A 113804-nucleotide genomic window follows, 5' to 3' on the forward strand; every position below is an offset into this window, starting at 1 on the left:
GGGCCACTGCTGAGCAGTGGCCCCGGCCTTCGTGCTGCCCTCACAGCCGCCCGCCCCGGGCGGGCGGCTGCTCAAGAGCCCGCCCAGCCGCTCAGCCGCTCAGCGCGGCGGGAGCTGCGGGTCGTCCGGGTGCGGGTAGCGGTCCTACCGTTCGTCGTCCCTGATGACCTCGCCCTGGACGACCTTGCCGTCCGGGCGGTGCATGCGGGCCTGCTGGAACGCGTCGCCGAGACCGCCCTGTGCGGCCTCACGGACCTTGCGCTCGAAAGTCTTCTCCGCCGTACGGCTGACGGCCTTCTGGACGGGAGGGACGAGCAGGAGCAGTCCCAGGGCGTCGGAGATCAGTCCCGGCAGGATGATCAGCAGGCCGCCGAGCATCGTCAAGGCGTTGCCGCCGCCCCGCTCGGAGGGGTTGGGCGCCAGACCGCCCTGCTGCTGTTGCACGGCCTCGCTCAGCTCGCGGAAGGCCCTGCGGCCCGCGTGCTTGATCACCATGCCGCCGAGCACGACACCGGCCACGAGCAGCAGGAAGACCGTGAGCCCGCCCGCCGCGCCCGCCACCACGGTGAGCAGCCAGATCTCAAGGACCAGCCAGGCGGCGATGCCGAGCGGCAGGAACCTCAGGACGCGGGAGCGCCGGGGCCGGGCGGGTCTGGTGGGCGATGCGCCAGTCGTCATGGTTCCAGTGTGCCTGGACCCGGCTCAGACCGGCGTAAGGAAATGATCAACAAGCGACCGCCGGAGCGATGGTCAGGAGGCCTTGGGATCCCTCGGAGGCTCCTCCGCCCCCACGGTCTCCTTGCGGCCCAGCGGCTCGGCGTCCTTGCGGCCCAGCGGTTCGGCGGCCTTCCCGCCAAGCGGCTCGGCGGCCTTCCCGCCAAGCGGCTCGGCGGCCTTGCGGCCGAGGGCGTCGGTGTCCTTGCGGCCGAGGGCCCGGCCCACGCGGCCCACCCTCTCCCCCACACCCCACGCCGTGACGCGCCACAGTGCCTCGGCGACGATGTCCTGGCTCATCTTGCTGTCGCCGAGCTCCCGCTCGACGAAGGTGATCGGCACCTCGACGACGTGATAGCCCGACTTGATCGCCCGGCGGGCCAGGTCGACCTGGAAGCAGTAGCCCTGCGAGGCGACCTCGTCGAGGCCGATGCCTTCGAGGGTCTCGCGGCGGAAGGCGCGGTAGCCGCCCGTGACGTCGCGGATCGGCACGTCGAGCATCACCCGGGAGTACGTACTGCCGCCGCGCGAGATGAGCTGGCGGTACTTGGGCCAGTTCACGATCCGGCCGCCCGGCACCCAGCGCGAGCCGAGGACCAGGTCGGCGCCCTTGAGCGCGGTGAGCAGCCGGGGCAGTTCCTCGGGCTGGTGGGAGCCGTCGGCGTCCATCTCCACGACCACGCCGTAGTCGTGGTCAAGGCCCCACTGGAAGCCCGCGAGGTAGGCCGCGCCGAGACCTTCCTTGCCCTTGCGGTGCAGTACGTGGACCTGGTCGTCCTGGACCGCGAGCTCATCGGCGATCTTGCCGGTGCCGTCGGGGCTGTTGTCGTCGGCGACGAGGATGTGCGCCTCGGGCACGGAGACCCGGACACGGCCGACGATGGACTGGATGTTCTCCGCCTCGTTGTAGGTCGGAATGATCACCAAGGCCATGCCGAGCGGGCCGAACTGCCTCCCCTGGTCACCGGTTTCGGAGACCCCACCGCCGTCGTTCACTACTGCCCCTTCGTTCGTACGCAGAGGACCACCATAGTGGCCGCTTCCCGCACGGCCACGACGGCACGGGCGGTTGAGGGAAGGGGAGTACTACGGGTCGGGGCCCGGCGCCCTTCGGGCCGACCTGGGGCCCGCTGGCTGCGGGTCGACCGAGAGCCGTTGTCTACTGAGCGTCCGGGCCCGACCCGGGTCACACCTGCCGACCCGGTGGAACGTTCCCTCGCATCCGCGGCGCGGGCGCTGGACCTGGCTCCCAGTGGCGGTGCGCCGGTGCGGCACACCACCCATGGCCCAGCGGCGTTCGACGTTTGCGTGGAGATTCTCCGGTCGGACGTCCTTTGGTGGACCCGGCCGAACCTACCGGCCTACGGCGGCGTTCTGTCAATAGCCGTTTGACCTGCGGCGATTCCAAAAACAGCCAGGTCAGTGCCGAGGATACCCAGGTCGCGCGACGCGACAACCGGCCGCGATCGGCGGTACGCACCGCCGGGACATCACTCGTCCGGCCCTACGAAGACCGGTTTTCCGAAGACGACCGTGCGCAGGCAGACGGGAAGTGCGACGCCGGGGGTCAGGTCGGGCAGACCGGGGGTTCCGGAGCGCGGGTCGGTCGACCAGCGCGCGACACGGTCGTCCGGCGCCTGGACCACTAGTTCCGGCGTACGCCAGACGGCGTAGTCGGCGGGAGCCCCCGGCACCAGGACGCCCGCGTCGTCCCGGCCGACGGCCCGCCAGCCGCCCCGGGTGTGGGCGGTGAACGCGGCCCGCACCGAAACACGGTGTTCGAGGGTCTGATGGAACGCGGCGGCGCGCACGGTGCCCCAGGGGTCGAGCGGCGTGACCGGGCTGTCGGATCCGAAGGCGAGCGGGACGCCGGTGCGCAGGAGGGCCGCGTACGGGTTGAGGGTGCGGGCCCGCTCCGCGCCGAGGCGTTGGACGTACATGCCGTCCTCGCCGCCCCACAGGGCGTCGAAGGCGGGCTGCACGGAGGCGGTGAGACCCAGCTCGGCGAAAGCGGCGATCGTCTCCGGGGTGAGCATCTCGGCGTGCTCCACGCGGTGCCTGGCGGCCCGGACGCGGGCCAGGCCGACCTTCTCTGCGGCCGCGCGGACGCCCTCGACGACCGAGGTCACCGCGGCGTCACCGATGGCGTGGAAGCCCGCCTGGACGCCCGCCCCGGTGCAGGCGACGACGTGCGCGGCGACGGCGGCGGCGTCCAGGTAGGCGGTGCCGGTGTGGCCGGAGTCGGTGTACGGCTCGTGCAGACAGGCGGTGTGCGAGCCGAGGGCGCCGTCGACGAAGAGGTCACCCGCCGCTCCGACGGCCCCCAGTTCCTTTGCACGGGCGACGCCTTCCGCACCCTGCTGCGCCCAGTAGCCGACGACGCGAGGACCGGCCTCGTCGGCGGCGAGGCGAAGCAGACCCGTCAGGTCGTCCTCGCTGGAGATCTCAGGGCCCGCGCACTCGTGCACGGAGCCGATACCGAGGGACGCGGCGTGCTTCAGCGCCGCGCGCTGGGCCTCGGTGCGCTGCCGCGGGGTGACGGCGCCGAGGGCGGTGGCGCGCACGGCGTGGTGGGCGTCGGCGGTCAGCGGCGCGTCCGCGTGGAAGCCGGTGCGCCCGGTGACGCCGGGGACGAGGTCGAGAAGGGCCGTGGTGACGACGGCCGAGTGGACGTCGATGCGGGAGAGGTAGAGGGGACGGCCGCCGGTCGCCTCGTCCAGCTCCGCGCGCGTGGGCGGACGGCCGTCGGTCCAGCGTGCGGCGTCCCAGCCGTGGCCAAGGAGCACGCGGTCGTGCGGCCGGTCGGCGGTGTGTCCGCGTACGAGAGCGAGCGCGTCGTCGAGGGAGCGGGCACCCGTCAGGTCCAGTCCCGTCAGGGCGAGTCCGGTCGCCGTGGTGTGCACGTGCGCATCGGTGAACGCCGGGGTGACGAGTGCCCCTTCGAGATCGACGACCTCGTCCACGCCGTCGGCGAACGCGTCGGCCGCGCCCTCGGAACCCACCCAGGCGACGTGCCCGCGTTCGACGACCATGGCCGTGGCGAACGGATCGGCGGGGCTGTGGACGTCTCCGCCGCGCAGCAGCACGGTGCGGTGGCCCTCAGGGCCGTTCTGGGGGGTGGTGCTCAGGCTCATGGGACCAGTTTGGCCCCTCCTTGCGCGGGCCCCGCGCAGGGGTCGCCCACGGGCGGCTCAGACCTGCGGGGGCCTGGCCTCGTACGGAGTGGAGAGCACGACCGTCGTCCGCGTGGAGACGCCGGCGAGTGCGCGCAGGCGGCTCAGCAGGTGTTCGAGGTCCAGGGGGGTCGCGACGCGCACCTTGAGGATGTAGTTCTCTTCGCCCGCCACGCTGTGGCACGCCTCGATCTCCGGGACGCCCGCGAGGCGTTCGGCGATGTCGTCGGGCGCGCTGGGGTCGAACGGCTTCACCGAGATGAACGCCGTGAGCGGCAGGCCGACGGCCTCCGGGTCCACGACCGCGGCATAGCCGCGCACGACACCGCGCTGCTCCAGGCGGCGCACACGCTGGTGCACGGCCGATGTGGACAGGCCTGTGGCCTTGCCCAGGTCGGTATAGCTCATCCGCCCGTCCTTGACGAGCAGCTGCACGATCTGTCGGTCCAGCTCCTCCATGCGCTGAACCTACAGGGCTCTTGATCCCTCCGGGTACCTGTCGGCGCGACGGCGGCACCTTCTCCGGGCATGTGACGAACGCCACATGCGTGTGACCGTGTCCAAAGGGATGCCACGATTACCTCTACGACGGGACGGGAAGTGCTTGCTGTGGCCGAGGCCGCAGCGCCTTCTCGGCCCACCCAAGGGGGAGAATCCCATGCAGAACTTGAAGCGCCCCGGTCGCTCTGCCCGCAGTAAGCAGCAGCGCTCCGATGAATCCATGTCGGCACTCGTATCGGAGGGCGTCGAACCGGTTGAATCCGAGTTCGACGCGTACGACACCTTCGAGATGTACCGGGTGACGTGCCCGGACTGCGCGCAGCCGATCGCGCTCCTCGCCGACGAGGACGTCCTGCCCGAGCACGCGCTGTGCGCCACCCGGTGGAATCCGTTCGGCCTCACGGTGTGTGCGGGCACGGGCCGCGCCGCGGCCGACGCGGAGCCCGCGGACGAGTCGATGGAGGTTCAGGAGCAGGACATGGCGCTGCTGTTGACGCTCCCTCAGGGACTCGACTGGCGCACCCAGCCCTTCTCGCACGTCGGCGGCCAGGCCTCGCGCCCGCGTCGCGTGCCCGAGCAGGACCGGCGCTCCGCGGCCTGACACCTACCAGTAGCTGCCCTGCACCATGGCCGCCAGGCTGGCGTGGTGCAGGATCAGCGTGTCCGGATGCTCGGGGATCGCGGCCTCGCCGAAGTGCACCTGCCGGTAGGCGACGCGCAGCATGACGACGGCGTGCCGCAGCGCCGCGTACAGCGTGTGGAAGTCCATGGACCGCGGTGTGTGGCCCGTGAGCCGTGCGTAGCGCTCCTCGATGAGGTCGCGGCGCAGGAAGCCGGGCAGGCCCTCCTGCCCGAAGCCCACCGTCAGGTCCTGGAAGAAGCGGTGCAGGTAGACCATCCAGCCGAGGTCGACCTCGCGGGGTGCGAGCGCCGCCATCTCCCAGTCCAGTACGGCCGCGGGGTCGAAGCCGTCGTAGATGACGTTCCCGATGCGTGCGTCGCCCCAGTTGAGCACGGTCTCGCCCTCGTCGTCCGGCCACCACTCCTCAAGGCGCTCGAAGGCGCTCTCGATGAGGGGTGAGCGGGGCAGCCCTTCGACCACCCAGTCGTAGTAGGCGCGTTGGGCGGCGACGTGGCGGCGCAGCGGGCTGCCTTCACCGGGCAGGGCGAGGAACTCGGCTTCCGCTACGGGCGCTTGGTCGTGGAGGCATGCGATCAGGCGGATCGACGCCTCTTCCAGGTGAGCGCGTTCGGCGTCGCTCGCCGCGTGGAGCCAATTCCCCTCGTACGTATAGGGCATCACGTCCGGCGGCACGCGCCCCTCGACCCGCTCCATGACGAAGAAGGGCGCGCCGAGCGGCCCCGGATCCTCCTCCAGCCACAGCACGCGCGGCACGGGCAGGTCGGTGTGCTCGGCGACGAGCCGCATCGTGCGGTGCTGGCGCGGCAGGTCGTAGACCGGGAAGATCGTGTACGCGGCCGGGTCGGCGGAGACGCGCAACGCGCAGGCTCTCAGGGGCGGTTCTGGGTGTTCGATGTCGAACAGGAGGGTCTCGCTCGACATGCCGTTGGACTCGGGAACCCGTACGCCGGTGGCCTTGGCGCCGGGCAGCCGCGCGCCGAGCCAGGCCGTGAGTCTGCGGGCGAGCTCCTCCGGGTCGCGGGTGCTGATGCGGGGGCGGGGCTGACGGGGTGCTGTCGGCATCGCGGGACTCCTCTCAGGGCGCGACCGATTCGAAGCCGGTGAAGCCGCTCGGGTCGTGGCGGCCGAAGCTTCCGTGCTCGAAAATGCCGTACCCCGTACGCCCGTTGAGCGTGAAGCGGGCGGCATGGTCGATGACCCCGTACGCGGCTCTCGGGTGCGCCGCGGGGTCGGACAGGTCGTAGGCGCGGCGGTCGGTCCAGCCACGCCCCTGCCAGGTGCCGTGCTGCCAGTCGTCGGCCGGCGGATAGCCCGCGCCCACGGCGAGCGGCAGGGAGGCGAGCACCTCGACACCGAGCTCCATGGGCTTACGGCCGTCGGGGTCGGTGAGGTGGATGACGGCGTGCTCGGGGTGGCGGGTGCCGGAGCGGTAGGTGATGTCGGCCTGGGGCCAGCCGAGTTGGCGGTCACGCACGCCGTGCCGGACGAGTGTCGCCTCGTTGAGGGAACGGTAGCCGTCCGCGTCCTCCTGGGCGATGACCATCAGGAAGCGGTCGTCGAAGCGCACCGGGCTCCAGATCCAGTGGAAGCCCTCGGTACCGAACTCCTCCTCCAGCCGCCCGCGTTCCTCCCCGGGTATCGGCCGCACACCCCAACTGCGATCGCGGGTCGCGGTCCACTGACCCGCCGTCACCGGTATGTCCTCGCCGCCGACCCGGATCACACCGGAGCAGCCGCCCGCCTGGACGAAGCGACGCCCTTCGAGGGAGAGCCGGTCACCGCGCCGCTGAATGTGGTGCGGCTCCCAGAGGGCAGGGAAGTCCGCGGCCCACGTGATGTCGTACGAGAGCGACGCGGGGTCGTCGGGATCGGCGGCGCACCTCAGGCGCAACCGCCGCAGTGGCTCCTCGACGGTGATGGTCAGCGGGCCCACCGAGAGGTTCATCCGGTCGTCGCCGAGCGCGTCCGACGCGCGCACGGCATGGAGCGTGTCTCCCCTGCGCAGAGTGGCGTACGCGTCGATCACACCCACGTTCGGGTAGACGCCGAGCCCGAGGATGAGGAGGGAGCGCCCCTCGTGGTCGAAGAGGTGGAAGATGCAGCGGTCGTAGGCGTTGCGGTCGCCCGTCGCGACCTGCTTCATGGACAGCGGCACCTGATGGATCGGGTACTCGTCGAGCGGGACGGGACGGTCGTCTGCCACGGTCAGCCTCCCTGGGCACACGGCAGTTCGCGGAGGCGCGGCGAATTCCGCTGCGCCGACAAGGCGTTGACGGTACGTCAGACCGCTTGACGGAGCCAGAGACGTGTCGGTCCGCGTTCACCGGACCGTGGGCGCGCGCGGCTCACGTGCACGCGGGGGCGCACGCATCATGCGGATGCCGGGCGACGCGGGGCGCCCCGGGCACGCCGCGAACTGACGCTCGAATCCGACGGGCGGTGACCTGTCCCCCGCGGGGCGCGTTGGCCGCGTATGACCACACCCACGCCGATGCCCATGGCGCACCCGCCGACCGGCCGACGCAGGCGCACCCTTCTGACGGTTCCCCCGGCCGCCGCAGAATCGGTTCCCCAGAATCCTCAGCCCCCGCAGCATCCCCATCCACCGCAGCACCATCAACCGCATCAACCGCATCAACCGCCCCAGCAACACCATCAGTCACCCCAGCAGTACCCGCAGCCCCAGCCGCCGCACCCCCAGGACCCGCCGATCTACCGCGCCCTCATCCGCAGCTGGGCCGAGCGCGGCAAGACCCTGCCGGGCCGCCACGACCCGGAGTGGGCGCGGCTCACGGCACCCCCGGTCAGGCTCGGTCAGTTCAACGCGTTTCGGGACCCGCGAGGTGACGGGCGATGACCATCCGCTGGATCTGATTGGTGCCCTCGACGATCTGCAGCACCTTGGCCTCGCGCATCAAGCGCTCCACGGGGAAGTCCGCGGTGTAGCCATAGCCGCCGAGCACCTGCACGGCGTCCGTCGTGACCTTCATCGCGGCGTCCGTGCACAGCAGTTTCGCCATGGCCGCCTGCTTGGAGAACGGCCTGCCCGCGTCGCGCAACCGCGCCGCGGAGAGATAGAGCGCCCGCCCCGCCTCGATCTGCGTCGCCATGTCCGCGAGCATGAACCGAAGGCCCTGGAAGTCCGCGATCGGCCGCCCGAACTGCCGCCGCTCGGTGGCGTATCGAAGCGCCTCGTCGAGCGCCGCCTGGGCCACTCCGACGGCACAGGCCGCGATGCCGAGCCGCCCCGAGTCGAGCGCGGAGAGCGCGATCGCGAAGCCCTGCCCCTCCTCGCCGATGCGGCGGGCGTCGGACACCCGCACCCCGTCGAAGTGGATCTGGGCGGTGGGTGAGCCCTTCATGCCCATCTTCTTCTCCGGCTGCGCCGCGCTCAGGCCCTCGGCGTCGCCCGGCACGAGGAACGCGGAGATGCCGCGGGCGCCTTCGCCGCCGGTGCGGGCAAGGACGGTGCAGAAGTCGGCCACCCCGCCGTGCGTGATCCAGGCCTTGGTCCCGGTGATCACCCAGTCTCCCCCGCTCCCGGCTCCGCTCGAACGGGAGGCACCCCCCTCCTCGCGCACGGCCTTCGTCCGCAGGGACGCGGCGTCCGAGCCGGACGCGGGCTCGGAGAGGCAGTACGCCCCGAGCAGTCCGCCGCCGAGCATCGCGGGCAGGTGCTCGGCCTGCTGCTCCTTGGTGCCGTACCCCGCGAGCGCGTGGCAGGACAGGGAGTGGACGCTGACGCCGAGGCCGACGGTGAGCCGGGCGGCGGCGAGCTCTTCAAGGACCTGGAGATAGACCTCGTACGGCTGGTCGCCGCCGCCGAACTCACTCGCGTACGGAAGTCCGAGCAGTCCGGAATCGGAGAGGAGGGTGAAGACCTCGCGCGGGAAGTGCCCGGCGTCCTCCTCCTCGGCCGCGCGGGGAGCTATCTCCCGCTGGACGAGGTCACGGACGAGCGAGAACAGATCCCGCGCCTCGTCCGTGGGCGGCTGACGGTCCACCGGTTGCTGCAAGGTTCGCTCAGGCATGGCGATCGCATCCTCCCTCTCGGCACTGCGGCGGACCCGCGGGGTAGTACGGGCGCCACCGTGTCTCACGGCCCGGCCAGTGGTGCCCTTCCGGGTCGCGGAAGGCGCTGTGACCAGCGGCTCTGGCGCGTTGAGTATGCCCGATCGGGGGCTGCCAGTCACTAGTTAACGACCGCTTACTCAAAAGATAGCCGACGCCCGCAAGGGGAGGGCGCGGAATTGGTCCGAACCATTGACCCCACTGGTCTAGTCCTCCTAGAGTCCAGTCGAGCGCTTTACCGCGTTCATGCCAATTCAACGTTCACCGACGTCAGCTGGCACCCGCAGGTCAACAGCACCATGTCCCCCCATGCGCCTCTCTCCCCCCACGAGGAGAAACGATGCTCAGACCGCACCTTCCCCGCGCCCCCTTCCGGGCGCTCATCGCCACCGCGTGTTGTGCCGTGCTCGGCGGAGGTCTGCTCGCCGGAGCGGGCACCGCCACCGCGGGACCCGACAACGGGTCCGTCAAGGCCGCGAGCTCGCAGGCCGCTGCCGGGACCGAGGCCACAGCCGGTTCCAAGACCGCTGCCGGTTCCAAGACCTCTGTCGGCTCCAACGCCGCTGCCGGTTCCAAGGTCGTCGGGTACTTCACCGAATGGGGTGTCTACGACCGGAATTACCACGTCAAGAACATCGAGACCTCCGGCTCGGCCGACAAGCTCACACACATCAACTACGCCTTCGGCAACGTCCAGGGCGGCAAGTGCACGACGGGCGACGCCTACGCGGCGACCGACAAGGCGTACACCGCCGACCAGTCCGTGGACGGCGTCGCCGACACCTGGGACCAGGACCTGCGCGGCAACTTCAACCAGCTCCGCAAGCTCAAGAAGCTCCACCCCGACCTCAAGGTCCTGTGGTCCTTCGGCGGCTGGACCTGGTCCGGCGGCTTCACCGAGGCCGCCAAGAACCCGGCCGCGTTCGCCCAGTCCTGCTACGACCTGGTCGAGAACTCCAAGTGGGCCGATGTCTTCGACGGCATCGACATCGACTGGGAGTACCCGAACGCCTGCGGCCTGACCTGTGACACCAGCGGGCGCGCGGCGTACAAGGACGTGATGTCCGCGGTGCGTTCGAAGTTCGGCGGCGACAACCTCGTCACCGCGGCCATCCCGGCCGACGCCGAGGAGGGCGGCAAGATCGACGCCGCCGACTACGCGGGCGCCGCCCAGTACGTCGACTGGTACAACCCGATGACGTACGACTACTTCGGCGCCTGGGACGCGAAGGGCCCGACCGCCCCGCACTCGCCGCTGAAGGCGTACGAAGGCGCGCCCAAGGCGACCTGGAACACGGACTCCACGATCAAGAAGCTCCAGGGTCTCGGCGTCCCGTCCGACAAGCTCCTGCTCGGCATCGGTTTCTACGGCCGCGGCTGGACCGGCGTCACGCAGAAGGAGCCCGGCGGCACCGCGACCGGCGCCGCCGCGGGCAAGTACGAGGCGGGCATCGACGACTACAAGGAACTCAAAGCCAAGTGCCCGGCCAACGGCACGGTCGGCGGGACCGCGTACGCGCACTGCGGGAACGACTGGTGGAGCTATGACACCCCGGCGACCATCGCGGGGAAGATGGACTACAAGAACCAGGCGGGCCTGGGCGGCACCTTCTTCTGGGAGCTCAGCGGCGACACGGCGAACGGCGAGCTGATCAAGGCCATCAACTGATCTGCCGCGCGGGGTGATCGGGGCGGGAGCCGGCCGGCTCCCGCCCCTTCCTCATGGCCGTGGCGGGGCGGGGAACGACGGCTCGAACTCCTCGATGACGCGCAGGGTGTCGCCCAGGGTCCGCACGAGCAGGTCGCAGACCGTCTCACGCGCGAGGCCCCGCACGCCGATCCAGTCGAGCGTGACGCCCTCGACGCTGCACAGCCAGCCGAGCAGTGCCGTGCGTGCGAGATCCGGGATGTCGCGGCGGCCGTACGCGCCGTCGGCGATCGCCCCGATCAGGGCCGCGCGCACACCGTCGCGAATGGCCTGCACCTCGGCGTCGAAGCCGACACCGCCGCTAATGATGGTGCGGTACGCCGCCTGATGGTGTTCGGCGTAGCGCAGATAGCCGTCGATGGTGCTGTGCACCCGCTCCACGGGCGGCAGGTCGTCGTGGCGTCCGGCGCGCGCGACCAGTTCCGCGACCGAGTCCTCGACGATCGCGAGGTAGTAGCCGCGCTTGGACTTGAAGTAGTAGTAGATCAGCCCCTTGGCGACGCACGCCTGTTTGGCGATGTCGTCCATCGAGAGTGCGTCGTAGGACGTGTCGGCGAACAACTTCCGCCCGATGGTGATGAGTTCGGCGCGGCGCGCCACGGAGCGGTCGGTGCCGCGCGCCTGCGGGCGGGCGTCCACGGGACGGTCGGCGCCGCGCTGTTGACTATTATTCAATTTCGGCCCTAGTCTCCAACTGCCTCGGGTATCCGCAGTATGGCAGAAGCACGCCACCTGCCGGTTCTGCGTCCTTGGGCGCTCTCTCACGCACTCCCCCTACGCACCTGGACCGACGTACGGGAGGAAGATTCATGAGCGCAGCGCGCACCCCTTCGCGCGAAGGCAGAACCTCCTGGAAGAAGACGGCCGTCGTGGCCCTGCCGGCCGTTCTGGCCGTCGGCGCGATGGCCTCCGTGATGGCCGAGGGGGCGCTCGCCGCCTCCTTCGCCGTCTCCGGCACCAGCTTCCAGGTGTCATCCGGCAAGCTCACAAGCCAGGGCCTGTCCTCCTACGTACAGACCGACCGGGACATCGACGGCAAGGGGCACCCGGTGGCGCTCCTCGGAATCGGTGACGCGACCCTGTCCGACATCTGCCAGGCGGCCGAGGTGAAGACCCCCGTGGGCACCGTGGTGTTCAAGCTGACCGCGGGCGGCCCGGCGGGCGAGGTCACCGCGAGCAACCTCATCATCGACGGCGAGGACCTCCAGGGCGACGCCCGCTTCGGCACCGCCGAGATCGGCCGGGACGCCTCGACCCTCGACGAGGTGTCCGGAGTCAGGGGCGAGAAGGGGAAGTTCGGGCTCCAGGCCGGGGACATCACCGTCTCCGGGGTGAAGTCCCACGCCTGGTCGGCGACCGGCGGGAACTTCCGGCTCAAGGGCATGAAGCTCGACGTCAGCCTCGGCGGCAAAAAATGCTTCTGACCGGCGGCCGGAGAGCCGCAACCGGAGGCAGAGGCGGCATCGGCGCGTGGCGCAGAGACGGCGGCGGCTGGCTCGACGAGCGCCTGCCGCTGCCAAAAGCACGCCGGGTGCTGCGCACGTGGCGGCGCACCCGGCCGTTCTGGGGCGGTCTCCTGCTCGTCCTGGGCGGCGCCGAGCTGCTCCTCGTGCCGCTGTCGCCGCTGACGGTCCTGGTCAGCCTGGGGCTCGGCGGACTCGCGGCGATCGGCATCGGGCTCGCCCTGATCGCCGCCGGGATCTTCCTGTGGCTCCTGCCGCACGCCCATCACTATGTGAGCGTCAACGCCCTGATCCTGTCGGTGCTCTCGTTCGCGGCCACGAACCTGGGCGGGTTCCTGGTGGGCATGGTGCTCGGCATCGTGGGCAGCGCGATGGGCTTCGGCTGGACGCCGACGGCCCAGGACACGGGCGAGGACACGGACGAGGACCCCGAGCGGCCCAAGGTGCGGGACGGGCAGGGCGTACGCACGCTCGGTGTGCTGCTTCCGGTGGTCATCATCGGGGCGACGCTGTGGGGCGGTACTCCGGCGCGGGCCGAGCCCGGCGACGCGATCGCGGCGGCGCGGACGCCGCCGACGGTCACCACCACGCTCTTCTCGCCGCAGGGTTTCCTGCTGGCAGGCGTACGCGAGATCCCCACGGCCGACGGGCCGTTGAAGGTCATGGTGCTGCGGATGAAGGCCGCGTCGCTCACCGACTACCGGCTCACGACACGCGACGGGAGCGAGGAACTCGCCCTGGGCGCCGACACCTTGGACCTGAGTGGCTCCGTCACGCTCTACCTGACGAAGTTCAAGGGCTGCCTGGAAGGCCTGCTCTGCCTGACCTTCACCCCCGACAGACTGCCGGTGCCGCCCGTCGTGCCGCCGTTCGTCTTCATGACCGACGTCCAGGCCGAACAGGCCCTGGTGACATCGGACTCGATCGTGGCGGGCGGACTCACCCTGAAGGCATCGGCATGATCCAGATCCAGGCCGCCCTCTTCTGGGCGTACGCGATCGGCGCGACGTTCGCACTCTCGGCGGGCCGGCAGCTGCAGGTGTGGGAGCGGATCAACGCGGGCGAGGGGCCGCGCACGCGCAGCCGCGCGGCCAATCCCTATCTGGCGCTCACCACGCTGTTCGCGGCGGTCCTGATGGTGCCGACGGGGCTCTTCCTGTTCTGGCAGAACCCCGCGTGGGCGACGATGCACGTCGCGGACGGGCACGACGGGGTGTGGGCGGGGTTCGTGCTCTTCTACGCGGGCGGCATCCCCGTGGCCGCGATCCTAGGGTTCCTGGTGGCGCAGGGGCTCGTCCTGGTCGGGGCGGGCTACTGGGCGTATCTCCAGTGCGTGGGCGGGTACTTCCTGCTCTTCGGGACCCTGATCCACGGCTGGGACGGCAGGGGGTACGAGCGGTTCCTCTCCCCATCGGCACGGGACTTCGCCGGCTGGCGGCAGGACAGCGTGGTCAACCACGTACTGGACTTCCTGACGTCAGGGACGTTCCTCGCCCTGCTCCTCTTCGGCGCGGCCGTGATCGGCACGATGCTGTTCACGGAGATCGGCTGGCTGATGGAGGGCTGGTCGCTGCCCGGTGCGGACGAGGACCGCGAGGTGCACCGGTTCCTGGCGATCGCCATCGCGGCGGCCGGGGTATACGGCCTGCCGTTCGTCGGGGCACTGATCGCCAGCGTCCTCGTGCGGCTCCTGGGCGGGTGGATCGGCCTGCCGCTGTTCGCGGTCCTCGCGGGGCTCGCGCTGCTGTCGCGGCGCTCGCCCGTGCGATGGCTCTACGGCCTGGTGGGGGTGCCGCACCGGCACTGGCGGGCGGACCTCGATCCGACCCCGGACCGCGACACCCGAGAAGATCCTGAGACCTGGGTCACAACAGACCGGTCTGCGTGACGAGCATGGCGAGGACGACGACGAGCGTCCAGCCGAGGACGTGCTCAAGGACCTTCGGGCCGTCTTCCTCGGGGCCGCCGGTGCGCGTGGTCGCGCGGGTCTGTGCGGTGGCAGTGGCTGTGGCTGTGGCTGTGGCAGCGGTCATGGCATCACTCGATACGTATGCGTCACGCCTCTCGACGCGACGTCCGGCGGTGGACTCCCCCCACTGACCCATCCACCTTGCCATCGGATTCCGCGGTCGCGGGAGAGAGCTTGGTCACTTACCCGCCGGATCCCGTGCAACTCGGGCCCCGGGTCGTGCGTCTCACTACCTGCGGCGGGGCACACCCCCAGGCGCATCCCCGCCGACTCGTTCGCGCGACCTTCTGACCGAAAGGTTCCCGATGAGCAGCACGTACCGGACGCACCGCCGCAGAGCACGGATCGCCCTCGCGGCCGCCGTCACCGTGACCGCGGCCCTCACCGGCACGGTGTCGCAGGCCGCTCCGTCCGCGTCCTCGGCACCCGCTGGATCCGGGGCACCCGCGCCCGGCGCACCCGGCCTGGGCGACCCGATGTTCCCGCTGGACGGGAACGGCGGGTACCGCGTCGACCACTACACCCTGGACTTCGACTGGCAGGCCCCGAAGACGCCGTTCGAGGCGACGGCGACGATCAAGGCCACCGCCACGCAGTCGCTCTCCCGCTTCAACCTGGACTTCGGGGGCAACACCCTGCACGGCGTGAAGATCGACGGCACGACCGCGCGCACGTCCCGCGCCGGGGACGAGCTGACGGTCACGCCCAAGTCCCCCATCACCAAGGGCCGTACGTTCACGGCCAAGGTCACGTACACCGCCGACCCGACACAGACGCGGCACCGCGACGACGCCATCGAGGACTACGGCTGGATACCCACGGCCGACGGCACGGTGGTCTATCCCCAGCCAAACGGAGCGCGGCTGATCTTCCCGGCGAACGACCATCCCAGCCAGCGGGCGCCGATCACCTTCCGCATCACCACGCCGAAGGACCGGACGGCGGTCGCCAACGGCAAGCTGGTCGACCGTTCGGAACGCCCCGGTGACCGGGTGCGCTGGACGTACGACTCCGAACAGCCCCTTTCCACGCAACTGGTGCAGATGGCGGTCGGCAAGTTCAAGCTGGTCGACGGCAAGGGCCCGGGTGGTCTGCCGCTGCGGGACGTCGTCCCCGACGCGCTGGTCGAGCCGACGGCCGAGTACCGCAAGCTGACCCCGGACCATCTCGCCTGGCTCCAGGAGAAGCTCGGCCCCTACCCCTTCAGCCGCTACGGCCTCCTGGTCGGCGACACGGATCTGGGTGTCGCCCTGGAGACCCAGACGCTCTCGCTCATCCCGAAGGCCGACCTGCTGGGCACGAAGGTCGACGCCGAGCGGAACATGGTGCACGAGCTGACCCACCAGTGGTTCGGCGACAGCGTCGCCCTGAAGAGCTGGTCCGATCTCTGGGTGAGCGAAGGTCACGCCCGCTTCTACGAGCGGATGTACTCGCAGGAACACGGCGGCGACAGCTTCGAGGCCGCCATGAAGACCGCCTACGCGGCCCACGACCAGTGGCGCCACGACTACGGCGCCCCCGCCGAGCCGACCGAGCCGAACCTCTTCAAGCGCATGCGCTACGACGGCTCGGCCCTGGTCCTGTACGCCCTGCGGGAGCGGGTCGGCGACGCGACGTTCCAGAAGATCGAGCGGGCATGGGTGACCGACTTCCGCGGGAGGACCGCGAGCACCCAGCAGTACATGGCCCTGGCGTCAAAGGTCTCCGGCCAGGACCTGGACGGCTTCCTGCGACCCTGGCTGTACGGCTCGAAGACACCGCCCATGCCGGGTCACCCGGACTGGGTGGTGGACCCGGTCCAGGGCTGAGGCCGGCTGCCCGCCATCCGGCGGCGGCGTTCGTGTGAAGTACGCGCTCGGACGCTTGTGCGGCCCAATCCGCGGCTGCTCCACGGGTACGGTGGTGCCTCGTCGAGCTGGGAGGTCTTATGACGGACGACGAGCAGGAGCGCAAACGCCCCGAGTTGCTGGGTACGGAGATGCGCGAGGCGACGCTGCCCGACGGCTCTCAGGCGGTGATCGTCGTGAAGGCGGGCACGCCCCAGAACGAGGTGGACGAGAAGGCGGCCCGACTCCGGCGGGGCACGCCAGAGGGCAAGTAGCCCCGCCGACCACTCGATGGCCCCTTCCCGCACGGGAAGGGGCCATCGGCGTTCCCGTCAGTGAATCCCCACGTCGGCCAGCGCCGCCTTCTGCTTGGCGGTGAGCTTCACCGGGAAGTACAGGTAGCAGACGCCGCCCGTCCCGGAGACGACCTTGCCCGCGGCGTTCTTGCGCTTGGTCCTGAGCCAGATGTTCTCCCACTCGCGCCGCTTGTAGACCCGGCGCACCGCCGTGTTGCTGGGCGACGCCGGATCGTTGGCGATCACGTCTCCCTTCGACGTGAACCCGATCACCGTCATCAGGTGGCCCGCCGTGCCGTAACCCGCGCCCGTCAGCTCCTCCTTGAGGAACGACTGGGACGTTATGGCCGGGATGCCCGCGGCGATCAGTGACTCCAGTTCGGTGAGTGAGGTGAGGCGGGTGACGACGCCCTGGAGGTCCTTGTACGTCGACGCGTAGGCCGCGTTGAAGGGCCAGTTGCCGCAGCCCTCGTACTGGTAGTCGAAGGTGTAGCGGGCCGCGTGGCACACCTGGGGGTCGGCGTAGGACGGGTCGACCCAGGCGAGGTCGGCGGGGGTCGGTTTGCGGCCCCAGGACTCGATGATCATCTGCGACGAGGTGGGACTGCACCAAGCCTCGCCGCCGTTGTCGTACTCCGGATACTGCCCGGCGTGGGTCTCCTGGGAGTAGCGCGGGACCTTCAGCTCCTTCGTGAGCTTCGGCTTGGACGCCGGGACGGTGAAGCGGTCGGGGACGGCGGACGCCATCGCGCCGAGCCGCCACACGGTGGGGGTCGCCGTGGCGTCCGGCTTGCGGTACAGGGTCAGGCGCAGGCGGTACGAGGCCAGGCGCAGACCCGTCGTCGTGTCGTCGATGGAGAAGGTGTCCGTCCAGATGCTCGACTTGTTGTCGCTCTGGCCGTCGACCGACGTGCGGCGGATGTCCTTCTCCTTGTCGTCGCCCGAGGTCCAGCGGCCGAGGACGTACCAGGGAGTCTTCGCCTTGTCGGAGTACGTTCCCTGGAGCTCCACCTGGAGCCACGTCCCGGTGGGTGTGCGGGCGTTCCAGGAGGCGACGACCTCCGTGGCGGGGACGTCCGGACGGTGCACGGGCGAGGTCCACTGGGCGTACTCCCAGGTGGCGGTCTTGCCGGTGTGCGGATCGGCGTAGTCGGTGCGGCCAGCCGCCTCGGCGATCTCCACGCCGGGGCGGGCGCCGGACACGGCGCGGGTGCCGTTCGCGGTACCCGCGCTCCAGTCGGCGTGCGAGACCCAGAAACGGTTGCTCACCGGCCGCTTCGCACGCGCGGCGCCTTGGAGACCGCCCGCCGCGAGGGCGGGGCTCACCGTGGCGGCTACCGCGGCCACGGCGGCGGCGACGGAGAGGACGGTTCTGCGGGACATGTCATCAGCTCGGTCCATGGCGGGACCCCCAGTCGACGTGGGTTCCGGACGGATCCGGAAGGGGCAGGTCAGATGCACGGCGGTAGGCCAACTATGGCTGCTCCACGCCGACTTCTGCCAGCGCTATGACCACCACCGCGTCCGCCAATATTGGCCTCGACCACTGACGTGAGCAGGGATGGCGCGCGGAATGGACAATTCCGCACCCGTACGCTGGATGCGCCGCGCCCGTACGCTGGACGCGATGACCGCACACGCCACTCCCCTGCCCCGTGTCGCCGAGGATCTGCTGCGCCTGCCGCCCTCCTGCGGCCCCGTCCGCCTCGTCGCCGTGGACGGGCACGCGGGCTCCGGCAAATCGACCTTCGCCGACCGCCTCGCCGAGGCCCTGGGCGGCGCCCCCGTCCTGCGGCTCGACGACATCGCGAGCCACGACGAGCTGTTCGGCTGGACGGACCGCATGAGACAGCAGGTCATCCTGCCGCTCTCGCGCGGCGAAACGGCGCGCTATGAGACGTACGACTGGCACGCTCGCCGCTTCGGACCCACGACCCGCGCCCTGCCGCCCGCGCCCGTGGTCCTCGTCGAGGGCGTCGGCGCGGGCCGCCGCGCGTTGCGCCCGTTCCTCGCGAGGCTGCTGTGGATGGAGTTGCCCCGCGAAGAGGCCTGGGGACGGGGGCGCCATCGGGACGGGGCGGTCCAGAGCGACTTCTGGGATGGATGGGAACCCGCGGAGCGCCGGCACTTCGCGGAAGACCCTTCACGACCTTTTGCTCAGTCTTTGGTGCGACAGTGGCGCAAGGGATATGAGGTGCTGCAGGGCCCGAATGGGACGGATACGCAGCGCCAGTCCGTCACACAGAGTGATGGACCAGAGGCAGTGTGCTGAACCCGCGGAAAACGGCTTCCGGAAGTTCTGACGAGTTTCCAAGAGTGCCTCAACTCGGCTTGACCGAGGGCCCTTACAGGACTTACGTTCTGAATGTGCGGCCTTTCGAGGCCGCCCGCAGACTCGAAGCCCCCGGTTGTTCCCCCGTGATCGGGGGCTTCGTTCTGCCCCAGGCCCCGCATTCCGGACGCCGCGAGCCGTCTTTCGCTCACCCTCGGTGACGACGAGGTCCCCCCTCGCCTGCCCGATCCCGCAGTGCGGCACCCTACGGCCGAGCACTCCCTCGCAGGTACGATGCCTTTCGGTGCGACTTACGGACGGCTGCTCTGCGCACCGGTTCAACGTCCGTCCGCAGCACGGCGGTTCAGCGAAGTTGCCGACGGACACCGGTCCGGCGGTACACAAACGGGGGCACGGTTTGTGGGGGACGTGATGGACTTCGACGCGGTGGGCTCACCCGCCCCGGCCGACCTCGCCTGGCTGAGGGGCGTCGACGCCTACACGATGGGCGCCTATCCACAGGCGGAGGAGGAGTTCCGGGCGGCGGTGCGGATGGATCCGGGCATGGCCGACGGCTGGCTCGGACTGCACGCGCTGCGCGTCGACACGACGACGGCACTGCTCCGGATGTTCCAGCACCGGGACAGGTTCGGGGAACAGCGCACCCGGCACGGGCGCACGCTCAACTCCTGGTACTGGCTCGGCTGGTGGGTCCAGCCCGTCCTGGAGAGCACGCGCGATCTGCTGCTCGCGCACGCCTCGCACTGGCTGGACGGACGCCACGTCCCTGAGCTCGACCGGGCGTTGGCCGGTCTGCCGCCGGTCGACGCGGATCCGCAGGTGCGGTTCCTGCACGCCTGCCGCTCCTACCTGGTCAAGGACTGGGAGCAGTTGGTCCGGCACACGGACTCGCTGATCGACGACGCGATGCTGGGCATCGAGGCCGGCCTCTTCGGCGGCATGGCCCGCGTACGCCTGGAGATGTACGGCCAGGCCGAGCCGCTCCTGTCCGCCGCGCTGATGCGCTGCCGCAGCGAGCAGCCGCAGCGCAAGGAACTGCGCTACTGGCTCGCCCGCGCGCACGAGGGCACGGGCCGCTCGGCTGCGGCCCTGCCGCTCTACCGCGCGGTGCATCGCGTCGATCCCTCCTTCATGGACACCTCCGCGCGGCTCGCCGCGATCTCGGAGGGCGACGGGTACGACGAGGTCACCGACCTGGCGGCGATCGCCCTGACCGGCTTCGGGCAGGACGCGATGGAGGGACCCGACGGGATCGATCCGCTCTTCGGTACCGAAGGCCGTGATCTGAAGGTCACCGAGGCCGACCTGCCCACGGGAGGCGGTCCCTCCGAGTCCGACTCCGTGCGCGAGAAGGCCGTGATCCCCGTCCAGCCGGGACCGCAGCTGCCGCCGGGCCCCACCGATCCCGCGCTCCTGGAGGCCGCACTGGCCGAACTGGAGGGGATGGTCGGCCTCGAACCGGTGAAGCGCCAGGTCAAGGCGCTCTCCGCGCAGCTGAACATGGCTCGCCTGCGGGCCGCCCAGGGGTTGCCCGTACAACCGCCGAAACGACACTTCGTTTTCTCCGGCCCCTCTGGCACCGGCAAGACCACGGTGGCCCGCATCCTGGGAAGGGCGTTCTACGCTCTGGGCCTGCTCGGCGGCGACCATCTGGTGGAGGCGCAGCGCGCGGACCTGGTCGGCGAGTACCTGGGCCAGACCGCCGTGAAGGCCAATGAGCTGATCGACTCGGCGATCGGCGGCGTCCTCTTCGTGGACGAGGCGTACTCCCTGTCCAACTCGGGTTACGGGAAGGGCGACGCGTACGGCGACGAGGCCCTCCAGGTCCTGCTCAAGCGCGCCGAGGACAACCGCGACCACCTGGTGGTGATCCTCGCGGGCTACCCCGAGGGCATGGACCGTCTCCTTGCCGCCAACCCCGGACTGTCGTCACGCTTCACGACCCGCGTGGACTTCCCCTCGTACCGCCCCCTGGAACTCACCTCCATCGGCGAGGTCCTGGCCGACGAGAACGGCGACGTGTGGGACGAGGAGGCCCTTGACGAGCTGCGCTCCATCAGTGGGCACGTCGTCGACCAGGCGTGGATCGACGAGCTCGGCAACGGCCGCTTCCTGCGCACGCTCTACGAGAAGAGCTGCGCCTACCGCGACCTGCGGCTCACCGGCTATCCCGGCGATCCGAGCCGTGACGACTTGTCGACACTGCGGCTCCCGGACCTGATGCAGGCGTACGGCGAGGTGCTGTCGGGGCGGGGGCCGCAGGACCCGCCGAGGATCTGAAGGCTCCCCGCCCCGGCCGGTCACACCAGGGCGCCGTCCCTGGTGTGACCGGCGGCCTGCTCGGCCTTCCGGGGCGCCGAGATCCGGTGCGCCGGGTCGCGGACCTCGCCGACCAGGAGCTCAAGTACGTCCTCCAGGGCGACAAGGCCGAGCACCTTGCCCGACGCGTCGGCGACCTGAGCCAGATGCGTCGCGGCGCGGCGCATCACCGTCAGGGCGTCGTCCAGGGGGAGTTCGGCGCGCAGCGTCGTCATCGCGCGCCAGACCTGCTGCGGCACCGCGCGGTCCGTCTCTTCGAGGTCCAGTACGTCCTTCACGTGCAGGTAGCCCATGAAGGCGCCGTTCTCCGCGCGGACCGGGAAACGGGAGTAGCCGGTGCGCCCGGTGAGCTCGATGACCTGCTCGGGAGTGACCGAGGCACCCACCGTGACCAGGGACGCCCGGTCGAGCAGGACGTCCGTCACCGGGCGCGAGCCCAGCTCCAGGGCGTCCTCAAGGCGCTCCTGCTCCTCGGGTTCGAGAAGTCCCGCCTGGCCCGAGTCACCGACGAGCCGGTTGAGCTGCTCGCTGGTGAAGACGGCCTCGACCTCGTCCTTGGGCTCGACTCCGAAGAGCTTCAGGACGAGCCGTGCGCACGCCCCGAGCGCCACCGTGACCGGACGGCAGAGGCGGGCGAAGGCGACGAGGCCGGGGCTGAACCAGAGCGCGGTCTTCTCCGGGGCGGCCATCGCGAGGTTCTTGGGGACCATCTCGCCGACGACGAGGTGGAGGAAGACCACCACGGCGAGCGCGATGGCGTACCCGAGCGGGTGGATCGCCCCCTCGGGGATGTGCGCCGCCTCGAAGACGGGCTCCAGGAGATGCGCGACGGTGGGCTCGGCGACCGCGCCGAGCGTCAACGAGCACATGGTGATGCCGAACTGGGCCGCCGCCATCATCTGCGGCAGGTGTTCGAGGCCGTAGAGGACCTGGCGGGCCCGCTTGGTGCCCAGCGGCTCGATCTGGCTGCGGCGCACGGAGACGAGCGCGAACTCGGCACCCACGAAGAAGCCGTTGGCGAGGACGAGGAGGAGGGCGAACAGGAGTTGGAGCAGACTCATCGGGCGGCCTCCGCCACGCTCATGGCCTCTGTGGCCTCTGTGGCCTCTGTGGCTTGTGGGTCATCCGTGGCTTGCGATGCCCGTACGAGCCGTACCCGCCCGGCGCGGTAGTGGTCCACCTGGCGCACCGCGAGCCGCCAGCCCGGGAGTTCGGCCCGGTCGCCGGGGACGGGGATGCGGCCGAGCAGATCGGCGACGAGTCCGGCCACGGTCTCGTACGGCCCCTCGGGGACGTCGAGTCCTATCCGCTGGAGTGTGTCGACGCGGCAGCTGCCGTCGGCGTCCCAGGCGGGTCGGCCGTCCTCGGCCGGCGCCACGGCGAGTTCGGGCAGGTCGAGGAGGTCGTGCTCGTCACGGACCTCGCCGACGAGCTCCTCGACGATGTCCTCCAGGGTGACCACGCCCGCGGTGCCGCCGTACTCGTCGACGACGACGGCTATCGGCTGCTGGCTGCGCAGCCGCTCCAGGAGCTGCCGCACGGGCAGTGTCTCGGGGACCAGGAGCGGCGTCTGCGCGATGCGGCCCACGGGCGCTCTCAGGCGCTCGTGGGCGGGGACCGCGAGGGCGTCCTTGAGGTGCACCATGCCGACGATCTCGTCGATGCGCTCGCGATAGACGGGGAAACGCGAGAGCCCGGTGGCGCGGGTCAGGTTCACCACGTCCTCGGCGGTCGCCGATGTCTGCAGCGCGCTGACCTTCACCCGCGGGGTCATGACGTGCTGCGCGGTCAGCTCGCCGAGGGAGAGCGTGCGCACGAACAGCTCCGCGGTGTCCTGTTCGAGCGTGCCCGCCTGCGCCGAGTGCCGGGCGAGCGAGACCAGTTCGCCGGGTGTGCGGGCCGAGGCCAGCTCCTCGGCGGGCTCGACGCCGAACAGCCGGACGAGCCGGTTGGCCGTGGTGTTCAGGAGGGAGATCACGGGCCTGAAGAGGCGCGAGAACACATGCTGCGGGCCCGCGACGAACCGCGCGACCTGGAGCGGCTTGGAGACCGCCCAGTTCTTCGGGACCAGCTCGCCGATCACCATCTGCACGGCGGACGCGAGGAGCATGCCGACGACTACGGAGACGCCCGGTACGGCGCCTTCCGGAAGGCCGGTCGCCGTGAAGGGGCCCGCGAGCAGATGCGCGAGCGCCGGTTCGGCGAGCATGCCGACCACCAGTGAGGTGATGGTGATGCCGAGCTGGGTGCCGGAGAGCTGGAAGGACAGCTCCTTGAGGGCGCCGACGACCGTACGGGCCCGTCGGTCGCCGTCGGCGGCGGCCTTCTCGGCGTCCGGGCGCTCGACGGTGACAAGCCCGAACTCGGCGGCCACGAAGAAGCCGTTGGCGAGAATCAGCAGGAATGCCGCCCCGAGAAGCAGCAGGGAGGTGGTCATACCGCCGCCTCCCTGGTCTGACCTGTCCCGGTGTGTCGGGAGGGGGCGGCGCATGTACTACAGGACGAACCGTCCATCGCCGGAGGGAGTCACTCCTCGGGTAGCAGGAGCCCCTGTGGACCGGGCGGGCCCGACAGAGGCGGGGCGGCACACCATGCGTGCCCCGCCACCAGATTAATCAAGACCCGGCCATAAACGTCAGCCCTGCGGGGCGCGGGCCTCGGCGAGGGCACGCAGGGCACGGGCGTCGCTGATGGCCCGCTGCTTGGCGATGCCCGGCTGGATGCCCATGACGGGGAGGCTGGTGCCGTCACTGAGGTTGAGGAAGACCCACGGGTCACCCGGGCGCAGGTTGACCTGGACGATCTCGGCCCAGTCGAGGCGCCTGCTGGTCGCGATGTTGACGACCGTCACGCCGGATTCCTCGGCGACGACCTTGGGCCTGCTCAGGAGCGCAAGGACACCGAAGAGCAGTGCCCCGGTGAAGATGAAGCTGATCCGCTCCCCCGTGCTGAGGCCCGGGATGAGCAGGGAGATCACCGTGAGGACCACGAGGATCGCGGCGCCCGCGGTGAGCAGCACGGCCCTGGTCCGGCCTGGCCGGAAGGTGACGGGCAGGGCGGGGGTGTCGGTCTGGTCTGTCTGGTCTGTCATCGCCGGGGTCTCCTGCCGGGTCATCAGAGGCGGCAGGCGTGGATGGCCGTGGTCAGGATGGCCCGCGCCCCGATGGCGTACAGGTCGTCCATGATCCGCTGGGCCTCCTTGGCCGGGACCATGGAGCGGACCGCGACCCAGCCCTCGTTGTGCAGGGGCGAGATCGTCGGCGACTCGAGGCCCGGGGTGAGGGCGACGGCCTGCTCCAGGTGCTCGGCACGGCAGTCGTAGTCCATCATCACGTACGCCCGGGCGACCAGGACGCCCTGCAGGCGGCGCAGGAACTGCCGCACCTTCGGGTCGTCGGTGTCCGCGCCGGTGCGCCGGATGACGACCGCCTCGGACTTCATGATCGGCTCGCCGAAGACTTCGAGGCCCGCGTTGCGCAGCGAGGTGCCGGTCTCCACGACGTCCGCGATGACCTGGGCGACGCCCAGCTCGATGGCGGTCTCGACGGCACCGTCCAGGTGGACCACGGAGGCGTCGACGCCGCTGTCCGCGAGGTGCTTGGCGACGATGCCCTCGTACGAGGTGGCGACGGTCTTGCCCGCGAGGTCCGCGATGGTGCTCGCGGTGCCCGGCTTCCCGGCGAAGCGGAAGGTGGAGCGTGCGAAGCCGAGCGGCAGGATCGTCTCGGCGTTCGCGCCGGAGTCGATCAGGAGGTCCTGGCCGGTGATGCCGATGTCGAGCTTGCCGGCCGAGACATAGATCGCGATGTCCTTGGGCCGGAGGTAGAAGAACTCGACTTCGTTGTCCGGGTCGACGAGGACGAGCTCCTTGGACTCCTTGCGCTGCTGGTATCCGGCCTCATGGAGCATCGCCGACGCAGGTCCGGACAGTGAACCCTTGTTGGGGACGGCGATGCGCAGCATGAGGACGGATTCCTTCGCGTTGAGGGGAGTTGGGGTACGGCGGGCGTACGGCTACGGCTCAGAGGTGGGCGTACACGTCGTCGAGGGAGATGCCGCGGGCGACCATCATCACCTGCACGTGGTAGAGGAGCTGGGAGATCTCCTCGGCGGCGGCTTCCTTGCCCTCGTGCTCGGCGGCCATCCAGACTTCGGCGGCCTCCTCGACGACCTTCTTGCCGATGGCGTGGACGCCCTTCTCGACGAGCTCGGCGGTGCGCGACGTGGCGGGGTCGCCGTTGGCGGCCTTGTGTTGGAGCTCGGTGAAGAGCTCCTCGAAAGTCTTCTTGGACATGATGGCGCCTACTTTACGCGGCTTCCCCGCCCCGCTCACCGCCAGGGTTCGGAGATCGTACGCAGCGTGGTCGCGGTGGCGACGGCCGCGGTGACCGCCTCGTGCCCCTTGTCCTCGTGCGAGCCCTCGATGCCCGCCCTGTCCAGGGCCTGCTCCTCGGTGTCGGTGGTGAGGACGCCGAAGCCGATGGGCACCCCGGTGTCCACCGTGACCTGGGTCAGGCCCTGGGTGACGCCCTGGCACACGTACTCGAAATGCGGGGTGCCGCCGCGGATGACGACGCCGAGCGCGACGATCGCGTCGTAGCCGCGTCCCGCGAGGACCTTGGCGACGACCGGCAGCTCGAAGCTGCCGGGCACGCGCAGGACGGTCGGCTCGTCGATGCCGAGCTCGTGCAGGGCGCGCAGGGCGCCGTCGACGAGGCCGTCCATGACCTTCTCGTGCCACTGGGCGGCGATCACCGCGACCCGCAGGTCTCCGCAGTTCTTCACGCTCAGTTCGGGTGCACCTTTGCCGCTCACGCGCTTCTCCTGGTTCTCGTGTGCCGGTACTTACTGGTTGCCGCAGGCGGACACCTCAGGGGTGTCGAGCCAGGGCAGGTCGTGCCCCATCCGGTCCCGCTTGGTGCGCAGGTAGCGGAGGTTGTGCTCGCCCGCCTGGACCGGCATCGGCTCGCGTCCGGTGACCTTCAGGCCGTGGCGGATCACCGCGTCGGTCTTGTCGGGGTTGTTCGTCATCAGGCGCACGCCGCGGACGCCGAGGTCGTCCAGGATCCGCGCGCCCGCTCCGTAGTCCCGGGCGTCGGCGGGCAGGCCGAGTTCCAGGTTGGCGTCCAGGGTGTCGCTGCCGCGCTCCTGAAGCTCGTAGGCGCGCAGCTTGGAAAGCAGTCCGATGCCGCGCCCCTCGTGGCCGCGGAGGTACACCACGATGCCGCGTCCCTCGTCGGTGATGCGCCGCATCGACGCTTCGAGCTGCGGGCCGCAGTCGCAGCGAAGGGAGTGGAAGACGTCGCCGGTCAGGCACTCGGAGTGGATGCGGACCAGGACGTCGTCGCCCTCGCCGATCTCGCCGTGGACGAGGGCGACGTGCTCGACGCCGTCGACGGTGGAGCGGTAGCCGTACGCCGTGAACTCGCCGAAGGCGGTGGGCAGGCGGACCTCGGCCTCGCGGCGGACCGTCGGCTCGGAGCCGCTGCGGTAGGCGATCAGGTCCTCGATGGAAATGATCGTCAGGCCGTGCTTGCGGGCGAACGGGATCAGCTCCGGCAGACGGAGCATCGTGCCGTCCTCGCCCGCGATCTCGACGATGGCCCCCGCGGGACGCAGACCGGCGAGCCTGGCCAGGTCGACCGCGGCCTCGGTGTGGCCGTTGCGCACCAGGACGCCGCCCGCCTTGGCGCGCAGCGGGAAGATGTGGCCGGGGCGCACGAAGTCGGTGGGCTGATACGTGCCCGCCGCGAGCATCTGGAGCGTCGTGGCGCGGTCCGCGGCCGAGATGCCGGTGGTGACGCCGTGCGCGCCGCTCGCGTCGACGGAGACCGTGAAGGCGGTCCGCATCGACTCGGTGTTGTTCTCGACCATCTGCGGGAGCTGGAGGCGGTCGAGCTCGTCGCCCTCCATGGGGGCGCAGATCAGGCCGCGGCACTCGCTCATCATGAAGGCGATGATCTCGGGCGTCGCCTTCTCGGCCGCGATGACGAGGTCGCCCTCGTTCTCGCGGTCCTCGTCGTCGACGACCACGACGGGCCGTCCGGCGGCGATGTCGCGGATGGCCGCCTCGACGGGGTCGAGGGCGAGATCCGAGGCGTCCTCTTCGTGACCCGTGCTGTACCAAACAGGTGCCGCAGTCATGCCGGGGCTCCTTCCATGACGGGCTGCGAGGACGCGGTGCGCGACCGCAGCCACCAGTCGCGCATGCCCCACAGGACGAGCGCGAGGTAGATGACGTACACGAGGCCGGAGAAGGCCAGACCACTACTGAACGCGAGCGGGACGCCGACCACGTCGACGAGGAGCCAGGCGAACCAGAACTCGACGAGACCCCGGGCCTGGGCGACCATCGCGGCGAGCGTGCCGACGAAGATGTACGCGTCGGGCCAGGGGTTCCAGGACAGGTCGGGTACGGCGGCGAACAGGGCGCCGACCGCGAGCGTGCCGACGGCCGTGCCGCCGAGCAGCACCCCGCGCTCCTTCCAGGTCGCGAACCGCACGGCGATGGAGCCGTCCTGCGCCTGCTGCTTGCCGTTGGTCCACAGGCGCCAGCCCCACAGGGCCACGCCGATGACGAGCAACTGCTTGCCGACACCGCCGGAGAGGTGGGCGGACGCGTAGGCGCCGACGAGGATGACGCCGGAGAGGAACTGGGCGGGCCAGGTCCATATGGAGCGCCGCCAGCCGAGCGCGAGGGCGATCAGGCCGACGGTGTTGCCCACCATGTCGGACCAGATCACGTGCTGCCCGAAGGCCGTGAAGGCTTCGGAGTTGAGCCAGTTCACTTCGTGGCCTCCTGAGCGGGAGCGGCAGCCGGAGCAGCGGCGGTGACGCGGTCGCCGAGCATCCGCTCGACGTACTTCGCGATGATGTCCACCTCGAGGTTGACCGGGTCGCCCGGCTGCTTGATGCCGAGTGTGGTCAGGGCGAGGGTGGTGGGGATGAGGCTGATGGTGAAGTAGTCGTCTCCGGCGTCGACGACCGTGAGGCTGACGCCGTCAACGGTGATGGAGCCCTTCTCCACCACGTAGCGGGAGAGGTCCGCGGGGAGCGAGATCTTGACGATCTCCCAGTTCTCGGAGGGCTCACGGTCGACGACGGTGCCGACCGAGTCGACGTGTCCCTGCACGATGTGTCCGCCCAGGCGGTCGCCCACGGCGGTGGGCCGCTCCAGGTTGACCCGCGATCCTGCCGCGAGCGCGCCGAGGCTGGAGCGGTTCAGGGTCTCGGCCATCACATCGGCGGTGAACTCCGCGCCCTCGTGCTCCACGACCGTCAGACAGACGCCGTTGACCGCGATGGAGTCGCCGTGCTTCGCGCCGTCGGTGACGACGGGGCCACGGACGCGGAAGCGGGATGCGTCGTCCAGGTTCTCGACGGCGGTGATCTCGCCCAGCTCTTCGACGATTCCGGTGAACACTTCAGTGCTCCTTCGCTACGAGGGTCGCGGTGACGCGCAGATCGGGGCCGATGCGGACGGTCTCGCTCACGTCGAGCCGCAACGCTTCGGTGATGGTCTTGATTCCGCCACCGGTGAGGGCCGCGGGGCCCGCGCCGAGCAGGACGGGGGCGAGATAGGCGACGACGCGGTCGACGGCGCCCGCGGCGACGAAGGCTCCGGCGAGCGTCGGTCCGCCTTCGAGGAGGACGGAGCGCACCCCGCGCGCGTGGAGCTCGTCGAGGAGGGCCGGGATGTCCAACCCGCCGTCCACGCGCGGGAGTCGCACCGTTTCGGCGTCGCCCTCAGGGGTGACGTTCTCGCCTTCAGGGGTGACGTTCTCGGCTTCCGGGGTGACGTTCTCGGCGACGGCGATGAGCGTGGGCGCCGCGCCGTCCAGGACGCGGGCACCGGGCTCCACCGCGGTGCCGTTCGTGTCGACGACGACCCGCAGCGGCTGTACGGCGCCTTCGACGCCCCGCACGGCGAGGTGCGGGTCGTCGGCGCGCTGGGTGCCGGACCCGACCACGACCGCGTCGCACTCGGCGCGCAGCCGGTGGACGTCGGCGCGGGCCTCGGAGGAGGTGATCCAGCGGCTGCTGCCGTCGGCCGCGGCGATACGGCCGTCGAGCGACGCGGCGTACTTCCAGGTGACGTGCGGGCGGCCGAGCCGCTGGGACGTCAGCCAGGCGGCGTTGCCCGCCGCGGCCTCGTCCTCGAGGAGGCCCGATCGCACGTCGACTCCGGCGGTACGCAGTCGCTGCGCTCCCCCGGTGGCGGCGGGGTTCGGGTCGCCGACCGCGTAGACGACGCGGGCGATACCGGCGTCGATGAGCGCCTGGGCGCAGGGGCCGGTGCGTCCGGTGTGGTTACACGGTTCGAGGGTGACCAGGGCGGTGGCTCCGCGGGCCTGTTCGCCGGCCGCGCGCAGGGCGTGGACCTCGGCGTGCGGGCCGCCCGCGCGCTGGTGGTAGCCCTCGCCGACGGTCTCTCCGGAGGCGTTGATGATCACGCATCCGACGACCGGGTTGGGGCTCGTGGCGCCGAGACCGAGCGCTGCGAGCGCGACGGCGCGACGCATGGCCGCGCGCTCGGGCTCGTTCGCTGCTACTGCGGCTGCGGTGGCCACCGGGTCCTCCTGCCTCAAGGGGCACGGACTCCGGGGCCTGTCGATGACGACAGAATGTACGGACTGCGACACCGGGAGCGACGCCGGGAACGAGACCTGTCCCTGGAAACCCGGAAACCCGGGTATCCCAAAAACAAGTCACTCGGCGACGAACACGAATGCCCGCCCGCCGCGCACTGCCTCCCATCCGGACTTTCACCGTCGGTCCAGGAATTTCACCTGGTCAACCGGCCGCTGGAAGCGGTCGGGTCGCGGACTATAACCGCCGGTTCGGAATTACACCGACCCCGGAGTGCGCTGCTTTTGGTACAGAGCCAGTCTGCCACGCCTGATCGAGGCCCATGCGGGCACACCCCTGTGGCCTGGCTCACAGCGACTGGGGGGCGGCCCGGTCAGTGGCGTGGCCCGAAAAGCTCGTCCTGCGCCGCGTCCCGTGCGGCGAGCAGCGCGCCCCGCAGCACGGCGGCGCCACCGAGGGGGCTCGCCCTGATCTCCGTGTACAGCGGCGACATCGCGGTGACGCGCTTCATCACACGGGCGGCGAGCACGTCGCCGCCCGCACGGCCCACCTCGCCGCCCAGGACCACGCAGCCGGGGTCGAGGATCGCGGCCATGGCGGCGGCACCTACGGCGATCCGGTCGGCAGCCGCGTCGAGGAAGGCCTCATGTCCGTCCTCGACGGCGTGGCGGACCATGTCGGCGGCGCTCGCGCCCGGCTCCAGGATCCCGTGCGCGGCGCCGAGCTCACCCAGCGCGGCGGCGCCGACCAGGGAGTGGAGGCCGCCCTCGCACGCGGTGGCGGACGGCAGCATGTCCGTGCCGGGCACCGGCAGGAAGCCGATCTCTCCCGCGCCGCCCGACGCCCCGCGGCGCAGTCTCCCGTCGAGTACGACGGCGGCGCCGACGCCCTCGCCGAGCCAGAGGAGCACGAAGGTGTCGCGGTCGTGGGCGGCGCCGTCGCGCTGTTCGGCGCGGGCGGCGAGGTTGGTCTCGTTCTCCACGAGTACACGCGCCGGGAGCCGCTCCTGGAGGGCGCCCGCGAGGCCGCGGTGCCAGGCGGGCAGCGAGGTGGTGTCGCGCAGTTCCCCGGTGGCGGGGTCGATGAGGCCGGGTGCGCCGATCCCGATGGTGTGCAGCCGCCGGACGCCGCCGTCCCGTGCGGTGCGCTCGACGAGGGCGACGGCCCGCTCGACGGCGGGCCCCGTGCCGGTGTCGCCGCCGATGGGCGCGGAGGCCTCGGCGAGCACCGCGCCGAGCAGGTCGGTGACGACCACGGAGACGCCTTCGGTGCGCACGTCGAGCGCGGCGAGGTGAGCCCGGTCGGCGACGATCCCGTAAAGCCGGGCGTTGGGCCCCCTGCGCCGGGCACCCGCCTCCCCCACGACCGCGATCAGGCCGGAGCCCTGGAGGCGCTCGACCAGGTCGGCGACCGAGGGCCTCGACAGGCCGGTCAGCTGCTTCAACTGGTTGGCCGTCAGCGGTCCTTCGCGCTGCAGAAGCCCCAGGGCGAGCCGGTCGTTGATGGCCCGGGCGGTGCTCGGTGATGCGGGCATGCCGGGATCCTTCCATAAACCTGCTAACTATCAGGCAGGGTTCCTGATAGTTTACGTCGCCGTAGCGGGACGGTACCTCGGGAGGGGCGGAGCATCGATGAGTGAAGTGGTCCTTGACGCAAGGCAGTTGAAGCGGGCGCGGTACGCCGTGGCCGCCGTTTTCTGTGTGCACGGCGCCGTCACCGGCTCCTTCGCGACACGCGTGCCCTGGATCCAGGAGCACGCAGGGCTCAGCGCGGGGCTCCTCGGCCTCGCCCTCGCCTTCCCCGCGATCGGCGCCTCCCTCGCGATGCCGCTCGCGGGCTGGGTCAGCCACCGCTTCGGCGCCCGGACGGCGCTGCGCGGCCTTCTCGCCCTGTGGACGATGGCCCTGATCCTGCCCTCGCTGGCGCCGAATCTGCTGACCCTCTGCCTCGCCCTGGCCGTGTACGGCGCGACGGCGGGCATGTCGGATGTGGCGATGAACGCCCTCGGTGTCGAGGTCGAGACCCGCATGAAGAGGTCGATCATGTCGGGCCTGCACGGCATGTGGAGCGTCGGCGCCCTGATCGGCTCCGCGGCCGGCACGGTCGCCGCCCACCTGGGCGCGGACGCCCGCCTGCACCACGCGCTCGCCGCCGTGGCGCTCACCGCGATCGGCCTCGTCGCCTGCCAGGGCGTGCTCGATCTGCAGGCGGCGCCCGAGGAAGTGGCGCCGCCACGGTTCTCGCTGCCGCCCAAGTCGGCGCTCCTGATCGGTGCGGTCGGCTTCTGCGCGGTCTTCGCCGAGGGCGCCAGCCTCGACTGGTCGGCGGTCTATCTGCGGGACGTCCTTGACACGTCGGCCGGTGTCGCCGCCGCGTCCACCACCGGCTTCACGCTCACCATGGCGATCGCGCGGCTCGCGGGCGACGCGGTGGTCAACCGCTTCGGCTCGGTCCGCACCGTGCGCGTGGGCGGCGTGGTCGCGGCGCTCGGCGGCCTTCTCGTGGTGGTGGCGCCGCATCCGGCGATCGCCATGTGCGGGTTCGCGATGCTCGGGCTCGGCATCGCGGTCGTGGTGCCCCTCGCGTTCGCGGCGGCCGGGCGCAGCGGCCCCAATCCGAGCCAGGCCATCGCGGGCGTCGCCACCATCACGTACACATCGGGCCTGATCGCTCCGTCCGCGATCGGCACGCTCGCCGACGCGACGAGCCTGGTGGTCTCCTTCGGCCTGGTGACGGTGCTCGCCTGCGGGCTCGCGGTGTTCGCGGGGGTCCTGCGTACGGAGGGCGGCAAGGCCACGGCGGTCGAGCCCGCGGATGCGGCGGCGCCCGGCCCGCGCCCCTGAGCCCGCCGCCGCGTCCGCCCCGGCGGGTGGCCGAACTTACGCGGCACTAACATTGCGCTGATCTTTCAGGTCATTCTCACGGGTCATTCCCAGACACGGGTCATTCCCAGACACGGGCCGGTCCCAGACACGGTCGGTCCCGGTCACGGGTCATACCCACAGCTCGGCGCATAGAAGGCGGAACAGAACCATGGATCTCGGCGTGCGCTGGAGACTGCACGGCGACGGGCGCACCCCCGCGCCCGGAGCCGTCGTCCGTCCCGACGAGCGGCTCTCGTGGCCGCGGACCATCGGGCTCGGCGCCCAGCACGTCGTCGCCATGTTCGGCGCTTCGTTCGTGGCCCCCGTCCTGATGGGCCTCGACCCGAACCTCGCGATCATGATGTCGGGCGTCGCGACCGTCATCTTCCTGCTCGCCACGCGCGGTCGGGTGCCCAGCTATCTGGGCTGTTCGCTCTCCTTCGTGGGCGTGGCCGCCGTCATCCGCGCGCAGGGCGGCTCCTCCGCGACGGTGACGGGCGCGGTCCTCGTGGTCGGCGCGGCGCTGTTCCTGGTGGGCCTCGCCGTCCAGAAGTTCGGGGCGCGGATCATCCATGCCGCGATGCCGCCGATCGTCACCGGCGCCGTCGTCATGCTGATCGGCTTCAATCTGGCGCCGGTCACCGCTTCCACGTACTGGCCGCAGGACCAGTGGACGGCGCTCCTGGTGATGCTGTTCACCGGTTTGGCCGTGGTGTGCCTGCGCGGATTCTGGTCGCGGGTCGCGATCTTCCTGGGGCTGATCTTCGGGTACGCCCTGTCCTGGGTCCTCGACCTGACCTTCGGCAAGATCAACTCGGCGGACGGCTCGGGCAAGGTCGTCGACCACTGGCGCCTCGACCTCTCCGCCGTCGGCAACGCCGACTGGATCGGCCTGCCGTCCTTCCACGCGCCGAGCTTCGAGTGGTCGGCGATCCTCGTCGCGCTGCCCGTCGTCATCGCGCTGGTCGCGGAGAACGCCGGGCACGTCAAGGCGGTCGGCGAGATGACCGGCGACAACCTGGACGGCAAGCTCGGCACGGCGATCTCCGCCGACGGCGCCGCGTCCATGCTCTCCACGGCGGTCGGCGGCCCGCCCAACACCACGTACTCCGAGAACATCGGCGTGATGGCGGCGACCCGCGTCTACTCCACGGCCGCGTACTGGGCCGCCGCGGGCTTCGCCCTCCTCTTCGGCCTCTGCCCCAAGTTCGGCGCGGTCGTGGCGGCCATTCCGGGCGGCGTGCTCGGCGGCATCACCGTCATCCTCTACGGCATGATCGGCCTGCTCGGCGCCCAGATCTGGATCAGCGCCGGGGTGGACCTGCGCAATCCGCTGAACCTGGTGCCTGCCGCGGCGGGCATCATCATCGGCGTCGGCGGTGTCTCGCTGAAGATCACGGACAACTTCGAGCTGAGCGGCATCGCGCTCGGCACGATCGTCGTGATCACGGGCTACCACGTCCTTCGCGCCTTCGCCCCGCCGCACCTCAAGTCGCAGGAACCGCTCCTCGATTCGGGCACGTCCTCGTACGACGACGCCGACGAGGTCCCGGAAGCGGGCGCCGACGGCGCTCAGCCGCGCGCCAAGCAGTAGGCCCTCCCCCAAAGGCATACACGGTCGCCGTTCGCTCGTTCTGGGGAAGCGGGCGGTGCGGCGGCACTCCGGCCGGCCAACTGCTGGGAACCTGCCACCATGGCGCAGTTGGAGCGGTTCGCGGACACAGGCCCGGCACACGGGGTCGACGGCGTGGTGACGCGGATGCGCGCGCTGGGCGCCGGATTCCCCTCGGGCGACGGGGTCGGGGTCTTCAACCGGGTCTATCTCTCGGTCACCGAGGAGGTCGCCCGGCAGGTCGAGAGCGGCCGTTTCCCGGACGCCGGAGCCGCGATCACCCTGGACGTCCTGTTCGCCGAGCGCTATCTGACGGCGGTCGACACGGTGGCCGCGGACCGTCGGCCGCCCGCCTGCTGGCGGCCGCTGTTCGAGTTCCGGCGCCATCCCGGCGTACGTCCGCTGCAGTTCGCGCTCGCGGGCATCAACGCGCACATCGGGCACGACCTCGCGCTGGCCGTCGTGGAGACCTGTCGTGCGCTCGGCTGCGAACCGGCCGATCTGGAGGACGAGTTCGACCGCGTGGGCGACATCCTCGTCTCACTGGAGGAGCGCATCCGCGAAGACCTCATGCCGGGCCCCGACCTCTTCCAGGTCGCCGACCCGCTCACCCATCTGCTCGGCTCCTGGAGTCTGGAGCGGGCCAGGGACAGCGCCTGGGCCACGGCGCTCGCGATGCGTGCCCTGCACGACCTGCCCTCCGTCGCGGAGACGTTCCGCGACCGCCTGGACGGGGCGGTCGGCCTCGTCGGCCGGATGCTCCTCACGCCCCTACCGGACCGATCCGGCCGCTTCGCGAGGGTCGCCGGGTAACTCCCGTCCTGTCGCTGTACGTTGAAGGCAGCGACCCCGGATGTGAAGGAGCACCAGCATGCCCACACGACTCGGACTCAGCCTCCCGCAGGGCCGGCAGTACAGCATCGGACGTGATGTCCCGGCGGTGGCCCGCGCGGCCGAGGAGATCGGGTACGAGAGCCTGTGGGTCTATGAGCGCGTCCTGTTCCCCGAGCCCGCGACGCAGGGCCTGTACGGCATCGAGGGCCTGCCCTGGCCGGACACGTACCGCTCGGTGCCCGACCCGCTGATCACACTGACGCTGGCAGCGGCGGCCACGGAGCGGGCGCGCCTGGGCACCAGCGTCCTGGTCGCCCCGCTGCACGTGCCCTTCCAACTGGCGCGCTCGCTGGCCACGTTGGACGCGGCCAGCGGCGGCCGCGTCGTAGCGGGCCTCGGCACGGGCTGGTCGCACGACGAGTACGCGGCAGCGGCAGTGGCCCCCTTCAACAAGCGCGGCAAGGTCCTGGACGAGCTGATCGACGTCTGCCACGCGGTCTGGGGCCCGGACCCGGTGTCGTACGAAGGGGAGCTGACCACGATCGCGCCCTCCGTGGTCGGCCCGAAGCCCGCCCGCCCCATCCCGATCCTGCTGCCCGCCAACAGCCCCCGCGCCCAGCGCAGGCTCGTGGACCGCGCCGACGGCTGGATGCCCGTCGGCATGGGCGCCAAGGCGCTGGCCGAGCAGGCTCAGGCGCTGAAGGACCTGGCCGTCGAGCGAGGGCGCACGGAACCGGTCCAGAGCGTCCTGCGGGTCAACGCGCGGTACACGGCGAAGGCGCACGCGGGCGACAAGCGCTCCCCCTTCCAGGGCAACGTCGCGCAGATCGTGGAGGACCTGGAGGCACACGCCTCGGTGGGCGCGGTGGAGGAGATCCTCATCGAGCTCCAGGGCAGCACGCGGGACGCGCAGGAGCTGAAGGATCTGGCGGCGCAGGTGTACGAGGCGGCGCGGGCGGCCGGGGTATAGAGCGCCCCGAAGGGGCGCGGGGAACCGCGCGACCAGCCACCACGGCGGCCCGGCGGATTCCCACGCGCCCCGAGGTGGGACGGCCCTGTCTGTCAGTCCTCCGGCAGCTCGACGGGAGCGATCTCGTCGTACACATCGCCGGGCCCGGGGTTGGTCGCGTCGGTCGCACCGCCGAAGTGGTGCATCACGCCCCACACCGCGTTCAGCGCCGTCTGCACAGCGCCCTCGGCCCAGCCCGCCGTCCAGGAGATGTCGTCACCGGCGAGGAAGATGCCCCGCTTGTCCTCGGGCAAGGAGCCCTGCATGAAGTGCGTGAACAGGCGCCGCTGGTAGCGGTAGTGGCCGGGCAGGTTCGCCTTGAAGGCGCCCATGAAGTAGGGCTCGTTCTCCCATGAGACGGTCACCGGGTTGCCGATGATGTGCCCCCGGATGTCGACCTTCGGGTAGATCTCGCCGAGCGACTTGAGCATGACCTCCATGCGCTCGTTCGCCGACAGCGGCAGCCACTTGAGGCTGTCGTCGCACCAGGTGTAGGAGAGGCAGATGACGGCGGGCTTGTCCGGCCCGTCGTCGAGCAGGTAGGTACCGCGCGTCATCCGGTCGGTGAGCGTCATCGACATGACGTCACGCCCGGTCGGGTTCCCCCTGTCGTCGACGGCCTTGTCCAGCCAGAACGGACGGTCCACCGGCACGAAGAGCTTGGAGGACTCCATGTAGTGGGTCCGCTCCATCGCCGTCCAGTGGTCGATGGGGAAGAGCGTGTCGTCGCACGCGATCTTGGAGAGCAGCATCCAGGACTGCGCGGTGAAGATCGCCGCCTGGTAGGTGCGGATGTCGCCCGAGGAGTCGGTGACGGTGACGCGGTTGCCCGCGGTGCGGTCGAGACGGGTCACGGCGGGCTTCGGCACACCGCCCTCGTGCAGCGAGCTCAGGGAGGTGCCGAGCCCCCAGTGCACGATCTTCCGCGGCTCGCGGTCCCACATCCGCAGCGGCAGTTGCTGGCTGCCGCCGACGATGCCGCGGTGGTGGTCGTCGGCCTCGGTGTAGACGACGCGCAGGATCTCCAGGATGGAGTTCGGGAAGTCGGTGTCCCAGCCGCCCGTGCCGAATCCGACCTGGCCGAAGATCTCGCGGTGCCGGAAGGACTTGAAGGCCTCGGACTCGCAGAGGAAGCCGTAGAAGGTCTGGTTGTCGAGCTTCTCGACGAGCTTCGACCAGATCTCACGGATCTTCGGTACGTCGCGCTCGCGCAGGGCGCGGTTCATGTCGGAGAAGTCGGCGCCCTCCTCCAGGCAGGAGTTCCAGGCGTTCATCACGTCGCGGTAGACCTGGGGGAGGTCGTCGACGGACGTCGCGTAGTGGGACTCGCCCTTGAGGTCGACGACCGTCGAGGGGGTCGACTCGGCGAGGGGGTTGGGGAACGGCCGGGTCTTGAGGCCCACCAGGTCGATGTAGTGCTGCAGCGCCGTCGAGGACGGCGGGAAGCGCATGGCGCCCATCTCGGCGGTGAGGGCTCCCTCTTCGCCGTTGGTGGAGCAGCCCTCGAAGCCGACCGTGCGGAGTCGACCGCCGATCTGGTCGGCCTCGTAGACGACGGGCTTGAGGCCCATCTTCATCAGTTCGTACGCCGCCACGATGCCGGAAAGGCCACCGCCGATGACCGCGACCTCCGTGCCGTGCTCGGTCGCTGGTATCTGGCCGAGTCCCGCGGGGTGCGCGAGGAAATCGTCGTACGCGTACGGGAAGTCCGGACCGAACATGGTGATCGGCGGCTGCGCGTCGGTGTGCTGGACGGCGGTGGGCACCGTGGACGTCATGGGGTACGGACTCCTTGCGGGAACGGCAGAACAGAAGAAGGGGGCGGCTCAGGGCTCGCGGGGGGAGGTCAGATCAGGGACGCGTACAGCCCCGGGCGGCGATCGTCCAGATAGGGGTTGGCCGCACGCGACGCGGCGAGGAAGACCGGGTCCGCGTCGGCGAACACCAGCTGCTCTTCCCGACCGGCACGAGTGCGCGCGATTCCGTCTGGTCCCGCGAGCGTGGAGAGCCCGACGAACTCGAACTCCCCCTCCTTGCCGACCCGGTTGACGTAGGCGACGTACATCTGGTTCTCGAAGGCCCGCACCGGAACGACGGACTCGGCGACGAACTGGAAGGGGTGCATCTGGGCCGTGGGCACGAGCAGCAGGTCGGTGCCCGCGAGGGCGTGCGCGCGGACGTTCTCCGGGAACTCCACGTCGTAGCAGATCATCAGGCCGATCCGCAGACCGCCCAACTCGGCCTGGACGACGGCCTGTTCACCAGGGGTGAAGGAGTCGCGCTCGAAGCAGCCGAAGAGGTGGGTCTTGCGGTAATTGGCCAGGCGCACGCCGTCGGGGCCGATCAGCTGGACGGAGTTGAATACCTGCTCGCCGTCCCGCTCCGGGTAGCCGTAGGCGATCGCGACGCCGTGGCGTACGGCACTCTCGGCGATCGCGGCGGCCGATGCCCCGTCGGCGGCCTCGGCAAGGCGCGGCACGTCGTCGCCGATGGCGTACCCGGTGAGGTACAGCTCGGGCGCCACCAGGAGGCCCGCGCCGCCCTCGGCGGCACGGGCGGCCGACTCGTCGAGCGCCTTCAGATTGGCGGCGACGGAGCCGGGGCGGCCCGAGCTCTGGAGCAGGGCTGTGCGCAGCGGCGGCATGGCGGACCTCGGGGCGTACGAAGGGGCTGGTGGGGATCGTTTAGACAGTACGGTCGGCGGCCCTGGCCCGACAAGGTGCGAGCGTTGTGAGCCGCCGCTCGATCTGTTGCGCGAGTCGGACCCTCAGTGGCGATTCGTTGCGTGGCGGCATGCGACCGGGGTCGTAGCGCTGTCCACCGCCCGGCGCAGGGTGCGCGGGGCCCGTCCCCGCCGCACGGGGGAGGCGGATTGCCGTCCGTGGCCGGACGTGCCGGGACCCCCTGTCGCGAGAGCGTGATCTCGCCCGGAAGGACCGGGTGAACGGCCCGCATCAGGAGGCCACCAGTGAGCCGCGACGCAAGCATCGCCAGCCACACCCCTGCCCGCTCCACCAGCACCCGCAGCCGCAGCCGTGTGATCGCCATCGGAACCGCCCTGCTGATCTGCGCCACAGCCGCTGGAGCGGCCGTCGCCGCGGACGACGACGGGCATGGCGACGGCGGGCACGGCGACAGCGGAGCGCGTCAAGCCGCCGAGAGCCGCCCGCACCCACACAAGCGCGAGGCCGCCGCGCTCACCGGCACCGCGAAGCTGTACCGCGGGACCACCGAGGACGTGACGTTCACCTTCGACGCCCACCTCGCGCAGCGCCACAACATGCGCCCGGACAAGGCGACCGGCACCTTCCGCTTCGTCCACCTCGACAAGCCGGGGGGCAAGGGCGGCTGGGCCGAGGGACGTATCGACTGCCTGATGACGGGCGGCAAGGTCGCCACGGCCACCGGGATCATCACCGGCACCAACCTGAAGGACATCAAGGGCGGCCGGGTCGGCTTCAGCGTCCACGACCAGGGCGAGCACGACCGCGTGGGCTACAGCTGGGCCGCGGTGGGCAGCCCCGACGGGACCAAGAAGCTGACCAAGTGCACGAGCTCGGCGCCCTTCGAGAAGGTCAAGAAGGGCACGGGCGACTTTCACGTGCGGCCCTGGCACCCGACCTACCCGACCAACTGACCGACGCCGGGCCCACCCGTACGGGGGTCGGGCGGGTCCGGCGTCTCCACCTCACGAACCAGCCGTTCCCCGCCACGCGGCGGAGGCGGACACCCCCTCGCGCACGATGCACCGGGCGCCGGTCCACGGGAGTGTGGATCACGCCCGGAAGGACCGGGCGGACCAACAGCCAGACGGGGGCCACCCATGCACCGCCGCTCCACCCTCATCCAGGTCGTCGCCGTGGGCGCCACGCTCCTCGCGCTCGCCGGAGCCGCGGGCTCCGCCACCGCGTCGGACGCCCCGCACCCCGGGCGCGAGGCCGCCGCCCTGACCGGAACCGCCAAGCTGGACCGGCCTCCCGGCGACAACGCCACCATCACGTTCGACGCCCATCTGGACGCGGCGGACAAGAACGACCCGGGCAAGGCGCACGGCACCGTCAAGTTGAGCCATTACATCGAGAACGCAGAGAACCCCAAGTTCGGCGGCTCCGCCGAGGCCCGCGTGGACTGCCTGCTGACCGGCGGAAAGGTCGCCACGGTGTCGGCGGTCATCACGAAGGCGGACGGCGGCCTCAAAGGAGCGGTCGGCAAGCGTGTCGGCATGACGGTCCACGACCGGGGCGAGCAGGACCGCTTCGGCTACAGCTGGGCGATGGTCGGCATCCCGAACGACCTGCCGGACGACATGCCCAAGTGCGTGAGCGCGGCCCCGTTCGAAAGGACGAAGCCGGGCAGCGGCGACCTTCACGTACGCCCGATGGATCCGCGCCCGTAAGGGCCGCGGGGAGCTGAGCGACGAGCCGGAGCGGACCCGCGGCCAGGGCGCTACGCGGGCGCCCCGGAAGAGAATCGCCGCATCAAGGGCGAGAGCACGAGCACGGACTTCGTCCGCTCCACGAAGTGCTCGCCGGCGATCCGCTCAAGTACGCGCTCGAAATGCCGCATGTCAGCGGCGAAAACCTGGACGACCGCGTCCGCGTCACCGGTGACGGTGGACGCGGACGCGATCTCCGGATACCGCTCAAGACCCCGCCGAATCGCCTCGGGCGAGGTATTGCGACGGCAGTAGATCTCGATGAACCCCTCGGTCTCCCAGCCGAGCGCGGCCGGGTCGACCCGCACGGTGAATCCCGTGATGGCGCCCGTCTCCCGGAGCCGGTCCACGCGCCGCTTGACGGCGGGCGCGGAGAGCCCGACCAGCTGGCCGATGTCGGCGTAGGAACGGCGGGCGTCCTCGGCGAGGGCGTGCACGATGCGTTCGTCGAGATCGTTCAGTCGCACTGGGGGTGGATCACTTTTCTGCGGAGGCCAATCGGGAGCGGCTCATGCCGTAAAAGAAGTAGAACACGAGGCCGACGGCCATCCAGACACCGAAGACGATCCAGGTGATGGAGTCGAGGCTGAACATGTTGTAGGCGCAGAATCCGAAGCCGAGCACAGGGAAGAGCCAGCCGAGCGGCACCCGGAAGGTGCGCGGCATGTCCGGGCGCGTCCGGCGCAGCACGACGACCGCGATGTTGACCAGACCGAAGGCGAAGAGCGTACCGATGCTGGTGGCGTCGACGAGCTTGCCGAGCGGGATGACGGAGGCGAGCGCGGCGCAGAACAGCGACACGATGACCGTGTTCACGCGGGGCGTGCCCGTCTTCCTGCTGACCTTGCCGAAGACCTTGGGGACCAGGCCGTCACGGGACATGGCGAACAGGACGCGGGTCTGGCCGTAGAGGACGGTCAGGACGACGGAGGCGATGGAGATGACCGCGCCCGCGGCGAGCAGCGTGCCCCAGAAGCTCTGGCCGCTGACGTCGTTCATGATCGCGGCGAGCGTGGCCTCCGAGCCCTCGAAGTCCTTCCAGTTCCAGGCGCCGACGGCGACGGCCGCGACCAGGACGTAGAGCGCCGTGACGATGATCAGCGACAGCATGATCGCCCGGGGCAGGTCGCGCTGCGGGTTCTTCGCTTCCTCACCGGCGGTGGAGGCGGCGTCGAAGCCGATGTACGAGAAGAAGAGGCTCGCGGCGGCGGCGCTGACGCCGGCCGTGCCGAGCGGCATGAAGTCGGAGTAGTTGCCGGACTTGAAACCCATGAAACCGATGGTGCAGAAGAGCGCGAGCGCGGCGATCTTCACGATGACCATGATCGTGTTGGCCCGCGCCGACTCCTTGGCGCCGCCGAGCAGGAACACCATGGCGAGCAGGACGACGATCAGGCCGGGCAGGTTGATGAAGCCGCCCTCGCCGGGTGCCGAGGAGAGCACGTCCGGGATGGTGACGCCGATGGTGCCGTCGAGCAGTTCGTTGAGGTATTCGCCCCAGCCGACGGCGACGGCGGCGACCGAGACGCCGTACTCCAGGACCAGACACCAGCCGCAGACCCAGGCGACGAGTTCACCCATCGTTGCGTACGCGTACGAGTACGAGGACCCCGCGACCGGGATGGAGCCCGCCAGTTCGGCGTAGGAGAGCGCGGAGAAGAGGGCGGTGAGGCCCGCGAGCACGAAGGACAGGGTCACGGCGGGCCCGGCCTTGGGGACGCTCTCGCCGAGGACGACGAAGATGCCGGTGCCGAGCGTGGCGCCGATGCTGATCATGGTCAGCTGCCACATGCCGAGGGAGCGCCGCAGCGAGCCGCCTTCGCCCTGGCCGCCCTCCGCGACCAGGAGTTCCACCGGCTTGCGCCGCATCAAGCGGCCGCCGAACCCCCTGGCCCCCGAGGGGTTCTGGCGGTCCTGCGGGGGTGCGCCTTGGTCGAGCACGCGTGGCTCCTTCATCGCTGCCGGTCAGGGCGGCGGGACCCGCGGCAGCTCCCACGCATGGTCGGGGACCGCCGAGCAGGCGGGCCCCGCCACACCACGTACAGCGGATGACTCTATGAGGCGAGCTTCACATACGTAATGGAGCAACCTTGCGCGGCCCCGCACGATCGTTGCGTACTTCCCCTCCCCGCGGGCCTTCGTTGCGCGGTCCGATTCGTCCGTTGCGTGCCGAGGCGCCCGGCAAGAGGTTGGCATCTCGTCGGATCCGCCTCATCGTGCGCCCCGGTCGGGCCGATCGCGCACCGGAGAACGGTCGAGAGGGAGGCGGCAGGCCATGGACCGCGATGCGCTGTACGAGACCGACGTACCGAAGCCCTGGAACGGACCCATCCGCACGGTGCGGGCCGTGGAGCACCACTTCCGCGAGGGGCGCGCACTGCCCCGCGCCCGGGGTCCTGCTCGGGGAGCTACGGACCGCTGACCGCTGTGGAGCGGGCGGCACGAGGCACGGGGGCGGACCTGCTGCCGGGCGCCGGGCCGCTGCGCGCCGGGCACTTGGTGGACGGGGTCCATCCGGGCGACGCGGGCCACGAACCGCTGGCGAAGGCCGAGGTATCAGGCCCCGCAGGGACGCGGGGAACTGCGCGACCAGTCGCGGCGAACCCGCGGACGAATGGCGCAGCTCCCCGCGAAGCGGCTAGCTCCAGCTGGCGTGCAGAGGCTTGCCCTCCGCGTAGCCCGCGGCGCTCTGCACACCCACGGTCGCCCGCTCGGCGAACTCCGCGAGCGAACCGGCACCGGCATACGTGCAGGAGGAACGGACACCGGCGATGATCGAGTCGATCAGGTCCTCGACGCCGGGCCGCTCCGGGTCGAGGAACATCCGGGAGGTCGAGATGCCCTCCTCGAAGAGCGCCTTGCGGGCACGGTCGTAAGCCGACTCCTCGCTGGTGCGGTTCTTCACCGCACGCGCCGACGCCATGCCGAACGACTCCTTGTAGAGGCGGCCGTTGGCGTCCTGCTGCAGGTCGCCCGGGGACTCGTACGTCCCGGCGAACCACGAACCGATCATGACGTTCGACGCACCGGCGGCCAGCGCCATGGCGACGTCACGGGGGTGCCGGACACCGCCGTCGGCCCACACGTGCTTGCCGAACTTGGCGGCTTCGGCGGCGCATTCGAGCACCGCAGAGAACTGCGGGCGGCCGACGCCGGTCATCATGCGCGTGGTGCACATGGCACCGGGGCCCACGCCGACCTTGATGATGTCGGCACCGGCCTCGATCAGGTCACGTACCCCCTCGGCGGCGACGATGTTGCCCGCGACGATCGGCACCTGCGGGTCGAGCGCGCGCACGGCCTTCACCGCGGCGATCATCGACTCCTGGTGGCCGTGCGCGGTGTCCACGACGAGTGTGTCGGCGCCCGCGTCGAGGAGTTGCTTGGCCTTGGTCGCGACGTCGCCGTTGATGCCGACGGCGGCGGCGATGCGCAGCTTGCCGTTGGCGTCGAGGGCGGGCGAGTAGAGGGTCGCGCGCAGGGCGCCCGTACGGGTCAGGATGCCGGCGAGGCGGCCGTCCTTGCCCACGGCGGGGGCGTAGCGGCGGTTGGCGGCGTCCAGCTTGTTGAATGCGTCGCGCGGGTCGATGTCCGCGTCGAGCAGCACGAGGTCCTTCGACATGACCTCGGAGATCTGGGTGAAGCGGTCGACGCCGTTCAGGTCCGTGTCGGTGACGACGCCGAGCGGCTTCTGGTCGGCGTCCACGACCACGGCCGCGTTGTGCGCACGCTTGGAGAGCAGGGCGAGCGCGTCGGCGACGGTCTGCGTGGGGGCCAGCACGATGGGGGTGTCCAGGACGTGGTGGCGCGTCTTGACCCAGGAGATGACCTCGGTGACGACCTCGATCGGAATGTCCTGCGGGATCACGACGAGACCGCCGCGGCGGGCGACCGTCTCGGCCATCCGGCGCCCGGCGATCGCTGTCATGTTCGCGACGACCAGCGGGATCGTGGTGCCGGTGCCGTCCGGGGCGGAGAGGTCCACACCCTGACGCGATCCGACGGCGGAGCGCCTCGGCACCATGAAGACGTCGTCGTACGTCAGGTCGTACGCAGGCTGGATGTCATTGAGGAAACGCACGTGCTGCTCATCCCAGTCGATCAGAGGTGGCCCCCGGACAGTTAGGCCGAGGGAAAAGCACGTACTTCAGTGTCCCATGTCCGGGGCGATGTGCCGCCTGGGATGATCACCCAGGCAGGGCGCAGGAGCCCTGGTCGGATCCTCCAAGAACCGGCCACGACGGTCACCGTCCGCTCAGGCGCGCGTGCCGAGCGCGAGGACGACCTCCAGTCCCGTCCCGTGTTCTCGCGCGTACGCCACCGCGTCGGTGAACACCTCCTGGGCGACGATCCACTCCTGGGGGGCCGCTTCGGCGTACTCCTGCCAGCCGGTGACGACGAGCAGGCGGCCGGGGGCGGCGGGCGCCCATCCCAGGTCGGTGAGGCAGTCGGCGAGCGCGTCCCAGTTGCGCCCGAACCAGTCGGGCAGTTCCAGCGCGCGGGCGCAGCGGTCCATGAAGGCCGCCTTGTCGCTCACCCCGCTCAGGTCGAGCGAGACGGTGCTCAGGCCGGCGGCGCGTACGGCCGCAAGGACCGGCGCCAGCGGTTCGGACGTCATCTCAGTACCGCCTTGAAGGACGCGTAGTGGTCGTCGGTGTAGTAGGTCTCGCCGCCGCTCCCGGTGACGATCCGCCGTGCGCCCCGGTTGCGTTCGCCGGGGGTGCGCACGGTGTACTCGCGGTAGTGGCCGCGCCGCTGCCTGGGCAGCTCTCCCTCGAAGTTGCCGAAGACGGAACCGTCCTTGGCGTACGGGAAGGGCCCGCCGTCATCGATGAGCCGCAACGTTTCCCGAGCCTCGGCGGGCAGCCGGTCGACGGGGACGGTGGCAAGGCCATGGGCCCAGGCGGGCGCGGAACCCCGCGCCTCCCCGCCACCGTCGGAGGAACACCCCGTGACGAGGACCGCTAGGCAGACGAGCAGCGCGGCCAGAACGCGCGGGACCAACCGGGTCAGCATGCGCCCGATGCTGCCACGAGGCCCCGCCAGGGGCGCGGGGAACCGCGCGACCGGCCACAGCGCACCCGCGGATGCTCAGCTGCCGTCCGGGTCTTCCCGATCCAGCGCGGGATGCGGAGTGGCCCCCCTGACCAGCAGCTGATCGGCGGCGGCGGTGTCAGTGACCAAGCTGGTGACAAGCCCGGAACGCAGCACCGCGTCGATCGCCGCCGCCTTCCGCTGCCCACCGGCAATGGCGACCACCTCAGGAATCCGCCGAAGCCGATCCGCCTCGACGGTGATGCACCGCTCCCCCAGATCACGCCCGACCCGGCGCCCCTCGGCGTCGAAGAGATGCGCGGACATCTCCGCGGCCACGCCGAGCGAGGCGTAGTGCGCGCGCTCCTCGTCGCTGAGCATGTCGTGGACGGTGGAGATGCCGGGCTCCCAGGAGCCGATCGAGACGGCGGCGACGGTGACCTTGTCGAAGTACTCAAACGCCCGCGCGATCCCGGTCTGGTTCCGCAGCGCGGCGGCCGTGGCCGGGTCGGGAAGCAGCATCGGCGCGTAGATGGGGTGGGCCTCGCCGCCGGATACCTGCGCGGCACGCCGTACGGCCTCGACCGAACCGCGTTCGGCGGTCCCGGCGTCGTACACGCCCGTCAGCTGCACCACGGTGCACGGCGGCAGCTGGTCGAGGGCAGCCGCCATGTGGATGGTCGAGCGCCCCCACGCGAGACCGAGGACATCGCCTTCGTTGACCAGCTCGCCGAGCAGATCGGCCGCGACCTCGCCGAGGTTCTCGGGATCGGGCGACTCCTCGACCTCGTCGACCGCGGTGGGCGACTCGACGACGACCGCGTGCCGCAGGCCGTAGCGGGCGCGCAGCGCGTCCGAGCGCTCCGCGTCCAGCTCGGCGGGCACACGGATCTCGATCCGTACGAGATCACGCTCAAGGGCCGTCTCCAGGACCCGGGCCACCTTGAAGCGGCTCACGCCGAACTCCTCGGCGATCTGGATCTTGGACTTGCCCTCGAGATAGAAGCGGCGGGCCATGGCCGCCGCCTGCACCAGCTCCGCGGGTCCCATCCGCATGGCTGACCGGCCGCCCGTCGACACGACGATCTCCTCACTGTCATTTCAAGACTGTCAATTCAAGCAACTGCCGTTCACACATTCACACGCATACGCATTCACACCCGTTGGTGCGGCTTCGCGCGCATTGCCGCAGCACAACGGGGTTCGCCGTTCATCCTTGCAGATCCGACGTACTTGATCAGCCCCGGAGGACTGCGTTCATGTTCTTGTGGCTCAGTGGCCGCACGCCCACGCCGCCCCGGCCGTCGCCCCCGCCGCCTGGGTGCGCAGTGCACGTACCGCCGCCGCCGGGTCGTCCGCCCCGTACACGGCGGAGCCCGCCACGAAGACGTCGGCGCCGGCCTCGGCGCAGCGCTCGATGGTCGCCGCCGAGACCCCGCCGTCGACCTGGAGCCAGAGTTCGAGGCCGTGCTTGCTGATCAGCTCACGGGTGCGGCGAATCTTCGGCAGCATGATGTCGAGGAACGCCTGCCCTCCGAAGCCCGGCTCGACCGTCATGATCAGCAGCATGTCGAGCTCGGGGAGAAGATCCTCGTACGGCTCGATGGGCGTCGCGGGCTTCAGCGCCATGGAGGCGCGGGCGCCCTGGGCGCGGATCTCACGGGCCAGACGGACCGGTGCGGCGGCGGCCTCCGCGTGGAAGGTGACCGATCCGGCGCCCGCTTCGACGTACTGCGGAGCCCAGCGATCGACGTCCTCGATCATCAGATGGCAGTCCAGCGGCGTGTCCGTCGCCCGTGCCAGCGACTCTACGACCGGTACCCCCAGGGTGAGGTTCGGGACGAAGTGGTTGTCCATGACGTCGACATGAAGCCAGTCGGCGCCTTCGACCGCCGTTGCCTCCTCGGCGAGACGGGCGAAATCCGCGGACAGGATGCTGGGGTTGATCTGCACGGCCATGCCCCAAGACTGCCATGCCCGGCGCCGGTTGCCCGCCGCGGTCCGAAGCATGAGCCAACGGACTCCTCTGACCATGGACCGCATGCCATGCTGGGCGGTCCACCGGCACCACGTGGGGCAGCGGGGGTAGCCATGCCAGACGAACGGTCGGACGGACGGCGCCAGGCGGGACGGGGGGTGGCCCGGCTGGTGTGCGGGCGGCGCACCAAGTGGCTCGTGGTGCTCTTCTGGCTGGTGGTGATCGCCGCCGCCGCACCGCTCGCCCAGAAGCTCACGGACGCCCAGGACAACCAGGCGTCGTCCTGGCTGCCCGGTTCCGCGGAATCCACGCAAGTCCTCAAGACCTCCGACGAATTCCGGCCCGAACAGATCCCCGCGATCGTCGTGTACGCCCGCGAGAGCGGCCTCACGGCCAAGGACCGGCTGCAGATCGCCAAGGACGTCCGCCAGCTCGGGCAGCTGCGCGCGCACGGCATCCGCGGCGCCCAGACGCGCGGCCCCCTCTTCGACACGAAGAAGATCGCGGGCGCCGACGCCGCCAGGGCGGCGCAGGTCTTCGTGCCCATCACCATGGGCACGCAGGGCTGGGAGCGGATCGCGCCCGCCGTCGACTCGATCCGTGAGCGGGTGGGCGGAACCGGCGAGAGCGCCGACGGCCTCGATGTGCATGTCACCGGGCCCGGCGGCACGTCCGCGGACTTGTCCGAGGCGTTCGACGGCCTCGACTCGACGCTGCTCCTCGCGGCGGGCGGCGTCGTCGTCGTGATCCTCCTGATCACCTACCGCAGTCCGGTGCTCCTGCTCGTCCCGCTGGTCTCGGTGATCGTCTCTCTCTTCACCGCGCAGGCGCTGGTCTACCTGCTCGCGGAGCACGCGGGCCTGACGGTCAACGGCCAGAGCGCGGGCATCCTGACGGTCCTCGTCTTCGGGGCGGGGACGGACTATGCCCTGCTCCTGGTCGCCCGCTACCGCGAAGAGCTGCGCCGCCACGACGACCGGCACGAAGCGATGCAGCTGGCCCTGCACCGGGCGGGCCCCGCGGTGATCGCGTCGGGCGCCACGGTCGTCGTCAGCATGCTGATGCTGCTCGCCGCCGACATGAACTCGACGCGAGGCCTGGGCCCCGTCGCCGCCATCGGAGTCGCGGTCGCCCTGATCGCGATGCTGTCGCTGTTCCCCGCGCTCCTGGTGGTCTGCGGCCGGTGGCTGTTCTGGCCGGTGATCCCGCACAACGGCTCGGCCGAGCCCACCGAGCGCGGTGTGTGGGCCCGCACGGGCAACCGCATCGCCCGCCGCCCACGCCTGACCTGGACCATCACGGCCGTGGCGCTGGCCGGCCTGGCGCTCGGCCTGACGCAGCTGCGCGCCGAAGGGGTCAGCAACGCGGACTCGTTCACGGACAAGCCGGACTCGATCGTGGGCCAGGAGGTGCAGGCCGAGTACTTCGACGCGGGCAGCGGTGACCCGCTGGTGATCGTGGCCGACGCGGACCGGGGCGACGAGGTCCGCGCCGTGATCGCCCGGACCAGTGGGGTGGTCCCGTCGAGCGTCGTCGTACCGCCGGGGACGAAAGCGGAGTACGAGGGCAAGGTCCTGTTCGAGGCGACGACGACCGACGCCACCGACAGCGGGGCGGCCAAGCGGACCGTGGAGCGGGTGCGGGACAGGGTGCACGCGGTGCCCGGCGCGGACGCGCGGGTGGGCGGCAACACGGCGGCCATCCTCGACATGGACCGCGCCACCACCCACGACAACAAGCTGGTGATCCCGCTCGTCCTCGCGGTCGTCCTGCTGATCCTCACCCTGCTGCTGCGCACCCTGGTCGCGCCGCTGCTCCTGATCTCGACGGTCGTTCTCTCCTTCGCCGCCGCGCTCGGGATCAGTGCGCTCGCCTTCCGCCACGTCTTCGACTACGCGGGCGAGTCCACGGACTTCCCGCTCTTCGTCTTCGTGTTCCTGGTGGCGCTCGGCATCGACTACAACATCTTCCTGTCGACCCGCATCCGTGAGGAGGCGGGCCGGCAGGGCACCCGTGCGGGCGTCCTGACCGGCCTGGCCGCGACCGGCGCGGTCATCACGTCGGCGGGCCTGGTCCTGGCGGGCACGTTCGCCGCGCTCGGCACGCTCCCGATGGTGGGATTCGCCGAGATCGGCTTCGCGGTCGCGATCGGCGTCCTGCTCGACACCTTCGTCGTACGGTCCGTCCTGGTCACGGCGTTGTTCCTGGACGTGGGGCCGAAGGTGTGGTGGCCGCACGCCCTGAGCAAGGACTCGGCGGTCCGTACTCCGGCGGCGCCCCCGGGCGGTCCGAACCCGGGCAGTCCGAACTCGGGCGGTCCGCACTCAGGCGGTGCCGCGAACTCAGGCGGTGCGCCGGATCAGCGCTAGGTACATCGCGTCCGTGCCGTGCAGATGCGGCCACAGCTGGAGGTCGGGGCCATCACCCAGGGCCGGGACGCCGGGCAGCAGCGGGCGCGCGTCGATCAGTTCGGCGGCGCCCTCGTGCTGCTTGAGCACGTCGTCGACGACGGCGCGCGTCTCCGCCAGATGCGGTGAACAGGTGGCGTAACCGACTACGCCCCCGACGCGCACGGACTCCAACGCGGTACGCAGCAGACCCCGTTGGAGCGGCGCGAAGCCCTCCAGGTCCTCCGGACGGCGCCGCCAGCGGGCCTCGGGGCGGCGGCGCAGGGCACCGAGCCCCGTGCAGGGCACGTCCATCAGGACACGGTCGAAGGTGCCTGGCTGCCAGGGCGGCCGGGTGCCGTCGGCGGCGATGACCTCGTACGGGCCGGGGTTGCCGCGCAGGGCCTGCGCGACGAGGCGGGCCCGGTGCGGCTGCTTCTCGGCGGCGAGCAGGGCCGCGCCGCGCTGGGCGGCCAGACCGGCGAGCATGGCGGCCTTGCCGCCGGGGCCCGCGCATCCGTCGAGCCACCTCTCGTCGCGCCCCTCGACCGGGGCGTTCGCGAGTGCGATCGCGACGAGCTGGCTGCCCTCGTCCTGGACACCGGCACGGCCCTCGCGCACGGCGCCGATCGATCCGGGCTCGCCGCCTTCGCTGAGCCGCACGGCGTACGGCGACCAGCGTCCCGGCAGCGCGGACTCCTCGCCGACCGCGTCGAGGAGTTCATCGGCGGTGGTTCGTCCCGGCCGGGCCACCAGGGTCACCTCGGGCCGCTCGTTGTCGGCTTCCAGGAGATCCTCGATGCCCGCACGGCCGCCGCCGAGCGCGTCCCAGAGCGCGGAGACGACCCAGCGGGGATGCGAGTGGACGACGGCGAGGTGGTCCTCGGCGTCCTCGTCGTAGGGCGGCGCGACCTTCTCCACCCAGCCGTCGAGATCGTCGGCGGCGACCTTGCGCAGGACCGCGTTGACGAACTTGGCCCGCCCGTCACCGAGCACCACACGCGCCAGCTCCACGGAGGCGGAGACGGCGGCGTGCGTCGGGATGCGCGTCCCGAGCAACTGGTGCACGCCCATGTTCAGGACGTCGAGGACCGGCGGGTCGACCTCGCGCAGCGGCCGGTCGATGCAGGCGGCCACGATCGCGTCGTACGTTCCCTGCCTGCGCAGCGTCCCGTAGACGAGCTCGGTGGCGAGCGCGGCGTCACGCGCGTCGAAATCGCCCTTGTCACGGGCCTTGCGCAGGAGCGGCGGCAGGGCGAGGTTCGCGTAGGCGTCGCGCTCGTCCACCGCCCGCAGCGCCTCGAAGGCGAGGAAGCGGACAGGGTCCTTCTTGGGACGGCGGTGGGGCTTGCCGGGCTTGCCCTGCTTCTGGGGACGCCGGCCGGGCTGGTCGTTCAAAGGTGCTCCGCTATTGGATGGGGCGAACTGATTCAGCGTACGTCGGTGGCGCCGAGGCGCTCGTCCGGGGCGATCCGCACCCCGCGCGCCCAGTCGGCGCCGCGCATCGGCTTCTTGCCCTGCGGCTGGACCCAGAGCAGTTCGACGGCGTGCGAGCCGGTGCCGACGTACACGTTGTTCTTGGCGGCGGCGAGCTCGCCGGGCGCGAGGTCGGTGCGGTCGGCGACGGGAGCGGCCTGGATGATCTTCAGCCGCTCGCCGCGGAACACGGACCAGGCTCCGGGCGCCGGGGTGCAGCCGCGCACGACGCGGTCGACGCGGAGCGCCGGAGCGGCCCAGTCCACCTGGGCGTCCTCGACGGTGATCTTCGGGGCGAGGGTGATGCCGTCGGCGGGCTGCGGTACGGCCTTCAGGGAGCCGTCCTCGATGCCGTCCATGGTGGCGGCGAGCAGTCCGGAACCCGCGAAGGCGAGGCGGGTGAGCAGGTCACCGCTGGTGTCGGTGGCCCTGACGACCTCGGTGACGGTGCCGTACACCGGCCCGGAGTCGAGTCCCTGCTCGATCAGGAAGGTGGAGGCCCCCGTGATCTCGTCCCCCGCCATCACGGCGTGCTGGACGGGCGCGGCACCGCGCCAGGCGGGCAGCAGCGAGAAGTGCAGGTTGACCCAGCCGCGGGCCGGGACGTCCAGGGCGACCTTGGGCAGCAGCGCGCCGTAGGCGACGACCGGGCAGCAGTCGGGCGCGATCTCGCGCAGCCGCGCCAGGAACTCCTCGTCGCGCGGCTTCGCGGGCTTGAGCACCTCAATGCCGGCTTCCTCCGCGCGCTGGGCGACGGGGCTCGCGATGAGCCTGCGGCCACGTCCGGCGGGAGCGTCGGGCCGGGTGACGACGGCGGCCACCTCGTGCCGGTCGGAGGCGATCAGGGCGTCCAGGGCGGGGACGGCGACCTCGGGGGTGCCTGCGAAGACGAGCTTCATCGGTGGCTGTCGGCCTCTCGGACGGAAATGTGCGGGCAGCGCACCAGTCTATGAGCCGCTCCGCCGGGCCGCTCCCCGCGGGGCCGCCCGTGCTGGACCCCTTGTCCGCGGTGCCGCTCACCTGGGGGCGTACGCGCGGACACGCGCCCCGTGCATATGCGCATACGCCCCTGCACCGTGACCCCACACGAACTAGCGCGTTGGTCAAGAAAGAGTTGACCACAACGGGCCGCTGACGGGGCCCGCATCCTTTTCAACGCCGGTTCGAGAGGCTTGTTCATGGCCGACCACGCAACCCACGACGCCCAGGCACGGGCCAGCCTGCATCTCCTGGTTCGGGACATCGAGCGGGTCCGCCGGCAGGTGGACGCATTGCGTACGCTCACCGCCCAGCTCGGCAACGTCTACCGCCCGCGCCGCTCGAGCCCCTCAGCGGGTTTCGTCGTGTACGGGCGCGCCCCCGCCCCGACCGTCCGCCTCGCCCAGGAACTGCGGGACAGCGTCGAGACGCTGGTCACGGCCGCGGTGGACTTCGACCGCTCGCTGGGCTTCTCGTGGGACGCGGTGGGCTCGGCCCTCGGGGTCACCAAGCAGGCGGTGCACCGCCGTTACGGCGCCCGCCGGGCCACGGCCCAGGCGGCGGCGGACGCGGAGCGCGCCACGGAGGTGGTGCCCTCTCCCACGACCGCCCGGCCCCCGGTCCCGGTCGGCGCCCCGCTCCCCTCGGTCCCCGCGGCCCGCGCGATGCCGACCCAGCCCACGGCAGGCAGCCCCGCCCTCCGCGAGGACCCCCGCCCCAACGCGTTCCCGGGCCCCCGCAACGGCTGACCACACCACCGGCGACCGCTGTCTCCACCGGGTCCCCCACCCGGCGGGGGCAGCCGCTGCCGTTGAGGCCCTGTGGCGGACCGCCCCCAGGCCCCCAGCGACGGCGACAAGGCCTATCCGATATCCAGGGGGTCCACCCGAATCCGAACAGGCTCAACTGCCCCCCGGGCCATCCGCGCCGCCTGCGCCACCTTGAGCGAAGCGGCAAGCGCGGCCCCACTCCCCGGCGGCACCCGAATCAGCACCCGCTCCCACTGCTCCCCGACCGGCGCCGACCCGGCCCGCCGTACAGGACCGGGCCCCGCGTCCGGCACCGGAACGGGCCCCAACACCACCGCGTCCTCCGGAAGTTCGGCCCCGGCGAGAAACCCGGAGAGCGCCTCCGACGTCCCCGCCACCGAGGCCATCCGCGACACGGGCGGAAACCCGAGCTCGGCCCGCTCGGAAAGCTCTCGCACCGCGTGCCCCACGGGATCCCACCGCACAAGCGCCTGCACGGGCCGCAGAGTCGGCTCGGCGACGACCACCACCGTCCCGCCGACCCCCTGCGGCCGCACCAGCGAGGCCGCGCCGATCCACCGCCGCAACGCTTCCTCCCCGGCCCGCAGATCGGGCCGCCCCAGCATGGCCCACCCGTCGAGCAGCAGAGCCGCGGCATAGCCGCCCTCGGCGACAGGCTCGGCCCCCGGCGTGCTCACCACCAACGCGGGCGCCCCCGCCACGGTGTCGAGCACCTGCTCCCGTCCCGAGGTCCGCACCGGCACCGCGGGAAACGCCCGCCCCAACTCCTCGGCCGTACGCCGCGCCCCCACCACCTGCGCCCGCAGCCGGAACCCCCCGCACTCCCCGCAGTGCCACGCGCCTTCCTCCACGCCACACCAGCCGCACCACAGCCCACCGCCGTCCCGCGCCTCCAACGGGCCCGCACAGTGACGGCACCGCGCGGGCTCCCGGCACCTGTCGCACGCGAGCCTGGGCACATATCCCCGCCGGGGCACCTGCACAAGGACGGGCCCGTGCTCGAGGCCCTCGCGCACCACGTTCCAGGCAAGGGTCGGAAGCCGCGCGGCGCGGGCGGCCTCGTCCCGGGCGAGATCTCCGTCCCCCACCGTCCGTACGAGCGGCGCGGCCCCCCGCACCTGCTCACGATCGGCGACGAGCGGCGCGGCCCATCCACTCTCCACAAGCTGCGCGGCCTCAACCGTGCAACTCCAACTCCCCAGCAGAAAGCCGCACTTGTCCCGCGAGGCCCGCAGTTCGAGCACCTCACGGACATGCGGAAAGGGAGCATTGTCATCGCTGTGACTGGCATCGCCGTCGTCCCACACGGCGACAAGCCCGAGATTCCGTACGGGGGCGAACATGGCGGCCCGGGTGCCCACCACAGCCCGCACGGCGCCCCGCCGCACGGAGAGCCACTCCCGATACCGCCGCTCCTGCCCCACATCAGCGGTGAGCAGAGCGTGCTGCCCCGCCCCCATCAGCCGGGTCAGCGCCGCGTCAACCCTCGCGGCGGGCCGCCCGGCAGGCACCACGACAAGGGCGCCCCGCCCCGAGGCGAGAGTCGCCTGCACGGCCCTGGCGATCTCCTCGGCCCACTCCGGCCCGGGAAGGGCGGTCCACACGGCCCGGGGCGCGCCCCCCGAGGCGAGCGCCCCGAGGAACTCCGCCCCGTGCCCGTACCGCCGCCAGGACCCCACTTCAGGCGCGCCCGGAGGAGCCGGAACCTCCCCGGCCTTCCGCGTCTCGGCCCGCGCGTGCCGGGGCGGAACGGCCAGCTGCAACACATCGGCGAGGCTGCCCGCGTACCGATCGGCCACAGCCCGGGCAAGCCCGAGCAACTCGGCCTCAAGCACAGGCTCAGGCGAGACGACCTGCGCCAGAGCAGCCAGGGGCCCGGAGTAGTCGGACTCGGCGACCCGCTCCACGAGGAACCCGTCGATCAACCCCCCGCCCTCACGCCGCCCGCCCCGCACGTTCCGCGCCCCGGCCCCGAACCGCACCCGGACCCGCACCCCGGGCTGCGCCTGCTCGTCCAACTCCTCGGGCACCGCGTAGTCGAAGTACCGATCAAGATGCAGCACACCTTTGTCCACGAGCACCCGGGCCACCGGCAAGCTCTTGGCCAACGGAGCCCCCCGCCACGTCCGCGGCTTGGCCCGGGGCACATCGGCCTTGCGCACCGCTTCCCGAATGAGCGCAAGCTGCTCCGGAGGCCCGGCCCCGGCCTCCTCCTCAGATTTCCGATTCTCGCTGCTCACAGCAGCATTCCTACCAGACCGCACTGACACCGCTCCCGCGCCCGACCCAGGCGCTCATTCGCGCTACGGGTACACATCACCGAACCGCAAGAGCCCAGGTCCGGCCACGTGCGTGGCCGCTTCGACCTCCTGCGGCCGGGACCCGGCAGAGCAGACGGTTCCGGCGATGTCGCCGGTCGGTCCGCACGTCGTGCCACACGCGGACGGTGCGGGTCCTGTCCCTGCGCGGGACGAGGACCGTCCCGCGCAGGACACGTGACACGCTGAGGCCCGGCTCTCCCACGAGGAGAGAGCCGGGCCTCAGAGAGCCGAGCGGCGGAGAGCCGGAGGGCGTGGGCTACAGCCCCGCAGCCTTCCGCAGAGCATCCACCCGATCCGTCCGCTCCCACGTGAAGTCGGGAATCGCCCGGCCGAAGTGGCCATAGGCGGCGGTCTGCGCGTAGATCGGGCGCAGCAGGTCCAGGTCGCGGATGATCGCGGCCGGGCGCAGGTCGAAGACCTCGGCGATGGCGGCCTCGATCTTGTCGGTGTCGACCGTGGCCGTGCCGAAGGTCTCCACGAACAGGCCCACCGGCTCGGCCTTGCCGATCGCGTAGGCGACCTGGACCTCGCAGCGCGCGGCGAGGCCCGCGGCGACCACGTTCTTGGCGACCCAGCGCATCGCGTAGGCGGCCGAGCGGTCGACCTTGGACGGGTCCTTGCCGGAGAAGGCGCCGCCGCCGTGGCGGGCCATGCCGCCGTACGTGTCGATGATGATCTTGCGGCCGGTCAGGCCGGCGTCGCCCATCGGGCCGCCGATCTCGAAGCGGCCTGTCGGGTTGACCAGGAGGCGGTAGCCCTCGGTCTCCAGCTTGATGCCGTCCTCGAGGAGCGCCCGCAGCTCGGGCTCGACCACGAACTCCCTGATGTCGGGGGCGAGGAGCGAGTCCAGGTCGATGTCCGACGCGTGCTGCGAGGAGACGACGACCGTGTCGAGGCGGACGGCCTTGTCGCCGTCGTACTCGATGGTGACCTGGGTCTTGCCGTCGGGGCGCAGGTACGGAATGGTCCCGTTCTTGCGGACCTCGGAGAGGCGGCGCGAAAGGCGGTGCGCGAGGTGGATCGGGAGCGGCATCAGCTCCGGCGTCTCGTCGCACGCGTAACCGAACATCAGGCCCTGGTCGCCCGCGCCCTGCTTGTCGAGCTCGTCCTCGTCGCCCTCGACGCGCTTCTCGTACGCCGTGTCGACGCCCTGCGCGATATCGGGGGACTGCGAGCCGATGGACACCGAGACGCCGCAGGAGGCGCCGTCGAAGCCCTTCTTGGAGGAGTCGTAACCGATCTCGAGGATCTTGTCGCGCACCAGCTGCGCGATCGGCGCGTACGCCTTGGTCGTCACCTCGCCGGCCACGTGCACCAGGCCGGTGGTGATCAACGTCTCCACGGCGACCCGGGATTTCGGGTCCTCACGCAGAAGGGCGTCGAGAATGGTGTCGCTGATCTGGTCAGCGATCTTGTCGGGGTGACCCTCGGTCACAGACTCCGAGGTGAAGAGACGGCGGGACACATCGCTCCCTGTGGTTGCAGCGGCTGCTGGCTGATCATTGGTGGACGGCCGGGAGCTGCGCCCGGCGTCGTCCGAGACCAGTTTATCGGTCGCACTCGGCCGCCGGAGCACGTGTCTCGCCACTTGGGAGCGCTGTGACCTGCGGCACTGCATTGTGCGGTACGACGATCGTTCTCCACCAGAGGGCCTCGCGCCCGAATTTCCCGGGTTTGAGGCACCCAGTGGGGCGAATCTGACATTCGTGACCAGGTTTTCGCGCCTGTTCCAGTGAGGCTTGAGCAGGAGGTTTCTTCTGGCCTCCGCTGGCTTCTTCTTGCTTCGTCCGGGGATCGCCGGATCTTTTTCAGGAATTCTTCGGCAGGCGTTCAGCCACCAGATCCCAGACCGTGTCCGCGAGCGCTTCCTTGGGTCCGTACGGCACGGGGGTCTCGCTGCCGTCCGCGCCGAGCACGATCGCCTCGTTCTCCTCGGAGCCGAACGTCTTGCGCTCGCCCACTTCGTTGACGACGAGCAGGTCGCAACCCTTGCGTTCCAGCTTGGCGCGGCCGTTGGCGAGCACGTCGTCCGTCTCGGCGGCGAAGCCGACGACGACCTGGCCGGGGCGCGGCCTCTCGCCGGCGATCTCGGCGAGGATGTCGGGGTTGCGGACCAGGGCGATGGGCGCCGGTTCCTGGCCGTCCTTCTTCTTGATCTTTCCTGCCGCGTACGTCTGCGGGCGGAAATCGGCCACGGCCGCCGCCATCACCACGGCATCGGCGTCCGCCGCGGCCTTGATGACCGCTTCACGGAGCTGGACGGCGGTGCCTACGGCCAGGACGTCGACGCCCGCGGGCGCGGGGAGGGCCGCGTTCGCCGACACCAGCGTGACCCGGGCGCCGCGCGCCGCCGCGCTGCGGGCGAGCGCGTACCCCTGCTTGCCGGAGGAACGGTTGCCCAGGAAACGGACCGGGTCGAGCGGCTCGCGCGTACCGCCCGCGCTGACGACGACGTGCCGACCCGTGAGGTCCTGGGCCGCGCCGTCGCGCGCCAGGACACGACGTACGACTTCGAAGAGCTCCACCGGATCCGGGAATCGGCCCTTGCCCGTGTCCACGCCCGTGAGGCGGCCGACGGCGGGCTCGATGACGAGGGCGCCTCGGCGGCGCAGCGTGGCGACGTTCTCCTGCGTGGCCGGGTGCTCCCACATCTCCGTGTGCATGGCGGGCGCGAAGATCACCGGACAGCGGGCGGTGAGGAGCGTGTTCGTCAGGAGGTCGTCGGCGAGGCCGTGGGCCGCCTTCGCCATCATGTCGGCCGTCGCCGGGGCGACGATCACGACGTCCGCGGACTGCCCGATCCGTACGTGCGGCACCTCGTGGACGTCCGACCAGACCTCGGTCGAGACCGGGTTGCCGGACAGGGCCGACCACGTGGCCGCCCCCACGAAGTGCAGTGCCGACCCGGTCGGCACGACGCGTACGTCATGACCCGACTCGGTCAGCCGCCGCAGCAGCTCACAGGCCTTGTACGCGGCGATTCCGCCACTGACCCCCAGAACGACCTTGGGCTTGTCCACGGTCCGTGCCTCCCCGCACTCGGCTCCCCGCACCGGGGAAACGTACGACTCCATGACACACCACAGGCCCGGCAGTCGCGCTGCCGGGCCTGTGGTGAAGAAATGCGACTGACGAGACGACGCGACTACTGGGCCGGGCCCTCGATGGCCTCGGACGTCAGCAGACCGGCGTTGATCTCACGGAGCGCGATCGAGAGCGGCTTCTCGTGGACGTGGGTGTCCACCAGCGGGCCGACGTACTCCAGCAGGCCCTCACCGAGCTGCGAGTAGTACGCGTTGATCTGGCGCGCGCGCTTGGCGGCGTAGATCACGAGGCTGTACTTCGAGTCGGTCGCTTCGAGGAGCTCATCAATCGGCGGGTTGATGATGCCCTCGGGCGCAGTGATGGAAGAGGACACTCTCTGCCTTCCGATGGGGATTGATCTTCGAATGGAGAGAGAAGACCAATCCGGGATTACTGAGGATGAAGAAGATCAAACAACTTTCATCAAGGCTAGCAGCTCGCGCGCTACATCCTCGACGGAGGTATTGACCAGGGTCGTATCGAACTCCGCCTCGGCGGCGAGTTCGATCTTTGCCGCGGCGAGCCTGCGCTCGATCACCACGGGCTCCTCGGTCCCCCGGCCGGTGAGCCGGCGGACCAGCTCCTCCCAGCTCGGCGGGGCGAGGAAGACCAGCTGCGCCTCGGACATCGACTCGCGGACCAGGCGTGCGCCCTGCAGGTCGATCTCCAGGAGGACGGGCTCACCCGCCTCCAGGCGCTCGAGGACGGCACCACGAGGCGTGCCGTAGCGGTTGCCCGCGAACTCGGCCCACTCCAGCAGCTCGCTGTTGGCGATCAGCTTGTCCATCTCCTCGTCGGAGACGAAGAAGTAGTGGACACCGTGCTTCTCGCCGGGGCGCGGCTTCCGCGTGGTGGCCGAGACCGAGAGCCAGACCTCGGGGTGTTCCTTGCGCATATGAGCGACGACCGTGCTCTTGCCGACCCCGGAGGGGCCGGAGAGCACGGTCAGCCGCGGACGTACGTCCGGGGGCACGGGGGTCGTCCCCCGGGATGTTGCAGCCATGCAGCGATTATCCAGGTTCTCAGGAGTGCCTGAGAACGTCAGGCAGCGCCACCACCGAACTCACGCTCCAAGGAGGCGATCTGGTTGGAGCCGAGACCGCGCACACGGCGGCTTTCGGAGATGCCAAGACGCTCCATGATCTGCCGGGCGCGGACCTTGCCCACGCCCGGCAGGGACTCCAGGAGAGCGGAGACCTTCATCTTGCCGATGACATCGTTCTCCTGACCCTGCTTGATGACCTCGTGAAGCGAGGCGCCGGAGTGCTTGAGTCGATTCTTGACCTCGGCCCGCTCCCGGCGAGCCGCGGCGGCCTTTTCGAGCGCGGCTGCGCGCTGTTCAGGGGTAAGGGGCGGAAGAGCCACGCCTACGTCACCTCGGATGTCGAACTGTCGGATACGGACCGGTGAGGAACCTAGTCGCCCCACACCTGGTGAGCAACGTGCAACGCGCTTGCCCGTTCGCTCTCGTCGGAGACTAGCGGGCATGGCCGCCAGAGTCAGCGAGAACAGACGAAAAGTCCTGGTCAGCCTCTACCGAGGTGTGCATTTCGGGCATTTCACCCCGGATTTGGCCTGGTGAGCCATCAGTGAAACGTAAGGACGTGGCCGGACACGTCCTTCGGAGGCGGAAAAACACCCTCCGGGCACCGCCACGGACACCTCATGCCGAGGCGACGGCCTCACGGATCTCGTCCGCGAACCGGCTCGCCGCGACCCGCAGGCCCACGACATCGGGACCCTCGCGCAGGACACCCCGGCTGACGCTGGGCACCACGTTGCGTACGACGTCTCCGAAGACGCCCGGCAGATCCGCCGGGGTGGCACCCTGCGCACCGATGCCGGGGGCGAGCAGCGGACCGTTGACCGCGAGGTCGTACGAGGAGAGGTCCCCCAGCGTCGCCCCGACGACGGCCCCGAAGGACCCCAGGGGCTGCGCACCCGCGTTCTCGGCCGCCAGGTGCCCGAGCATCGTCGCGCCGATCGTGCGGCCGTCCTCGCGCACCGCGTGCTGCACCTCGGCGCCCTCGGGGTTGGAGGTGAGGGCGAGCACGAAGAGCCCGGTGCCGTTCTCGCGCGCGAGGTCGACGGCCGGCTTCAGCGAGCCGTAGCCGAGGTAGGGCGAGACCGTGAGGGCGTCGCTGAACAGCGGCGAGTCCTTGTGCAGGAAGGTCTCCGCGTACGCGGCCATCGTCGAGCCGATGTCACCGCGCTTGGCGTCCATGACCACCAGGGCCCCGGCCGCGCGAAGCTCCTGGACCGCCTTCTCCAGGACGGCGATGCCGCGCGAGCCGAAGCGCTCGAAGAACGCGCTCTGCGGCTTGAAGACCGCCACCGTGCCGGCCAGCGCCTCGACGACGGTCGCGGTGAACCGCTCCAGGCCCGCGACGTCGTCGTTCAGGCCCCAGGCGGACAGCAGGGACGCGTGCGGGTCGATGCCGACGCAGAGCGGCCCGCGCTCGTCCATGGCCCGGCGAAGGCGCGTACCGAAGGGTTCGAGGGCACTCTTGCTGGTCATTCGGGCTTCCTTGCGTCTGCGCCGACGGCCTCGGCGAGCGTGGCGTACGGGGAGGTGTTCAGACGGGCGGCGAGGCCCTTGTGGATCGCGCGGCCCCAGAAGGGCCCTTCGTAGATGAACGCGCTGTAGCCCTGCACCAGGGTGGCGCCCGCGAGGATCCGCTGCCAGGCGTCCTCGGCGTTCTCGACCCCGCCGACGCCCACCAGCGTGACGCGGTCGCCCACGCGCGCGTAGAGGCGGCGCAGGACCTCCAGGGAGCGCTCCTTGAGGGGCGCTCCGGACAGTCCGCCGGTCTCTCCGTGGAGCGACGCCTCGGAGAGCAGACCGAGGCTCTCGCGCGCGATGGTCGTGTTCGTGGCGATGATGCCGTCGAGGCCGAGGTCGACGGCCAGGTCGGCCACCGCGTCGATGTCCTCGTCCGCGAGGTCGGGGGCGATCTTCACGAGGAGCGGCACGCGCCGCCCGGTGACGCTGCGGTCGGCCGCCTCGCGTACGGCGGTGAGCAGCGGGCGCAGCGACTGCGTGGCCTGGAGGTTGCGCAGGCCCGGGGTGTTCGGGGACGACACGTTCACCACGAGGTAGTCGGCGTGGGCGGCGAGCCGCTCGGTCGACTTCACGTAGTCGGCGGCGGCCTCCTCCTCGGGGACGACCTTGGTCTTGCCGATGTTGACGCCCACGACCGTCTTGAAGACGGCCCTGCGGGCGCCCAGGCGCTCGGCCACGGCCGCCGAGCCCTCGTTGTTGAAGCCCATGCGGTTGATCAGCGCACGGTCCGGTACGAGGCGGAAGAGACGCTGCTTGGGGTTGCCGGGCTGCGGCTCCCCCGTGACGGTGCCGATCTCGATGTGGTCGAAGCCCAGCATCGACATGCCGTCGATCGCGACGGCGTTCTTGTCGAAGCCCGCCGCGAGCCCGAAGGGCCCGTGCATCCGAAGGCCGAAGGCCTCGGTGCGCAGCTCCTCGTGGCGCGGCGCGAGCACGGCCGCGACGAAGGTGCGCAGCACCGGGACGCGGGCCGCGAGCCGGATCCAGCGGAAGGCCATGTGGTGGGCCTGCTCCGGGTCCATGCGCTTGAAGACGAGGTTGAAGAAGAATTTGTACATGGAGATGTCCTCGGGGTCCTCATCGGGGTCCTCAGCAGAAGGGGGACACCGGATCGGTGTCCCCCTGGTGGGCTGCTAGTCGCGGGCCGCGGTCAGATGCTCCGCGTGTTCCTGGAGCGAACGGACGCCCACGTCCCCGTGGTTGAGCGCGTCGATGCCCTGGACGGCGGCGGCGAGCGCCTGGACCGTGGTCAGGCAGGGCACGGAGCGGGACACGGCGGCCGTACGGATGTCGTAGCCGTCGAGGCGGCCACCCGTGCCGTACGGGGTGTTGATGATGAGGTCGACCGCGCCGTCGTGGATGAGCTGGACGATCGTCTTCTCGCCGTTCGGGCCCTCGCCCTCGCTCTGCTTGCGCACGACCGTGGCGTTGATGCCGTTGCGCTTGAGCACCTCGGCCGTGCCGGACGTGGCGAGCAACTCGAAGCCGTGCGCGACCAGTTCACGCGCCGGGAAGATCATCGAACGCTTGTCGCGGTTGGCGACGGAGATGAAGGCACGGCCCTTGGTCGGCAGCGGACCGTACGCCCCCGCCTGCGACTTGGCGTACGCCGTGCCGAACACCGAGTCGATGCCCATGACTTCACCGGTGGAGCGCATCTCCGGGCCGAGGATGGTGTCGACGCCACGCCCGTGGATGTCGCGGAAGCGCGACCACGGCATGACGGCCTCCTTCACCGAGATCGGCGCGTCCATCGGCAGCGTGCCGCCGTCACCGGTCGCCGGGAGCATGCCCTCGGCGCGCAGCTCCGCGACGGTCGCGCCGAGCGAGATGCGCGCGGCGGCCTTGGCCAGCGGCACCGCGGTGGCCTTCGAGGTGAAGGGGACGGTGCGCGAGGCACGCGGGTTGGCCTCCAGGACGTAGAGGATGTCCCCGGCCATCGCGAACTGGATGTTGATGAGACCGCGCACGCCGACGCCCTTGGCGATGCCCTCCGTGGAGGCCCGCAGGCGCTTGATGTCGTGGCCGCCGAGCGTGATCGGGGGCAGCGCGCACGCGGAGTCGCCGGAGTGGATACCGGCCTCCTCGATGTGCTCCATGACACCGCCGAGGTAGAGCTCGTGGCCGTCGTAGAGCGCGTCCACGTCGATCTCGATCGCGTCGTCGAGGAAGCGGTCGACGAGCACCGGACGCGAGGGGCTGATCTCGGTCGACTCCTCGATGTACGCGGAGAGGCGGGTCTCGTCGTACACGATCTCCATGCCGCGGCCGCCGAGCACGTACGACGGGCGGACGAGGACGGGGTAGCCGATCTCGTCGGCGATGGCCTTGGCCTCGTCGAAGGTGGTGGCGGTGCCGTGCTTGGGCGCGGGGAGACCGGCCTCGGCGAGCACCCGGCCGAAGGCGCCGCGGTCCTCGGCGGCGTGGATGGCCTCGGGCGGTGTGCCCACGACCGGGACGCCGTTGTCCTTGAGCGCCTGCGCGAGGCCGAGCGGGGTCTGGCCGCCGAGCTGGACGACGACGCCCGCGATCGGCCCTGCCTGCGCCTCGGCGTTGACGATCTCCAGGACGTCCTCGAGCGTCAGCGGCTCGAAGTACAGACGGTCGGAGGTGTCGTAGTCCGTGGAGACGGTCTCCGGGTTGCAGTTGACCATCACGGTCTCGTAGCCCGCGTCGCTCAGCGCGAAGGAGGCGTGGACGCAGGAGTAGTCGAACTCGATGCCCTGGCCGATGCGGTTGGGGCCCGAGCCCAGGATGATGACCGCGGGCTTCTCACGCTTGGCGACCTCGTTCTCCTCGTCGTACGAGGAGTAGAAGTACGGCGTGTTGGCGGCGAACTCGGCGGCGCAGGTGTCGACCGTCTTGTAGACCGGGCGGACCCCGAGGGCGTGCCGGACCTCGCGCACGACGTCCTCGCGCAGGCCGCGGATCTCGGCGATCTGGGCGTCGGAGAAGCCGTGCCGCTTGGCCTCGGCGAGGAGTTCGGCGTCCAGGCGCTCGGCGGCGGTCAGCTCGTCCGCGATCTCCTTGATCAGGAAGAGCTGGTCGACGAACCACGGGTCGATCTTCGTGGACTCGAAGACCTCTTCCGGCGTCGCGCCGGCGCGGATGGCCTGCATGACGGAGTTGATGCGTCCGTCGGTCGGCCGGACGGCCTCGGCCAGGAGCTGCGCCTTGTCACCGGGCTCGCCCACGAAGGTGAACTGCGAACCCTTCTTCTCCAGGGACCGCAGCGCCTTCTGCAGCGCCTCCGTGAAGTTGCGGCCGATCGCCATGGCCTCGCCGACCGACTTCATGGTGGTCGTCAGGGTCGAGTCCGCCGAGGGGAACTTCTCGAAGGCGAAACGCGGGGCCTTGACCACCACGTAGTCGAGCGTCGGCTCGAAAGAGGCCGGGGTCTTCTCGGTGATGTCGTTCGGGATCTCGTCAAGCGTGTAGCCGACGGCCAGCTTCGCGGCGATCTTCGCGATCGGGAAGCCGGTGGCCTTCGACGCGAGCGCGGATGACCGCGAGACGCGCGGGTTCATCTCGATGACGATGACCCGGCCGTCCGTCGGGTCGATGGCGAACTGGATGTTGCAGCCGCCGGTGTCGACGCCGACCTCGCGGATGATCGCGATGCCGACGTCACGCAGGGTCTGGTACTCGCGGTCGGTCAGCGTCATCGCGGGCGCGACGGTGATCGAGTCGCCGGTGTGCACACCCATCGGGTCGAAGTTCTCGATGGAGCAGACGACCACGACGTTGTCGTTCTTGTCGCGCATCAGCTCCAGCTCGTACTCCTTCCAGCCGAGGATGGACTCCTCGAGGAGCACCTCGGTGGTCGGCGAGAGCGTGAGGCCCTGCCCCGCGATGCGGCGCAGCTCCTCCTCGTCGTGCGCGAAGCCGGAACCGGCGCCGCCCATGGTGAAGGAGGGGCGGACGACGACGGGGTAGCCGCCCAGCTCGTCGACGCCCTTGAGGACGTCGTCCATGGAGTGGCAGATGTACGAGCGGGCGGACTCGCCGTGCCCGATCTTCTTGTTGACCTCTTCGACGACGCCCTTGAAGAGGTCGCGGTCCTCGCCCTTGTTGATCGCCTCGACGTTGGCGCCGATGAGCTCGACGCCGTACTTCTCCAGGACGCCCTGCTCGTGCATGGAGATCGCGGTGTTGAGCGCGGTCTGGCCGCCGAGGGTCGGCAGCAGCGCGTCGGGGCGCTCCTTGGCGATGATCTTCTCGACGAACTCGGGGGTGATCGGCTCGACGTACGTGGCGTCGGCGATCTCCGGGTCGGTCATGATCGTCGCCGGGTTGGAGTTCACCAGGATGACGCGCAGGCCCTCGGCCTTCAGGACGCGGCAGGCCTGGGTGCCGGAGTAGTCGAACTCCGCTGCCTGGCCGATGACGATCGGGCCGGAGCCGATGACCAGGACGGACTGGATATCGGTGCGCTTAGGCACGCTGGGCTCCTTCTGCGGTCATCAGGGATACGAAGCGGTCGAAGAGGTACGCGGCGTCGTGCGGGCCCGCGGCCGCCTCGGGGTGGTACTGGACGCTGAAGGCCGGCTGGTCGAGCAGCTGAAGCCCCTCCACCACCTGGTCGTTGAGGCATACGTGGGAGACCTCGGCGCGCCCGAAGGGGGTGTCCGAGACCTTGTCGAGGGGCGCGTCGACGGCGAAGCCGTGGTTGTGCGCGGTGACCTCGACCTTGCCGGTGGTGCGGTCCTGCACCGGCTGGTTGATGCCGCGGTGGCCGTACTTCAGCTTGAACGTGCCGAAGCCGAGGGCGCGGCCGAGGATCTGGTTGCCGAAGCAGATGCCGAACAGCGGCGTCTTGCGTTCGAGCACGCCCCGCATGACGGAGACGGGGTGGTCCGCGGTGGCCGGGTCGCCGGGGCCGTTGGAGAAGAACACGCCGTCCGGGTTGACCGCGTACACGTCTTCCACCGTGGCGGTGGCGGGCAGGACGTGCACCTCGATGCCGCGTTCGGCCATGCGCTGCGGGGTCATGCCCTTGATGCCGAGGTCCACGGCGGCGACCGTGAACTTCTTGGTGCCGATCGCGGGGACGACGTACGTCTCCTTGGTGGCCACCTCGGCGGAGAGGTCGGCGCCCTTCATCTGCGGGGATGCCCGCACCTTGGCGAGCAGGGCGTCGTCGCCGACGCCGGCGGAGGCCTCGCCGGAGAAGATGCCGACGCGCATCGCGCCGCGCTCGCGCAGGTGACGGGTGAGGGCGCGGGTGTCGATGCCGCAGATGCCGACGACGCCCTGGTTCACGAGCTGCTCGTCGAGGGTGCGCTTGGCGCGCCAGTTCGACGGCACGCGCGCGGGGTCGCGCACGACGTAGCCGGAGACCCAGATGCGGGCGGACTCATCGTCCTCGTCGTTCACGCCCGTGTTGCCGACGTGCGGGGCCGTCATGACGACGACCTGGCGGTGGTACGAGGGATCGGTGAGGGTCTCCTGGTAGCCGGTCATGCCGGTGGAGAACACCGCTTCGCCGAAGGTCTCCCCCACGGCCCCGTAGGCACGGCCGCGGAAGATGCGGCCGTCCTCCAGGACGAGTACGGCGGGAACCTTGCTGGCTCCCCTTGTGGAGGTCGTCATCGTGCGGTGCCTTCCGTCGTGCTGGTCGTATTGATCATGTTGTTGATGGCCTCGACCCACCCGGCCTGCTCGGCCGCGTGGTCCGAGCGGAAGCCCGAGTCGAGTCGCTTCTCGCCGTGCTCCCAGGTGACGATCAGCAGACCGCCCTCCGCGAGGACCTTTCCCGCGATGCCCTTGTCGAGGCGGGCCTCGCGCAGCTGTGCGGCCGGGACGAAGAAGTCGGCTGCCCCGGGGCGTACGACATCGAGGCCCGCGTCCGTGAGCGTCAGTTCCACACGGCTGCGGGTACCGAGGCCGTGCGCCACGATGCGGTCGAGCCACTGCCCTGCCGTCGTGGAGCCGTGGTAGCGGCCGCTCAGCTCAAGTTTCGCCGGGCCCGGCTCGCTCGGCGCGCTGGGCAGCTCCGGCAGGTCGCCCTGGAGCGTGCCGCGCCATTTCCAGCCCTCGCGCATCAGCCAGTAGACGAGCGCGATGAAGAGCAGCAGGCCGACGACCCAGCCCGCGCGGGCGGCCCAGTCCGTCACGTCGGCCGACTTCTTCTCGGCGGCGATTGCGGCGGCATTTCCTGCGGCCGCGGAGATCAGAGATGTCACGCGAGCTTCCCGTCGACGACCGTGGCGCGGCCCCGCAGCCACGTGTGTGTCACGCGGCCCGGCAGCTCCCGGCCCTCATAGGGGGTGTTGCCGCTGCGCGAGGCGAAGCCCGCGGGGTCCACGACACCACGGTAAGCCGGATCGAGGAGCGTGAGGTTCGCGGGCTCACCTGCCGAGACGGGGCGTCCGTGGCCCTTCGCCCGGCCGATCTCGGCGGGCTTGACGGACATCCGGTCGGCGACCGCGGCCCAGTTGAGCAGGCCCGTCTCGACCATCGTCTGCTGGACGACGGAGAGCGCGGTCTCCAGGCCCACCATGCCCATGGCGGCCGCGGCCCACTCGCAGTCCTTGTCCTCGTGCGGGTGCGGGGCGTGGTCGGTGGCGACGATGTCGATCGTGCCGTCGGCCAGGGCCTCGCGCAGGGCCATGACGTCGCGCTCGGTGCGCAGCGGCGGGTTGACCTTGTAGACCGGGTTGTACGAGCGGACCATCTCGTCGGTCAGGAGCAGGTGGTGCGGGGTGACCTCCGCGGTCACGTCGATGCCGCGCGACTTGGCCCAGCGCACGATCTCGACGGAGCCCGCTGTCGACAGGTGGCAGATGTGCACCCGCGAACCGACGTGCTCGGCGAGCAGCACGTCACGCGCGATGATCGACTCCTCGGCGACGGCGGGCCAGCCGCCGAGACCGAGCTCGGCGGAGACGATGCCCTCGTTCATCTGGGCGCCCTCGGTGAGGCGCGGCTCCTGCGCGTGCTGGGCGACCACGCCGCCGAACGCCTTCACGTACTCCAGGGCACGGCGCATGATCACGGCGTCGTCGACGCACTTGCCGTCGTCGGAGAAGACGGTGACACCGGCCGCGGACTCGTGCATGGCGCCGAGCTCGGCGAGCTTCTTGCCCTCCAGGCCGACGGTGACGGCGCCGATCGGCTGGACGTCCGCGTATCCGCCCTCCTGGCCGAGGCGGTAGACCTGCTCGACGACGCCGGCGGTGTCGGCGACGGGGAAGGTGTTGGCCATGGCGAACACGGCGGTGTAGCCACCGGACGCGGCGGCGCGTGTGCCGGTCAGGACGGTCTCGGAGTCCTCGCGGCCGGGCTCGCGCAGGTGGGTGTGGAGGTCGACGAGGCCGGGCAGCAGGATCTTGCCCTCGGCCTCGACGACGGTCACGTCGTCACCGGCCTCGATGCCGGTCCCCACCTCAAGGATCGCCTCGCCGTCGATCAGGACGTCCTGGGGCTCGCCGCCGAGGACCCTCGCACCACGGATCAGGGTCTTGCTCATGGTCTTACTTCTCCTCTGAGGCGGTGGGGCGGGTGTGGGTGACGGCGGGTTCGTTGCCGCCCAGGAGCAGGTAGAGGACGGCCATGCGGGTGTGGACGCCGTTGGCCACCTGCTCGATGACCGTGCAGCGGTCGGAGTCGGCGACCTCGGCGGTGATCTCCATGCCGCGGACCATCGGTCCCGGGTGCATCACGATGGCGTGCTCGGGCATCTTCGCCATGCGCTCGCCGTCGAGGCCGTAGCGGCGCGAGTACTCGCGCTCGGTCGGGAAGAACGCGGCGTTCATGCGCTCGCGCTGCACGCGCAGCATCATCACGGCGTCGGACTTCGGGAGCACGCGGTCCAGGTCGTACGAGACGTCGCAGGGCCAGGTGTCCACGCCGACCGGCACGAGCGTGGGCGGGGCGACGAGGGTGACCTCGGCGCCCAGGGTGTGCAGGAGGTCGACGTTCGAGCGCGCGACCCGGCTGTGCAGGACGTCGCCGACGAGCGTGATGCGCTTGCCGTTCAGGTCCTTGCCCAGGCCCGCGTCCCTGCCGACGAGGCGGCGCCGCATGGTGAAGGCGTCGAGCAGTGCCTGCGTAGGGTGCTGGTGGGTGCCGTCGCCGGCATTGATCACCGGGGCGTCGATCCAGCCGGAGGTGGCGAGGCGGTAGGGGGCGCCGGACGCGCCGTGCCGGATGACGACGGCGTCGACGCCCATCGCCTCCAGGGTCTGGGCGGTGTCCTTGAGGGACTCGCCCTTGGAGACGCTGGACCCCTTGGCTGCGAAGTTGATGACGTCGGCGGAGAGGCGCTTCTCGGCGGCCTCGAAGGAGATCCGGGTCCGGGTCGAGTCCTCGAAGAACAGATTGCAGATCGTGCGGCCGCGCAGGGCGGGAAGCTTCTTGATCGGCCGGTCGGCGACCCGGGCCATCTCCTCGGCGGTGTCGAGGATGAGAACGGCGTCGTCGCGGGTGAGGTCGGCGGCCGAGATGAGGTGTCGCATCATCTGGGTGTACTCCGTCATGTGGAGGTGTGCGGGCACGCGGGCGCGCAGGGGTGTGCCCCGGCGCCCCGTGGGGGAAGCCGGGCCTACGCGGAAGCGGGCTTGGCGCCGAGCAGCACGGCGTCGCGGCCGTCCTCCTCGGCGAGCTGGACCTTGACCGTCTCCCGCAGCGACGTGGGGAGGTTCTTGCCGACGTAATCGGCGCGGATCGGAAGTTCGCGGTGGCCGCGGTCGACGAGGACGGCGAGCTGCACGGCGCGCGGACGGCCGATGTCGTTCAGGCCGTCGAGGGCCGCGCGGATGGTGCGGCCGGAGAAGAGCACGTCATCGACGAGGACGACGAGGCGGCCGTCGATGCCGTCACCGGGGATCTCGGTGCGGGCGAGTGCGCGCGGCGGGTGCATGCGCAGATCGTCGCGGTACATCGTGATGTCGAGTGAGCCAACCGGGATCGTGCGTCCGGTGATTTCTTCGAGCTTCTCGGCGAGGCGCCGGGCGAGGAAGACACCGCGGGTGGGAATGCCGAGCAGCACCACGTCTTCGGCGCCTTTGGCGCGCTCGACGATCTCGTGTGCGATACGGGTCAACACCCGTGCGATGTCCGGGCCTTCGAGCACGGGCCGGGCGACATCGGATTCGTTCGTGTCGTGCGAGTCCATATGAAACGGACCTCCTTCTCCGCCTCACGGGACGGACCTTAAAGGACGTCGAAATTGCGCCATCCACGTTACCAGCACCGGCAACACCCCCGGTCACGACCCCCCTCGGAGGGGGCGGTACGGACCATTCGGCTTGACGCACCCAAGTAACGCTGCGTAACCTCACAGTGAGTTACCGTTCTTCGTCCGGGGAGCTATATGTCCAGCGAATACGCCAAACAGCTCGGGGCCAAGCTCCGTGCAATCCGTACCCAGCAGGGCCTTTCCCTCCACGGTGTCGAGGAAAAGTCCCAGGGACGCTGGAAGGCGGTCGTGGTCGGTTCGTACGAACGCGGCGACCGCGCCGTGACCGTACAGCGCCTCGCCGAGCTGGCGGACTTCTACGGAGTCCCGGTTCAGGAACTGCTGCCCGGCACCGCCCCGGGCGGTGCGGCCGAACCGCCGCCCAAGCTCGTGCTCGACCTCGAGCGCCTGGCGCACGTCCCGGCCGAGAAGGCGGGACCGCTGCAGCGATATGCGGCCACGATCCAGTCGCAGCGCGGTGACTACAACGGCAAGGTGCTCTCGATCCGCCAGGACGACCTGCGCACTCTCGCCGTGATCTACGACCAGTCGCCCTCGGTTCTCACCGAGCAGCTGATCAGCTGGGGCGTCCTGGACGCGGACGCGCGCCGCGCCGTCGCCCACGACGACGTCTGATCCCTCAAGGGAGAGCTGAGCAGAAACGTAACGCCGGGGTGGCCGGAACCGATCGGGTTCCGGCCACCCCGGCGTTCTGCGTACGCCTCTGTGCCCTCAGAGGGCACAGAGGCCCCAGGGATCCCAGGGAGCGCCAGAGGGCCCGCAGCGCGTCGCTGCGGGCCCTCTGAGCGGCATGGGAGGCTCGCGCCTCGCGTGGTGTCGCGGCCTTACGCCTCGTCGCGGCGCAGGGTCGGCTTCAGGTCCTTGAAGCGGCCGAGCAGTCCGTTCACGAAGGACGGCGAGTCGTCCGTGGAGAACTCCTTGGCGAGCTGCACGGACTCGTCCATGACCACGGCGTCCGGCGTCCCGTCGACCCAGATCAGCTCGTAGGCACCGAGCCGCAGGATGTTGCGGTCGACAACCGGCATCCTGTCCAGGGTCCACGCGACGGCGTACTGCGAGATCAGCTCGTCGATGCGGCGCGCGTGCTCCGCGTACCCCTCGACCAGCTCCATCGTGAACTCGCTCACCGGCGGCTGCCGGGTGTCGGACCGCGAGTGACGCACCCAGTCCGCGAGGACCGTCACTACGTCGGCACCACGCTGGTCGGCCTCGAAGAGGATCTGGAAGGCGCGCTTGCGGGCCGTATTACGAGCAGCCACGGTTAGCTGTTCACCCGGCCGAGGTAGCCACTGTCACGGGTGTCGACCTTGATCTTCTCGCCCGTGGTGATGAAGAGCGGGACCTGGATCTGGTGGCCGGTCTCCAGCGTCGCGGGCTTGGTGCCACCGGTGGAGCGGTCGCCCTGGACACCGGGCTCGGTCTCCTGGATGACGAGCTCGACCGCGGCGGGCAGCTCGACGAAGAGGACCGAGCCGTCGTGCTGCGCGACGGATGCCGTGAAGCCCTCGATCAGGAAGTTGGCGGCGTCACCGACGGACTTGCGGTCGACGTGCAGCTGGTCGTACGTCTCCATGTCCATGAAGACGAAGTAGTCGCCGTCCATGTAGGAGAACTGCATGTCGCGCTTGTCGATCGTCGCCGTGTCGACCTTGACGCCGGCGTTGAAGGTCTTGTCGACGACCTTGCCGGACAGCACGTTCTTGAGCTTGGTGCGCACGAAGGCGGGGCCCTTGCCGGGCTTGACGTGCTGGAACTCGACGACGGACCAGAGCTGGCCCCCGTCGAGCTTGAGCACCAGGCCGTTCTTGAGGTCGTTCGTGGAAGCCACGGTTGCGGAATCTCCTGGACTGACGTGGACGACCCCGGCGCGCGCGCACAGCTCGAAAAGCTAGAGCGCGAGCAGCTCCTTGGTCGTGATGGTGAGTAGCTCGGGTCCGCCGTCCGCCTCGGGGCGCACGACGAGCGTGTCATCGATCCGGACACCACCCCGTCCCGGGATGTGAACCCCCGGTTCGACGGTGACCGGCACGCAAGCGTCCAGTTTACCCATGGCCGCGGGCGCCAACTGCGGGTCCTCGTCGATTTCGAGCCCCACCCCGTGCCCCATCAACGCAGGGAGACCGTCCGCATACCCTGCGGAGTCCAGTACGTGGCGTGCCGCACGGTCGATGTCACGGTAGGCCGCACCTGGTGCGAGAGCCTCCCTGCCCGCCCGCTGAGCGGCGAAGACGAGGTCGTAGAGATCGATCTGCCAGTCCGCGGGAGACGTACCGATGACGAACGTACGTCCGATCTCGCAAAGGTAGCCGCGATAACTCGCCCCCAGGCACACGGAGAGGAAATCTCCCTCCTCCACTCGCCGGTCCGACGGCCGGTGGAGGCCGCGGCCGGAGTTCGGCCCGGTGCCCACGGAGGTCGGGAAGGCGGGCCCGTCCGCGCCGTGGTCCACGAGACGGCGCTCGAGTTCCAGGGCGAGATGGCGTTCCGTACGCCCCACCAGAATGGATTCGAGCAGCTCACCGAGCGCCTGGTCGGCGATCTCGGAGCCGATCCGCAGGCAGGAGATCTCCTCCTCGTCCTTGACGAGGCGCAGTTGTTCGACCGCTCCCCCGAGGTCCGCCAGCCGCAGCCGCGGCGCGACGGATCCAAGGGCGCGGTGCCGGGCGACCGTGAGGTCGTGCTCCTCGATGGCCAGCGAGTCGGCACCCTGCGCGGCCGCGAGATCGGCACCCGCGACGGCCGGATCCCCACTTGACGCGTCGAGCAGCTGCACCCGCAGCCCCGCGTCGGGTCTCCCCTCGCCCTGCCCGTCACCGAGCGGACCGCCGCACAGCAGCAGATCCTCGCTGCTGCCCAGCAGGAGCACGGAGCCGTGCGGCGCCGCTCCCGCGAGATACCGCACGTTGGCGGGACGGGACACCAACGCCGACGCGCTGCCACCCGCGGCACAGCGCTCCCTCAGCCGCTCACGGCGGGCCGCGTACACCTCTGACATGGCACGAGCCTACGAGCGGCGGCGCGGGACGGCCGGTTCAGCGCGTCCGACCGAGCGGTCAAGGGCATACCTGGGGGCATCCCGGGGGGTATGCGGAAGCGGTCGGGCCTACCACTGCGGCGGGCTCGCGATGGAGCGTGCGAGCACGTCGTCCAGGACGCGGGCGGTGGCGGGAACGTCCAGCTGGGAATTATCGATGATGGGAAGCCCCGAGCCGTACCAGCCCGCCATGCGGCCGTGGATGCGGGCCACTTCCTCGTCCGTGAGGCGGCGATTGCCGCTGCGCTCGGCGTTGCGCTCCAGGACGATCTCCAGGCCGGGCAGCAGGACCACCGGCAGCAGCCCTGGACCCACGTGGCGCTTCCAGCCGCCGAGGCCGACGACCGGGCGGTCGGGGAAGACCGCGTCGTCGAGGATGCACGAGATGCCGTTGGCCAGGAAGTTCCGTGCGGCGAAGCCGCAGGTGCGGCGGGCCAGGCGGTACTGCGCCTCGGAGTGGTCGTTCCAGCCGGACTGGGGGTCCGCGAACCCCGAGCGGACCCATTCGCGTACGTCGTCGAGGCTGATGTGGGCGGTCGGCACCCGGCGGTGCTCCGCCCAGAACTTGGCGACGCTCGTCTTGCCCGCGCCCGCGGGGCCGATCAGGAGGACGGCGAGGGTGGTGGCGCCGCTGTCGGCCTGGGCCGTGCCGGGCGGGGGGCTCGGCATGGCGACGGGGCCGCCGGGCGGCAGCTGGATGTGGCCGGTCGTGTCCGGGGTCGGCGGCACGGGGGCACCACCCGGCACGTGATGGTGCTGCGGGGCTCCCGGCACCGGGGCGTGCGGGCGCGGGGCCGGGCTCTGCGGATGCGGGCCCGGTCCCTGCGGATGCGGGGCCGTGCCCGGTGGGTGCGGGGCGCCGGCGAAGCCAGGCGCGGGAGGCGGTGGGCCGCCCGGCGCGGCACCCGGCGGCGGACCGCTCGGGTGGTGTGCGGCCGGGGACCAGCCGGTGGCTGGTCCGTGCCCCGGCTGATGGGGCGGCGGCAGCGGAGACCCCACTGCGTGCTGCATCCGGTGCCACTCCGTCTCGTGCGACTGACGCTGGTCGGGCGGCGGCCGGGGCCACCCGTTACCGAACGGTACCGCCCCCGGCCGACGTTGTGTGAACGGCCGGGGAGGCCGCAGGGTGCCCGTGGCTTGTTCCGATGGGCCGATTCGGCGCTGCTTGAGCGCTAGTTCGCCACTTCGCCGTACGCGGCGAGCAGCATCGCGGGATCGGGTCCCTCCAGGACGGTCGGCTTGCCGAGGCCGTCGAGGACGATGAAACGCAGCAGGTCACCGCGGGACTTCTTGTCGACCTTCATGGTCTCCAGGAGCTTGGGCCACTGGTCGTAGCGGTAGCTCAGGGGCAGACCGACCGACTCCAGGACCGCGCGGTGCCGGTCGGCGGTCGCGTCGTCAAGGCGCCCCGCGAGGCGGCCGAGTTCGGCCGCGAAGGCCATGCCCACGGAGACGGCGGCGCCGTGCCGCCACTTGTAGCGCTCGTTCTTCTCGATGGCGTGGGCGAGCGTGTGACCGTAGTTGAGGATCTCGCGCAGGCCCGACTCCTTGAGGTCGCCGGAGACGACTTCGGCCTTGACCTTGATGGAGCGCTCGATCAGCTCGGCGGTGCGCGGGCCCTGCGGGCTGCGCGCCGCCTGCGGGTCCTCCTCGATCAGTTCGAGGATCGCCGGGTCGGCGATGAAACCGGCCTTGATGATCTCCGCGAGACCCGACACGAAGTCGTTGACCGGCAGCGAATCGAGCGCGGCGAGGTCGCACAGCACGCCGGTGGGCGGGTGGAAGGAGCCGACGAGGTTCTTGCCCTCGGCGGTGTTGATGCCGGTCTTGCCGCCGACCGCGGCGTCCACCATGCCAAGCACGGTGGTCGGTACGGCGATCCAGCGGACCCCGCGCAGCCAGGTCGCGGCCACGAACCCGGCGAGGTCCGTGGTGGCTCCGCCGCCGACACCGATGATGATGTCGCTGCGGGTGAAGCCGGACTGGCCGAGCGCCTTCCAGCAGTACGCGGCGACCTCGGCGGTCTTGGCCTCCTCCGCGTTCGGCACCTGGATGGCGACGACCTCGAACCCCTGTCCCGCCAGGTCGTCACGGAGTGCGTCACCGGTCTCGGCGAGCGCCTCCGGGTGGATGATCGCGACGCGCTTGGTCCGCTCGCCGATCAGGGCGGGCAGCTCACCTAGGAGCTGCCGTCCGACGAGCACCTCGTACGGCTCGGTGCCCGCGGTGCCGCCGACCTGGATGCGGGTGGGCGCCTGGGCGGTGGGTGCCTGGGCGGTGGGTGCCTGGGCGGTGGGTGCCTGCCCCGAAATCTCCGTCATGCTTCCTTCAACTCCAGTGCGTCGAGGACCGCTTGGGCGACCTCTTCGGGGGTGCGGTCGTCGGTGGCGACGACGGCGCGGGCGACTTCGGCGTACAAGTGGCGCCGGGCGTCCATCAGTTCGCGCCACTGCTTGCGCGGGTTGACCGCGAGCAGGGGGCGCGCGACGTTCAGGCCGGTGCGCTTGACCGCCTCCTCGACGTCCATCGAGAGATAGACGACGGGGTGCGGTGCGAGAAGCGCGCGGGTCGAGTCGTCGAGGATCGCGCCCCCGCCGAGCGCGAGGATCCCCGCGTGCTCGGTGAGCGCCGTGCGCACGGCCTCCCGCTCCAGGTCGCGGAAGTGCGCCTCCCCCTCGTCCAGGAAGATGTCCGAGATCTCCCGGCCCTGTACGAGAACGATGTCGGCGTCGGTGTCGCGGTAGACGGTGCCGAGGCGCTCGGCGAGCAGTGCGCCCACCGTCGACTTGCCCACGCCCATCGGCCCGACCAGAACGATCTGCGGGCCGGTCACCGGATCTGCAGGTTGTCGAGGTACGACGCGACGTTCCGCCGGGTCTCGGGCACGCTGTCGCCGCCGAACTTCTCGGCGACGGCGTCGGCCAGGGTCAGCGCGACCATGGCTTCGGCGACGATGCCCGCGGCCGGGACCGCACACACGTCGGAGCGCTGGTGGTGGGCCTTGGTGGCCTCGCCGGTGGCGACGTCGATGGTGGCCAGCGCGCGCGGCACGGTCGCGATGGGCTTCATCGCGGCGCGCACGCGGAGCAGTTCACCGGTGGTCAGGCCGCCCTCGGTGCCGCCGGAGCGGCCCGATGTGCGCCTGATGCCGTCGTCGGTGGAGACGATCTCGTCGTGCGCCTTGGAGCCCGGCACCCGCGCGAGGTCGAAGCCGTCGCCGACCTCGACGCCCTTGATGGCCTGGATGCCCATGAGCGCGGCGGCGAGCCGCGCGTCGAGCCGCCGGTCCCAGTGCACGTGCGAACCGAGCCCGACGGGCACGCCGTACGCCAGGACCTCGACCACACCACCCAGCGTGTCGCCGTCCTTGTGGGCCTGGTCGATCTCGGCGACCATCGCCTTGCTCGCGTCCGCGTCGAGGCAGCGCACCGGGTCGGCGTCGAGCTTCTCGACATCGGCCGGGGTGGGGTAGACGCCGTAGGGCGCCTTGGCCGCCGCCAGTTCCGTGACGTGGCTGACGATCTCGATCCCGGCCGTCTCCTTGAGGTACGAGCGGGCGACCGCGCCGAGCGCGACGCGGGCCGCGGTCTCGCGGGCCGAGGCGCGCTCCAGGATCGGCCGGGCCTCGTCGAAGCCGTACTTCTGCATGCCCGCGAGGTCCGCGTGGCCGGGCCGGGGCCGGGTCAGCGGGGCGTTGCGGGCCAGGTCGGCGAGGATCTCGGGGTCGACCGGGTCGGCCGCCATGACCTGTTCCCACTTGGGCCACTCGGTGTTGCCCACCATGATCGCGATCGGCGAGCCCATGCTCAGGCCGTGCCGGACACCGCCGAGGAAGGTGATCTCGTCGCGCTCGAACTTCATGCGCGCACCGCGCCCATAGCCGAGGCGCCGCCGGGCCAGGTGGTCCGCCACCATCTCCGTGGTGATCGGCACGCCGGCGGGAAGACCCTCCAGCGTCGCGACAAGTGCGGGTCCGTGGGACTCTCCCGCGGTCAGCCAACGCAACCTGCTCAACGGTGCTCCTCATGCTCGCGCCTGGAACTGCGTGACGCGACCGGGTGCGCGGCCCTGGCCCGCCACCCCTGATCCTCCCACGTCGGGGGGCGGGACCCGCCCTCCGGTCCAGAAAGCGGACGGCTCGGGGTCAGTCCTGGCGCGCCGCCAGCGCGTGCTCCCCGGCCTCGCGCATCGCGGCCAGCGGCGCGGACGCGTGCCCGGTCATCTGCTCGACCTGCAGCACGGCCTGGTGCACGAGCAGGTCGAGCCCGCTGACGACGGCACCGCCGTACATCGACCAGCGAGCCGCCAGAGCGGTGGGCCACGGGTCGTACAGGACGTCGAAGAGGGTCGCGGGGCGCTCCGGCACGGCGGCCGAGAGCGCGTCGGTCGCACCCGCCGGCGTCGTGGCGATCACCAGCGGCGCGCTCAGCGCGCGTTCGGCGTCCGCCCAGTCCTCCGTCCGCACCTGCACGTCGAGCCGCTCGCCCCACTGCCGCATCTCGGCGGCGCGCGCCTGGCTGCGTACGTACACGACGACCTCGCCCGCGCAGATCCGCGCCAGCGCGGCGAGCGCGGACGACGCGGTGGCGCCCGCGCCGAGGATCGCGGCCGACTCGACCTGCTCGATGCCGCGTTCCCGCAGGGCGGCGACCATGCCGGGGATGTCGGTGTTGTCGCCGGCGCGGCGGCCGTCCTCCGTGAAGACGACGGTGTTGACCGCCTCGACGGAGGCGGCCGTCTCGCTGATCTCGTCGAGCAGCGGGATCACCGCGCGCTTGAGCGGCATCGTCAGGGAGAGCCCGGCCCAGTCGGGACCGAGGCCCTTCAGGAAGCCGGGCAGGGCCGCCTCGTCTACGTCGAACAGGTCATACGTCCATTCGGCCAGACCCAGCTCCCCGTATGCGGCGCGGTGCAGCACCGGGGAGAGGGAGTGGGCGATGGGTGAGCCGAGGACTGCGGCTCGGCGGCCATGCTCAGTCGCCATTCTTCTGCCGATCGTTGAATTCCCGCACTAGCCTATCGTGCTCGGCCAGCGTCTTGGTGAACTGGGTTTTCTTTCCGTCGACAGAGACGAAGAACATCCAGCCGCTACCGTCCGGGCCAATTGTCGCCGCCAGCGCCTCGTCACCCGGGTTTCCGATTGGTCCTGGCGGAAGGCCCTTGTGGTAATAGGTGTTGTACGGGTCAGGATCAGTCCGGATCTTTGAGATCGGGATATTGATCTCGCTCTGACCCTTAAGGTAGTTGTACGTCGAGTCGAACTCGAGCTTCTGGTTGGTCACGGTGTTGGACGACTTGAGACGGTTGTATACAACGGCCGCCATCTTCTTGAAGTCGTCGTGCGTCATACCTTCGGCCTGGACGAGGCTGGCCACCGTGAGGACCTGCAGCGGGTTCTCCAACTGCAGGTCGGCCGCCTTCGACTTGAGGCCCAACTCGTCGTACTTCTCGGTAGCTCGGGAGACCATGTTCTTGAGGATGGCCTCAGGCTTCTGGCCCTTGGCAACCCCATAGCTGGAGGGGTAGAGGAACCCTTCGAGCGGATCCTTGATGTCCTTGCTGGTGTTCGCCCAGTCAGGAAGGCCGAGCGTCTTCCATTCCTTCTTGGCAACGCCCTCGGTCGTGCCCTTTTCGAGCTTCAGGCGCGTATCGATCTGCTTGTAGACCCACGAGTTCCGCTTACCCTCGGGAATGATGAGGTTATTGCGGCTCTTGGGGCTGAGCATCAGCTCTACGGCACTCTTGGCCGACATCTGTTTCTTCAGGGTATAGACGCCGGCCTGAATGGAATTTCCATTGGAGTTCTGCGCCTGCGCGGAGACGAAAGCGTCCACGCTCTTGACGATTCCGGCTTCCTTCAGTTTCTGGCCGATCACATAGCCGCCGGAATCCTTGGGGATGTCGACGGTGGCGGTTCCCATACCTTCGCCCGCGAAATCCGGTGCCGTACCGAATCGGTCCTGGTAGAACTGATAGCCGAAATAGCAGACCCCGCCGAGACCGCCACCGAAGACCAGCGTCACGACCAGGCACGCGCAGCCACTCCTGCGCTTCTTCGGTTTCTTGCCACCCCGTCCGCCTCGACGGTCCCCGCGCCCACCACGGCGCCCCGGCGGATCGTCGCCCTCGTCCTCGTCGTCATCGGCGCCGGAGAAGAAGGCGTGTTCGCCCTGGTCCGGACCCGGATCCCAGTCCTGCTGCGGCTCAGGGTCGGGACGGCGGCGGGACGGCGGCTCCGGCGGGGGGTACGCGTCAGGGGTCCCGTAGTAGTCGGGGCTCTCCGCGCCGTAGCCGCCGGGCTGGTTGCCGTAGGGGTCCGACGGATCGGCGCCGTACGGGACCTGGCCTTGGTGCCCGTTGTCCCAGCCACCGTTGTACGGCTGCTCCGGACTCCCGCCGTACTGAGGATCCGGACTCCCGCCGTACTGAGGATCCGGGCCCCCGCCGTACTGAGGCTCGGGGCTGCCGCCGTACTGCTGCTGCGGATCGCCGTTGTACTGCTGTTCCGGACCCCCGCCGTACTGCTGCTGCGGATCGCCGTTGTACTGCTGCTGCCCGACAGGCCCGCCGTACTGCTGTTGGCCGTAAGCCTGCTGCCCGCCCGTGCTCCAGTCGTCGTACTGCGCATGCTGCTGCGGCTGCTGAGGGTAGTACTGCCCCTGGCCGCCGTAGGAGGACGGACCGGCGGAGGCCTGCTGTCCTCCCCATCCGCCGTCCCCGTACAACGGGTCCTCGGGATGCCACGGTTCGGAGCCTGGGCCCCGGCCATACTCAGTCATCGATCCCCTACATGCCGCGAGGCGGGATCGCCGTCTAAGTGATCGGGCAACCGTTCCGCCTCTTGCTGCTGTGCGGCAGCTGTTCGAACACCGCCGCATCGCGCGGAACGTTACCGTATCGCGATCAGATGACCACTTCGACGCCCTCGCCCGGGGCATTGCCTGACGCCCGTTCGGACTCAAGGGCCTGCTGCAGGATGATGACGGCCGCCGCCTGATCGATGACAGACCTGCCCTTTTTGGACTTCACGCCTGAGGCGCGCAGCCCCTGACTGGCCGTCACTGTGGTCATCCTCTCGTCCACGAGCCTCACCGGAACGGGGGCCACCGAGCGGGCGAGGTCCTGGACGAACACGCGGACCTTGACGGCCGCCGGGCCCTCGCCCCCGTTGAGGGAGCGAGGGAGTCCGACGACGATCTCGATCGGTTCGTACTCGTCGACGAGCTGCTTCAGGCGGCGCCGCGCGGCCGGGACATCGCGTCCCGGCACCGTCTCCACCGGCGTGGCGAGGATCCCGTCGGGGTCGCACGAGGCGACCCCGATCCGGGCATCGCCGACATCGATGGCCAGACGCCGGCCCCTGCGCATGCCCCCCTCGGAGTCGGACATCAGGCCGTCTCTGCCACGAGGCGCTCGACGGCGGCCATGGCATCGCCGATGGCCGCGGCGTTCTGGCCGCCGCCCTGAGCGACGTCCGGCTTGCCACCGCCACCGCCACCGAGGGTCTTGGCGGCCGTACGGACGAGGTCACCGGCCTTGAGACCGCGCTCGCGGGCGGCTTCGTTCGTGGCGATGACCGTCAGCGGGCGGCCATTGGCCGTCGTGAACAGGGCCACCACGGCCGGGCGGTCGCCGGGGATGCGGTGGCGTACGTCGAGGACCAGCTTGCGCAGGTCGTCGGCGCCCGTGCCGTCCGGCACCTGACCGGTGACGAGAGCGACACCCCGTACGTCCTTGGCCTGGTCGACGAGACCGGCGGCGGCCGCCAGGACCTTCTCCGCGCGGAACTTCTCGATCTCCTTCTCGGCGTCCTTCAGCTTGCCGAGCATGGCGGAGACCTTCTCGGGCAACTCCTCGGAACGGCCCTTGACCAGCTCCTGGAGCTGGGCGACGACCGTGTGCTCCTTGGCGAGGAAGTTGTACGCGTCGACGCCGACCAGGGCCTCGATACGGCGCACGCCCGAGCCGATGGACGATTCGCCGAGCAGCTTCACCAGGCCGAGCTGGGCGGTGTTGTGCACGTGCGTGCCGCCGCACAGCTCCTTGGAGAAGTCACCGATGGTGACCACGCGCACCCGCTCGCCGTACTTCTCGCCGAATTCGGCGATGGCGCCCTGCTTCTTGGCGTCGTCGATCGACATGACCTCGGCCTGCACGTCGAGTTCGTGCGCGAGCACTTCGTTGATCTTCTGCTCGACGTCCGTCATGACGGCCGTGGGCACGGCCGACGGGGAGCCGAAGTCGAAGCGGAAGCGGCCCGGCTGGTTCTCGGAACCGGCCTGGGCAGCCGTCGGGCCGAGCGCGTCGCGCAGCGCCTGGTGCGTGAGGTGCGTGGCGGAGTGGGCGCGGGCGATGGCACGACGGCGGTGCACGTCGATGGAGGCCCAGACCTGGTCGCCGACGGTGATCTCACCGACCTGGACGACACCCTTGTGGACGTGTACGCCGGGGACCGGCTTCTGCACGTCACGGATCTCGACGACCGCGCCGTTGTCCAGGCGGATCCGGCCGGAGTCGGCGATCTGGCCGCCGCCCTCGGCGTAGAAGGGGGTGCGGTCGAGGACGACCTCGACCTCGTCGCCCTCGCGGGCGGCGGGGGACGAGACGCCGTTGACCAGGAGGCCGACGATCACGGCCTCGTTCTCGGTGAGGGTGTAGCCGGTGAAGTCGGTGGCGCCGGAGTTGTCGGCGATCTCGCGGTAGGCGTGCAGATCGGCGTGGCCGGTCTTCTTGGCCTGGGCGTCGGCCTTGGCCCGCTCCCGCTGCTCCTTCATCAGGCGCCGGAAGCCGTCCTCGTCCACGGTCAGGCCCTGTTCGGCGGCCATCTCCAGGGTGAGGTCGATCGGGAAGCCCCACGTGTCGTGCAGCAGGAAGGCCTTGTCGCCGGAGAGGACCTTGCCACCGGCGGTCTTGGTCTCGGTGACGGCGGTGTCGAGGATGTTCGTGCCGCCCTTGAGAGCCTTGAGGAAGGCGGCCTCTTCGGCGAGCGCGACGGTCTCGATGCGCTTGCGGTCGGATCGGAGTTCGGGGTACTGCTCGCCCATCGACTCGATGACCGTGCCGACGAGCTCCAGCGCGACCGGGCCCGTGGCGCCCATCAGACGCATGTTGCGGATGGCGCGGCGCATGATGCGGCGCAGTACGTAACCGCGGCCTTCGTTGCCGGGCGTGACGCCGTCGCCGATGAGCATCACGGACGTGCGCATGTGGTCGGCGACGACGCGCAGGGAGACGTCCGAGCCCTGCTCGGCGCCGTACCGCACGCCGGTCAGTTCGGTGGCCGTGTCCATGATCACGCGCAGGGTGTCGGTCTCGTACATGTTCTGTACGCCCTGCAGGATCATGGCGAGACGCTCAAGACCGAGGCCGGTGTCGATGTTCTTGCTGGGCAGCTCGCCGAGGATCTCGAAGTCGTCCTTCGATGTGCCCTCACCGCGCTCGTACTGCATGAAGACCAGGTTCCAGATCTCCACGTAGCGCTCGTCGTTGACGGCCGGGCCGCCCTCGACGCCGAACTCGGGGCCGCGGTCGTAGTTGATCTCGGAGCAGGGGCCGCAGGGGCCGGGGACGCCCATGGACCAGTAGTTGTCCTTCTTGCCCAGGCGCTGGATGCGCTCGGCGGGGACGCCCACCTTCTCGCGCCAGATGGTCTCGGCCTCGTCGTCGTCGAGGTAGACCGTCACCCAGAGGCGCTCGGGGTCCAGGCCGTAGCCACCGTCCGCCACGGAGCTGGTGAGCAGCTCCCAGGCGTACGTGATGGCGCCTTCCTTGAAGTAGTCGCCGAAGGAGAAGTTGCCGCACATCTGGAAGAACGTGCCGTGGCGCGTGGTCTTGCCGACCTCTTCGATGTCGGGCGTACGCACGCACTTCTGCACGCTCGTGGCGCGCGAGAACTGCGGCTTGACCTCACCCAGGAAGTAGGGCTTGAAGGGCACCATGCCGGCGGGGACGAGGAGCAGAGTCGGGTCGTCCGCGATGAGCGACGCCGAAGGGACGACGGTGTGCCCGCGCTCCTCGAAGAAGCTCAGCCAGCGGCGGCGAATCTCGGCCGACTCCATCAGTGGTCCTCATTCCGGTTGTACGAGTACTTCGAATTCGAGAGGTACTTGCCCTGCTTGTTCTTGTCGGTCTTGCTGGTCTTGGCGTTCTCGATGGCCACGACCACACGGCGCTGCCCGGGGAGTTCCTGGTCGACCGGGGCTTCGAGGCCGAGGGCCTCGCCCAGTTCGGCCTCGCGCTGGGCCATGCCGTCGCGGACGTCGAGAGCGAAGTCCTTGAGTTTGTGACCCGCCTCGACCGCCTTGTTCGCGGCCTGCGCCGCGAGGCTTTCGGGGGTCAGTTGCTTGATCTTGCGGTTGACCTTGGTGGTGGCCCACACACCGGCAGCGGCGCCCGCGGTGAACCAGAACGTACGGCGGAACATCGCTGCGTCAGTCCTTCTTCCGCTTGCCCCGCCGCCGCGCTGAGGGGAGGGTGCGCCCCACGATCACGGTACGTCGGGCGGGCGCCGGGGGCACATTGTTTGATTCGGGTCCTGCCTTGCGGCCCAGGGCCCTGCGCACCCCGTAACCGAACGCCGCGACCTTGACGAGGGGCCCGCCGAAGGTGGAGGCCACCGTCGAGGAGAGCGCGGACGCGTTCGACGTGACTTCCTGCACGTCGGAGGCGATGGCGTCGACCCGGTCGATCTGGGTCTGCGCGGAGCGCACCGCGGTGGAGGCGTCCGCGAGAAGCGGGACGGCCTGCTCGGTCACATCCGCGACGAGCTTGGTGGTCGCCTTGAGCGTCTGCGCCAGTCTCACCAGCGCCACGGCCAGGAAGGAGACCAGGATCGCCCAGAAGACGGCCACCAGGATCCCGGCCACCTCTCCACCCGACACTGCGCACCGCTCCCTGAACATCGGCCCTGAACATCGAAAAGTCGTCACCCGACCCTATCGCGCCGGGGCCAGGGCTCCGCACCGCATTACCGCGTCGGACCAAGGGAGTTACCTCTATTGATTGTACGGAGTGCTTACGCATCGGTACGCTCCGTAGATCATGCGACGCGATCAGCGCACGGGCGACCACCGGCACAGCTCCTCCGCACGGCCGCCGAGACCGGGCAACCTCCCTCTGGAGCTCAACGCCTTCGTCGGTCGTATCGACGAACTCTCCTCTCTCGCAGCCGAGTTGGAGTCCGGACGCCTGGTCACGGTGACCGGCGTCGGCGGCGTCGGGAAGTCGCGCGTGGCCGTCCGGGCCGCCTGTGACGCCGCGCCGCGGGACGGCGCCTGGCTGGTGGAGCTCGCGGCGGTCCGGGACCCGGATCTGGTCGAACACTCGGTCGCCGACGCGCTGCGCCTGACGGATCACACCCACCGCACACCGCGCGAGGTGCTCATCGAGCATCTCGCGGAGCGGGAAGTCCTCCTCGTCGTCGACGGGTTCGAACACCTGGTGGAGGCGTGTGCCTCCCTGGTGGGGGATCTGCTGCTCCGCTGCCCCGGGCTCCGCGTGCTCGCGGTGGGGCGCCGGCCTCTCGACACCGGGGGCGAGCGGATCTTCCCGCTCGCGCCGCTGCCCACACCGGACGCGACCGCGCTCTTCGCCGACCGTGCGGCCGCGGGGCTCTCGGGCTTCGCCCTGGACGAGGGGAACGAGGCCGACGTGGTGGAGCTGTGCCGCCGCCTCGACGGGATCCCGCTGGCCGTCGAGCTGGCGGCGGGGCGGCTGCGGGCGCTCTCGCCCGCGCAGCTCCTCTCCCGGCTCGACGACCGTTTCACGCTGCTCACCGGGACCCGGCGCGATGTGCAGCCGCGGCATCAGACCCTGCGTACGGCCATCGGCTGGAGCCATGAGCTGTGCACGGCGGGCGAGCGCCTGCTGTGGTCGCGCCTCTCCGTGTTCTGCGGCCCCTTCGACCTGGAGGCTGCCGAGTACATCTGCAGTGGGGACGGCCTGCACGCCGACGACGTACTCGACGTACTCGACGAGTTGATCGCCCAGTCCGTCGTGACCCGCGAGGAGGGACCGACGGGCGTCCGCTACCGCATGCTCGACACGGTCCGGGCCTACGGCGCCGACTGGCTGGAGGCGACCGGCGACTGCGCGCGGATGCGGCGTCGGCACCGCGACTGGTACATGGGGCTCGCCACCTGGTGCGAGCTGGACTGGTTCTCACCGCGCCAGGCGCGGGTCGCCGAACTCCTCGACCTGGAACTGCCCAATCTGCGGGGCGCCCTCGAGCACTGCCTGACCGAGCCGGACGAGACTCATCTGGGCCAGTATCTGGCGGGCAGCCTGTGGTTCTACTGGGTCGGCTGCGGGCGGCTCGCGGAGGGGCGGCACTGGCTCGACCGCGCACTCGAACTGGACGGCGACCACGACGACTCGCGCCTCAAGGCGCTGTGGGTGCTCGGCTATGTGGCGGTTCTGCAGGGCGACACGGTGGCCGCGCTCGCGGCGCTGCAGGAGTGCAAGGACGAGGCGGAGCGCACGGGCAGCGCCATCGCGACCGCGTACGCCGTGCACCGCATCGGCTGCCTGGCGCTCCTGGACGACGACATGCCGCGCGCCGAGAGCCTGCTGCGCTCGGCCCTCGACCAGTACCACGAGATCGGCGAGCTCAACAGCAATGTCCTGATGGGCCAGGTCGAGCTGGCGATGGCCCTCGCCTTCCGCGGCGAGCTCGCCGACGCGGTCGTGCTCTGCGAGGACGTACGCCAGGTCTGCGAGGACCACGGCGAGCGCTGGACCCTCGCGTACGCCCTCTATGTCCTCGGCTTCGCGGCCTGGACGCGCGGTGACGCGGCGACGGCACGGGAGCTGGTCATGCGGTGCCTGGCTCTGGACCACGCCTTCAACGATCTGCTCGGCACGGTGCTCGCGATCGAGCTGCTCGCCCTGTTCACCGCGGTGGAGGGCGACCCGGCCGAAGCCGCGGTACTACAGGGCGCCGCGTCCCGCATCTGGCCGTCGGTGGGCCTTCCGCTGTTCGGCTCCGGATACTTCGGAGGGCCGCACGAGCTGTGCGAATCGAAGGCCCGCGAGCAACTGGGTGACGCCCGTTACGAGGAGTGCGTAGCCGCCGGGACCCGTCTGACCGCGGACGCGGCGGTGTCGCGGGCCCTGGGAACGGGCCCCGGGGAGAACGCAAGAACCCGTCGCCCGCCCCACCAAGAAGGCAGGGCGGGCGACGGGCTGAAGCAGGGAGAGCTACGTCCGGGTCAGCGGGCGTAGTACTCGACGACGAGCTGCTCGTCGCAGATCACGGGGATCTCCTTGCGGTTCGGGTCACGGTCCAGACGGAAGGCCAGGGCCTTCAGGTTCACCTGGAGGTAACGCGGGATCTCACCGTCGGGGGCGAAGCCACCCTCACGCGAGACCACGAACAGCGGCTTCTCACGGCTGCGCTCGCGGACCATCACGACGTCGTCGGGACGGACGCGGAACGACGGCTTGTCGACCTTGCCGCCGTTGACCTCGATGTGGCCGTGGCTGACCATCTGACGGGCCTGGTAGATCGTGCGGGCGATGCCCGAACGAAGGATCAGGGCGTCGAGACGGCGCTCGAGCTCGATGACCAGAGCCTCGCCGGTCTTGCCTTCGGCCTTCTTGGCGCGGTCGTAGGCACGAGCCATCTGCTTCTCGCTGATGTCGTACTGCGCACGCAGACGCTGCTTCTCGAGCAGACGGACCTTGTAGTCCGAGTTCTGCTTGCGCCCACGGCCGTGCTCGCCCGGCGGGTAGGGGCGGGCCTCGAAGTACTTGACGGCCTTCGGGGTCAGCGCGATGCCGAGGGCACGCGACTTCTTGACCTTGGGGCGGGACTGGTTCGTCATGAACCAACCTCTCTGTTCCATGTGAAATCGGCTTCACCAGGGTTAGGGGAGGTCGCATCCGCAGCCTGGGAAACCCATCGGATCCGGTGGTTCTGGATCCGGCGGGCAGCCGCTCCCTGGTCTGGGCACTATGTGCAGCACGCGAGTGGCCCACCGACCGCTTCCCGGAGTACGAGATGGTGGTGGGCTGCCCGCGACACCTTCGACGGTGCGCGACGCTCCTGGAGATTCCTGGACGGTGAGGTCCGGGGCTCCGGCTGGATGTCCCGTTCTGGTGGCGCCGGTACGAGACCGGACACGGGACGCAGCACTTCGGGCAAGTGTACCGGGTGACGGAGGGTGCCTCCGACGCGGGCCGCGAGGCACAGCGGCGGGGTGGGGCTACTCGCCCTTGAGGCGCTCGCGGACCCGCTCGACCACGTCGGCGTACCTCGCCTCGGCGCCGTAGCGAGTGGGTTGGTAGTAGCGCTTGGCGGCCACGGTGTCGGGTGCGTACTGCTGGGCGGCGATCGCGCCCGGCACGTCGTGCGGGTACACATAGCCCTGGGCGTGGCCGAGCTTGGCCGCTCCCTTGTAGTGACCGTCGCGCAGGTGGGGCGGGACGGGGCCCGCGAGTCCCGCGCGGACGTCGGCCTGGGCGGACTGGATGGCGATCGTGGCGGCGTTCGACTTCGGGGCCAGGGCGAGGGCGATCGTCGCGTGGCTGAGGGTGAGCGCGGCCTCCGGGAAGCCGATCATGGCGACGGCCTGGGCGGCGGCGACCGCCGTGGGCAGGGCTGTGGGGTCGGCGAGGCCGATGTCCTCGCTCGCGGAGATCATCAGGCGCCGTGCGATGAAGCGGGGGTCCTCGCCCGCCTCGATCATCCGGGCCAGATAGTGCAGGGCCGCGTCCACGTCCGAACCGCGGATGGACTTGATGAGGGCGCTCGCGACGTCGTAGTGCTGGTCGCCGTCGCGGTCGTACGTCACGGCTGCGCGGTCGACCGACTCCTCCAGGGTCTGGAGGGTGATCTCCTTCTCGCCCTTGGCGATGGCCGAGCCCGCGCCCGCCTCCAGGGCGGTGAGCGCGCGCCGGGCGTCGCCGCCCGAGATCCGGAGCAGGTGCTCCTCGGTGTCCTCGGGCAGTTCCACCGCGCCGCCAAGGCCCCGCTCCTCGGTGAGCGCCCGGCGCAGCAGGCCGCGCAGGTCGTCGTCCGTGAGCGGTTCGAGCGTGAGGAGGAGGGAGCGGGACAGGAGCGGGGAGATGATCGAGAAGTACGGGTTCTCGGTCGTCGCCGCGATCAGGGTCACCCAGCGGTTCTCGACGGCGGGCAGCAGCGAGTCCTGCTGGGCCTTGCTGAAGCGGTGGATCTCGTCCAGGAAGAGGACGGTCTCCTTGCCGTGGCCGCCCATGGCCCTGCGAGCCCCCTCGATGACCGCGCGCACTTCCTTCACGCCCGCGGTGATCGCGGAGAGCTCCACGAAGCGCTTGTTCGTGGCCTTCGAGACCACGTACGCGAGGGTCGTCTTGCCGATGCCCGGCGGCCCCCACAGGAACACCGACGACGGTCCCGCCGGTCCTCCCCCGCCCTCGCCCACCAGCCTCCGCAGGGGCGAGCCCCGCTTCAGCAGATGCTGCTGGCCGACGACTTCTTCGAGGGTGCGCGGGCGCATCCGGACGGCCAGGGGACTTGTCGAAGGGTCCTTCTCCTGGCGGTCCTCGGCAGCTGCGGTGAACAGATCGGGCTCCACGCTTCGAACCCTACGTCAGCCCACTGACAACGCCGTCAGCGCTGTCAGCTGGTCCAGAAGTCCCACCAGCGCGTGAGGATCAGCATCCCGATGATGCCGACGTGCAGCACCGGCAGCACCCAGGTGAACTCGCTGAAGAAGGTGCGCAGCCAGGAGGGCGCGGGCAGGAAGCCGTTGCGGATGTTGAAGGAGGTCACGTACCAGAACATGGTGATCGTGGCGGCCCAGGCCAGGCAGCACCACAGGCACAGCGAGTTGATCTCGTACAGCGACTGGTACATCAGCCAGGTGCAGAACCCGACCCCGAAGAGCATGCCCGCGTTCAGCGTCAGCCAGTACCAGCGCGGGAAGCGCGCACGGCCCAGCAGGCTCATGCCGACACAGATCACGACCGCGTACGCCGCGATGCCCAGCATCGGGTTCGGGAACCCGAAGGCCGACGCCTGCTCGCTCTTCATGATGTTGCCGCAGGAGACCACCGGATTGAGACTGCACCCCGGCGTGAAGTCCGGGTCCTCAAGGAGCTTGAACTTGTCCAGCGTGATCACCCACGCCGCGAGCAGCCCCGCCGCACCCGTGATCACCAGGAGCAGCGCGAACGCACGGCTCCCGCCGACGCCGCGTGGCGCGTCCGCCCCGTCCCGCTCGCGATCGTGGTCGGAGGGGCGGCTCTCGCTTGCCGGGGTCGTCTTGCTCATCACGCCGTTCCGTCGCTTGTGGGGGCCTGCGGGCAGGGACATTGTGCCGCACGCGCGCGGGTGTCCACCGTTCGATGGACATAAGGAGGTACGCGCGAAGGGCCCCGGGCGTTCGGTACGCCGGGGCCCTCCATTTTCGTCTTCGCGTGCGGCTAGGCCAGCTTGCCCTTCAGGACGTCCACGATGGAGTCCACCGCGACGGCGTCCTGCTCACCGGACTCCATGTCCTTGAGCTGTACGACGCCCTCGGCGAGGTCCCGCTCACCGGCGACGATCGTGAAGCGCGCGCCACTGCGGTTGGCGTTCTTCATGGCTCCCTTGAGCCCCTTGCCGCCGTACGAGAAGTCGGCCGCGACGCCCGCCCTGCGCAGCTCCGTCACCTTGGAGAACAGGACCCGCCTGGCCTCGTCGCCGAGCGGCACCGCGAACACGCTTGTCGCGGAGGGCAGTTCGAGCTCCACGCCCTCGGCCTCCAGGGCCAGGACCGTGCGGTCCACGCCGAGCGCCCAGCCGACCGACGGCAGCGAGGGGCCGCCGATCATCTCGGACAGGCCGTCGTAACGGCCGCCGCCGCCCACCGCGGACTGCGAGCCGAGGCCGTCGTGGACGAACTCGAAGGTCGTACGGGTGTAGTAGTCCAGGCCGCGCACCAGCTTGGGGTCGTCCTCGTACGCGACGCCCTCCGACGTCAGGAGCTCACGCACCTGCTCGTGGTACGCCTTGCACGCGTCGCACAGGTAGTCGCGCAGCATCGGGGCGCCGACCAGCTGCTTCTGGACCTCGTCGCGCTTGTCGTCCAGGACCCGCAGCGGGTTGATGTCGATACGTCGACGTGTCTCCTCGTCCAGATCGAGCCCGCGCAGGAAGTCCTGCAGCGCGGCGCGGTAGACGGGGCGGCACTCCTTGTCGCCGAGCGAGTTCAGCAGGATGCGGAACTGCGACAGGCCGAGCGAGCGGTACGCCTGGTCGGCGAGGATGATCAGCTCGGCATCGAGAGCCGGGTCCTCGGCGCCGATCGCCTCGGCGCCGACCTGCGAGAAGTGGCGGTAGCGGCCCTTCTGCGGGCGCTCGTAGCGGTAGTACGAGCCGGAGTACCAGAGCTTGACCGGGAGGTTGCCCGCCTTGTGCAGGTTGGCCTCGAGGGCCGCGCGCAGCACGGACGCGGTGCCCTCGGGGCGCAGGGCGAGCTGGTCGCCGCCCTTGGTCTCGAAGGCGTACATCTCCTTGGAGACGATGTCGGTGGACTCGCCGACGCCGCGCGAGAACAGCTCGACGTTCTCGAAGCCGGGCGTCTCGACGTAGCCGTACCCGGAGTTCCGCAGCGGCGTGGCGATGGCCTCGCGCACCGCCAGGTACTTCGCTGAGTCCGGCGGCAGCAGGTCGTAGGTGCCCTTGGGGGCCTTGAAGGTGCTCACGGGTTTTCTCTCGTCACATTCCTCGTCGGGGAGCGTCGGCTCCCAGGCCGGCGGCCACCTGGCGCAGATACGGGTTGGTGGCGCGCTCACGGCCGATCGTCGTGTGCTCGTTGTGACCCGGCAGGACCACGGTCGAGTCGTCGAGCGGCAGGCACACGCGCGCCAGCGACTCGAGCATCTCGTCCTGCGATCCGCCGGGCAGGTCGGTGCGTCCGATGGAGCCGGCGAAGAGCAGGTCGCCCGAGAAGAACACCGAGGGGACCTCGGCGGACTCGGGCAACTGGAAGGTCACCGACCCCTTCGTATGCCCCGGCGCGTGCGCGACGGAGAAGTCGAGACCGGCGAGCTTCAGGCGCGCGCCGTCGGTCAGTTCCTTGACGTCGGAGGGCTCCCCCACGGTCAGTTCGCCGAGGAGCTGCGCGCCGAAGGAACGGCCTATGCCCTTCTCCGGGTCGCTCATCATGTACCGGTCGTCGGGGTGGATCCACGCGGGCACGTCATGCGCCCCGCAGACCGGGACGACCGAGGCGACATGGTCGATGTGGCCGTGGGTGAGGACGACCGCGACAGGCTTGAGCCGATGCTTCTTGAGTGCGTCCTCGACTCCCTCGGCGGCCTGATGGCCCGGGTCGATGATCACGCACTCCTCACCTGCGGCGGGGGCGACCAAGTAGCAGTTGGTGCCCCAGACCCCGGCGGGAAACCCGGCAATGAGCACGATCGTCCTTCGTTCGTCGTCCGGCGGAGGTGGCCGCGTGGGATCGCGGCAGATCAGAGCCTACCGGCGCTCCCGATTCCACAGCTAACCCATATACGGTACGGGGCACACAGAAGCGGTCATCCACGCAGAGGAGAGATCACCCGGTGGTCAGCAACGATCAGCGGCGGCGTCAGCTCGCCCGGGAGAAGTTCTTGCGGCAGCAGCAGCGCCGGGAGGCGGCGCGGCGCAAGGCGCGGATGCGCAACGCGGTGATCGCCTCGGCGCTCGCAGTGGTCCTGGCCGGTGGCGCGGTGTCGTACGCGGCAGGCGCCTTCGACGACGACGGCAAGCCGACCGGCGAGGCAGCCGCGAACCCCACCACCAAGGCGGACCCCTGCCAGAAGCCCGCGAGCGGCAAGGTGAAGCCGCTCAGCTTCAAGAAGGAACCCGCGCTGTCGATCGACAAGTCGGCGGCGTACGCGATGAAGCTGAGCACGACCTGCGGCGACATCGGCCTTGACCTCTCGGCGGCGAAGGCCCCGCACACCGTCAACTCCTTCAACTTCCTGGTGAACAAGGGCTACCTCGACCACACCAAGTGCCACCGGCTGACCACGGGCGGCATCTACGTCCTGCAGTGCGGCGACCCGAAGGGCACCGGCGAGGGCGGCCCCGGCTACTCGATCCCCGACGAGAACCTCAAGGACAAGAAGCTGAAGGGGAACGTGTATCCGGCGGGCACGGTGGCGATGGCCAACCAGTACAACGCCCAGAAGAAGAAGGGCCGTGACAGCGGCGGCAGCCAGTTCTTCCTGGTCTACCAGGACAGTCAGCTCCCGCCCGACTACACACCGTTCGGGACCATTTCCGATTCCGGGATGAAGGTGCTCAAGAAGATTGCCGACGCCGGCGAGAGCACCGGGCAGGGCGACGGCGCCCCGAACGCGACGGTCGTCATCAACAAGGCGACCGTGTCGAAATCCTGACCGCTGGCAGGCAAACTTCCAACGTGCGGGATGCGGACAGCCGCCCCGCCGGTCGCCTATGTTGGCGGTGACGAAACTGTGGACGATGCCGGGGGTCGCAAGGCCCTGCACAGGCATCATGTGGAGGAGGCGCTGTGAGCAGCGACCCGTGGGGCCGCGTCGACGAGACGGGGACCGTGTACGTGCGCAAGGCCGACGGCACCGAGCGCGAAGTCGGTTCGTGGAAAGCGGGATCTCCTGACGAGGCCCTTGCCTACTTCGAGCGCAAGTACGACGGTCTGGTCGTCGAGATCGGACTTCTCGAGCGCCGGGTGAAGACGACCGACCTGTCGGCCAAGGACGCCATGACCGCCATCGACCACCTGCGCACGCAGGTGGACGAGGCACACGCGGTCGGTGATCTGGACGCCTTGAGCAAGCGCCTGGACAAGCTCGTCGAGACCGTCGACGCGCGCCGGGAAGAGCGCAAGGTCCAGAAGGCCAAGCAGTCGGACGAGGCCAGGCACTCCAAGGAGGCGCTGGTCGTCGAGGCCGAGGAGCTCGCCCAGAGCGAGCAGTGGCGGGCGGCGGGCGAGCGTCTTCGCGCCCTGGTGGACACCTGGAAGGGTCTGCCGCGCCTCGACCGCAAGTCGGACGACGAGCTGTGGCACCGCTTCTCGCATGCCCGCTCGGCGTTCTCCAAGCGTCGCAAGGCCCACTTCGCCTCGCTGGACGCCCAGCGCGAAGAGGCCCGCAAGACCAAGGAGAAGCTGGTCGGCGAGGCAGAGGCCCTCTCCGGTTCGACCGACTGGGGTCCCACGGCCGCGCGGTACCGCGACCTGATGACCGAGTGGAAGGCCGCGGGCCGCGCCCAGCGCGAGCACGAGGACGATCTGTGGAACCGCTTCCGCGGCGCCCAGGACGTGTTCTTCGCGGCGCGCAGCTCGGTCTTCGCGGAGCGGGACGCCGAGCAGACGGAGAACCTGAAGCTGAAGGAGGAGCTGGCCGAGGAGGCCGAGAAGCTCGTCCCGGTGAAGGACCTCAAGTCGGCGCGCGCCGCCTTCCGGGCGCTCAACGAGCGCTGGGAGGCCATCGGCCACGTCCCGCGTGACGCGCGGCCGAAGGTCGAGGGCCGGATGCACGCGGTGGAGCGGGCCCTGCAGGACTCCGAGGAGACCGAGTGGCGCCGTACGAACCCTGAGGCACGTGCGCGTGCCGCGGGTCTGACCGGTCAGCTGCAGGCCGCTGTCGACAAGCTGGTCGACCAGATCGACAAGGCGCGCACGGCGGGCAACGACGCCAAGGCCGACAAGCTCCAGAGGGAGCTCGACGGCCGCCAGGCTCTGCTCGACCAGGCGCTGAAGGGTCTGCACGAGTTCGGCGGCTGAGTTTTCCGCTGTCTCCGTAGAGGGGCTCCCGTACGTGATGTACGGGAGCCCCTCTACGTAGTGGACCGGTTTACGGCCTGCGCGGTAGTGGACCGGTTTACGGCCTGCGCGCAGACGTCACCCTGTACACGTCGTACACACCCTCGACTCCCCTGACGGCCTTGAGTACGTGCCCCAGGTGCTTGGGGTCTCCCATCTCGAACGTGAAGCGCGAGGTGGCGACCCGGTCGCGGGAGGTCTGGACGGCCGCGGACAGGATGTTCACGTGCTGGTCCGAGAGGATGCGTGTGACGTCCGAGAGCAGGCGCGAGCGGTCAAGTGCCTCGACCTGGATGGCGACCAGGAAGACCGAGGACTGGGTGGGCGCCCACTCGACCTCGAGGATGCGCTCGGGCTCGCGCGAGAGCGAGTCGATGTTCACGCAGTCGCTGCGGTGGACCGATACGCCGCTGCCGCGCGTGACGAAGCCGATGATCGGGTCGCCGGGGACGGGCGTACAGCAGCGGGCCAGCTTGACCCACACGTCGTCGACGCCCTTGACGACGACACCGGGGTCGGCGTTGGCGCGGCGCTTGCTGCGGCCGCGTGAGGGCGGCGCGCTCTCGGCGATGTCCTCGTTGGCGGCCTCCTCGCCGCCGAGCGCCTGGACGAGCTTCTGCACGACGGACTGCGCGGTGACATGGCCTTCGCCGATCGCCGCGTAGAGGGACGAGATGTCGGGGTAGCGCATCTCGTGCGCGAGGGTGACCAGGGAGTCGCCCGTGAGGATGCGCTGGATCGGCAGGTTCTGCTTGCGCATGGCGCGCGCGATGGCGTCCTTGCCCTGCTCGATGGCCTCGTCGCGGCGCTCCTTGGAGAACCACGCGCGGATCTTGTTGCGCGCCCGCGGCGACTTGACGAAGCCGAGCCAGTCACGGGACGGGCCCGCGCCGGCCGCCTTGGAGGTGAAGACCTCCACCAGGTCGCCGTTGTCCAGGGTCGATTCGAGCGGTACGAGCCGTCCGTTGACCCGCGCTCCTATGGTGCGGTGGCCGACCTCGGTGTGCACCGCGTACGAGAAGTCGACCGGGGTCGCGCCCGCCGGGAGCGCTATGACGTCGCCCTTCGGCGTGAAGACGAAGACTTCGTTGCGCGACAGGTCGAAACGGAGCGATTCGAGGAACTCGCTCGGGTCCTCGGTCTCCTTCTGCCAGTCCAGGAGCTGGCGCAGCCACGCCATGTCGTTGAGGTGGTCGTCCTTGCCGCCGGCCTTCCTCGGCACGTCGGTGCGCACCTTGGAGGCGCCGGCGGACGGCTCCTGCTTGTACTTCCAGTGCGCGGCGATGCCGTACTCGGCACGGCGGTGCATGTCGAACGTACGGATCTGGAGCTCGACGGGCTTGCCGCTGGGGCCGATCACCGTGGTGTGCAGCGATTGGTACATGTTGAACTTCGGCATCGCGATGTAGTCCTTGAACCGGCCGGGGACCGGATTCCATCGCGCGTGGACCGTGCCGAGAGCGGCATAGCAGTCGCGGACCGTGTCGACGAGGACGCGGATGCCCACCAGGTCGTAGATCTCGGCGAAGTCGCGGCCTCGGACGATCATCTTCTGGTAGACGCTGTAGTAGTGCTTCGGGCGCCCGGTGACGGTGGCCTTGATGCGTGCGGCGCGCAGGTCGGCCTGGACCTCGTCGGTCACTATGGCCAGATACTCGTCGCGCTTGGGGGCGCGCTCGGCGACGAGGCGCACGATCTCGTCGTACATCTTGGGGTAGAGGATCGCGAAGGCGAGGTCCTCCAGCTCCCACTTGATGGTGTTCATGCCCAGGCGGTGGGCCAGGGGCGCGTAGATCTCAAGGGTCTCGCGGGCCTTCTTCTCCTGCTTCTCCCGCTTGAGATAGCGCATCGTGCGCATGTTGTGCAGGCGGTCGGCGAGCTTGATGACCAGGACGCGGGGGTCCTTGGCCATGGCGACGACCATCTTGCGCACGGTCTCGGCCTGCGCGGCCTCGCCGAACTTGACCTTGTCCAGCTTGGTGACGCCGTCGACGAGCAGGGCGACCTGGTCGCCGAAGTCGCGCTTGAGGGTGTCGAGGCCGTACTCGGTGTCCTCGACCGTGTCGTGCAGGAGGCCCGCCATCAGGGTGGCCGGGTCCATGCCGAGCTCGGCGAGGATCGTCGTCACGGCGAGGGGGTGCGTGATGTACGGGTCGCCGCTCTTGCGCTTCTGGCCGCGGTGCCAGCGCTCGGCGACCTGGTAGGCCTTCTCGATCTGGCGCAGCGTCGCCGTCTCGATCTTGGGGTCGTTGCTGCGCACTATCCGCAGCAGCGGCTCCAGGACCGGGTTGTACGGGTTGGACCGCTGGACGCCGAGGCGTGCGAGGCGGGCGCGTACGCGGTTGGAGGAGCCGGAGCGCTCGTTCTTGGCCGCCGTGGGCCGTGGCGTGGGGGTCGTGCTGCCCGCGCGGGCCTCGGTGGGGGGCCTGGGCCGCGACGGATCGGCGACCGGCTTGTCGCGCTTGGCGGCGTCGCCGGGTGCGCTCGGTGCGGGCTTGGTGCTGGGAGGCGTGCTCTCCTGCTTCGCCGGTGTGCCGCCCTTGACGGGCGTCGCACCCTTGGCGGGCGCGGCACCCTTCGCGGACGCAGGAGAGGCCCCCGCCGCGCGCTGGGCCTGCTCTGCGGCCTTGGCGGCGGTGAGTGCCTTGGACTCGTCTGGCAAGAGGCGCTCCCTGTGCGTGCGCGATCCGGGTCCTTGGGTCAGGCCCCGAAGAGCCCATGGTATCGATCCTGGACCTCTGGCTCTCCCTCAGCCCGTGAGACTGCTCACTACGGAAGAAACACCTGAGGTTTCCACACGGCGAACCCGAGCTCTCTACAGAAGAAACACCCGAGGCGGGCCCCGGATTCCTCCGGGGCCCGCCTCGGGTGCGCGTGGCAGCCGCTCAGACGGTGAGGAGGGTCTCCAGCGGGGCGCCCTCCAGGGCCGTCTCCAGCTTGGCGCGGCCTCCGAGGAAGCCGAGCTCCATCAGGACCGCCACACCGGCGATCTGGGCGCCCGCACGGCGGATGAGCCGCAGGGACGCCTCGGCGGTGCCGCCGGTCGCCAGGACGTCGTCGATGACCATGACGCGGTCGTCGGCGGCGAGGTCCTCGGCGTGCACCTCGATCTCGGCGCTGCCGTACTCCAGGTCGTAGGACTGGCTGAGCGTCGCTCCGGGGAGCTTGCCCGCCTTCCGTACGGGAATGAAGCCGAGCCCCGCGCGCAGCGCCACCGGAGCTCCCAGGATGAAGCCGCGGGCCTCCAGGCCGACGATCTTCGTGGCGCCGTACCGCACGGCGAGGTCGGCGAGGGCCTCGGTCAGCGCGGCGAATGCCTCCGGGTCCGCGAGGAGCGGGGTGATGTCCTTGAACATCACCCCCGGCTCGGGGTAATCGGGAACGTCTCGGATGCGGCTGAGCAGCAGCTCCTGCACGGGGGTCATCTGCCCACCTCATTGCTGTTGATGATCGAACGCCTGATCGTGACGGCGAGTCACTTTAGCAATAGCCGATCGGACCCCGGGCGAGCAGCGCAACCCGCCCGTTCCGCCCTGCGGGCCGCTTCGAACAACTAGTAGAAGAATGAACAGAGTTGACGGATAGCAAACCTCAGAATTTGCTCAAGTAACTGGAGCCGAAACGCGACCGCGTGGCAAGATCATCCGCGACCGCCCCTTCTCGGGGCTAAAACGGAGGAACAGTGCATATCTCACGCAAGATTGCCACCGGGGTCGTGCCCCTCGTGGCGATGGCCGCTCTCGCCGGGGCAGCGTCTCCCGCAGGCGCCACCACCGCGGGAACCACCAAGAGCGAGTCGGTCACGACCATGGCCAGCTGCAACGGCTGGCAGAACGCCGGGGGCGTCGCCGGTCGCTGGACCAAGTCGAAGGACCCGTGCTCGCTGTGGGGCCAGAAGGGCATGAAGGTTCGCTACCGCTGGGCGGCCGAGCGCGGCACGCCCTGCATCAAGGTCAAGGGCTTCAAGTACAAGAAGTCGACGAAGAAGTACGTGGCGAAGTGGTACAACGCCGGCTGCGGCAAGAGCGGGTTCATCAAGAACGTGCCCTGGGGGAATGTCGCGGCGCACCCCGAGATCAAGATCAAGGGTTTCTCGCTCCTCAAGTGGCAGTAACCCTCGACAGCCCCTGAGCTGAAACACACGCGGGCCCCGCTCCTCGCAAGAGGAGCGGGGCCCGTTCGTCTGGCCTTGCCCGGGGTCAGCGGCGCTTCCCCGAGGGACGGCCACGACCGCGGTTACGGGACTGCTGCTGCGTGCGACGCTGGCCGCCGACCACTCCGGCAGCCGCCGAGAGGTCGTCCTCCGGCTCGTCATCGTCAACCGGGGGTGTCGTGGTGTCCAGCGGCTCTCCGTTGGCCGCGGCATTCGCGCGCTTGGCGAGCACCCGCTTCTTCAGGGCCTTCATCGCCGGCTCGCGCTCCTTGAGGTCGGCGACCAGCGGAGTGGCGATGAAGATCGAGGAGTACGCACCGGCCGCGAGGCCCACGAACAGCGACAGCGAGATGTCGTTCAGCATGCCCGCGCCGAGCGCGCCACCACCGATGAAGAGAAGGCCCCCCACCGGAAGGAGCGCGACCACCGTGGTGTTGATGGAGCGCACCAAGGTGCTGTTGATCGACCGGTTGGCGATCTCGCTGTAGGTGAACCTCGTCTGCTTGGCCGCGTCCTTGCCCTGCTCCTTGAGCGAGTCGAAGACGACGACCGTGTCGTAGAGCGAGTAACCGAGAATCGTCAGCAGACCGATCACGGTGCCCGGGGTGACCTCGAAGCCGACCAAGGCGTAGACACCGACCGTGATGGTGATGTCGTGGATCAGCGCGACCAGCGCGGCGGCGGCCATCCGCCACTCGAAGGCGATCGCCAGGTAGATCACGCACAGGACGAGGAAGACACCAAGGCCGGTCCACGCCTTGTTGGCGATCTGCTCACCCCAGCTCGGTCCGACCAGATCCGCGTTGATGTCCTTGGCCGGGACGTCGAGACTCTTGGCGAGATCTTCCTTGATCTGGTCGGACTTGGCCGTGTCCACGCCCGAGATCTGGACGCGCATCGTGCTGTTGCCGAGCTTCTGGACGATGGCCTGGTGTCCCGAGGCCTTCTCCGCCGACTCCTGGGCCTGTTCGACCGAGGCGGAGGTCTTCGGTGTGGTGAAGACCGCGCCGCCCTTGAACTCGATGCCCATGTTGAGGCCTTGGACGGCCAGAGCCACGATCGCCGTGATGGTGATCAGGACAGAGACGCCGTACCAGATCTTCCGCTTGCCGATGAAGTCATAGCCGACTTCGCCGTGGAAGAGCTGGGCGCCGAGGTTGCCGAGCTTCGACATCTCACGCCTCCTTCGGGTCGACGGGGCCAGCGGAGTCAGAGGTACGGCGGGTACGGCGCAGCGGAGGCTTGGCACCGAGCCGCGACGGGTCGATCCCGGACCACTTGTGGCCGCTCGCGAAGAACTTCTTGCGGGCCATGATCGTCATCAGCGGCTTGGTGAAGAGGAAGACCACCACGACGTCGAGCAGGGTGGTCAGACCCAGCGTGAAGGCGAAGCCCTGCACCTTGCCGACAGTGACGATGTACAGGACGGCGGCGGCGAGGAAGGACACGAAGTCCGAGACCAGGATGGTGCGCCGGGCACGCGGCCAGGCGCGCTCGACGGCGGGACGCAGCGTGCGGCCCTCGCGGATCTCGTCCCGGATGCGTTCGAAGTACACGATGAACGAGTCCGCGGTGATACCGATCGCAACGATCGCACCACACACCGCCGGCAGGTTCAGTGCGAAGCCGATGGCCGGACCGAGCAAGGTCATGATCGTGTACGTGAGGATGCCGGAGGCGACGAGGCTCAGCAGCGCGATGAAGGCCAGGCCTCGGTAGTACGCCACGAGGTAGATGACGACCAGCGCCAGACCGATGGCACCGGCGATCAGACCGGCGTGCAGCTGCTCGCCGCCGAGCGCCGCGGTCACGGTGGTGACGCTGTCCTCGTGGAAGGTCAGCGGCAGGGCGCCGTAGGACAGCATGTTCGCCAGGTCCTTGGCCGACTCCTGGGTGAAGCTGCCGCTGATCTCGGCGTTGGAGCTCAGCTGCGAGCTCACGCGCGGAGCCGAGACGACGTCGCCGTCCAGAACGATCGCGAACTGGTTCTGCGGCTCGCTCTGCTTCATCAGCTTGCCGGTGGTCGAGGCGAACTTCTTGGAGCCGTCCTTGGTGAAGTCCATCGTGACGATCCAGATGCCACGCTCGGGGTCGAGCACGGCCTTGGCGTCCTTGACGTCCTTGCCCTCGACCTCGGCCGGGCCGAGGACGTACTTCTCCCACTGACCGGCGCTGTTCTTGCCGCAGGCCGCCATCGGGTCGCTCGGCTTGACGCCTTCGGTCGCCTTGACCCGGCTGCTCTGCTTGGTGCAGTCGAGCGCGGTGAACTTCTCCTGGAGCGCCTTGGTGGCCGCGTCCCCCGTGGGGGTCGGCGACGGGGAATCGTTGCCCTTGGGCTTGTCCGAACTGTTGGACGACGGAGTCGGGTCGGCCTTCAGGGCGTCGGTGACGGCACGGCCCTTGGGGCTCTCGGTCGCGTCGGGCGCGGACGCAGTGTCCTTGCCGTCCTTGCCGTCCTTCCCGCCCTTGTCGGTCGCCTTGGGCGAATCGGACGCCGAAGGGCTGCCGGAGGGGTCGGGAGTCGGCGTGCCGGCCGCCATCGTCATCACCGGACGGAAGTAGAGCTGCGCGGTCGTGCCGACCTGCTCGCGTGCCTGCTTCTGGTTCGTCCCCTTGGGAATGTTGACGATGATGTTGCGGTCGCCCTGGGTCTGGACCTCGGCCTCGGAGACACCGAGACCGTTGACACGGCGCTCGATGATGCCCACGGCCGTGTCCATGTTGGTCTTGTTGACCGCGTTGGGCTTGCCGGGCTCACTCTTGGCGCCGAGCGTGATGCTCGTACCACCGGCGAGGTCGATGCCCAGGCGCGGGGTGGTGTGACCGGAGAGGAACATTCCCCCGGCCATCGCCACCATGGCGATCAGGATTAGGGCCAGGGAACGGCCCGGCTTCCCCTGGCCGCCCTGCCTCCGGCCCTTCTTCGGTGCTGCCACCTTCTCGTTTCTCCCTGTCCAACCGCCCGGACTCGATGTCGTGCCGTGGGCGGCCATGAAGTGGTGTCGAGACCCGTCGCGAAACCCACGCACTGAGGGGGCCGTGGCAGCGCGAGCGGCGCGCCCCACGGACCCCGGTGGTGGCTACTTCGTGTCGGACTCGCCGTCGGTCTTCTTCGGCTCGGCTTCGTCGGCCTCGGGGGCGCTGTCCGCGTCCTTCTTGCCGAGGTCGATGGGCGAGTCGTCGGAAGCGCCGGCGGCGGGCTCGTCGGTCTCGGTCAGGGAGGAGGCGTCGTCCGGGACGACGGGGTTGTCCGACTTCAGGTCGACGCTCGTGCCGTGGACGATGCGGTTGTACTCCTCGTCCTCGAGGACGGCGCCGATGGAGTTCTTCGCGTAGAACGCGTGCACGCCCGGAGCCACCTCGAGGAGGACGGCGTCGTCGTGAACCTCCTTGACGGTGGCGTACATGCCCCCGATCGTGCGGATGCCGGTGCCGGGCTGCATCTCGTTGCGCATCGCCGCGGCCGCCTGCTGCTTCTTCTTGGCGGAGCGGGTCATCAGGAACATGGCCCCGATGAGCACGACGAACGGGAGGAGGGTCACGATATTCACGGGACGGAGTTTCCTTCGCATGACCGCGCAGGTAAGCGGCCTGATGGACGGGGGTGGGCACGCCGCCCGCAAAGGCGGCATCGGCGGAGTCTAAGCGAGTCCGCACCTAACGAACAACGCTCAGCATGGCACCGCAGTTCCTGACCGTGCGACTACGCGCGCCGTCACGCCCCGAACAGGTCCCCTTGTCCGATTCCGCCCGCCTGTCGCGGGGGAACAAGCCCGAGATGCGCCCATGCCGCGGGAGTCCCGACCCGGCCGCGCGGGGTACGCGCGAGCAGCCCCTCCCGTACCAGGAAGGGCTCGGCCACCTCTTCGACCGTCTCGCGCTCCTCCCCCACGGCGACGGCGAGCGTCGAGAGGCCGACGGGGCCGCCGCCGAAGAGCTTGAGCAGGGCCTCCAGGACGGCGCGGTCGAGCCGGTCGAGGCCTCGGTCGTCCACTTCGTAGACCTTGAGGGCCGCGCCCGCGATGTCCTTGTTGATCTCGCCGTCGGCCTTGACCTGTGCGTAGTCCCGCACGCGGCGCAGCAGGCGGTTGGCGATACGGGGCGTGCCGCGCGAGCGTCCCGCGATCTCGGCGGCGCCGTCCGCGTCGATCGCCACGTCGAGGAGCTGCGCGGAGCGGTGGATCACGCGCTCCAGCTCGGCCGGTTCGTAGAACTCCATGTGCGCGGTGAAGCCGAAGCGGTCGCGCAGCGGCGGGGGCAGCAGGCCCGCGCGCGTGGTGGCGCCCACCAGGGTGAAGGGCGGCAGTTCCAGCGGGATGGCGGTGGCACCGGGGCCCTTGCCGACGATGACGTCGACGCGGAAGTCCTCCATCGCCATGTAGAGCATCTCTTCGGCGGGCCGGGACATCCGGTGGATCTCGTCGAGGAAGAGGACCTCGCCCTCCTGGAGGGAGGAGAGGATCGCGGCGAGGTCGCCCGCGTGCTGGATGGCGGGACCGCTGGTGATGCGGATCGGGGCGCCCATCTCGGCCGCGATGATCATCGAGAGGGTGGTCTTGCCGAGTCCGGGGGCGCCGGAGAGCAGGACGTGGTCGGCGGTGGCGCCTCGCGCGCGGGCCGCGCGCAGGACGAGGTCGAGCTGCTCGCGGACCTTCTCCTGGCCGATGAACTCGTCCAGGTCCTTGGGGCGCAGGGCGGCCTCGACCGCCTGGTCCTCGCCGTCGGCGGACGCACCGACGAGCCGCTCGGCCGCGCCGGGTGCGGCGGTCGCGTCGTCGGTCGTCTCGTCCCAGTTCATGAGCTCGCCTCGCGATGTGGTTCTGGTTGGTCAGGGGCCGACGGGTGCCGGCGGGTGCTAGCGGGTGCGGTTCAGTGTCTGAAGAGCGGCCTTGAGGAGCTGGCCCACCTGCGGCTTCTCGGACGCCTCGGCCTGCGGGGTGACGGCGGCGACGGCTTCGTCCGCCTCGCGCGTGGCGTACCCGAGGCCGATGAGCGCCGCGTGCAGCTGGTCGCTCCAGCCGGAGGTGACGGCGGTGCCGATCGCGGGGCCGCCCGTGCCGAGGGGCTCGCCGAGGCGGTCCTTGTACTCCAGGAGCAGCTTCTGGGCACCCTTCTTGCCGATGCCGGGGACCGCGGTGAGCGCCTTCTCGTCGGCGGTGGCGACGGCGCGGCGCAGCGCGTCCGGGCTGTGCACGGCGAGCATGGCCTGCGCGAGGCGCGGTCCGACGCCGCTCGCGGTCTGCAGGAGCTCGAAGGTCTGGCGCTCGTCGTCGTCCGCGAAGCCGTACAGGGTGAGGGAGTCCTCCCGGACGACGAGGGAGGTGGCCAGCTTGGCAGGCTGACCGATGCGCAGGGTGGAGAGGGTGTTCGGCGTGCACTGGATGGCCATGCCGACACCGCCGACCTCGACCACCGCGGCATCGGGGGCGAGGGCGGCGACGGGGCCGCTGACGAAGGCGATCATGCGGTACGGCCTTTCTGTGCTGGTGACGTTCGCGACGCGTGCGGGGCCGCGGCCTGCTGGAGACGGTTCTGGGCGACTGCCCGCTGGAGCCGGTTCTGGGCGGGGGCGCGCCAGATGTGGCAGATGGCGAGGGCGAGGGCGTCCGCCGCGTCGGCGGGCTTGGGCGGTGCGTCGAGCCGCAGGAGGCGGGTGACCATCGCCCCGACCTGCGCCTTGTCGGCACGGCCGCTGCCGGTGACGGCGGCCTTGACCTCGCTGGGCGTGTGCAGGGCTACGGGGATGCCTCGGCGCGAGGCGCAGAGCATGGCCACGGCACTGGCCTGGGCCGTGCCCATGACCGTACGCACGTTGTGCTGGCTGAACACCCGCTCCACGGCGAGGACTTCGGGGTCGTGCTCGTCGAGCCACTGCTCGATGCCCTGCTCGATGGCGACCAGGCGGAGGCCCAGCTCGGCGTCGGCGGGCGTACGGACGACACCGACCGCGCGCATGCTCAGGGGGCGTCCGGCGACTCCGTCGACGACCCCCACACCGCACCGGGTAAGGCCCGGGTCCACACCCAGCACGCGCACGAGTACCCCCACTTCTTCGCTCACCTGTTTGTGCAGGCTATCGGCTCGCACTGACAACGCGACGGGCCGACAGGGGGTGTGTCCCCTGTCGGCCCGTCAGCGAAAGCCATGGCACGGCCGGTCCGAGGCCGGACCAACCGGACTCGCCGGACTCAGGCCCGGACTCGCCGGACTCAGGCGTCGACCTTCTCCATGACCTCGTCGCTCACATCGAAGTTGGCGAAGACGTTCTGGACGTCGTCGCTGTCCTCGAGCGCGTCGATGAGCTTGAAGATCTTCCGCGCGCCGTCCTCGTCCAGCTCGACCTGCATGGTCGGGACGAAGTTGGCGTCGGCCGAGTCGTAGTCGATGCCGGCCTCCTGGAGGGCGGTACGGACCGCGACCAGGTCGGTGGCCTCGCTGAGCACCTCGAAGGACTCACCGAGGTCGTTGACCTCTTCGGCGCCCGCGTCCAGGACCGCGCCGAGGACGTCGTCCTCGGACAGCTCGCCCTCTCCCTTGGAGACGACGACGACGCCCTTGCGGTTGAAGAGGTACGAGACGGAGCCCGGGTCCGCCATGGAGCCGCCGTTGCGGGTCATCGCGACGCGTACGTCCGATGCCGCGCGGTTGCGGTTGTCCGTGAGGCACTCGATGAGCACCGCGACGCCGTTCGGGCCGTAGCCCTCGTACATGATCGTCTCGTACTCGGCGCCACCGGCTTCGAGACCGGCGCCGCGCTTGACCGCGGAGTCGATGTTCTTGTTCGGGACCGAGCTCTTCTTGGCCTTCTGGATGGCGTCGAAGAGAGTCGGGTTCCCGGACACGTCGGCGCCGCCCGTGCGGGCCGCGACCTCGATGTTCTTGATCATCTTCGCGAAGAGCTTGCCGCGCTTGGCGTCAATCACGGCCTTCTTGTGCTTCGTCGTAGCCCATTTAGAGTGGCCGGACATCTGCCTGTCTCCTTCGCGTTACCCAACTGTACGAACGCAGAGATCCTACTAGGATCCCGCCGCCGCGTGCCCCCGCACCATCCCGACGAACAGCTCGTGCACGCGATGGTCGCCCGTCAGCTCGGGGTGGAACGACGTGGCGAGCGCGTTGCCCTGGCGTACGGCGACGATGTGCCCCTCGTGCTCGGCGAGCACCTCGACGCGCGCGCCGACCGACTCGACCCAGGGGGCACGGATGAAGACACCCTCCACGGGGTCGCCGTCGATGCCAGCGATATCGACGGCCGCCTCGAAGGACTCGTTCTGCCGCCCGAAGGCGTTGCGGCGCACGATCATGTCGATGCCGCCGAAGGTCTCCTGCTCCGAGCGCGGATCGAGGATCTTGTCGGCGAGCATGATCATGCCCGCGCAGCTGCCATAGACCGGCATACCGGCACGCACGCGCGCGCGAAGGGGCTCCATCAGGCCGAAGAGGGCAGCCAGTTTGGAGATGGTGGTGGACTCGCCGCCCGGGATGACCAGGCCGTCCACATCGGCCAGCTCTTCGGGGCGCCTGACCGGCCTGGCCACGGCGTCCGCCGAGGCCAGGGCGATCAAGTGTTCCCGTACATCGCCCTGGAGTGCCAGGACGCCGACTACAGGGGTGTCATTCATCTACGGAGTGCCTTACCAGCCGCGGTTCGCGTAGCGCTCGGCCTCGGGGAGCGTGTCGCAGTTGATGCCGACCATGGCCTCGCCGAGGTTGCGGGACGCGTCCGCGATGGTCTTGGGGTCGTCGTAGAAGGTGGTGGCCTTCACGATGGCGGCGGCGCGCGCGGCCGGGTCGCCCGACTTGAAGATGCCGGAGCCGACGAAGACACCCTCGGCACCGAGCTGGCGCATCAGGGCGGCGTCGGCGGGGGTGGCGACACCACCGGCCGAGAAGAGGACCACCGGCAGCTTGCCGAGCTCGGAGACCTCCTTGACCAGCTCGTACGGAGCGCGGAGGTCCTTGGCGGCGGCGTACAGCTCGTTGTTGTCGAAGCCGCGCAGCTTGGCGATCTCGTTCTTGATCTGGCGCAGGTGACGCACGGCCTCGACGACGTTGCCGGTACCGGCCTCGCCCTTGGAGCGGATCATGGCCGCACCCTCGGCGATGCGGCGCAGGGCCTCGCCCAGGTTGGTGGCGCCGCACACGAACGGGGTCGTGAAGGCGAACTTGTCGCTGTGGTTGACCTCGTCGGCCGGGGTCAGCACCTCGGACTCGTCGATGTAGTCGACTCCGAGCGACTGGAGCACCTGTGCCTCGACGAAGTGGCCGATGCGGGACTTGGCCATGACCGGGATGGAGACGGCCTCGATGATCTCTTCGATCATGTTCGGGTCGGACATCCGGGCCACGCCGCCGTCCTTGCGTATGTCCGCCGGGACCCGCTCCAGGGCCATGACGGCGACGGCGCCGGCGTCCTCGGCGATCTTCGCCTGCTCGGCGTTGACCACGTCCATGATGACGCCGCCCTTGAGCTGCTCGGCCATGCCGCGCTTGACGCGCGCGGTGCCGGTCTCGGGCGACTGGTTGCTGCTGGAGAGGGTGCTGGACACGGAGTTGACCTCGCTCGCTGAAGACGGGTTCCTGCGTCTACGAGGAGACTCCCTGCGACCAGTCCACAGCAAGGGCCAATGGGTGACCGGTGGCTCATTTTTCCCCAACGCGCCTGGTCAGCGAGGACGGGGCTACGCGGTCAGGCGGTGGGCGCTACGCGGTCGCGCGGTCGATCAGCGCGACCGGCGGTTCGTCGTCCATCTCGAAGGCCATGGGGAACGGCGCGTGGCCCGCGAGGCGGAACCAGCGGACCTTGCGGTGCCTGCGCAGGGCGCGTGCCGCGCGTACGGCGTCGTTGTGGAAGCGCCTGGCCATCGGCACCCGGCGCACGGCCGCCGCCAGCTCGGTCGCCGCCTCGTCGCCGCCGGGGGCCTCGCGGATCACCTCGACCTGCTGCGCCTCGCCGAAGATCGCGCGCAGCGCCTGGCTGAGCTCGCTCTCGGCGACCTCGCGGTGCTCCTCCTCCGCCTGCCGGGCCGCGTGCGCCGCTTCGTAGAGCACGATGGAGGCCGCCGGGTCGAGCACCCCGGAGGTGGCCAGCTCCTGGGCGACCGAGGCACGGCGCAGCAGCTGGGCGTCGAGAGCGGCGCGGGCCGCGTCGATGCGCGCGTGCAGCCGGTCGAGCCTGCCCGCGGTCCAGCTCAGGTAGAGGCCGATCGCGAAGAGGGCTACCGCGATCCAGATCAGTGTCGAGGTCACCGGCCCGAGGCTAGTCCAGGCGGCCCCTCCGCATGACCGCCGGGCTCCCCGGACCGGCGGCGATCAGTCCCGTGCGAGCCCGAAGCGCGCCCGGAAGCCCGAGCGTTCATCGGCGGCCACCGCCGCCGCTCCGTCCGCGACCGTCTCGTACACCGAGAGGATGTCGGCGCCCACCGTCGACCAGTCGAAGCGGCGCACATGCTTGCTCCCGCGCTCCCGCAGCTCCTCGCGGCGCTCGGGGTCGCCGAGGAGCCGCAGGGCCGCCGCGGCCAGCGAGTCCGCGTCCTCGTTGGTGAACAGGTCGCCCGCGGCGCCCTGGTCGAGGACCTGCGCGAAGGCGTCCAGATCGCTGGCGAGGACGGGTGCGCCCGCCGACATCGCCTCGACGAGGATGATCCCGAAGCTCTCGCCCCCGGTGTTGGGAGCTACGTACACGTCGACACTGCGCAGCAGCCGCGCCTTGTCCTCGTCGCTGACCATGCCGAGGAACTCCACGCGCTCGCGCATCTCGACGGGCAGCGAGGAGACGGCCTCGTGCTCGTCGCCGCGTCCCGCGACGAGCAGCCGGGTGTCCGGGCGCTCCGCGAGGATCTTCGGCAGCGCCTTCATCAGCACCGGAAGGCCCTTGCGCGGTTCGTCGATGCGTCCGATGAAGCCGATCGTGCCGCCCTGCCACTCCACCTTGGGCTCGACCTTCGCGAAGAAGTCGACGTCCACGCCGTTCGGGATGACGACCGCGTCGCCGCCCAGGTGTTCGACGAGCGTGCGGCGCGCGTACTCGCTGACAGCGATGCGCGCGCGGATCTTCTCCAGGGCGGGCTGCAGGATCGGATACGCGGCGATCATCGCCCGGGAGCGCGGGTTGGACGTGTGGAAAGTGGCCACAATCGGCCCCTGTGCCGTCCAGCACGTGAGCAGCCCGAGCGACGGCGCGGTCGGCTCGTGGATGTGGACGACGTCGAACGTGCCGTCGTGCAGCCAGCGCCGCACCCGCGCGGCGGAGAGGAACCCGAAGTTGAGCCGGGCCACCGAGCCGTTGTACGGCACGGGAACGGCGCGGCCCGCCGACACGACGTACCGCGGAAGGGGGGTCTCGTCGTCCGCGGGGGCCAGTACGGACACCTCGTGCCCGAGACGGATCAGGTGCTCCGCCAGGTCGCGGATGTGGAACTGGACGCCGCCCGGCACGTCCCAGGAGTAAGGGCAGACGATGCCGATCCTCACGGCGTGGTCCCCTCGGCGTGGTGCCCAGAACCGTCGGCGGGCCCCTGCGCGGGGTCGAGATCAGCGAGCCACAAGCGCTGCAGCATGTGCCAGTCCTCCGGATGATCGGCGATACCCGTGGCGAAGGCGTCTGCCAGCGCCTGCGTCATGACAGACGTCTTCTCCGTACGGGTACCTGTCTCGGGGACATCGATGGGGGCGTGAACACGCCCTTTCATGATGGGTGTCTCGTCGTACCAGAGGGTCACAGGCAGCAACAGCGCCCCCGTCTGCTGCGCGAGGATCGCGGGCCCCGCGGGCATCCGCGCCGTGTCGCCGAAGAACTTCACCTCGACGCCGGACGCCGAGAGGTCCCGGTCGGCGACGAGACAGACCAGGCCGCCCGCGCGCAGCCGCCGCGCCAGCGTGCCGAAGGCCGAGCCGCCCTCGTGCGGCAGGACCTCCATGCCCAGGCCCTCGCGGTAGGCGACGAATCGGTCGTACAGCGTCTCGGGCTTGAGCCGCTCGGCGACCGTCGTGAACGGAGTCTGGAGTTTCGTGGTGACCCACGCGCCCGCCAGGTCCCAGTTGCCCAGGTGCGGAAGGGCCAGAATGACGCCCCTGTCGGAGGCGATGCCGTCCGTCAGGTAGTGCATGTCCTGGCCGTCGAAGCCGCCCTCGACGCGCTCCCGGCTCCAGGACGGCAGCCGGAACGACTCCATCCAGTAGCGCAGGTACGAACGCATGCCCGCCTTGGACAGCTCGGCGAGGCGCTGCGGGCTCGCGTCGGGCACCACGCGCGCGTAGTTGGCCTCAAGGCGCAGGACCCCCTTGCCGCGCCGCTTCCACACGGCGTCGGCGATGGTCCGGCCCAGGCGCACCGCCACCGGTTCGGGGAGCTTCTTGACCGAGCTCCAGGCGGCTCCGTAGAGCGCGTCGGTCAGCCGGTCCTTCACGGCGTGGCCTCACTGCCCTGCGCGGCCCCCGTGGCAGCGTCCGCCTCGGCGGACTCCCTGCGCACGGTCACGACACGCTGGACGAGGGTGACGAGACTGCCGACGGCGACGACCCACAGGGCGATGGGCAGCAGTACGTCGATGCCGGGCACCCCGAACTTGTGGAGCCCCGCGAGGCCCGCGGCGACCAGCGCGATCACCAGGCGCTCGGCGCGCTCCACCAGGCCGTTGACCGCGACGGGCAGGCCGATCGCCTCGCCGCGCGCCTTCGTGTACGAGACCACCTGGCCGCTGGCCAGGCAGAAGATGGAGACGGCGCACAGGACGTCGTTGTCGCCCGAGCCCGCGTACCAGAGCGCGAGACCGCCGAAGATCGCGCTGTCGGCGACCCGGTCGAGCGTCGAGTCGAGGAAGGCTCCCCAACGGCTTGAGCGTCCCAGCTGCCGCGCCATGTTCCCGTCGACGAGGTCGGAGAACACGAAGAGCGTGATGACGATCGTGCCCCAGAACAGCTCTCCGCGGGGGAAGAAGACCAGCGCGCCCGCCACCACACCGGCGGTACCGATGAACGTGACCGCGTCGGGGCTCACGCCGCGACGGATGAGAAACGCGGCGAACGGTGTGAGAACACGCGTGAAGAATGCACGCGCGTACTTGTTCAGCATGGCCTTCCCGAGGGGTCGGTGAGCCGCGCGGCCCTGTTGGCCACCGGCTGGCCCATCGTAGTCACGCCCTTGACGGACCGGCTCGCCCCCTCACGATCGCGTACGACGTATGGACGCACAGTGACCCGAGTGGAAAGCTCGAAAGCACCGCGGGCGTCGCCGGAGCCGACCCGCACACGGCCCCCGCGTGTCCGCGAGCAGCCAGCATCCCCGAGGGGGCGGTGCCTCCTCACCGCGCACGTAACCGGGAGGCCAAGGCATGGGCGACAAGTCGAACGGACACACCGGAGCCGCCGGCGGGGCTACAAGGGCCGACCACCCCGCGTCCGTACGGAATGTGGTGCTGGTCGGCCACAGCGGATCGGGCAAGACGACTCTGGTGGAGGCCCTCGCGCTGACCGCGGGGGCGGTGAACCGGGCGGGCCGGGTGGAGGACGGGACCGCCGTCTCCGACTACGACGACATGGAGCACCGGCAGCAGCGCTCCGTGCAGCTGTCCCTGGTCCCCGTCGACTGGGACGGCTACAAGATCAATCTCCTGGACACCCCTGGGTACGCCGATTTCGTCGGCGAGTTACGGGCCGGTCTGCGCGCAGCGGACGCGGCCCTTTTCATCGTTTCGGCGGCGGACGGCGTGGACGGCGCGACCCGCATGGTGTGGGAGGAGTGCGCGGCGGTCGGCATGCCGCGGGCCATCGTGGTGACTCACCTGGAGGCGGCCCGCGCCGACTTCAGGGAGATGACGCGGACCTGCGCCGAGGCTTTCGGCGCCGACGACCCCGACGCCGTACTGCCGCTGTACCTGCCGCTGCACGGCGCCGAGGGTCCTGACGGGCACGCGCCGGTGACCGGCCTGGTCGGGCTGCTCTCGCAGCGGACCTTCGACTACGCGTCCGGCGAACGCAAAGAGTCCGAACCCGGCGATGACCAGCTCCCGCTCATCGAGGACGCGCGCAACAAACTGATCGAGGGGATCATCGCCGAGAGCGAGGACGAGTCCCTCATGGACCGCTACCTCGGCGGCGAGGACATCGATTTCAAGACTCTCGTGGACGATCTGGAACGCGCCGTGGCACGCGGCACCTTCCACCCCGTGCTCGCGGCCGCCCCCGCGGCCGACGGCGCCCGGCAGGGCATCGGCACGGTGGAGCTCCTGGAGCTGATCACGGGCGGCTTCCCCACGCCTCTCGAACACCCGGCGCCCGCCGTCACCACACCGGGCGGCCAGGCACGGCCCGCGCTGACCTGCGACCCCGGGGGGCCGCTCGTCGCCGAGGTGGTGAAGACCGCGTCCGACCCCTACGTGGGGCGTATCTCGCTCGTACGCGTCTTCTCCGGCACCCTGCGTCCCGACGAGACCGTGCACGTCTCCGGGCACGGCCTGGCCGACCGCGGCCACGAGGACCACGACGTCGACGAGCGCATCGGCGCCCTCTCCTCCCCCTTCGGCAAGCAGCAGCGCACGCTCACCAGCTGCGTCGCGGGCGACCTGGCCTGCGTCGCCAAGCTGAACCGCGCCGAGACGGGCGACACCCTTTCGGACAAGGACAACCCGCTCCTGATGGAGCCCTGGGACATGCCCGACCCGCTCCTGCCGCTCGCCATCCAGGCGCACAGCAAGGCGGACGAGGACAAGCTCTCCCAGGGGCTCTCCCGCCTGGTCGCCGAGGACCCGACGATGCGACTCGAACACAACCAGGACACCCACCAGGTGGTGCTGTGGTGCCTGGGCGAGGCGCATGCGGACGTCGCCCTGGAACGCCTGCGCAGCCGGTACGGCGTGCAGGTCGACGTCGTGAGCCACAAGGTCTCCCTTCGGGAGACGTTCGCGGGCAGGTCGGGCGGACGCGGCCGGCATGTGAAGCAGTCCGGCGGCCACGGCCAGTACGCGATATGCGAGATCGAGGTCGAACCGCTGCCGGGCGGCAGCGGCATCGAGTTCGTCGACAAGGTCGTGGGCGGCGCCGTGCCCCGGCAGTTCATCCCCTCCGTCGAGAAGGGCGTGCGCGCGCAGGCCACCAGGGGGGTGGCCGCCGGCTACCCCCTCATCGACGTGCGCGTCACGCTGCTCGACGGCAAGGCGCACTCGGTGGACTCCTCCGACGCCGCGTTCCAGATGGCGGGCGCGCTCGCCCTGCGCGAGGCGGCGACCGACGCGAAGATCCACCTTCTGGAGCCGGTGGCCGAGGTGCGGGTGCTGGTCGGCGACGACCATGTGGGGGCGGTGATGAGCGACTTCTCGGGGCGCCGCGGCCGGGTGATCGGGACCGAACAGACGCCCGGCGGGCGCACGCTCGTACGGGCCGAGGTGCCCGAGATCGAGATCGGGCGCTACGCCGTGGACCTGAGGTCCCTCTCCCAGGGCACCGCGCGTTTCAGCCGCTCGTACGCACGCCACGAACCCATGCCACCACAGATCTCCGAGAGGATTCGTGAACAGGACCAGGACGTCTCCTAGTTGAGAATTTCCGGGGGACGACCCACCGGATGCCGCCAGTTACGCCCTCCGCGGGCGGGCGGCATCCGGATGTCCCCTGCCGGATGTCGGTGCGCACAGATACGCTGATGACCTGATCAACAGGTGTGCCAGGCAGGGAAGTCGGGAAGAGCCGCAGCAGTGAAGGTCTCGCGGCGATGGGGGCGGCAGTGGCGGACGACGTATTCGACTTCAGGCCCGGGGCCCAGGTCCCGCTGTCCGGGGCCGCGGGACAGACGGCGGCGACCCACGCCCTGGCCTCGGCCGCGTACCGCGACGACAAGGCCGCGAAGATCCTCGACGCCAACAACGAATGGCATAAATCCGAGGTCAAGGACGGCCTCTTCTCGCTCTTCGCGCCGAATCTGGGCGAGGCGTTCTCGCGGGCCGTGCAGGTCCGGATGCTCGGCGGCGCCCGTAAGCCGCTGATCCAGTCCTTCGGCATGGAACCGCAGTCGATCGTCGAGCACTGCCTCGCGGCGAACAACATCCGCAAGGAGCGCGACCGCTGGCTCACCATCGTGATGCTGCTGTGCGGGCTGCTCTTCCTGCCCGGGCTTCTCGTCTGGCTGCTGATCTTCGCCGCCAAGCAGGCGGTCATCAAGCGGGACAACAAGCGGGCGAGCGCGATCGCCACGGCCGTCCTGGTGGCGGTGGGCGTCCTCGCCGTGATCTTTCTCATCAAGCTGCCGATCCACGGCCCCCTCGGCTGGTACATACGCGCGGCGGTCGTCATCCCCGCGGTGGGCTGGTTCTGGGCCAAGCTGATCGCCGAGCGCACCGCCAGAGACCTGCGCGAGCGCTGGTCGAGTCTGCTCGCCGGCGGTGGCATCGGCGCCAAGATCCCCGAGGCGGTGCCGGGCAGCCCGGGTGAGACGGCCGCCGAGCAGCTCCGGCAGGGCCTGGCCCGCCTCTCCGCCGAGCAGCAGAGCAACTCGGTCTTCTACGCGGGCCCCAAGGGAATACTGGGCATGGGCACCCGCTGGGGCAGCTGGCAGCTCGCCGAGGAGCTGGTCTCCAGCAAGGAAGGCACGGAGATCCACCCGTTCCGCAGCTGGGACATCATCCGGGCGGTGCACGACCAGCTGCGCCTCCTCGAGCGCGGCCCGCTGCACACCGGCGGCTTCCCGACCCCGTCGATAAAGCACTGGATCGTCTCCCCCATCGGGGAGAACGCGGGCGCGGTGTCCCGCCCCA

104 protein-coding genes and 1 riboswitch (1 of these 105 running past the window's edge) are annotated in these 113804 nt (G+C 70.3%); of the genes, 25 read left to right on the forward strand and 79 right to left on the reverse strand.

The features are described 5' to 3' along the window. Positions 1-144: 144 nt before the first annotated feature. The 4 genes from fxsA to ACFVXC_RS36535 all read right to left on the reverse strand — a co-directional run bounded on the left by fxsA (position 145) and on the right by ACFVXC_RS36535 (position 4346). On the reverse strand, positions 145-678 hold the full coding sequence (gene fxsA, locus ACFVXC_RS36520; protein WP_389914628.1) for an FxsA family membrane protein: 534 nt from the start codon (positions 676-678) through the stop codon (positions 145-147). 72 nt (positions 679-750) lie between these two features. Further along, positions 751-1710, reverse strand: coding sequence for a polyprenol monophosphomannose synthase (locus ACFVXC_RS36525; RefSeq protein ID WP_389914631.1), 960 nt, complete (start codon positions 1708-1710; stop codon positions 751-753). 494 nt (positions 1711-2204) lie between these two features. Next, a complete protein-coding gene (locus ACFVXC_RS36530; protein ID WP_389914634.1) occupies positions 2205-3848 on the reverse strand; it encodes an amidohydrolase in 1644 nt (547 codons plus the stop codon). Positions 3849-3905: 57 nt separating this feature from the next. Further along, positions 3906-4346 carry an Lrp/AsnC family transcriptional regulator gene (locus ACFVXC_RS36535; RefSeq protein WP_389914637.1) on the reverse strand — a complete coding sequence of 147 codons (441 nt, stop codon included), beginning with the start codon at positions 4344-4346 and terminating at the stop codon, positions 3906-3908. A gap of 199 nt (positions 4347-4545) precedes the next feature. Here ACFVXC_RS36535 and ACFVXC_RS36540 point away from each other — a divergent pair, with 199 nt between their 5' ends. Continuing rightward, positions 4546-4989 (forward strand): hypothetical protein, encoded by a 444-nt coding sequence (locus ACFVXC_RS36540; RefSeq protein ID WP_389914640.1) that lies wholly within the window; start codon positions 4546-4548, stop codon positions 4987-4989. A gap of 3 nt (positions 4990-4992) precedes the next feature. Here ACFVXC_RS36540 and ACFVXC_RS36545 read toward each other — a convergent pair whose 3' ends face one another. From ACFVXC_RS36545 to ACFVXC_RS36555, 3 genes are all read right to left on the reverse strand, one after another. Then, on the reverse strand, positions 4993-6093 hold the full coding sequence (locus ACFVXC_RS36545) for a phosphotransferase family protein (protein ID WP_389914643.1): 1101 nt from the start codon (positions 6091-6093) through the stop codon (positions 4993-4995). A gap of 13 nt (positions 6094-6106) precedes the next feature. Further along, positions 6107-7234 carry a hypothetical protein gene (locus tag ACFVXC_RS36550; RefSeq protein ID WP_389914646.1) on the reverse strand — a complete coding sequence of 376 codons (1128 nt, stop codon included), beginning with the start codon at positions 7232-7234 and terminating at the stop codon, positions 6107-6109. A gap of 616 nt (positions 7235-7850) precedes the next feature. After that, complete coding sequence (locus ACFVXC_RS36555; protein ID WP_389914649.1) at positions 7851-9062, reverse strand: acyl-CoA dehydrogenase family protein; 1212 nt, start codon at positions 9060-9062, stop codon at positions 7851-7853. A gap of 380 nt (positions 9063-9442) precedes the next feature. On the opposite strand from ACFVXC_RS36555, the gene ACFVXC_RS36560 reads away from it, so the two are divergent. After that, positions 9443-10771, forward strand: a complete 1329-nt coding sequence (locus ACFVXC_RS36560) for a glycoside hydrolase family 18 protein (protein ID WP_389914652.1) — start codon at positions 9443-9445, stop codon at positions 10769-10771. A gap of 51 nt (positions 10772-10822) precedes the next feature. On the opposite strand, the gene ACFVXC_RS36565 is transcribed toward ACFVXC_RS36560, so the two are convergent. After that, positions 10823-11485, reverse strand: a complete 663-nt coding sequence (locus ACFVXC_RS36565) for a TetR/AcrR family transcriptional regulator (protein WP_389914655.1) — start codon at positions 11483-11485, stop codon at positions 10823-10825. 134 nt (positions 11486-11619) lie between these two features. Between ACFVXC_RS36565 and ACFVXC_RS36570 the strand changes: the two genes are divergently transcribed. The 3 genes from ACFVXC_RS36570 to ACFVXC_RS36580 are packed head-to-tail and all read left to right on the forward strand — an operon-like array spanning position 11620 to position 14161. Further along, positions 11620-12234, forward strand: a complete 615-nt coding sequence (locus ACFVXC_RS36570) for a DUF6230 family protein (RefSeq protein ID WP_389914658.1) — start codon at positions 11620-11622, stop codon at positions 12232-12234. Further along, positions 12225-13235 (forward strand): DUF6114 domain-containing protein, encoded by a 1011-nt coding sequence (locus ACFVXC_RS36575; RefSeq protein ID WP_389914661.1) that lies wholly within the window; start codon positions 12225-12227, stop codon positions 13233-13235. Before ACFVXC_RS36570 ends, ACFVXC_RS36575 begins: the two co-directional genes overlap by 10 nt. Beyond that, the gene (locus ACFVXC_RS36580; protein WP_389914664.1) at positions 13232-14161 is read left to right on the forward strand and encodes a hypothetical protein; all 930 of its coding nucleotides are present in this window, start codon (positions 13232-13234) and stop codon (positions 14159-14161) included. The genes ACFVXC_RS36575 and ACFVXC_RS36580 overlap by 4 nt, the downstream gene beginning before the upstream one ends. Here the strand turns inward: ACFVXC_RS36580 and ACFVXC_RS36585 are convergent. Continuing rightward, the gene (locus ACFVXC_RS36585) at positions 14139-14306 is read right to left on the reverse strand and encodes an SCO1431 family membrane protein (RefSeq protein ID WP_389914667.1); all 168 of its coding nucleotides are present in this window, start codon (positions 14304-14306) and stop codon (positions 14139-14141) included. The genes ACFVXC_RS36580 and ACFVXC_RS36585 overlap by 23 nt on opposite strands. Positions 14307-14547: 241 nt before the next feature. Here ACFVXC_RS36585 and ACFVXC_RS36590 point away from each other — a divergent pair, with 241 nt between their 5' ends. After that, positions 14548-16050 (forward strand): M1 family metallopeptidase, encoded by a 1503-nt coding sequence (locus tag ACFVXC_RS36590; protein WP_389914670.1) that lies wholly within the window; start codon positions 14548-14550, stop codon positions 16048-16050. Between the two features lie 119 nt (positions 16051-16169). Then, the gene (locus tag ACFVXC_RS36595; RefSeq protein ID WP_389914673.1) at positions 16170-16343 is read left to right on the forward strand and encodes a hypothetical protein; all 174 of its coding nucleotides are present in this window, start codon (positions 16170-16172) and stop codon (positions 16341-16343) included. Between the two features lie 57 nt (positions 16344-16400). Here ACFVXC_RS36595 and ACFVXC_RS36600 read toward each other — a convergent pair whose 3' ends face one another. Beyond that, positions 16401-17765, reverse strand: coding sequence for a peptidase C39 family protein (locus tag ACFVXC_RS36600; protein WP_389914676.1), 1365 nt, complete (start codon positions 17763-17765; stop codon positions 16401-16403). Between the two features lie 226 nt (positions 17766-17991). Between ACFVXC_RS36600 and ACFVXC_RS36605 the strand changes: the two genes are divergently transcribed. After that, the gene (locus ACFVXC_RS36605) at positions 17992-18636 is read left to right on the forward strand and encodes a uridine kinase (protein ID WP_389914897.1); all 645 of its coding nucleotides are present in this window, start codon (positions 17992-17994) and stop codon (positions 18634-18636) included. Positions 18637-19068: 432 nt separating this feature from the next. Continuing rightward, positions 19069-20937, forward strand: coding sequence for an AAA family ATPase (locus ACFVXC_RS36610; protein WP_389914679.1), 1869 nt, complete (start codon positions 19069-19071; stop codon positions 20935-20937). Between the two features lie 20 nt (positions 20938-20957). Here the strand turns inward: ACFVXC_RS36610 and ACFVXC_RS36615 are convergent, their stop codons facing one another. From ACFVXC_RS36615 to ACFVXC_RS36665, 11 genes are all read right to left on the reverse strand, one after another. Further along, complete coding sequence (locus ACFVXC_RS36615; RefSeq protein ID WP_389914682.1) at positions 20958-22037, reverse strand: hemolysin family protein; 1080 nt, start codon at positions 22035-22037, stop codon at positions 20958-20960. Continuing rightward, entirely contained in the window at positions 22034-23413 is a 1380-nt protein-coding gene (locus ACFVXC_RS36620) for a hemolysin family protein (protein ID WP_389914685.1), read from the reverse strand. Before ACFVXC_RS36620 ends, ACFVXC_RS36615 begins: the two co-directional genes overlap by 4 nt. 198 nt (positions 23414-23611) lie before the next feature. Next, positions 23612-24067, reverse strand: coding sequence for a PH domain-containing protein (locus ACFVXC_RS36625; protein WP_389914688.1), 456 nt, complete (start codon positions 24065-24067; stop codon positions 23612-23614). Positions 24068-24090: 23 nt separating this feature from the next. Continuing rightward, positions 24091-24939, reverse strand: coding sequence for an ATP phosphoribosyltransferase (gene hisG / locus ACFVXC_RS36630; RefSeq protein ID WP_389914691.1), 849 nt, complete (start codon positions 24937-24939; stop codon positions 24091-24093). Positions 24940-24997: 58 nt separating this feature from the next. Continuing rightward, positions 24998-25270 carry a phosphoribosyl-ATP diphosphatase gene (locus ACFVXC_RS36635; protein WP_389914694.1) on the reverse strand — a complete coding sequence of 91 codons (273 nt, stop codon included), beginning with the start codon at positions 25268-25270 and terminating at the stop codon, positions 24998-25000. A gap of 35 nt (positions 25271-25305) precedes the next feature. Then, positions 25306-25791 (reverse strand): 6,7-dimethyl-8-ribityllumazine synthase, encoded by a 486-nt coding sequence (ribH, locus tag ACFVXC_RS36640; protein WP_383271872.1) that lies wholly within the window; start codon positions 25789-25791, stop codon positions 25306-25308. 30 nt (positions 25792-25821) lie between these two features. After that, positions 25822-27120, reverse strand: coding sequence for a bifunctional 3,4-dihydroxy-2-butanone-4-phosphate synthase/GTP cyclohydrolase II (locus ACFVXC_RS36645; RefSeq protein WP_389914697.1), 1299 nt, complete (start codon positions 27118-27120; stop codon positions 25822-25824). After that, positions 27117-27704, reverse strand: a complete 588-nt coding sequence (locus ACFVXC_RS36650) for a nicotinamide riboside transporter PnuC (RefSeq protein ID WP_389914900.1) — start codon at positions 27702-27704, stop codon at positions 27117-27119. The genes ACFVXC_RS36645 and ACFVXC_RS36650 overlap by 4 nt, the downstream gene beginning before the upstream one ends. Positions 27705-27760: 56 nt before the next feature. After that, positions 27761-28399, reverse strand: a complete 639-nt coding sequence (locus ACFVXC_RS36655; protein ID WP_389914700.1) for a riboflavin synthase — start codon at positions 28397-28399, stop codon at positions 27761-27763. A 1-nt stretch (position 28400) separates the two neighbouring features. Beyond that, positions 28401-29498: a bifunctional diaminohydroxyphosphoribosylaminopyrimidine deaminase/5-amino-6-(5-phosphoribosylamino)uracil reductase RibD gene (ribD, locus tag ACFVXC_RS36660; protein ID WP_389914903.1), complete on the reverse strand. Its 1098-nt coding sequence runs from the start codon at positions 29496-29498 to the stop codon at positions 28401-28403. A 217-nt stretch (positions 29499-29715) separates the two neighbouring features. Next, positions 29716-29846, reverse strand: a riboswitch (FMN riboswitch). Between the two features lie 92 nt (positions 29847-29938). Next, positions 29939-31099, reverse strand: coding sequence for an ROK family transcriptional regulator (locus ACFVXC_RS36665; protein WP_389914703.1), 1161 nt, complete (start codon positions 31097-31099; stop codon positions 29939-29941). A gap of 97 nt (positions 31100-31196) precedes the next feature. Between ACFVXC_RS36665 and ACFVXC_RS36670 the strand changes: the two genes are divergently transcribed. The 4 genes from ACFVXC_RS36670 to ACFVXC_RS36685 all read left to right on the forward strand — a co-directional run bounded on the left by ACFVXC_RS36670 (position 31197) and on the right by ACFVXC_RS36685 (position 35845). After that, positions 31197-32408: an MFS transporter gene (locus ACFVXC_RS36670; protein WP_389914706.1), complete on the forward strand. Its 1212-nt coding sequence runs from the start codon at positions 31197-31199 to the stop codon at positions 32406-32408. 190 nt (positions 32409-32598) lie between these two features. Further along, a complete protein-coding gene (locus ACFVXC_RS36675; protein WP_389914709.1) occupies positions 32599-34023 on the forward strand; it encodes a uracil-xanthine permease family protein in 1425 nt (474 codons plus the stop codon). 99 nt (positions 34024-34122) lie between these two features. After that, positions 34123-34854 carry a DUF5995 family protein gene (locus ACFVXC_RS36680; RefSeq protein ID WP_389914712.1) on the forward strand — a complete coding sequence of 244 codons (732 nt, stop codon included), beginning with the start codon at positions 34123-34125 and terminating at the stop codon, positions 34852-34854. Between the two features lie 58 nt (positions 34855-34912). Beyond that, on the forward strand, positions 34913-35845 hold the full coding sequence (locus ACFVXC_RS36685) for an LLM class F420-dependent oxidoreductase (RefSeq protein ID WP_389914715.1): 933 nt from the start codon (positions 34913-34915) through the stop codon (positions 35843-35845). Between the two features lie 92 nt (positions 35846-35937). On the opposite strand, the gene ACFVXC_RS36690 is transcribed toward ACFVXC_RS36685, so the two are convergent. Together ACFVXC_RS36690 and ACFVXC_RS36695 are read right to left on the reverse strand one after the other, a co-directional pair. After that, positions 35938-37662 carry a flavin monoamine oxidase family protein gene (locus ACFVXC_RS36690; protein WP_389914718.1) on the reverse strand — a complete coding sequence of 575 codons (1725 nt, stop codon included), beginning with the start codon at positions 37660-37662 and terminating at the stop codon, positions 35938-35940. A 68-nt stretch (positions 37663-37730) separates the two neighbouring features. Continuing rightward, positions 37731-38519 carry a carbon-nitrogen hydrolase family protein gene (locus ACFVXC_RS36695; RefSeq protein WP_389914906.1) on the reverse strand — a complete coding sequence of 263 codons (789 nt, stop codon included), beginning with the start codon at positions 38517-38519 and terminating at the stop codon, positions 37731-37733. 333 nt (positions 38520-38852) lie between these two features. On the opposite strand from ACFVXC_RS36695, the gene ACFVXC_RS36700 reads away from it, so the two are divergent. Further along, positions 38853-39521 (forward strand): Repetin, encoded by a 669-nt coding sequence (locus ACFVXC_RS36700; protein WP_389914721.1) that lies wholly within the window; start codon positions 38853-38855, stop codon positions 39519-39521. A 186-nt stretch (positions 39522-39707) separates the two neighbouring features. Beyond that, on the forward strand, positions 39708-40280 hold the full coding sequence (locus ACFVXC_RS36705; protein ID WP_389914724.1) for a Repetin: 573 nt from the start codon (positions 39708-39710) through the stop codon (positions 40278-40280). Positions 40281-40330: 50 nt separating this feature from the next. Here ACFVXC_RS36705 and ACFVXC_RS36710 read toward each other — a convergent pair whose 3' ends face one another. Next, positions 40331-40786, reverse strand: a complete 456-nt coding sequence (locus tag ACFVXC_RS36710) for an Lrp/AsnC family transcriptional regulator (RefSeq protein ID WP_351168714.1) — start codon at positions 40784-40786, stop codon at positions 40331-40333. 10 nt (positions 40787-40796) lie between these two features. Continuing rightward, entirely contained in the window at positions 40797-42260 is a 1464-nt protein-coding gene (locus ACFVXC_RS36715) for an amino acid permease (RefSeq protein WP_389914728.1), read from the reverse strand. A 334-nt stretch (positions 42261-42594) separates the two neighbouring features. On the opposite strand from ACFVXC_RS36715, the gene ACFVXC_RS36720 reads away from it, so the two are divergent. Next, on the forward strand, positions 42595-42741 hold the full coding sequence (locus ACFVXC_RS36720; protein ID WP_389914731.1) for a hypothetical protein: 147 nt from the start codon (positions 42595-42597) through the stop codon (positions 42739-42741). 216 nt (positions 42742-42957) lie between these two features. On the opposite strand, the gene ACFVXC_RS36725 is transcribed toward ACFVXC_RS36720, so the two are convergent. From ACFVXC_RS36725 to rpe, 5 genes are all read right to left on the reverse strand, one after another. After that, positions 42958-44400 (reverse strand): GuaB1 family IMP dehydrogenase-related protein, encoded by a 1443-nt coding sequence (locus tag ACFVXC_RS36725; RefSeq protein WP_389914733.1) that lies wholly within the window; start codon positions 44398-44400, stop codon positions 42958-42960. Positions 44401-44574: 174 nt separating this feature from the next. Beyond that, complete coding sequence (locus tag ACFVXC_RS36730) at positions 44575-44937, reverse strand: barstar family protein (protein WP_389914736.1); 363 nt, start codon at positions 44935-44937, stop codon at positions 44575-44577. Then, positions 44934-45335 carry a ribonuclease domain-containing protein gene (locus ACFVXC_RS36735; RefSeq protein WP_389914738.1) on the reverse strand — a complete coding sequence of 134 codons (402 nt, stop codon included), beginning with the start codon at positions 45333-45335 and terminating at the stop codon, positions 44934-44936. The genes ACFVXC_RS36730 and ACFVXC_RS36735 overlap by 4 nt, the downstream gene beginning before the upstream one ends. Positions 45336-45410: 75 nt before the next feature. Continuing rightward, positions 45411-46409, reverse strand: a complete 999-nt coding sequence (locus tag ACFVXC_RS36740; RefSeq protein ID WP_389914909.1) for a sugar-binding transcriptional regulator — start codon at positions 46407-46409, stop codon at positions 45411-45413. 216 nt (positions 46410-46625) lie between these two features. Further along, the gene (gene rpe / locus ACFVXC_RS36745; RefSeq protein ID WP_389914911.1) at positions 46626-47312 is read right to left on the reverse strand and encodes a ribulose-phosphate 3-epimerase; all 687 of its coding nucleotides are present in this window, start codon (positions 47310-47312) and stop codon (positions 46626-46628) included. A 132-nt stretch (positions 47313-47444) separates the two neighbouring features. Here rpe and ACFVXC_RS36750 point away from each other — a divergent pair, with 132 nt between their 5' ends. Further along, positions 47445-49700: an MMPL family transporter gene (locus tag ACFVXC_RS36750; protein WP_389914741.1), complete on the forward strand. Its 2256-nt coding sequence runs from the start codon at positions 47445-47447 to the stop codon at positions 49698-49700. Here the strand turns inward: ACFVXC_RS36750 and ACFVXC_RS36755 are convergent. Continuing rightward, complete coding sequence (locus ACFVXC_RS36755; RefSeq protein WP_389914744.1) at positions 49674-51116, reverse strand: RsmB/NOP family class I SAM-dependent RNA methyltransferase; 1443 nt, start codon at positions 51114-51116, stop codon at positions 49674-49676. The genes ACFVXC_RS36750 and ACFVXC_RS36755 overlap by 27 nt on opposite strands. Before the next feature lie 32 nt (positions 51117-51148). After that, the gene (gene fmt, locus ACFVXC_RS36760) at positions 51149-52093 is read right to left on the reverse strand and encodes a methionyl-tRNA formyltransferase (RefSeq protein WP_389914747.1); all 945 of its coding nucleotides are present in this window, start codon (positions 52091-52093) and stop codon (positions 51149-51151) included. A gap of 279 nt (positions 52094-52372) precedes the next feature. Between fmt and ACFVXC_RS36765 the strand changes: the two genes are divergently transcribed. After that, positions 52373-52921 carry a hypothetical protein gene (locus ACFVXC_RS36765; protein WP_389914749.1) on the forward strand — a complete coding sequence of 183 codons (549 nt, stop codon included), beginning with the start codon at positions 52373-52375 and terminating at the stop codon, positions 52919-52921. A gap of 113 nt (positions 52922-53034) precedes the next feature. Here the strand turns inward: ACFVXC_RS36765 and ACFVXC_RS36770 are convergent, their stop codons facing one another. The 14 genes from ACFVXC_RS36770 to pyrR form a co-directional block, all read right to left on the reverse strand. Further along, positions 53035-55182, reverse strand: a complete 2148-nt coding sequence (locus ACFVXC_RS36770) for a primosomal protein N' (protein WP_389914751.1) — start codon at positions 55180-55182, stop codon at positions 53035-53037. A 337-nt stretch (positions 55183-55519) separates the two neighbouring features. Then, a complete protein-coding gene (gene metK / locus ACFVXC_RS36775; protein ID WP_389914754.1) occupies positions 55520-56728 on the reverse strand; it encodes a methionine adenosyltransferase in 1209 nt (402 codons plus the stop codon). Between the two features lie 343 nt (positions 56729-57071). Next, complete coding sequence (gene coaBC / locus ACFVXC_RS36780) at positions 57072-58337, reverse strand: bifunctional phosphopantothenoylcysteine decarboxylase/phosphopantothenate--cysteine ligase CoaBC (RefSeq protein ID WP_389914757.1); 1266 nt, start codon at positions 58335-58337, stop codon at positions 57072-57074. Between the two features lie 71 nt (positions 58338-58408). Then, entirely contained in the window at positions 58409-58681 is a 273-nt protein-coding gene (gene rpoZ, locus ACFVXC_RS36785) for a DNA-directed RNA polymerase subunit omega (RefSeq protein WP_005319902.1), read from the reverse strand. A 75-nt stretch (positions 58682-58756) separates the two neighbouring features. Then, complete coding sequence (gene gmk, locus ACFVXC_RS36790; protein ID WP_389914760.1) at positions 58757-59350, reverse strand: guanylate kinase; 594 nt, start codon at positions 59348-59350, stop codon at positions 58757-58759. Between the two features lie 38 nt (positions 59351-59388). Next, a complete protein-coding gene (locus tag ACFVXC_RS36795; protein ID WP_389914763.1) occupies positions 59389-59712 on the reverse strand; it encodes an integration host factor in 324 nt (107 codons plus the stop codon). Positions 59713-60010: 298 nt separating this feature from the next. Beyond that, positions 60011-60865 (reverse strand): orotidine-5'-phosphate decarboxylase, encoded by an 855-nt coding sequence (gene pyrF / locus ACFVXC_RS36800; protein WP_389914766.1) that lies wholly within the window; start codon positions 60863-60865, stop codon positions 60011-60013. Beyond that, the gene (locus tag ACFVXC_RS36805) at positions 60862-61968 is read right to left on the reverse strand and encodes a quinone-dependent dihydroorotate dehydrogenase (RefSeq protein WP_389914768.1); all 1107 of its coding nucleotides are present in this window, start codon (positions 61966-61968) and stop codon (positions 60862-60864) included. Before ACFVXC_RS36805 ends, pyrF begins: the two co-directional genes overlap by 4 nt. Before the next feature lie 75 nt (positions 61969-62043). After that, entirely contained in the window at positions 62044-65352 is a 3309-nt protein-coding gene (carB, locus tag ACFVXC_RS36810; RefSeq protein ID WP_389914771.1) for a carbamoyl-phosphate synthase large subunit, read from the reverse strand. Then, entirely contained in the window at positions 65345-66502 is a 1158-nt protein-coding gene (carA, locus tag ACFVXC_RS36815) for a glutamine-hydrolyzing carbamoyl-phosphate synthase small subunit (protein WP_389914774.1), read from the reverse strand. Before carA ends, carB begins: the two co-directional genes overlap by 8 nt. Then, positions 66499-67095 carry a hypothetical protein gene (locus ACFVXC_RS36820; RefSeq protein WP_389914777.1) on the reverse strand — a complete coding sequence of 199 codons (597 nt, stop codon included), beginning with the start codon at positions 67093-67095 and terminating at the stop codon, positions 66499-66501. Before ACFVXC_RS36820 ends, carA begins: the two co-directional genes overlap by 4 nt. After that, a complete protein-coding gene (locus ACFVXC_RS36825) occupies positions 67092-68381 on the reverse strand; it encodes a dihydroorotase (protein ID WP_389914779.1) in 1290 nt (429 codons plus the stop codon). Before ACFVXC_RS36825 ends, ACFVXC_RS36820 begins: the two co-directional genes overlap by 4 nt. Before the next feature lie 4 nt (positions 68382-68385). Further along, complete coding sequence (locus ACFVXC_RS36830) at positions 68386-69372, reverse strand: aspartate carbamoyltransferase catalytic subunit (RefSeq protein WP_389914914.1); 987 nt, start codon at positions 69370-69372, stop codon at positions 68386-68388. Positions 69373-69455: 83 nt separating this feature from the next. Continuing rightward, positions 69456-70028 (reverse strand): bifunctional pyr operon transcriptional regulator/uracil phosphoribosyltransferase PyrR, encoded by a 573-nt coding sequence (gene pyrR / locus ACFVXC_RS36835; RefSeq protein WP_160503767.1) that lies wholly within the window; start codon positions 70026-70028, stop codon positions 69456-69458. Positions 70029-70226: 198 nt separating this feature from the next. Here pyrR and bldD point away from each other — a divergent pair, with 198 nt between their 5' ends. Further along, positions 70227-70727, forward strand: coding sequence for a transcriptional regulator BldD (gene bldD, locus ACFVXC_RS36840; protein ID WP_135330908.1), 501 nt, complete (start codon positions 70227-70229; stop codon positions 70725-70727). 209 nt (positions 70728-70936) lie between these two features. On the opposite strand, the gene nusB is transcribed toward bldD, so the two are convergent. The 13 genes from nusB to ACFVXC_RS36905 all read right to left on the reverse strand — a co-directional run bounded on the left by nusB (position 70937) and on the right by ACFVXC_RS36905 (position 84026). Beyond that, entirely contained in the window at positions 70937-71371 is a 435-nt protein-coding gene (nusB, locus tag ACFVXC_RS36845; protein WP_389914783.1) for a transcription antitermination factor NusB, read from the reverse strand. Positions 71372-71373: 2 nt separating this feature from the next. Beyond that, complete coding sequence (gene efp / locus ACFVXC_RS36850) at positions 71374-71940, reverse strand: elongation factor P (protein WP_389914786.1); 567 nt, start codon at positions 71938-71940, stop codon at positions 71374-71376. 60 nt (positions 71941-72000) lie between these two features. Next, complete coding sequence (locus tag ACFVXC_RS36855; RefSeq protein WP_389914789.1) at positions 72001-73107, reverse strand: M24 family metallopeptidase; 1107 nt, start codon at positions 73105-73107, stop codon at positions 72001-72003. Positions 73108-73215: 108 nt separating this feature from the next. Continuing rightward, positions 73216-74157 (reverse strand): Pro-rich N-terminal domain-containing protein, encoded by a 942-nt coding sequence (locus tag ACFVXC_RS36860; protein ID WP_389914791.1) that lies wholly within the window; start codon positions 74155-74157, stop codon positions 73216-73218. Between the two features lie 161 nt (positions 74158-74318). After that, on the reverse strand, positions 74319-75467 hold the full coding sequence (gene aroB / locus ACFVXC_RS36865) for a 3-dehydroquinate synthase (protein ID WP_389914793.1): 1149 nt from the start codon (positions 75465-75467) through the stop codon (positions 74319-74321). Continuing rightward, positions 75464-75979 (reverse strand): shikimate kinase, encoded by a 516-nt coding sequence (locus ACFVXC_RS36870; protein WP_389914795.1) that lies wholly within the window; start codon positions 75977-75979, stop codon positions 75464-75466. Before ACFVXC_RS36870 ends, aroB begins: the two co-directional genes overlap by 4 nt. After that, positions 75976-77160 carry a chorismate synthase gene (gene aroC / locus ACFVXC_RS36875; RefSeq protein ID WP_389914797.1) on the reverse strand — a complete coding sequence of 395 codons (1185 nt, stop codon included), beginning with the start codon at positions 77158-77160 and terminating at the stop codon, positions 75976-75978. The genes ACFVXC_RS36870 and aroC overlap by 4 nt, the downstream gene beginning before the upstream one ends. A 130-nt stretch (positions 77161-77290) precedes the next feature. Further along, positions 77291-78130: a shikimate dehydrogenase gene (locus ACFVXC_RS36880; protein ID WP_389914800.1), complete on the reverse strand. Its 840-nt coding sequence runs from the start codon at positions 78128-78130 to the stop codon at positions 77291-77293. Continuing rightward, the gene (gene mltG / locus ACFVXC_RS36885) at positions 78120-79925 is read right to left on the reverse strand and encodes an endolytic transglycosylase MltG (protein WP_389914803.1); all 1806 of its coding nucleotides are present in this window, start codon (positions 79923-79925) and stop codon (positions 78120-78122) included. The genes ACFVXC_RS36880 and mltG overlap by 11 nt, the downstream gene beginning before the upstream one ends. A 124-nt stretch (positions 79926-80049) precedes the next feature. Beyond that, complete coding sequence (ruvX, locus tag ACFVXC_RS36890) at positions 80050-80514, reverse strand: Holliday junction resolvase RuvX (protein ID WP_389914917.1); 465 nt, start codon at positions 80512-80514, stop codon at positions 80050-80052. Between the two features lie 20 nt (positions 80515-80534). Then, positions 80535-83204: an alanine--tRNA ligase gene (alaS, locus tag ACFVXC_RS36895; RefSeq protein ID WP_389914806.1), complete on the reverse strand. Its 2670-nt coding sequence runs from the start codon at positions 83202-83204 to the stop codon at positions 80535-80537. Beyond that, positions 83204-83569: a DUF6167 family protein gene (locus tag ACFVXC_RS36900; RefSeq protein ID WP_389914809.1), complete on the reverse strand. Its 366-nt coding sequence runs from the start codon at positions 83567-83569 to the stop codon at positions 83204-83206. The genes alaS and ACFVXC_RS36900 overlap by 1 nt, the downstream gene beginning before the upstream one ends. A gap of 7 nt (positions 83570-83576) precedes the next feature. Then, positions 83577-84026, reverse strand: a complete 450-nt coding sequence (locus ACFVXC_RS36905; RefSeq protein WP_389914812.1) for a DUF948 domain-containing protein — start codon at positions 84024-84026, stop codon at positions 83577-83579. Between the two features lie 160 nt (positions 84027-84186). Here ACFVXC_RS36905 and ACFVXC_RS36910 point away from each other — a divergent pair, with 160 nt between their 5' ends. Beyond that, positions 84187-86367: an ATP-binding protein gene (locus ACFVXC_RS36910; protein ID WP_389914815.1), complete on the forward strand. Its 2181-nt coding sequence runs from the start codon at positions 84187-84189 to the stop codon at positions 86365-86367. Here the strand turns inward: ACFVXC_RS36910 and rpsD are convergent. From rpsD to ACFVXC_RS36935, 5 genes are all read right to left on the reverse strand, one after another. Then, positions 86355-86969: a 30S ribosomal protein S4 gene (gene rpsD / locus ACFVXC_RS36915; RefSeq protein WP_361834513.1), complete on the reverse strand. Its 615-nt coding sequence runs from the start codon at positions 86967-86969 to the stop codon at positions 86355-86357. The two genes, ACFVXC_RS36910 and rpsD, sit on opposite strands and share 13 nt — an antisense overlap. A 381-nt stretch (positions 86970-87350) precedes the next feature. Then, positions 87351-88700 (reverse strand): replication-associated recombination protein A, encoded by a 1350-nt coding sequence (locus ACFVXC_RS36920; RefSeq protein WP_389914818.1) that lies wholly within the window; start codon positions 88698-88700, stop codon positions 87351-87353. 44 nt (positions 88701-88744) lie between these two features. Continuing rightward, positions 88745-89398 (reverse strand): vitamin K epoxide reductase family protein, encoded by a 654-nt coding sequence (locus ACFVXC_RS36925; protein WP_389914820.1) that lies wholly within the window; start codon positions 89396-89398, stop codon positions 88745-88747. 152 nt (positions 89399-89550) lie between these two features. Next, positions 89551-90813 (reverse strand): histidine--tRNA ligase, encoded by a 1263-nt coding sequence (gene hisS, locus ACFVXC_RS36930; RefSeq protein WP_389914822.1) that lies wholly within the window; start codon positions 90811-90813, stop codon positions 89551-89553. A gap of 13 nt (positions 90814-90826) precedes the next feature. Next, positions 90827-91531 (reverse strand): MBL fold metallo-hydrolase, encoded by a 705-nt coding sequence (locus tag ACFVXC_RS36935; protein WP_389914824.1) that lies wholly within the window; start codon positions 91529-91531, stop codon positions 90827-90829. 146 nt (positions 91532-91677) lie between these two features. Here ACFVXC_RS36935 and ACFVXC_RS36940 point away from each other — a divergent pair, with 146 nt between their 5' ends. Beyond that, positions 91678-92499: a peptidylprolyl isomerase gene (locus ACFVXC_RS36940; RefSeq protein ID WP_389914827.1), complete on the forward strand. Its 822-nt coding sequence runs from the start codon at positions 91678-91680 to the stop codon at positions 92497-92499. Positions 92500-92633: 134 nt separating this feature from the next. Beyond that, on the forward strand, positions 92634-93866 hold the full coding sequence (locus ACFVXC_RS36945; RefSeq protein WP_389914830.1) for a DUF349 domain-containing protein: 1233 nt from the start codon (positions 92634-92636) through the stop codon (positions 93864-93866). Between the two features lie 97 nt (positions 93867-93963). Here ACFVXC_RS36945 and ACFVXC_RS36950 read toward each other — a convergent pair whose 3' ends face one another. After that, a complete protein-coding gene (locus ACFVXC_RS36950; protein WP_389914832.1) occupies positions 93964-96567 on the reverse strand; it encodes a RelA/SpoT family protein in 2604 nt (867 codons plus the stop codon). A gap of 223 nt (positions 96568-96790) precedes the next feature. Beyond that, positions 96791-97330, reverse strand: a complete 540-nt coding sequence (locus ACFVXC_RS36955) for an adenine phosphoribosyltransferase (RefSeq protein ID WP_389914835.1) — start codon at positions 97328-97330, stop codon at positions 96791-96793. Positions 97331-97587: 257 nt separating this feature from the next. Here ACFVXC_RS36955 and ACFVXC_RS36960 point away from each other — a divergent pair, with 257 nt between their 5' ends. Next, a complete protein-coding gene (locus ACFVXC_RS36960; protein ID WP_389914837.1) occupies positions 97588-98019 on the forward strand; it encodes a hypothetical protein in 432 nt (143 codons plus the stop codon). Positions 98020-98104: 85 nt separating this feature from the next. Here the strand turns inward: ACFVXC_RS36960 and secF are convergent, their stop codons facing one another. The 13 genes from secF to pgsA all read right to left on the reverse strand — a co-directional run bounded on the left by secF (position 98105) and on the right by pgsA (position 110131). Beyond that, the gene (gene secF / locus ACFVXC_RS36965) at positions 98105-99232 is read right to left on the reverse strand and encodes a protein translocase subunit SecF (RefSeq protein ID WP_389914840.1); all 1128 of its coding nucleotides are present in this window, start codon (positions 99230-99232) and stop codon (positions 98105-98107) included. Between the two features lies 1 nt (position 99233). Then, on the reverse strand, positions 99234-100994 hold the full coding sequence (secD, locus tag ACFVXC_RS36970) for a protein translocase subunit SecD (RefSeq protein ID WP_389914843.1): 1761 nt from the start codon (positions 100992-100994) through the stop codon (positions 99234-99236). 144 nt (positions 100995-101138) lie between these two features. Beyond that, positions 101139-101609 (reverse strand): preprotein translocase subunit YajC, encoded by a 471-nt coding sequence (yajC, locus tag ACFVXC_RS36975; protein ID WP_389914846.1) that lies wholly within the window; start codon positions 101607-101609, stop codon positions 101139-101141. A 164-nt stretch (positions 101610-101773) separates the two neighbouring features. Beyond that, entirely contained in the window at positions 101774-102856 is a 1083-nt protein-coding gene (ruvB, locus tag ACFVXC_RS36980; protein WP_389914849.1) for a Holliday junction branch migration DNA helicase RuvB, read from the reverse strand. A 57-nt stretch (positions 102857-102913) separates the two neighbouring features. Beyond that, the gene (gene ruvA / locus ACFVXC_RS36985) at positions 102914-103522 is read right to left on the reverse strand and encodes a Holliday junction branch migration protein RuvA (protein WP_389914852.1); all 609 of its coding nucleotides are present in this window, start codon (positions 103520-103522) and stop codon (positions 102914-102916) included. Further along, entirely contained in the window at positions 103519-104094 is a 576-nt protein-coding gene (gene ruvC, locus ACFVXC_RS36990; RefSeq protein WP_389914921.1) for a crossover junction endodeoxyribonuclease RuvC, read from the reverse strand. The genes ruvA and ruvC overlap by 4 nt, the downstream gene beginning before the upstream one ends. Positions 104095-104267: 173 nt before the next feature. Further along, positions 104268-105026 (reverse strand): YebC/PmpR family DNA-binding transcriptional regulator, encoded by a 759-nt coding sequence (locus ACFVXC_RS36995; protein ID WP_389914855.1) that lies wholly within the window; start codon positions 105024-105026, stop codon positions 104268-104270. Between the two features lie 48 nt (positions 105027-105074). After that, the gene (pdxT, locus tag ACFVXC_RS37000; RefSeq protein ID WP_389914858.1) at positions 105075-105680 is read right to left on the reverse strand and encodes a pyridoxal 5'-phosphate synthase glutaminase subunit PdxT; all 606 of its coding nucleotides are present in this window, start codon (positions 105678-105680) and stop codon (positions 105075-105077) included. A gap of 12 nt (positions 105681-105692) precedes the next feature. Next, positions 105693-106607 carry a pyridoxal 5'-phosphate synthase lyase subunit PdxS gene (gene pdxS / locus ACFVXC_RS37005; protein WP_389914860.1) on the reverse strand — a complete coding sequence of 305 codons (915 nt, stop codon included), beginning with the start codon at positions 106605-106607 and terminating at the stop codon, positions 105693-105695. 154 nt (positions 106608-106761) lie between these two features. Further along, positions 106762-107307, reverse strand: a complete 546-nt coding sequence (locus ACFVXC_RS37010) for a hypothetical protein (RefSeq protein ID WP_389914863.1) — start codon at positions 107305-107307, stop codon at positions 106762-106764. A gap of 63 nt (positions 107308-107370) precedes the next feature. Then, a complete protein-coding gene (locus ACFVXC_RS37015) occupies positions 107371-108531 on the reverse strand; it encodes a glycosyltransferase family 4 protein (RefSeq protein ID WP_389914866.1) in 1161 nt (386 codons plus the stop codon). Continuing rightward, positions 108528-109466: a phosphatidylinositol mannoside acyltransferase gene (locus ACFVXC_RS37020; RefSeq protein ID WP_389914868.1), complete on the reverse strand. Its 939-nt coding sequence runs from the start codon at positions 109464-109466 to the stop codon at positions 108528-108530. The genes ACFVXC_RS37015 and ACFVXC_RS37020 overlap by 4 nt, the downstream gene beginning before the upstream one ends. Further along, on the reverse strand, positions 109463-110131 hold the full coding sequence (pgsA, locus tag ACFVXC_RS37025) for a phosphatidylinositol phosphate synthase (protein WP_389914871.1): 669 nt from the start codon (positions 110129-110131) through the stop codon (positions 109463-109465). Before pgsA ends, ACFVXC_RS37020 begins: the two co-directional genes overlap by 4 nt. 259 nt (positions 110132-110390) lie before the next feature. Here pgsA and ACFVXC_RS37030 point away from each other — a divergent pair, with 259 nt between their 5' ends. Continuing rightward, positions 110391-112589 (forward strand): elongation factor G-like protein EF-G2, encoded by a 2199-nt coding sequence (locus tag ACFVXC_RS37030; RefSeq protein WP_389914874.1) that lies wholly within the window; start codon positions 110391-110393, stop codon positions 112587-112589. A 176-nt stretch (positions 112590-112765) separates the two neighbouring features. Then, positions 112766-113804: the 5' portion of a hypothetical protein gene (locus ACFVXC_RS37035; RefSeq protein WP_389914876.1), read on the forward strand. 629 nt of this gene lie beyond the right edge of the window; only the first 1039 of its 1668 coding nucleotides appear in the window; the start codon lies at positions 112766-112768; its stop codon lies beyond the right edge, outside the window.

The sequence above is a fragment of the Streptomyces sp. NPDC058257 genome (assembly GCF_042881845.1).
GTDB lineage: Bacteria > Actinomycetota > Actinomycetes > Streptomycetales > Streptomycetaceae > Streptomyces.

Bases quoted from the DNA above. Each gene is read 5' to 3' on its own strand.
- ACFVXC_RS36560 (WP_389914652.1), top strand. From the start codon at position 9,443: ATGCTCAGACCGCACCTTCCCCGCGCCCCCTTCCGGGCGCTCATCGCC.
- ACFVXC_RS36750 (WP_389914741.1), top strand. From the start codon at position 47,445: ATGCCAGACGAACGGTCGGACGGACGGCGCCAGGCGGGACGGGGGGTG.
- ACFVXC_RS36605 (WP_389914897.1), top strand. From the start codon at position 17,992: ATGACCGCACACGCCACTCCCCTGCCCCGTGTCGCCGAGGATCTGCTG.
- ACFVXC_RS36880 (WP_389914800.1), bottom strand. From the start codon at position 78,130: ATGGCGACTGAGCATGGCCGCCGAGCCGCAGTCCTCGGCTCACCCATC.
- ACFVXC_RS36685 (WP_389914715.1), top strand. From the start codon at position 34,913: ATGCCCACACGACTCGGACTCAGCCTCCCGCAGGGCCGGCAGTACAGC.
- ruvB (WP_389914849.1), bottom strand. From the start codon at position 102,856: ATGAACTGGGACGAGACGACCGACGACGCGACCGCCGCACCCGGCGCG.
- ACFVXC_RS36720 (WP_389914731.1), top strand. From the start codon at position 42,595: ATGGACCGCGATGCGCTGTACGAGACCGACGTACCGAAGCCCTGGAAC.
- ACFVXC_RS36600 (WP_389914676.1), bottom strand. From the start codon at position 17,765: ATGGACCGAGCTGATGACATGTCCCGCAGAACCGTCCTCTCCGTCGCC.
- ruvA (WP_389914852.1), bottom strand. From the start codon at position 103,522: ATGATCGCCTTCGTCAGCGGCCCCGTCGCCGCCCTCGCCCCCGATGCC.
- ACFVXC_RS36675 (WP_389914709.1), top strand. From the start codon at position 32,599: ATGGATCTCGGCGTGCGCTGGAGACTGCACGGCGACGGGCGCACCCCC.
- ACFVXC_RS36910 (WP_389914815.1), top strand. From the start codon at position 84,187: ATGCGACGCGATCAGCGCACGGGCGACCACCGGCACAGCTCCTCCGCA.
- ACFVXC_RS36900 (WP_389914809.1), bottom strand. From the start codon at position 83,569: ATGTTCCGCCGTACGTTCTGGTTCACCGCGGGCGCCGCTGCCGGTGTG.
- ACFVXC_RS36615 (WP_389914682.1), bottom strand. From the start codon at position 22,037: ATGAGTCTGCTCCAACTCCTGTTCGCCCTCCTCCTCGTCCTCGCCAAC.
- ACFVXC_RS37030 (WP_389914874.1), top strand. From the start codon at position 110,391: ATGGGCGACAAGTCGAACGGACACACCGGAGCCGCCGGCGGGGCTACA.
- ACFVXC_RS36645 (WP_389914697.1), bottom strand. From the start codon at position 27,120: ATGACTGCGGCACCTGTTTGGTACAGCACGGGTCACGAAGAGGACGCC.
- coaBC (WP_389914757.1), bottom strand. From the start codon at position 58,337: ATGGAGTCGTACGTTTCCCCGGTGCGGGGAGCCGAGTGCGGGGAGGCA.
- ACFVXC_RS36610 (WP_389914679.1), top strand. From the start codon at position 19,069: ATGGACTTCGACGCGGTGGGCTCACCCGCCCCGGCCGACCTCGCCTGG.
- ACFVXC_RS36925 (WP_389914820.1), bottom strand. From the start codon at position 89,398: ATGAGCAAGACGACCCCGGCAAGCGAGAGCCGCCCCTCCGACCACGAT.
- ACFVXC_RS36955 (WP_389914835.1), bottom strand. From the start codon at position 97,330: ATGACCCCCGTGCAGGAGCTGCTGCTCAGCCGCATCCGAGACGTTCCC.
- ACFVXC_RS36705 (WP_389914724.1), top strand. From the start codon at position 39,708: ATGCACCGCCGCTCCACCCTCATCCAGGTCGTCGCCGTGGGCGCCACG.
- ACFVXC_RS36860 (WP_389914791.1), bottom strand. From the start codon at position 74,157: ATGCAGCACGCAGTGGGGTCTCCGCTGCCGCCGCCCCATCAGCCGGGG.
- ACFVXC_RS36690 (WP_389914718.1), bottom strand. From the start codon at position 37,662: ATGACGTCCACGGTGCCCACCGCCGTCCAGCACACCGACGCGCAGCCG.
- ACFVXC_RS36545 (WP_389914643.1), bottom strand. From the start codon at position 6,093: ATGCCGACAGCACCCCGTCAGCCCCGCCCCCGCATCAGCACCCGCGAC.
- ACFVXC_RS36735 (WP_389914738.1), bottom strand. From the start codon at position 45,335: ATGCTGACCCGGTTGGTCCCGCGCGTTCTGGCCGCGCTGCTCGTCTGC.
- rpsD (WP_361834513.1), bottom strand. From the start codon at position 86,969: ATGACGAACCAGTCCCGCCCCAAGGTCAAGAAGTCGCGTGCCCTCGGC.
- ACFVXC_RS36825 (WP_389914779.1), bottom strand. From the start codon at position 68,381: ATGAGCAAGACCCTGATCCGTGGTGCGAGGGTCCTCGGCGGCGAGCCC.
- ruvX (WP_389914917.1), bottom strand. From the start codon at position 80,514: ATGCGCAGGGGCCGGCGTCTGGCCATCGATGTCGGCGATGCCCGGATC.
- fmt (WP_389914747.1), bottom strand. From the start codon at position 52,093: ATGAAGCTCGTCTTCGCAGGCACCCCCGAGGTCGCCGTCCCCGCCCTG.
- ACFVXC_RS36530 (WP_389914634.1), bottom strand. From the start codon at position 3,848: ATGAGCCTGAGCACCACCCCCCAGAACGGCCCTGAGGGCCACCGCACC.
- ACFVXC_RS36580 (WP_389914664.1), top strand. From the start codon at position 13,232: ATGATCCAGATCCAGGCCGCCCTCTTCTGGGCGTACGCGATCGGCGCG.
- ACFVXC_RS36670 (WP_389914706.1), top strand. From the start codon at position 31,197: ATGAGTGAAGTGGTCCTTGACGCAAGGCAGTTGAAGCGGGCGCGGTAC.
- ACFVXC_RS36765 (WP_389914749.1), top strand. From the start codon at position 52,373: ATGGCCGACCACGCAACCCACGACGCCCAGGCACGGGCCAGCCTGCAT.
- gmk (WP_389914760.1), bottom strand. From the start codon at position 59,350: ATGGCTGCAACATCCCGGGGGACGACCCCCGTGCCCCCGGACGTACGT.
- rpe (WP_389914911.1), bottom strand. From the start codon at position 47,312: ATGGCCGTGCAGATCAACCCCAGCATCCTGTCCGCGGATTTCGCCCGT.
- ACFVXC_RS36535 (WP_389914637.1), bottom strand. From the start codon at position 4,346: ATGGAGGAGCTGGACCGACAGATCGTGCAGCTGCTCGTCAAGGACGGG.
- aroB (WP_389914793.1), bottom strand. From the start codon at position 75,467: ATGACGGAGATTTCGGGGCAGGCACCCACCGCCCAGGCACCCACCGCC.
- ACFVXC_RS36555 (WP_389914649.1), bottom strand. From the start codon at position 9,062: ATGCCTGAGCGAACCTTGCAGCAACCGGTGGACCGTCAGCCGCCCACG.
- ACFVXC_RS36620 (WP_389914685.1), bottom strand. From the start codon at position 23,413: ATGACCACCTCCCTGCTGCTTCTCGGGGCGGCATTCCTGCTGATTCTC.
- secF (WP_389914840.1), bottom strand. From the start codon at position 99,232: ATGTCGAAGCTCGGCAACCTCGGCGCCCAGCTCTTCCACGGCGAAGTC.
- ACFVXC_RS36590 (WP_389914670.1), top strand. From the start codon at position 14,548: ATGAGCAGCACGTACCGGACGCACCGCCGCAGAGCACGGATCGCCCTC.
- bldD (WP_135330908.1), top strand. From the start codon at position 70,227: ATGTCCAGCGAATACGCCAAACAGCTCGGGGCCAAGCTCCGTGCAATC.
- ACFVXC_RS36680 (WP_389914712.1), top strand. From the start codon at position 34,123: ATGGCGCAGTTGGAGCGGTTCGCGGACACAGGCCCGGCACACGGGGTC.
- ACFVXC_RS36540 (WP_389914640.1), top strand. From the start codon at position 4,546: ATGCAGAACTTGAAGCGCCCCGGTCGCTCTGCCCGCAGTAAGCAGCAG.
- mltG (WP_389914803.1), bottom strand. From the start codon at position 79,925: ATGACTGAGTATGGCCGGGGCCCAGGCTCCGAACCGTGGCATCCCGAG.
- carA (WP_389914774.1), bottom strand. From the start codon at position 66,502: ATGACGACCTCCACAAGGGGAGCCAGCAAGGTTCCCGCCGTACTCGTC.
- ACFVXC_RS36585 (WP_389914667.1), bottom strand. From the start codon at position 14,306: ATGACCGCTGCCACAGCCACAGCCACAGCCACTGCCACCGCACAGACC.
- ribD (WP_389914903.1), bottom strand. From the start codon at position 29,498: ATGCGTCGCGCCGTCGCGCTCGCAGCGCTCGGTCTCGGCGCCACGAGC.
- alaS (WP_389914806.1), bottom strand. From the start codon at position 83,204: ATGGAGTCGGCCGAGATTCGCCGCCGCTGGCTGAGCTTCTTCGAGGAG.
- ACFVXC_RS36575 (WP_389914661.1), top strand. From the start codon at position 12,225: ATGCTTCTGACCGGCGGCCGGAGAGCCGCAACCGGAGGCAGAGGCGGC.
- ACFVXC_RS36805 (WP_389914768.1), bottom strand. From the start codon at position 61,968: ATGTACAAATTCTTCTTCAACCTCGTCTTCAAGCGCATGGACCCGGAG.
- ACFVXC_RS36995 (WP_389914855.1), bottom strand. From the start codon at position 105,026: ATGTCCGGCCACTCTAAATGGGCTACGACGAAGCACAAGAAGGCCGTG.
- fxsA (WP_389914628.1), bottom strand. From the start codon at position 678: ATGACGACTGGCGCATCGCCCACCAGACCCGCCCGGCCCCGGCGCTCC.
- pyrF (WP_389914766.1), bottom strand. From the start codon at position 60,865: ATGACCAGCAAGAGTGCCCTCGAACCCTTCGGTACGCGCCTTCGCCGG.
- hisG (WP_389914691.1), bottom strand. From the start codon at position 24,939: ATGCTGCGCATCGCCGTCCCCAACAAGGGTTCACTGTCCGGACCTGCG.
- ACFVXC_RS36665 (WP_389914703.1), bottom strand. From the start codon at position 31,099: ATGCCCGCATCACCGAGCACCGCCCGGGCCATCAACGACCGGCTCGCC.
- ACFVXC_RS36625 (WP_389914688.1), bottom strand. From the start codon at position 24,067: ATGACAGACCAGACAGACCAGACCGACACCCCCGCCCTGCCCGTCACC.
- ACFVXC_RS36650 (WP_389914900.1), bottom strand. From the start codon at position 27,704: ATGGTGGGCAACACCGTCGGCCTGATCGCCCTCGCGCTCGGCTGGCGG.
- ACFVXC_RS36635 (WP_389914694.1), bottom strand. From the start codon at position 25,270: ATGTCCAAGAAGACTTTCGAGGAGCTCTTCACCGAGCTCCAACACAAG.
- ACFVXC_RS36855 (WP_389914789.1), bottom strand. From the start codon at position 73,107: ATGTCAGAGGTGTACGCGGCCCGCCGTGAGCGGCTGAGGGAGCGCTGT.
- pdxT (WP_389914858.1), bottom strand. From the start codon at position 105,680: ATGAATGACACCCCTGTAGTCGGCGTCCTGGCACTCCAGGGCGATGTA.
- ACFVXC_RS36570 (WP_389914658.1), top strand. From the start codon at position 11,620: ATGAGCGCAGCGCGCACCCCTTCGCGCGAAGGCAGAACCTCCTGGAAG.
- pyrR (WP_160503767.1), bottom strand. From the start codon at position 70,028: ATGGACTCGCACGACACGAACGAATCCGATGTCGCCCGGCCCGTGCTC.
- pgsA (WP_389914871.1), bottom strand. From the start codon at position 110,131: ATGCTGAACAAGTACGCGCGTGCATTCTTCACGCGTGTTCTCACACCG.
- ACFVXC_RS36730 (WP_389914736.1), bottom strand. From the start codon at position 44,937: ATGACGTCCGAACCGCTGGCGCCGGTCCTTGCGGCCGTACGCGCCGCC.
- ACFVXC_RS36830 (WP_389914914.1), bottom strand. From the start codon at position 69,372: ATGATGCGACACCTCATCTCGGCCGCCGACCTCACCCGCGACGACGCC.
- ACFVXC_RS36595 (WP_389914673.1), top strand. From the start codon at position 16,170: ATGACGGACGACGAGCAGGAGCGCAAACGCCCCGAGTTGCTGGGTACG.
- ACFVXC_RS36740 (WP_389914909.1), bottom strand. From the start codon at position 46,409: ATGCGGATGGGACCCGCGGAGCTGGTGCAGGCGGCGGCCATGGCCCGC.